General features: G+C 49.9%; 103 protein-coding genes, 1 tRNA gene, 2 other RNA genes, 2 pseudogenes and 1 other annotated feature (2 of these 109 cut by a window edge). Of the genes and pseudogenes, 64 read left to right on the forward strand and 44 right to left on the reverse strand.

From position 1 onward, the window contains the following. Nucleotides 1–969 carry the 3' portion of an NCS2 family permease gene (locus tag AC0IXI_RS00265; RefSeq protein ID WP_064514844.1) on the forward strand. 369 nt of this gene lie to the left of the window's left edge, so only the last 969 of its 1,338 coding nucleotides appear in the window; the start codon falls outside the window, past its left edge; it ends in the stop codon at nt 967–969. A gap of 84 nt (nt 970–1,053) precedes the next feature. On the opposite strand, the gene AC0IXI_RS00270 is transcribed toward AC0IXI_RS00265, so the two are convergent. Next, nucleotides 1,054–1,386: a RamA family antibiotic efflux transcriptional regulator gene (locus tag AC0IXI_RS00270; RefSeq protein ID WP_064514842.1), complete on the reverse strand. Its 333-nt coding sequence runs from the start codon at nt 1,384–1,386 to the stop codon at nt 1,054–1,056. 21 nt (nt 1,387–1,407) lie between these two features. Next, nucleotides 1,408–2,523 carry an MBL fold metallo-hydrolase gene (locus AC0IXI_RS00275; protein WP_422569393.1) on the reverse strand — a complete coding sequence of 372 codons (1,116 nt, stop codon included), beginning with the start codon at nt 2,521–2,523 and terminating at the stop codon, nt 1,408–1,410. A gap of 189 nt (nt 2,524–2,712) precedes the next feature. Here AC0IXI_RS00275 and AC0IXI_RS00280 point away from each other — a divergent pair, with 189 nt between their 5' ends. Further along, nucleotides 2,713–3,285, forward strand: a complete 573-nt coding sequence (locus tag AC0IXI_RS00280; protein ID WP_064514840.1) for a TetR/AcrR family transcriptional regulator — start codon at nt 2,713–2,715, stop codon at nt 3,283–3,285. Here AC0IXI_RS00280 and AC0IXI_RS00285 read toward each other — a convergent pair. The 3 genes and pseudogenes from AC0IXI_RS00285 to AC0IXI_RS00295 all read right to left on the reverse strand — a co-directional run bounded on the left by AC0IXI_RS00285 (nt 3,282) and on the right by AC0IXI_RS00295 (nt 5,676). Next, a complete protein-coding gene (locus tag AC0IXI_RS00285) occupies nt 3,282–3,848 on the reverse strand; it encodes an NAD(P)H-dependent oxidoreductase (protein WP_471681785.1) in 567 nt (188 codons plus the stop codon). The genes AC0IXI_RS00280 and AC0IXI_RS00285 overlap by 4 nt on opposite strands. A gap of 34 nt (nt 3,849–3,882) precedes the next feature. After that, nucleotides 3,883–4,610: pseudogene (locus AC0IXI_RS00290) on the reverse strand (4'-phosphopantetheinyl transferase family protein). Between the two features lie 133 nt (nt 4,611–4,743). After that, the gene (locus AC0IXI_RS00295; protein WP_064514926.1) at nt 4,744–5,676 is read right to left on the reverse strand and encodes an AraC family transcriptional regulator; all 933 of its coding nucleotides are present in this window, start codon (nt 5,674–5,676) and stop codon (nt 4,744–4,746) included. Nucleotides 5,677–5,779: 103 nt separating this feature from the next. Here AC0IXI_RS00295 and AC0IXI_RS00300 point away from each other — a divergent pair, with 103 nt between their 5' ends. Beyond that, nucleotides 5,780–6,826 (forward strand): aldo/keto reductase, encoded by a 1,047-nt coding sequence (locus AC0IXI_RS00300; protein ID WP_413499579.1) that lies wholly within the window; start codon nt 5,780–5,782, stop codon nt 6,824–6,826. Nucleotides 6,827–6,899: 73 nt separating this feature from the next. Here the strand turns inward: AC0IXI_RS00300 and mnmE are convergent, their stop codons facing one another. The 5 genes from mnmE to rpmH all read right to left on the reverse strand — a co-directional run bounded on the left by mnmE (nt 6,900) and on the right by rpmH (nt 10,759). Then, a complete protein-coding gene (gene mnmE / locus AC0IXI_RS00305; RefSeq protein ID WP_064514832.1) occupies nt 6,900–8,264 on the reverse strand; it encodes a tRNA uridine-5-carboxymethylaminomethyl(34) synthesis GTPase MnmE in 1,365 nt (454 codons plus the stop codon). Between the two features lie 107 nt (nt 8,265–8,371). Next, complete coding sequence (gene yidC / locus AC0IXI_RS00310) at nt 8,372–10,018, reverse strand: membrane protein insertase YidC (RefSeq protein ID WP_064514830.1); 1,647 nt, start codon at nt 10,016–10,018, stop codon at nt 8,372–8,374. A gap of 2 nt (nt 10,019–10,020) precedes the next feature. Further along, entirely contained in the window at nt 10,021–10,278 is a 258-nt protein-coding gene (gene yidD, locus AC0IXI_RS00315) for a membrane protein insertion efficiency factor YidD (RefSeq protein ID WP_072009476.1), read from the reverse strand. Further along, entirely contained in the window at nt 10,242–10,601 is a 360-nt protein-coding gene (rnpA, locus tag AC0IXI_RS00320; RefSeq protein WP_034499799.1) for a ribonuclease P protein component, read from the reverse strand. Before rnpA ends, yidD begins: the two co-directional genes overlap by 37 nt. A 17-nt stretch (nt 10,602–10,618) precedes the next feature. Continuing rightward, nucleotides 10,619–10,759, reverse strand: coding sequence for a 50S ribosomal protein L34 (gene rpmH, locus AC0IXI_RS00325; protein ID WP_003849659.1), 141 nt, complete (start codon nt 10,757–10,759; stop codon nt 10,619–10,621). Between the two features lie 695 nt (nt 10,760–11,454). On the opposite strand from rpmH, the gene dnaA reads away from it, so the two are divergent. The 8 genes from dnaA (at nt 11,455) to AC0IXI_RS00365 (ending at nt 21,541) form a co-directional block, all read left to right on the forward strand. Then, nucleotides 11,455–12,774, forward strand: a complete 1,320-nt coding sequence (gene dnaA, locus AC0IXI_RS00330; RefSeq protein ID WP_422569472.1) for a chromosomal replication initiator protein DnaA — start codon at nt 11,455–11,457, stop codon at nt 12,772–12,774. A gap of 4 nt (nt 12,775–12,778) precedes the next feature. Next, nucleotides 12,779–13,879 carry a DNA polymerase III subunit beta gene (gene dnaN / locus AC0IXI_RS00335; RefSeq protein WP_064514826.1) on the forward strand — a complete coding sequence of 367 codons (1,101 nt, stop codon included), beginning with the start codon at nt 12,779–12,781 and terminating at the stop codon, nt 13,877–13,879. A 135-nt stretch (nt 13,880–14,014) separates the two neighbouring features. Continuing rightward, nucleotides 14,015–15,088, forward strand: coding sequence for a DNA replication/repair protein RecF (recF, locus tag AC0IXI_RS00340; protein ID WP_064514824.1), 1,074 nt, complete (start codon nt 14,015–14,017; stop codon nt 15,086–15,088). Between the two features lie 28 nt (nt 15,089–15,116). Continuing rightward, nucleotides 15,117–17,531 carry a DNA topoisomerase (ATP-hydrolyzing) subunit B gene (gene gyrB, locus AC0IXI_RS00345; RefSeq protein ID WP_064514822.1) on the forward strand — a complete coding sequence of 805 codons (2,415 nt, stop codon included), beginning with the start codon at nt 15,117–15,119 and terminating at the stop codon, nt 17,529–17,531. Between the two features lie 126 nt (nt 17,532–17,657). Next, nucleotides 17,658–18,047 (forward strand): YidB family protein, encoded by a 390-nt coding sequence (locus AC0IXI_RS00350; protein ID WP_064514819.1) that lies wholly within the window; start codon nt 17,658–17,660, stop codon nt 18,045–18,047. A gap of 185 nt (nt 18,048–18,232) precedes the next feature. Beyond that, nucleotides 18,233–19,051, forward strand: a complete 819-nt coding sequence (yidA, locus tag AC0IXI_RS00355) for a sugar-phosphatase (RefSeq protein ID WP_064514817.1) — start codon at nt 18,233–18,235, stop codon at nt 19,049–19,051. Between the two features lie 79 nt (nt 19,052–19,130). After that, complete coding sequence (locus AC0IXI_RS00360; protein ID WP_471681786.1) at nt 19,131–20,276, forward strand: FUSC family protein; 1,146 nt, start codon at nt 19,131–19,133, stop codon at nt 20,274–20,276. Then, the gene (locus AC0IXI_RS00365; protein WP_471681787.1) at nt 20,273–21,541 is read left to right on the forward strand and encodes a DUF3748 domain-containing protein; all 1,269 of its coding nucleotides are present in this window, start codon (nt 20,273–20,275) and stop codon (nt 21,539–21,541) included. Before AC0IXI_RS00360 ends, AC0IXI_RS00365 begins: the two co-directional genes overlap by 4 nt. Here AC0IXI_RS00365 and AC0IXI_RS00370 read toward each other — a convergent pair whose 3' ends face one another. Then, complete coding sequence (locus AC0IXI_RS00370; protein ID WP_064514811.1) at nt 21,542–21,862, reverse strand: YceK/YidQ family lipoprotein; 321 nt, start codon at nt 21,860–21,862, stop codon at nt 21,542–21,544. A gap of 247 nt (nt 21,863–22,109) precedes the next feature. Continuing rightward, nucleotides 22,110–22,186 (forward strand) — a sequence feature (ROSE (Repression Of Heat Shock gene Expression) occurs in the 5'-region of heat shock genes and acts as an RNA thermometer to modulate expression.). On the opposite strand from AC0IXI_RS00370, the gene ibpA reads away from it, so the two are divergent. The 3 genes from ibpA to AC0IXI_RS00385 all read left to right on the forward strand — a co-directional run bounded on the left by ibpA (nt 22,180) and on the right by AC0IXI_RS00385 (nt 24,916). Further along, nucleotides 22,180–22,593, forward strand: a complete 414-nt coding sequence (ibpA, locus tag AC0IXI_RS00375; RefSeq protein ID WP_064514809.1) for a small heat shock chaperone IbpA — start codon at nt 22,180–22,182, stop codon at nt 22,591–22,593. (Overlaps the previous feature by 7 nt.) 114 nt (nt 22,594–22,707) lie before the next feature. Beyond that, nucleotides 22,708–23,136, forward strand: a complete 429-nt coding sequence (gene ibpB, locus AC0IXI_RS00380) for a small heat shock chaperone IbpB (RefSeq protein WP_034460659.1) — start codon at nt 22,708–22,710, stop codon at nt 23,134–23,136. Between the two features lie 124 nt (nt 23,137–23,260). Then, nucleotides 23,261–24,916, forward strand: a complete 1,656-nt coding sequence (locus AC0IXI_RS00385; RefSeq protein WP_424222277.1) for a putative transporter — start codon at nt 23,261–23,263, stop codon at nt 24,914–24,916. A 35-nt stretch (nt 24,917–24,951) separates the two neighbouring features. Here AC0IXI_RS00385 and AC0IXI_RS00390 read toward each other — a convergent pair whose 3' ends face one another. After that, nucleotides 24,952–25,656, reverse strand: coding sequence for a GntR family transcriptional regulator (locus tag AC0IXI_RS00390; protein WP_471681788.1), 705 nt, complete (start codon nt 25,654–25,656; stop codon nt 24,952–24,954). A gap of 308 nt (nt 25,657–25,964) precedes the next feature. Here AC0IXI_RS00390 and AC0IXI_RS00395 point away from each other — a divergent pair, with 308 nt between their 5' ends. Together AC0IXI_RS00395 and AC0IXI_RS00400 are read left to right on the forward strand one after the other, a co-directional pair. Further along, on the forward strand, nt 25,965–27,587 hold the full coding sequence (locus AC0IXI_RS00395) for an alpha-glucoside-specific PTS transporter subunit IIBC (protein ID WP_471681789.1): 1,623 nt from the start codon (nt 25,965–25,967) through the stop codon (nt 27,585–27,587). After that, on the forward strand, nt 27,584–28,906 hold the full coding sequence (locus tag AC0IXI_RS00400) for a 6-phospho-alpha-glucosidase (RefSeq protein WP_064514802.1): 1,323 nt from the start codon (nt 27,584–27,586) through the stop codon (nt 28,904–28,906). Before AC0IXI_RS00395 ends, AC0IXI_RS00400 begins: the two co-directional genes overlap by 4 nt. A gap of 93 nt (nt 28,907–28,999) precedes the next feature. Here the strand turns inward: AC0IXI_RS00400 and dsdA are convergent, their stop codons facing one another. Together dsdA and dsdX are read right to left on the reverse strand one after the other, a co-directional pair. Continuing rightward, nucleotides 29,000–30,328, reverse strand: coding sequence for a D-serine ammonia-lyase (dsdA, locus tag AC0IXI_RS00405; RefSeq protein ID WP_471681790.1), 1,329 nt, complete (start codon nt 30,326–30,328; stop codon nt 29,000–29,002). Between the two features lie 18 nt (nt 30,329–30,346). Next, complete coding sequence (gene dsdX / locus AC0IXI_RS00410) at nt 30,347–31,684, reverse strand: D-serine transporter DsdX (RefSeq protein WP_064514798.1); 1,338 nt, start codon at nt 31,682–31,684, stop codon at nt 30,347–30,349. Nucleotides 31,685–31,909: 225 nt separating this feature from the next. On the opposite strand from dsdX, the gene dsdC reads away from it, so the two are divergent. The 4 genes from dsdC (at nt 31,910) to AC0IXI_RS00430 (ending at nt 35,266) form a co-directional block, all read left to right on the forward strand. Beyond that, on the forward strand, nt 31,910–32,833 hold the full coding sequence (gene dsdC / locus AC0IXI_RS00415) for a DNA-binding transcriptional regulator DsdC (protein ID WP_064514796.1): 924 nt from the start codon (nt 31,910–31,912) through the stop codon (nt 32,831–32,833). Between the two features lie 119 nt (nt 32,834–32,952). Continuing rightward, on the forward strand, nt 32,953–33,690 hold the full coding sequence (locus tag AC0IXI_RS00420) for a basic amino acid ABC transporter substrate-binding protein (protein WP_422569473.1): 738 nt from the start codon (nt 32,953–32,955) through the stop codon (nt 33,688–33,690). A 102-nt stretch (nt 33,691–33,792) separates the two neighbouring features. Next, nucleotides 33,793–34,557 (forward strand): amino acid ABC transporter permease, encoded by a 765-nt coding sequence (locus AC0IXI_RS00425; RefSeq protein WP_064514792.1) that lies wholly within the window; start codon nt 33,793–33,795, stop codon nt 34,555–34,557. Next, nucleotides 34,544–35,266: an amino acid ABC transporter ATP-binding protein gene (locus tag AC0IXI_RS00430; RefSeq protein ID WP_134185954.1), complete on the forward strand. Its 723-nt coding sequence runs from the start codon at nt 34,544–34,546 to the stop codon at nt 35,264–35,266. The genes AC0IXI_RS00425 and AC0IXI_RS00430 overlap by 14 nt, the downstream gene beginning before the upstream one ends. 73 nt (nt 35,267–35,339) lie before the next feature. On the opposite strand, the gene emrD is transcribed toward AC0IXI_RS00430, so the two are convergent. The 3 genes from emrD to AC0IXI_RS00445 all read right to left on the reverse strand — a co-directional run bounded on the left by emrD (nt 35,340) and on the right by AC0IXI_RS00445 (nt 37,595). Continuing rightward, a complete protein-coding gene (gene emrD, locus AC0IXI_RS00435) occupies nt 35,340–36,524 on the reverse strand; it encodes a multidrug efflux MFS transporter EmrD (RefSeq protein ID WP_064514788.1) in 1,185 nt (394 codons plus the stop codon). A 248-nt stretch (nt 36,525–36,772) separates the two neighbouring features. Continuing rightward, complete coding sequence (locus tag AC0IXI_RS00440) at nt 36,773–36,862, reverse strand: type I toxin-antitoxin system toxin TisB (protein ID WP_134185952.1); 90 nt, start codon at nt 36,860–36,862, stop codon at nt 36,773–36,775. Between the two features lie 436 nt (nt 36,863–37,298). Beyond that, the gene (locus tag AC0IXI_RS00445; protein ID WP_064514786.1) at nt 37,299–37,595 is read right to left on the reverse strand and encodes a hypothetical protein; all 297 of its coding nucleotides are present in this window, start codon (nt 37,593–37,595) and stop codon (nt 37,299–37,301) included. A 199-nt stretch (nt 37,596–37,794) separates the two neighbouring features. Between AC0IXI_RS00445 and AC0IXI_RS00450 the strand changes: the two genes are divergently transcribed. Beyond that, nucleotides 37,795–38,412, forward strand: coding sequence for a hypothetical protein (locus tag AC0IXI_RS00450; RefSeq protein ID WP_471681791.1), 618 nt, complete (start codon nt 37,795–37,797; stop codon nt 38,410–38,412). A 67-nt stretch (nt 38,413–38,479) separates the two neighbouring features. Here the strand turns inward: AC0IXI_RS00450 and AC0IXI_RS00455 are convergent, their stop codons facing one another. Next, complete coding sequence (locus tag AC0IXI_RS00455; RefSeq protein ID WP_034460637.1) at nt 38,480–39,142, reverse strand: OmpA family lipoprotein; 663 nt, start codon at nt 39,140–39,142, stop codon at nt 38,480–38,482. Nucleotides 39,143–39,308: 166 nt separating this feature from the next. On the opposite strand from AC0IXI_RS00455, the gene AC0IXI_RS00460 reads away from it, so the two are divergent. After that, on the forward strand, nt 39,309–41,639 hold the full coding sequence (locus tag AC0IXI_RS00460) for a molybdopterin guanine dinucleotide-containing S/N-oxide reductase (RefSeq protein WP_471681792.1): 2,331 nt from the start codon (nt 39,309–39,311) through the stop codon (nt 41,637–41,639). On the opposite strand, the gene AC0IXI_RS00465 is transcribed toward AC0IXI_RS00460, so the two are convergent. After that, entirely contained in the window at nt 41,608–42,048 is a 441-nt protein-coding gene (locus AC0IXI_RS00465) for an N-acetyltransferase (protein ID WP_064514779.1), read from the reverse strand. The two genes, AC0IXI_RS00460 and AC0IXI_RS00465, sit on opposite strands and share 32 nt — an antisense overlap. Continuing rightward, on the reverse strand, nt 42,045–42,608 hold the full coding sequence (gene tag, locus AC0IXI_RS00470; protein WP_064514777.1) for a DNA-3-methyladenine glycosylase I: 564 nt from the start codon (nt 42,606–42,608) through the stop codon (nt 42,045–42,047). Before tag ends, AC0IXI_RS00465 begins: the two co-directional genes overlap by 4 nt. 170 nt (nt 42,609–42,778) lie before the next feature. Here tag and AC0IXI_RS00475 point away from each other — a divergent pair, with 170 nt between their 5' ends. Together AC0IXI_RS00475 and AC0IXI_RS00480 are read left to right on the forward strand one after the other, a co-directional pair. Next, nucleotides 42,779–43,492, forward strand: a complete 714-nt coding sequence (locus AC0IXI_RS00475) for an autotransporter domain-containing protein (RefSeq protein WP_064514775.1) — start codon at nt 42,779–42,781, stop codon at nt 43,490–43,492. Nucleotides 43,493–43,729: 237 nt separating this feature from the next. Further along, nucleotides 43,730–44,932, forward strand: coding sequence for an L-lactate MFS transporter (locus AC0IXI_RS00480; protein WP_064514773.1), 1,203 nt, complete (start codon nt 43,730–43,732; stop codon nt 44,930–44,932). Here AC0IXI_RS00480 and AC0IXI_RS00485 read toward each other — a convergent pair. Continuing rightward, nucleotides 44,923–45,507 (reverse strand): HD domain-containing protein, encoded by a 585-nt coding sequence (locus AC0IXI_RS00485; protein ID WP_134185946.1) that lies wholly within the window; start codon nt 45,505–45,507, stop codon nt 44,923–44,925. The two genes, AC0IXI_RS00480 and AC0IXI_RS00485, sit on opposite strands and share 10 nt — an antisense overlap. Nucleotides 45,508–45,776: 269 nt before the next feature. Between AC0IXI_RS00485 and eptB the strand changes: the two genes are divergently transcribed. The 20 genes from eptB (at nt 45,777) to AC0IXI_RS00585 (ending at nt 71,944) form a co-directional block, all read left to right on the forward strand. Further along, nucleotides 45,777–47,462 (forward strand): kdo(2)-lipid A phosphoethanolamine 7''-transferase, encoded by a 1,686-nt coding sequence (gene eptB, locus AC0IXI_RS00490; RefSeq protein ID WP_134185944.1) that lies wholly within the window; start codon nt 45,777–45,779, stop codon nt 47,460–47,462. Between the two features lie 100 nt (nt 47,463–47,562). Next, nucleotides 47,563–47,639 (forward strand) — tRNA-Pro (locus tag AC0IXI_RS00495). A 36-nt stretch (nt 47,640–47,675) separates the two neighbouring features. Next, nucleotides 47,676–47,787: non-coding RNA, RtT sRNA (locus AC0IXI_RS00500), on the forward strand. 35 nt (nt 47,788–47,822) lie between these two features. Continuing rightward, nucleotides 47,823–47,936: non-coding RNA, RtT sRNA (locus AC0IXI_RS00505), on the forward strand. A 781-nt stretch (nt 47,937–48,717) separates the two neighbouring features. After that, entirely contained in the window at nt 48,718–50,325 is a 1,608-nt protein-coding gene (gene dppA / locus AC0IXI_RS00510; protein WP_064514767.1) for a dipeptide ABC transporter periplasmic-binding protein DppA, read from the forward strand. A 113-nt stretch (nt 50,326–50,438) separates the two neighbouring features. Next, nucleotides 50,439–51,458 carry a dipeptide ABC transporter permease DppB gene (gene dppB / locus AC0IXI_RS00515; RefSeq protein ID WP_034460620.1) on the forward strand — a complete coding sequence of 340 codons (1,020 nt, stop codon included), beginning with the start codon at nt 50,439–50,441 and terminating at the stop codon, nt 51,456–51,458. Nucleotides 51,459–51,467: 9 nt separating this feature from the next. Then, nucleotides 51,468–52,370 (forward strand): dipeptide ABC transporter permease DppC, encoded by a 903-nt coding sequence (gene dppC / locus AC0IXI_RS00520; RefSeq protein ID WP_064514764.1) that lies wholly within the window; start codon nt 51,468–51,470, stop codon nt 52,368–52,370. An 11-nt stretch (nt 52,371–52,381) separates the two neighbouring features. After that, nucleotides 52,382–53,365: a dipeptide ABC transporter ATP-binding protein gene (gene dppD, locus AC0IXI_RS00525; RefSeq protein ID WP_471681793.1), complete on the forward strand. Its 984-nt coding sequence runs from the start codon at nt 52,382–52,384 to the stop codon at nt 53,363–53,365. Further along, complete coding sequence (gene dppF, locus AC0IXI_RS00530; RefSeq protein WP_064514760.1) at nt 53,362–54,366, forward strand: dipeptide ABC transporter ATP-binding subunit DppF; 1,005 nt, start codon at nt 53,362–53,364, stop codon at nt 54,364–54,366. The genes dppD and dppF overlap by 4 nt, the downstream gene beginning before the upstream one ends. Before the next feature lie 73 nt (nt 54,367–54,439). Then, entirely contained in the window at nt 54,440–54,772 is a 333-nt protein-coding gene (locus tag AC0IXI_RS00535) for a type II toxin-antitoxin system RelE/ParE family toxin (protein ID WP_083962930.1), read from the forward strand. A 614-nt stretch (nt 54,773–55,386) separates the two neighbouring features. Next, entirely contained in the window at nt 55,387–55,977 is a 591-nt protein-coding gene (gene bcsO / locus AC0IXI_RS00540) for a cellulose biosynthesis protein BcsO (RefSeq protein ID WP_471681794.1), read from the forward strand. Beyond that, nucleotides 55,968–56,771, forward strand: a complete 804-nt coding sequence (gene bcsQ / locus AC0IXI_RS00545) for a cellulose biosynthesis protein BcsQ (RefSeq protein WP_034460607.1) — start codon at nt 55,968–55,970, stop codon at nt 56,769–56,771. Before bcsO ends, bcsQ begins: the two co-directional genes overlap by 10 nt. Before the next feature lie 19 nt (nt 56,772–56,790). Continuing rightward, nucleotides 56,791–58,911 carry a UDP-forming cellulose synthase catalytic subunit gene (gene bcsA / locus AC0IXI_RS00550; protein ID WP_471681795.1) on the forward strand — a complete coding sequence of 707 codons (2,121 nt, stop codon included), beginning with the start codon at nt 56,791–56,793 and terminating at the stop codon, nt 58,909–58,911. Then, entirely contained in the window at nt 58,908–61,298 is a 2,391-nt protein-coding gene (bcsB, locus tag AC0IXI_RS00555; protein WP_064514754.1) for a cellulose biosynthesis cyclic di-GMP-binding regulatory protein BcsB, read from the forward strand. The genes bcsA and bcsB overlap by 4 nt, the downstream gene beginning before the upstream one ends. An 11-nt stretch (nt 61,299–61,309) precedes the next feature. Continuing rightward, a complete protein-coding gene (locus AC0IXI_RS00560) occupies nt 61,310–65,155 on the forward strand; it encodes a cellulose biosynthesis protein BcsC (RefSeq protein WP_064514752.1) in 3,846 nt (1,281 codons plus the stop codon). Nucleotides 65,156–65,157: 2 nt separating this feature from the next. Then, entirely contained in the window at nt 65,158–65,625 is a 468-nt protein-coding gene (bcsD, locus tag AC0IXI_RS00565; protein ID WP_064514750.1) for a cellulose biosynthesis protein BcsD, read from the forward strand. A gap of 9 nt (nt 65,626–65,634) precedes the next feature. Further along, nucleotides 65,635–66,630, forward strand: coding sequence for a family 8 glycosyl hydrolase (locus AC0IXI_RS00570; RefSeq protein WP_064514748.1), 996 nt, complete (start codon nt 65,635–65,637; stop codon nt 66,628–66,630). 169 nt (nt 66,631–66,799) lie between these two features. After that, on the forward strand, nt 66,800–68,791 hold the full coding sequence (gene hmsP / locus AC0IXI_RS00575; protein ID WP_134185930.1) for a biofilm formation regulator HmsP: 1,992 nt from the start codon (nt 66,800–66,802) through the stop codon (nt 68,789–68,791). 167 nt (nt 68,792–68,958) lie between these two features. Beyond that, a complete protein-coding gene (locus tag AC0IXI_RS00580; RefSeq protein ID WP_064514745.1) occupies nt 68,959–70,245 on the forward strand; it encodes a dicarboxylate/amino acid:cation symporter in 1,287 nt (428 codons plus the stop codon). Between the two features lie 214 nt (nt 70,246–70,459). After that, nucleotides 70,460–71,944 carry a M16 family metallopeptidase gene (locus AC0IXI_RS00585; RefSeq protein WP_134185928.1) on the forward strand — a complete coding sequence of 495 codons (1,485 nt, stop codon included), beginning with the start codon at nt 70,460–70,462 and terminating at the stop codon, nt 71,942–71,944. A 58-nt stretch (nt 71,945–72,002) separates the two neighbouring features. Here the strand turns inward: AC0IXI_RS00585 and kdgK are convergent, their stop codons facing one another. Next, nucleotides 72,003–72,935, reverse strand: coding sequence for a 2-dehydro-3-deoxygluconokinase (kdgK, locus tag AC0IXI_RS00590; RefSeq protein ID WP_154153787.1), 933 nt, complete (start codon nt 72,933–72,935; stop codon nt 72,003–72,005). 232 nt (nt 72,936–73,167) lie between these two features. On the opposite strand from kdgK, the gene pdeH reads away from it, so the two are divergent. The 4 genes from pdeH (at nt 73,168) to AC0IXI_RS00610 (ending at nt 76,702) form a co-directional block, all read left to right on the forward strand. Then, nucleotides 73,168–73,941 carry a cyclic-guanylate-specific phosphodiesterase gene (gene pdeH / locus AC0IXI_RS00595; RefSeq protein WP_064514738.1) on the forward strand — a complete coding sequence of 258 codons (774 nt, stop codon included), beginning with the start codon at nt 73,168–73,170 and terminating at the stop codon, nt 73,939–73,941. 65 nt (nt 73,942–74,006) lie between these two features. Further along, nucleotides 74,007–76,073: an AsmA family protein gene (locus AC0IXI_RS00600; RefSeq protein WP_471681796.1), complete on the forward strand. Its 2,067-nt coding sequence runs from the start codon at nt 74,007–74,009 to the stop codon at nt 76,071–76,073. Between the two features lie 78 nt (nt 76,074–76,151). Continuing rightward, nucleotides 76,152–76,391, forward strand: coding sequence for a type II toxin-antitoxin system CcdA family antitoxin (locus tag AC0IXI_RS00605; protein ID WP_243839630.1), 240 nt, complete (start codon nt 76,152–76,154; stop codon nt 76,389–76,391). Between the two features lie 2 nt (nt 76,392–76,393). Further along, nucleotides 76,394–76,702: a CcdB family protein gene (locus AC0IXI_RS00610; protein WP_134185924.1), complete on the forward strand. Its 309-nt coding sequence runs from the start codon at nt 76,394–76,396 to the stop codon at nt 76,700–76,702. A 40-nt stretch (nt 76,703–76,742) separates the two neighbouring features. Here the strand turns inward: AC0IXI_RS00610 and AC0IXI_RS00615 are convergent, their stop codons facing one another. From AC0IXI_RS00615 to AC0IXI_RS00625, 3 genes are all read right to left on the reverse strand, one after another. Beyond that, entirely contained in the window at nt 76,743–78,068 is a 1,326-nt protein-coding gene (locus tag AC0IXI_RS00615; protein WP_064514729.1) for an MFS transporter, read from the reverse strand. A gap of 249 nt (nt 78,069–78,317) precedes the next feature. Further along, a complete protein-coding gene (gene yhjD / locus AC0IXI_RS00620) occupies nt 78,318–79,385 on the reverse strand; it encodes an inner membrane protein YhjD (protein WP_064514727.1) in 1,068 nt (355 codons plus the stop codon). 55 nt (nt 79,386–79,440) lie between these two features. Next, nucleotides 79,441–80,340: a LysR family transcriptional regulator gene (locus tag AC0IXI_RS00625; protein ID WP_064514724.1), complete on the reverse strand. Its 900-nt coding sequence runs from the start codon at nt 80,338–80,340 to the stop codon at nt 79,441–79,443. A gap of 119 nt (nt 80,341–80,459) precedes the next feature. Here AC0IXI_RS00625 and AC0IXI_RS00630 point away from each other — a divergent pair, with 119 nt between their 5' ends. Both AC0IXI_RS00630 and AC0IXI_RS00635 read left to right on the forward strand, forming a co-directional pair. After that, nucleotides 80,460–81,218: an SDR family NAD(P)-dependent oxidoreductase gene (locus AC0IXI_RS00630; RefSeq protein ID WP_064514722.1), complete on the forward strand. Its 759-nt coding sequence runs from the start codon at nt 80,460–80,462 to the stop codon at nt 81,216–81,218. Nucleotides 81,219–81,393: 175 nt separating this feature from the next. Continuing rightward, nucleotides 81,394–81,639, forward strand: coding sequence for a YdgH/BhsA/McbA family protein (locus AC0IXI_RS00635; protein WP_064514721.1), 246 nt, complete (start codon nt 81,394–81,396; stop codon nt 81,637–81,639). Between the two features lie 40 nt (nt 81,640–81,679). Here AC0IXI_RS00635 and AC0IXI_RS00640 read toward each other — a convergent pair whose 3' ends face one another. Beyond that, nucleotides 81,680–82,207, reverse strand: coding sequence for a GNAT family N-acetyltransferase (locus tag AC0IXI_RS00640; protein ID WP_424221529.1), 528 nt, complete (start codon nt 82,205–82,207; stop codon nt 81,680–81,682). Between the two features lie 82 nt (nt 82,208–82,289). Continuing rightward, nucleotides 82,290–82,550: a DUF1127 domain-containing protein gene (locus AC0IXI_RS00645; RefSeq protein ID WP_413499633.1), complete on the reverse strand. Its 261-nt coding sequence runs from the start codon at nt 82,548–82,550 to the stop codon at nt 82,290–82,292. 90 nt (nt 82,551–82,640) lie between these two features. Here AC0IXI_RS00645 and AC0IXI_RS00650 point away from each other — a divergent pair, with 90 nt between their 5' ends. Together AC0IXI_RS00650 and AC0IXI_RS00655 are read left to right on the forward strand one after the other, a co-directional pair. Then, the gene (locus AC0IXI_RS00650) at nt 82,641–84,059 is read left to right on the forward strand and encodes an aminotransferase-like domain-containing protein (RefSeq protein WP_471681797.1); all 1,419 of its coding nucleotides are present in this window, start codon (nt 82,641–82,643) and stop codon (nt 84,057–84,059) included. A gap of 112 nt (nt 84,060–84,171) precedes the next feature. Next, complete coding sequence (locus AC0IXI_RS00655; RefSeq protein ID WP_471681798.1) at nt 84,172–85,782, forward strand: STY4199 family HEPN domain-containing protein; 1,611 nt, start codon at nt 84,172–84,174, stop codon at nt 85,780–85,782. Between the two features lie 141 nt (nt 85,783–85,923). On the opposite strand, the gene AC0IXI_RS00660 is transcribed toward AC0IXI_RS00655, so the two are convergent. The 4 genes from AC0IXI_RS00660 to AC0IXI_RS00675 form a co-directional block, all read right to left on the reverse strand. After that, nucleotides 85,924–87,303 (reverse strand): carbohydrate porin, encoded by a 1,380-nt coding sequence (locus AC0IXI_RS00660; protein WP_064514713.1) that lies wholly within the window; start codon nt 87,301–87,303, stop codon nt 85,924–85,926. Nucleotides 87,304–87,488: 185 nt separating this feature from the next. After that, the gene (locus tag AC0IXI_RS00665) at nt 87,489–87,791 is read right to left on the reverse strand and encodes a PTS lactose/cellobiose transporter subunit IIA (protein ID WP_151993846.1); all 303 of its coding nucleotides are present in this window, start codon (nt 87,789–87,791) and stop codon (nt 87,489–87,491) included. Nucleotides 87,792–87,822: 31 nt separating this feature from the next. Then, on the reverse strand, nt 87,823–89,148 hold the full coding sequence (locus AC0IXI_RS00670) for a PTS sugar transporter subunit IIC (protein ID WP_064514709.1): 1,326 nt from the start codon (nt 89,146–89,148) through the stop codon (nt 87,823–87,825). Nucleotides 89,149–89,160: 12 nt separating this feature from the next. Beyond that, on the reverse strand, nt 89,161–89,475 hold the full coding sequence (locus AC0IXI_RS00675; protein ID WP_064514706.1) for a PTS sugar transporter subunit IIB: 315 nt from the start codon (nt 89,473–89,475) through the stop codon (nt 89,161–89,163). 295 nt (nt 89,476–89,770) lie between these two features. Here AC0IXI_RS00675 and AC0IXI_RS00680 point away from each other — a divergent pair, with 295 nt between their 5' ends. Beyond that, nucleotides 89,771–90,727, forward strand: a complete 957-nt coding sequence (locus AC0IXI_RS00680; RefSeq protein WP_134185908.1) for a LacI family DNA-binding transcriptional regulator — start codon at nt 89,771–89,773, stop codon at nt 90,725–90,727. Between the two features lie 83 nt (nt 90,728–90,810). Here the strand turns inward: AC0IXI_RS00680 and AC0IXI_RS00685 are convergent. From AC0IXI_RS00685 to AC0IXI_RS00705, 5 genes and pseudogenes are all read right to left on the reverse strand, one after another. Continuing rightward, nucleotides 90,811–91,141 (reverse strand): annotated as a pseudogene (locus AC0IXI_RS00685) (glycine zipper family protein). An 80-nt stretch (nt 91,142–91,221) separates the two neighbouring features. Further along, a complete protein-coding gene (locus AC0IXI_RS00690; RefSeq protein WP_424221527.1) occupies nt 91,222–91,485 on the reverse strand; it encodes a hypothetical protein in 264 nt (87 codons plus the stop codon). A 320-nt stretch (nt 91,486–91,805) separates the two neighbouring features. Then, complete coding sequence (locus AC0IXI_RS00695; protein WP_034460571.1) at nt 91,806–92,258, reverse strand: SgcJ/EcaC family oxidoreductase; 453 nt, start codon at nt 92,256–92,258, stop codon at nt 91,806–91,808. A 260-nt stretch (nt 92,259–92,518) separates the two neighbouring features. Then, nucleotides 92,519–93,871 carry a glutathione-disulfide reductase gene (gene gorA / locus AC0IXI_RS00700; RefSeq protein ID WP_064514698.1) on the reverse strand — a complete coding sequence of 451 codons (1,353 nt, stop codon included), beginning with the start codon at nt 93,869–93,871 and terminating at the stop codon, nt 92,519–92,521. Nucleotides 93,872–93,962: 91 nt separating this feature from the next. Then, the gene (locus AC0IXI_RS00705; RefSeq protein ID WP_422569424.1) at nt 93,963–94,805 is read right to left on the reverse strand and encodes a 23S rRNA (adenine(2030)-N(6))-methyltransferase RlmJ; all 843 of its coding nucleotides are present in this window, start codon (nt 94,803–94,805) and stop codon (nt 93,963–93,965) included. A 168-nt stretch (nt 94,806–94,973) separates the two neighbouring features. On the opposite strand from AC0IXI_RS00705, the gene prlC reads away from it, so the two are divergent. Together prlC and rsmJ are read left to right on the forward strand one after the other, a co-directional pair. After that, entirely contained in the window at nt 94,974–97,016 is a 2,043-nt protein-coding gene (gene prlC, locus AC0IXI_RS00710; protein WP_134185876.1) for an oligopeptidase A, read from the forward strand. Between the two features lie 8 nt (nt 97,017–97,024). Further along, the gene (gene rsmJ, locus AC0IXI_RS00715; RefSeq protein ID WP_471681799.1) at nt 97,025–97,777 is read left to right on the forward strand and encodes a 16S rRNA (guanine(1516)-N(2))-methyltransferase RsmJ; all 753 of its coding nucleotides are present in this window, start codon (nt 97,025–97,027) and stop codon (nt 97,775–97,777) included. A gap of 81 nt (nt 97,778–97,858) precedes the next feature. On the opposite strand, the gene uspA is transcribed toward rsmJ, so the two are convergent. Then, on the reverse strand, nt 97,859–98,296 hold the full coding sequence (uspA, locus tag AC0IXI_RS00720) for a universal stress protein UspA (protein WP_034460563.1): 438 nt from the start codon (nt 98,294–98,296) through the stop codon (nt 97,859–97,861). 490 nt (nt 98,297–98,786) lie between these two features. Here uspA and uspB point away from each other — a divergent pair, with 490 nt between their 5' ends. Then, entirely contained in the window at nt 98,787–99,122 is a 336-nt protein-coding gene (uspB, locus tag AC0IXI_RS00725; RefSeq protein WP_064514691.1) for a universal stress protein UspB, read from the forward strand. Between the two features lie 74 nt (nt 99,123–99,196). On the opposite strand, the gene pitA is transcribed toward uspB, so the two are convergent. Beyond that, a complete protein-coding gene (gene pitA / locus AC0IXI_RS00730; RefSeq protein WP_064514688.1) occupies nt 99,197–100,699 on the reverse strand; it encodes an inorganic phosphate transporter PitA in 1,503 nt (500 codons plus the stop codon). 229 nt (nt 100,700–100,928) lie between these two features. Here pitA and AC0IXI_RS00735 point away from each other — a divergent pair, with 229 nt between their 5' ends. Together AC0IXI_RS00735 and AC0IXI_RS00740 are read left to right on the forward strand one after the other, a co-directional pair. After that, the gene (locus AC0IXI_RS00735) at nt 100,929–102,122 is read left to right on the forward strand and encodes a BaiN/RdsA family NAD(P)/FAD-dependent oxidoreductase (RefSeq protein WP_471681800.1); all 1,194 of its coding nucleotides are present in this window, start codon (nt 100,929–100,931) and stop codon (nt 102,120–102,122) included. A gap of 46 nt (nt 102,123–102,168) precedes the next feature. Then, nucleotides 102,169–103,413 carry an MFS transporter gene (locus AC0IXI_RS00740; protein WP_471681801.1) on the forward strand — a complete coding sequence of 415 codons (1,245 nt, stop codon included), beginning with the start codon at nt 102,169–102,171 and terminating at the stop codon, nt 103,411–103,413. Nucleotides 103,414–103,416: 3 nt separating this feature from the next. Here the strand turns inward: AC0IXI_RS00740 and AC0IXI_RS00745 are convergent, their stop codons facing one another. Beyond that, nucleotides 103,417–104,265, reverse strand: a complete 849-nt coding sequence (locus AC0IXI_RS00745) for a helix-turn-helix domain-containing protein (protein WP_471681802.1) — start codon at nt 104,263–104,265, stop codon at nt 103,417–103,419. Nucleotides 104,266–104,370: 105 nt separating this feature from the next. Further along, complete coding sequence (locus AC0IXI_RS00750; protein WP_471681803.1) at nt 104,371–105,006, reverse strand: LuxR C-terminal-related transcriptional regulator; 636 nt, start codon at nt 105,004–105,006, stop codon at nt 104,371–104,373. Between the two features lie 393 nt (nt 105,007–105,399). Here AC0IXI_RS00750 and AC0IXI_RS00755 point away from each other — a divergent pair, with 393 nt between their 5' ends. From AC0IXI_RS00755 to AC0IXI_RS00775, 5 genes are all read left to right on the forward strand, one after another. Continuing rightward, nucleotides 105,400–105,951, forward strand: coding sequence for a fimbrial protein (locus tag AC0IXI_RS00755; RefSeq protein WP_413499640.1), 552 nt, complete (start codon nt 105,400–105,402; stop codon nt 105,949–105,951). A gap of 54 nt (nt 105,952–106,005) precedes the next feature. Then, nucleotides 106,006–106,713 (forward strand): fimbrial biogenesis chaperone, encoded by a 708-nt coding sequence (locus AC0IXI_RS00760; RefSeq protein WP_471681804.1) that lies wholly within the window; start codon nt 106,006–106,008, stop codon nt 106,711–106,713. A gap of 15 nt (nt 106,714–106,728) precedes the next feature. Then, nucleotides 106,729–109,182: a fimbria/pilus outer membrane usher protein gene (locus tag AC0IXI_RS00765; RefSeq protein ID WP_471681805.1), complete on the forward strand. Its 2,454-nt coding sequence runs from the start codon at nt 106,729–106,731 to the stop codon at nt 109,180–109,182. After that, on the forward strand, nt 109,173–110,126 hold the full coding sequence (locus tag AC0IXI_RS00770; RefSeq protein ID WP_471681806.1) for a fimbrial protein: 954 nt from the start codon (nt 109,173–109,175) through the stop codon (nt 110,124–110,126). Before AC0IXI_RS00765 ends, AC0IXI_RS00770 begins: the two co-directional genes overlap by 10 nt. A 103-nt stretch (nt 110,127–110,229) precedes the next feature. Then, the gene (locus tag AC0IXI_RS00775) at nt 110,230–110,493 is read left to right on the forward strand and encodes a hypothetical protein (protein WP_471681807.1); all 264 of its coding nucleotides are present in this window, start codon (nt 110,230–110,232) and stop codon (nt 110,491–110,493) included. 44 nt (nt 110,494–110,537) lie between these two features. Here AC0IXI_RS00775 and AC0IXI_RS00780 read toward each other — a convergent pair whose 3' ends face one another. After that, entirely contained in the window at nt 110,538–111,929 is a 1,392-nt protein-coding gene (locus AC0IXI_RS00780; protein ID WP_471681808.1) for a M24 family metallopeptidase, read from the reverse strand. Between the two features lie 64 nt (nt 111,930–111,993). Further along, nucleotides 111,994–113,043, reverse strand: coding sequence for an AI-2E family transporter (locus AC0IXI_RS00785; RefSeq protein WP_151993814.1), 1,050 nt, complete (start codon nt 113,041–113,043; stop codon nt 111,994–111,996). A 142-nt stretch (nt 113,044–113,185) separates the two neighbouring features. Here AC0IXI_RS00785 and AC0IXI_RS00790 point away from each other — a divergent pair, with 142 nt between their 5' ends. Next, entirely contained in the window at nt 113,186–114,412 is a 1,227-nt protein-coding gene (locus AC0IXI_RS00790; RefSeq protein ID WP_471681809.1) for an MFS transporter, read from the forward strand. Here AC0IXI_RS00790 and AC0IXI_RS00795 read toward each other — a convergent pair whose 3' ends face one another. Continuing rightward, entirely contained in the window at nt 114,413–114,970 is a 558-nt protein-coding gene (locus AC0IXI_RS00795; RefSeq protein WP_413499647.1) for a DcrB family lipoprotein, read from the reverse strand. It abuts the gene before it with no gap. 72 nt (nt 114,971–115,042) lie between these two features. After that, on the reverse strand, nt 115,043–115,343 hold the 3' portion of the coding sequence (locus AC0IXI_RS00800) for a 7-cyano-7-deazaguanine/7-aminomethyl-7-deazaguanine transporter (protein ID WP_064514660.1). It continues 365 nt past the right edge of the window; only the last 301 of its 666 coding nucleotides appear in the window; the start codon falls outside the window, past its right edge; the stop codon is at nt 115,043–115,045.

Consider the following 115,343-nt stretch of genomic DNA (forward strand, 5'->3'; position numbering starts at 1 on the left):
TTGCTGTTGCTGACCATTTTCCGCGTGCGTTACTGGATGATTGCTAATATTCCGGTGAGCTTGCGCATCGGTATCACCAGCGGTATTGGGCTATTCATCGGGATGATGGGCCTGAAAAATGCCGGTATTATCGTGGCTAATAAGGACACGCTGGTAACCATTGGTAACCTGACTTCGCACAGCGTACTGCTGGGCGCGCTGGGCTTCTTTATTATCGCCATCCTTGCCTCGCGTAATATTCACGCAGCCGTACTGGTTTCGATTGTGGTGACTACGCTACTGGGCTGGATGTTGGGCGATGTGCAATACCACGGCATTGTTTCTGCACCACCAAGCGTGTTGTCTGTTGTGGGTCAGGTTGATTTAGCCGGCTCCCTGAACATTGGTCTGGCGGGCGTTATCTTCTCCTTTATGCTGGTTAACTTGTTTGACTCATCCGGCACGCTGATTGGCGTAACAGATAAAGCAGGTCTTGCCGACGAAAAAGGGAAATTCCCACGCATGAAGCAAGCGCTGTACGTTGATAGCGTTTCATCTGTTGCGGGTGCGTTTATCGGGACTTCTTCCGTTACCGCGTATATCGAAAGCACTTCTGGTGTGTCTGTTGGCGGGCGTACTGGCCTGACGGCAGTTATCGTTGGTTTGCTGTTCTTGCTGGTGATCTTCCTGTCACCGCTGGCGGGTATGGTTCCGGCATATGCAGCAGCAGGTGCTCTGATTTACGTTGGTGTGTTGATGACATCCAGCCTGTCGCGTGTGAAATGGGATGACCTGACTGAAGCGGTTCCGGCGTTTATTACTGCCGTGATGATGCCATTTAGCTTCTCAATCACCGAAGGTATCGCACTCGGCTTCATCTCTTATTGCGTGATGAAACTCGGCACGGGCCGCTGGCGTGAAATCAGCCCATGCGTGATTGTTGTGGCGCTGTTGTTTGTGCTGAAAATCGTATTTATTGACTCACACTAATAGTGTTTTGTAGGGTGGATTAGCGTAAGCGACATCCACCATAATTTATGCCTGTTTTGTCGGATGTCGCTGCGCTATTCCGACCTACGTATGATTCTCTCTGCGATACCTGCCCGGCGGCTGATTAAACGTGCGCGTAAATATCCGCGTAAACGTCTGCTGCGAATCAAAACCATACTTCAGGCTAATATCGTAAACCTTGTTATCGGTATCGCGTAAATCACGTGCTGCCAGTAGCAATTTACGATCGCGGATATATTTCCCGAGACTCTCGCCTTTGTACTGCATAAACAAACGCTGCAAGTGCCACTTCGAATAACCCGCATGACTGGCAATATCATCAATGCGTAATGGCTGATGCAAATTGTCGTCAATCCACTGAACGATGGTGTCGATAACCTGAGCTGAAATTGTCATTTATCCCCCTGCGCGGTTCATTTACATGGCACCAGCAGACTCCCACCAGGCGCTAAATTGTTGGGCGTTGTCGTTCACCAATACAGGCTCACCCTGTTTCGGTGTTAACAGGCGAAAATCTTTATCCGCACTGGCTTGCGCAAGGCTTTTGTAGGGTGCATCCCAGGTGTGCTTAGCCAGTACAAAACGACCCGCATGGCCGGGAAGTACAGCGTGAGCATTCAAATCAACGGCAGCCTGCGCAGTCTCGTTCGGCATCATATGAATATTGTTCCAGTCTTCGTCGTACTGGCCGTTTTCCATGATGGCAAGATCAACCGAACCAAACTGTTCGCCGATAGCTTTGAAATGAGGCCCGTAGCCGGTATCGCCGCTGTAATAGACTTTATGGTCATTGGTGACGAACATAAAACTCGCCCATAGCGTCTGGTTGCTTTTCAGGCTGCGGCCTGAGAAGTGGCGAGCGGGTAAAACATGTACAGTCAGCGCATTCGAGACATTTACCGCCTGGTTCCAGTCTTTTTCATGAATGATGTCGCTATTTACTCCCCAGTAACGCAGATGCGAACCCACACCCAGTGGCGTAATCACCTGGCGGATTTTCGGTTTCAGCGCTTTGATGGTCGCGTAATCCAGATGATCGTAATGGTCATGGGAAATAATCAGCAGATCGATCACTGGCATCGACTCAGCCGTCCATGGGTAATCGCCGGGAAACGCTTTATTCAGAAATGAAAAAGGTGCCGCGTAACTACTGAATACCGGGTCGATAAGAATGCGTTTGCCAGCCAGTTGGATGTACCACGAGGAGTGGCCGAGCCAGACCATGGTGTCTTGTTCTATCGGTAGGTTCGCCAGATCGGTTTTCACTAATGGCAAAGGTTGCTGCGGGCGCGCATTTTCAATTTTGTTGGTTAAAAACTCCCACATCGCTGCCAGCTTACTTTTCTTGCCGGTATAGCCTTCGGTAGGAACCTGGTTACGAAATTGCCCGTCAACGTAATGGGCTGAACGCTCAACTAAACTTAAACCTTCCCCTTGCGGAGCCTGGCCAAACCCGGCATTCAGGACAAAAGGCAAACTGGCTGCTGTTGCAATCAACATAATTATTACCGCGTATAAGGAGAGACGTTTCATATCCAGGCCTGCATATTCCGTACCATCCACTGGTACAATGCTATTAAACTTGATAATGAGTGAGTAAGCACTCATTATAGGTGCGGTGTGATAACCGTCAAGATCATTTTCAATCGCTGACATTGCGCGTTGCAGTGCTGTAGCTTGCGTGATTCAATTTGTGTTTTGGTGTGAATGAGGAAAAACGTTGTGGCTCGTCCGAAGAGTGAAGATAAGAAACTAGCGATACTGGAAGCGGCGACCATCGCTATTGGCCAGGCGGGGATCGTTGCGTCTACTGCGCAGATTGCTCGTGCTGCCGGTGTGGCAGAAGGCACACTGTTTCGCTATTTTGCCACGAAGGACGATTTGCTCAACGAGCTGTACCTGCATTTGAAACAGGGCTTACTTTTTTCGATGCAGGAGAATCTGGACCGCACACTGAAAGACCCGAAAGAATATACCCGTTACATCTGGAATAGTTATATCGACTGGGCAATCCGCAACTCACAAGCCCACCGCGCGATTCGTCAATTAGCGGTGAGCGATAAGATAGGTGAAGAAACCAAGCAGAAAGTGGCAGAGATGTTCCCGGAAATGCATGAGATCTGCTCGCAGTCGATATTGAAAGCTTTTCAAAACGGCCCGTACCGAGCCTTTAGCGACGCGATGTTTTCATCACTGGCAGAAACGACTATGGAGTTCGCCAGCCGCGAACCGGAGCGTGCTGGCGATTATAAGGCACTCGGATTCGAGTCTATGTGGCGCGCCTTAGCGAATTAGCTTTTAACCCGCTTAATATAATCACCAAAAGCTGCCAGTTGCCCAGCCAGATGGTCGAGCGTGCTTTGATCGACCACTTCACTTGTTTGTGTATCGACTTTATTCTGAATCACGCCGCCCATAAATTCTGGCTTGTTCATCACCATCGCGTCGAGGAACACCAGAATCTGGCGTAGATGGTACTGACAACGCGCGCCGCCAATTGCGCCCATTGAACTGGTTTGAATCAGCACGGGCTTACCCGCCAGAGGCTGCTCAGGCAAACGAGATAGCCAGTCGATGGCATTCTTCAGCCCGCCCGGTACCGAGTAGTTATATTCCGGAGTGACAATCACCACACCGTCAGCGGCGCGAATTTGTTCAGCAATCGCTTCCACAGTTGATGGGAAACCCTCTTCTTGCTGCACATCGGCGTCATACAGGGGAATGTCTTTAATCGACGGTAACGCATCAACGCTCATTCCCGCAGGAGCGATTCCTGGCAAAGTACGAGCAACCATGGCATTGAATGAGCCATGACGTAGGCTACCTAATAGCGTAACTATCTTTAACGTGTCGGACATGAATACTCCTTGGTGTCAGTACGTTCGGAAACGATCAGTTTTGATATAACACTTTTTCTGACGACATGCTGGTTAAGCGAATAATGCTGCCATTAAGATCCCGATAGCGAGATTTTACATCTCCCAGACTATGCCAGTTCTGCGGAGCTTCAAATTCCCACAAACTGAGCTTTTCAATGGCGGGTGACACCACGCATCCCCAGATCAAGAGTCCTTCCACATCGCTGATCGCTTCAATTTCTGATTGGTCGCTAGCGCGTATTCGCCCAGCGCCCGGCAGAAGCTGCAAACTTTCTTCGCGGCCTGTCAGTTTAAAAGTGCTTTGATGCAATGTGCGTAGCTGTGCGCGGGCTTCATCTGGGTTTTTTGATTGTTTATCCAGATGGATTCATTACTGCGTAAAGTGGAGCCTGAAGCGACAGAGGGGAGATGCCCAAAAGACTGATTAATCTCAATATCTAATCCACAGCGGCCTTCGGTTGTTATCAGAACAGCGACATTGTTTCCGGCATAGGCAATGCTGAAGTCCATCAATGAAGGATCGGCAAAGTGTGGGCGTCCAGCAGCAGTGGCGACGATTCTCGGCAGTTGTTGAATGCCATAAAGCATATGTAGCAATTCAGCCAACAGACTGCGGGAGGCTAAAAATCGTGAGCGGCGGTGTTCTGGCATCTGGCGGGCGTGAGCATGACATTCGTCATTCAGCCGGCTTGAAAAGGGGTACTTTGGGTTGATCGTCCATCTTGCGAAATGCGTTGCCATTTGTCTCTCCTTGATACCAGGCAATGTACTCTGTTCTCGATTGTAGGTTTTTTAGCGGGGAAACGCACGGTCCACCATGGATAAAAAACGATCAAAACCTCAACAAATGATCAAGACCATGAATATTTTGATTTTAATTGTCTGCCAGCTCCGCCATTTTTAAATTTCGATAATTGCGTGGAGAAACGCCATTGATGCGCTTGAAGGCGGTACTAAATGCGCTTTCGGAGGCGTAACCGTATTGAAGCGCCAGCGTGGACACCGACAGCTCACTTTGACGAAGTGATTGCCCGGCTAAATACATGCGCCATTGCGTCAGGTAGGTCAATGGCGCGACACCAGCGATCGACTTGAAATACACTGCAAAACTGGTGCGCGACATCGCTGCGGCCTTTGCCAGTTCACTTAACTGCCAGTTTTGCGCCGGATCGTTGTGCATTAATGCTAGCGCAGGCTGGAGACGTTTATCGCTGACGGCTTTGAGCCAGTTACACGGTAGATCCGTGGTGGTTTGCAGATATTCACGCAAGATCTGCACAAACATCAATTGAGTGAGCTGCATCGAAACGACACTAAAACCGGGAAGGGGTTGAGAAACTTCTCGCACCAGTTGTTCAAGCAGCCACGATAAAACACCTGCTTGTTGCGAGGATGCTCGCACGTGGATTAACGTCGGCAGCACTTGTGCCAACAGCTTTCCGCTATCCGGATCAAGCTTAACGTGGCCGCCAAGCTGAATGCAGTCTTTGCCATCGCCAATGACTGCGGTTTTGTTGTGACTGCCGCTAAATAAGGCTTTGGCGTCTACCGGCTCGGTGATGCAATCGCTTGCCAGCACAAACGATGGCGTGGAAGAAAGCAAAAATACGTCGCCTTCTTCGACGTAAACCGGCGTTCTTTCACCTTCAAACATCAGAACGCAGCGCCCTTTCACCAGCGCAAAAAATTTAAGGTATTCAGGCTTTGGGAAGCGTATCGCCCAGTCGCCGCCTGCACTAAAACCTCCGGCAACGACCGGTTTTGCATCGGCCAGACGAAGAAAATCTGAAAACGGGTCGCTGTGCATTCTGAACTCCTGAGCATGTTTCGTGAATTTTAGCGCATTCATCGTTCTATTTCCTGCTCGTAAACTACAGCCTGATTTGTTTACTTCTTCCGAGGAATCACCGATGCGTTATATCAAACTAGGCAATACCGGATTAGATGTTTCACCTGTGGCAATCGGAGCAATGACTTACGGTGAACCAGGCCGTGGCCATCCTGTGTGGTCGCTGGATGAGGCGCAGAGTCGCCCGCTGATCAAACACGCGCTGGAAAGCGGAATTAACTTTTTTGATACCGCAAATCTGTATTCCCAGGGAAGCAGTGAAGAAATTCTTGGACGGGCATTAAAAGATTATGCCAACCGTGATGATGTGGTGATTGCAACCAAAATTCGCCACCCAATGCGCTCTGGGCCAAATGGCAAAGGGTTATCTCGTAAAGCGATCATGGCGGAAATCGACCATAGTTTGCGTCGATTAGGCACCGATTATGTCGATCTGTACTTAATCCACCGTATGGATAACTCCACGCCGCTCGAAGAAACCCTCGAAGCGCTGCACGACGTGGTGAAAGCCGGGAAAGTGCGTTATCTCGGGGCCTCTTCGATGCATGCCTGGGAATTTAGCAAAGCGCTGCATATGCAAAAAGCCAACGGCTGGGCGCGCTTCGTTACGATGCAAAACCACTACAACTTGCTGGCGCGGGAAGAAGAACGCGAAATGCTGCCGCTGTGCGCCGACGAAGGCGTGGGAACCATGGTCTGGAGTCCGCTGGCACGGGGTCGTCTGGCGCGTGGCTGGGATGATGCGAAAACGACCGAACGTTCAGGCAAAGATGGTTTTGCCGATATGCTCTATACCCAATTTACGAAGGAAAGTGATCGCCAAATCATTGATTGCGTTGGAGATATTGCCGCCGCCCGTGGCGTTTCTCGTGCGCAAATCGCCCTGGCGTGGTTGCGTAAAAACCCAGTGGTGACTGCTCCGCTGGTGGGCGCAAGCAGCATTCAGCAAATCGACGATGCGCTGGCATCACTGGATATCACGCTGACTGAAGATGAGCTTATGGTGCTCGAATCGCCGTACACACCGCGTTATGACTTCCAGGGGATTTCTGACGAAGCGCTACTGAACAGCATTATGGCAAGAATCCCGGGTTTTCAATTGCCGTAACGATCAAAAAAATCCCGCAAAGCCATGAGCTTTGCGGGATGAATGAAAAGTGAGCGCACGCTTACTTTTTAGATTACTTACCGATACAGAAGCTGGAGAAAATGCGGCCAAGCAAATCGTCAGAGGTAAATTCACCGGTGATTTCGCTCAGGCTCTGCTGAGAAAGACGTAGCTCTTCAGCCAGCAATTCCCCGGCCCATGCGCCCAGAAGTTGCGCTTTGCCTTGTTGTAGATGGGTTGCCGCTTGTTCGAGGGCCTGCAAGTGGCGACGACGCGCCAGGAAGCCGCCTTCCATATTGGTTTCAAAGCCCATGCTCTGTTTTAGATGATCGCGCAGCACATCTACGCCTTCACCGGTACGCGCAGACAGGCGTACAAGTGAGTGACCATTCACATCGCTCAGGCCCAGCGTTTCGCCGGTGACGTCCGCTTTGTTACGCACAACTGTAATTGGCAAACGTGCTGGCAGGCGCGCAATAAAGTCTGGCCAAATATCTGCAGGGTCTGTGGCATCGGTGGTGGTCCCATCAACCATAAACAATACACGGTCTGCTTGTTCGATCTCATTCCACGCACGTTCGATACCGATACGCTCAACTTCGTCGCTTGCTTCGCGAAGCCCTGCGGTATCGATGATATGCAGTGGCATACCGTCGATATGGATATGTTCACGCAAGACATCGCGAGTTGTTCCGGCAATATCCGTCACAATTGCCGCTTCGCGGCCCGCAAGGGCGTTCAGTAGGCTCGATTTCCCGGCGTTTGGACGACCGGCAATCACTACCTTCATCCCTTCGCGCAGCAGACTTCCCTGGCGCGCTTCGGCACGCACAGCATCCAGATCGTCAATTACCTGGTTCAGCTGCGCTTCGATTTTGCCGTCAGAGAGGAAATCGATCTCTTCATCCGGGAAATCAATTGCCGCTTCTACGTAAATACGTAGATGAGTCAGCGCTTCGACCAGATGGTTAACCCGTGCAGAGAAAGCCCCCTGCAAAGAGTTTAAGGCTGAGCGAGCTGCTTGTTCTGAGCTGGCATCAATCAGGTCAGCAATCGCTTCAGCCTGAGCCAAATCCAGCTTGTCATTCAGGAATGCACGCTCGGAGAACTCACCAGGCCTTGCGATACGCAGCCCTGGGAGCGCCAGGATGCGTTTTAACAGCAAGTCGAGGATAACTGGACCACCGTGCCCCTGAAATTCCAACACGTCTTCACCTGTGAAGGAATTTGGCCCAGGGAACCACAGCGCGATGCCTTGATCGAGCACGCTGCCGTCCGCATCACGGAATGGCAGGTAATCGGCATAGCGTGGCTTGGGGAGTTTACCCAAAATCGCTTGCGCGACTTCACGAGCTTGCAGGCCTGAGACGCGCAGGATACCGACTCCACCACGTCCCGGCGGAGTCGCCTGGGCAACGATTGTCTCGTTATGGCTCATAATTTTCCCTTTCGAGATGGCTGGTGGATGACGCTTCGCTTATCCACCCTACAAAATAAAAAAGGCGGTCTATTGACCGCCTTTCGTAAGCTTCTAGCTAATTGTTATCAGGTCTTTTTCTTATCGCGGCTGTGTAAGCCACGTTTCTCAAGACCGCGATAAATCAGCTGCTGCTGGATGATGGTCACGGTGTTACTGACGATATAGTACAGTACCAGGCCTGACGGGAACCACAGGAAGAACACCGTGAAGATGACCGGCATAAAGGTCATGATCTTCTGCTGCATCGGGTCGGTCACAGTGGTCGGCGACATCTTCTGAATGAAGAACATCGTCAAGCCCATCAGGATCGGCAGGATGTAGTACGGGTCTTGTGCAGACAAGTCATGAATCCACAGTGCGAACGGCGCATGGCGCAGTTCCACAGAACCCATCAGCATGTAGTACAACGCCAGGAAGATTGGCATCTGGATAACCAGCGGGAGACAACCACCCAACGGGTTAACTTTCTCAGCTTTATACAACGCCATCATTTCTTGGCTCTGGCGCTGTTTATCGTCACCAATACGTTCACGCATGGCGGCCAGTTTCGGCTGCAACATACGCATTTTCGCCATGGAGGTGTACTGCGCTTTAGTCAGCGGGTACATGATGCCACGAACGATAAAGGTGATTACGATAATGGAGAAGCCCCAGTTACCGATGAAGCTGTGCAGGAATTTCAACAGCTTGAACAGCGGCTGAGAAATAAACCACAACCAACCATAATCCACTGTCAGGTCAAGGTGCGGCGCAACGGCTGCCATTTTGTCCTGAATTTCCGGGCCGACCCACAGGGTGCTACCCAGTTTGGCGGTCTGACCTGGCTGAACTAGTTGCGGCGAGGATTTATAACCAATCGCTGCCACATCGTTGTTCAGTTTGGTGGTATAGAAGTTGTTGGTACCCTGATTATTTGGAACCCACGCTGTTGCGAAATACTGCTGCAACATCGCAACCCAACCATTGCTGGCGTTAACGTTCAGGTTTTCACCATCAGCGATTTTATCGAATTTATATTTTTCGTATTTCGCATCTGGAGTTGAGTACGCAGCACCACGGAAGGTATGCAACGCAAAGTTGTTGCTTCCTGTATCGCGGTGAGTCGGCAGATTGATGGACTGCTTCAACTGACCAAAAGTAGCCAGCTCCAGCGGTTTCTCACCGGCGTTCTTCACATCGTAATTCACGCTTACCGCGAACTCGCCGCGTTTCAGGGTGAAGGATTTAGTGAAGGTATTGCCCGCCGCATCGGTATACGTCATTGGGATAACGATTTCGTTCTGGCCTTCTGGCAGCACGAAAGTATCGCTAGCAACGTTATACAGAGGACGCTCACCATTAGCCGGGTTATCCGGGCCATCGCGACCGGTCAGGCCACTTTGTGCCTGGTAGACAAACTCTGGCGTAGTTTCCAGTAACTGGAACGGCTCATTAGATTTGAGCTCTTTCGGGTAGGTCAATAACAGCGCCTGCTCAACATCACCACCACGGGTGTTGATGGAAAGCTCAAGAACGTCAGTTTTAACCGTGATGATTTTACCCTGGCCACTGGTCGGCACACCCTGGTTTGCGGCGTTACCTGCTGCGGTGGTCGTAGTCTGCGTGGTCTGTTGCACCTGAGGTTGTGGAGCGTGGTCCTGCTCCCAGGCTTGCCAGATCATGAAAGACACGAACAACAAAGCGATGAGAAAGAGATTGCGTTGCGAATCCATCGTTAGTGTTCTCTGGTATCAAAAGGTCCAGGTGGGACGGGATCGTCTCCACCGGGGTTCAAAGGGTGGCATTTTAATACGCGTTTCACTGTCAACCAACTGCCTTTTAACACCCCAAACCTGCGCAATGCCTCAATTCCGTAGTGAGAACAGGTTGGAGTAAAACGGCAATGCGGCCCGAGAAGCGGACTTATCAGGCGCTGATAGACCCTAATCAGGCCTATCAAGAGCCGGGAGAAAGGCGACAATGACGGCGCCATAACTTTTCCAATGCTTCCGATAAAGCCCGGTTATCCAGGTCTGCAACCCCTTTCTTAGCCACTACCACGAAATCCATTGGAGGAAGTTCGTGCTGACGCAAACGGAAACTCTCACGCGTCAGACGTTTAATCCGATTGCGTTCGTGTGCACGTTTAACATTTTTCTTAGCGACTGTAAGACCGATGCGGGGATGCCCCAGCGAATTTAGGCGGCCGAGGATGGTGATTTGCGGCGTGCCAGCCCGTTGAGGCTGCTGGAAGACGAAAGTGAAATGAGTGGGAGTTAACAAGCGTAACTCCCTGGGAAATGCGAGCTTAACCACTCAGGGGTTAGCTTTTATTACTTAGAAACGGTCAGACGGGAACGGCCTTTAGCACGACGACGTGCCAAAACCTGACGACCATTTTTAGTTGCCATACGAGCACGGAAACCGTGTGAACGGTTACGCTTCAGTACGGACGGTTGAAAAGTGCGTTTCATGGCGATTTCTACCTAAACTTGGATAAATTTCACTGGGTTAGCGAAGAGCCTTGCAGAAACTGCAAACGACTTACGCCTCAGTGTGGCTGATTAAAGAGGCCGGATTGTAATAATTGTACACTCCGGAGTCAATTCTCTTTCCTTATTCCCGTGCCTTAATTCGCTTTTTGACCCCTAAAAAGACCAGGATCTGACCAAAATAAAGCCGTGGTGACACGCGACGGGTGGGGAATTATACGGCGTCCCCATTAAAGCGCAAGGATCGTTGGGGATCTTCCTTAGATCAGATAAGTCGATTTTGTGCACTAGTCATTAAATTTTCCAATATAGGAAGGTAAAGCGCTGTGCGTCTGACAGGATCGTTTACACTTAGACTCCACAAAACAGCCCTGTGGATAAATCGGGAAGAAACTGTGAGAAACAGAAGATCTCTGGCGTACTTTAGGCTATGATCCGCGGTCCCGATCGTGATCCTTTAGCGTTCACCCTGGGGTAAACCGCAGATAGCGGTTCGCACGCTTCCCGAATCGGGGTTCCGTTGAGGAAGAGTCGGCGTGTGTCAACAATCATGAATATAAACTTTCAGTCTTCGTCATTTTATCGACTTTGTTCGAGTGGAGTCCGCCGTGTCACTTTCGCTTTGGCAGCAGTGTCTTGCCCGATTGCAGGATGAGTTACCAGCCACAGAATTCAGTATGTGGATACGCCCCCTACAGGCGGAACTGAGCGATAACACGCTGGCCCTGTATGCTCCAAACCGTTTTGTTCTCGACTGGGTGCGAGATAAGTACCTTAATAACATCAATGGCTTGCTGAATGATTTCTGCGGCACTGATGCACCCGTATTGCGTTTTGAAGTAGGCAGCAAACCGGTCAACCAAACGCTGAATCAGCAGACTGTTACTACTGCTCCGGCGCATGTACACATCGCGCGCCCTACTACTCATCTTCGCCCAAGCTGGGATAATTCTCCGGCTCCGGCTGAACACTCCTATCGCTCTAACGTTAACGTAAAACATACTTTCGATAACTTCGTTGAAGGTAAGTCGAACCAACTGGCTCGCGCGGCAGCACGTCAGGTGGCAGACAACCCAGGTGGCGCTTACAACCCTTTATTCCTTTATGGCGGCACGGGTCTTGGTAAAACGCACCTTTTGCATGCTGTTGGCAACGGTATTATTGCGCGCAAACCGAATGCAAAAGTGGTGTACATGCATTCTGAACGTTTCGTTCAGGACATGGTAAAAGCACTGCAAAATAACGCTATTGAAGAGTTCAAACGTTACTACCGTTCTGTTGATGCGCTGCTGATTGATGACATTCAATTCTTTGCTAATAAAGAACGTTCACAAGAAGAATTCTTCCACACCTTCAACGCCTTGCTTGAAGGTAACCAGCAGATCATTCTGACTTCGGATCGTTATCCAAAAGAGATCAATGGGGTTGAAGATCGTCTGAAATCTCGCTTCGGTTGGGGGCTCACAGTTGCGATTGAGCCACCAGAACTGGAAACGCGTGTTGCGATCCTGATGAAAAAAGCAGACGAGAACGATATCCGTCTGCCTGGTGAAGTGGCCTTCTTTATTGCTAAGCGTTTACGTTCAAACGTGCGTGAGCTTGAAGGGGCATTGAACCGTGTTATCGCCAACGCCAACTTTACTGGCCGGGCGATTACTATCGACTTCGTGCGTGAAGCGCTGCGTGACTTGCTGGCGCTGCAAGAGAAGCTTGTCACCATCGACAATATTCAGAAGACGGTGGCAGAGTACTATAAAATAAAGATTGCTGACCTGTTGTCCAAGCGTCGTTCCCGCTCTGTTGCCCGTCCACGTCAAATGGCAATGGCACTGGCGAAGGAACTGACGAACCACAGCTTGCCAGAAATCGGCGATGCCTTTGGTGGCCGCGACCATACTACGGTTCTGCATGCCTGCCGTAAGATTGAGCAGTTGCGTGAAGAAAGCCACGACATCAAAGAAGATTTCTCTAACCTAATCAGAACATTATCTTCGTGACGCTATGAAATTTACCGTTGAACGTGAAACTTTATTAAAACCGCTGCAACAGGTGAGTGGCCCGTTAGGTGGCCGTCCGACGTTACCGATTCTCGGCAATCTGCTGTTGCAAGTCGCGGAAGGAACTCTTTCATTAACAGGTACTGACCTGGAAATGGAGATGGTGGCGCGTGTCGCGTTGGTGCAACCGCATGAGCCGGGTGCCACAACGGTTCCAGCACGTAAATTTTTCGATATCTGCCGTGGTTTGCCGGAAGGTGCAGAAATCGCTGTTACGCTTGAGGGCGACCGTATGTTGGTGCGCTCCGGGCGTAGCCGTTTCTCGCTCTCGACGCTGCCTGCTGCTGATTTCCCGAACCTGGACGACTGGCAGAGCGAAGTAGAATTCACGCTCCCGCAAGCGACCATGAAACGCCTGATTGAAGCCACGCAATTTTCTATGGCGCATCAGGACGTTCGTTACTATTTGAACGGCATGTTGTTTGAAACCGAAGGCGAAGAGTTACGCACCGTGGCGACCGATGGTCACCGCCTGGCTGTGTGTTCTATGCCGGTCGGTCAGTCTCTGCCAAACCATTCGGTGATCGTGCCGCGTAAAGGCGTGATTGAGCTGATGCGTATGTTGGATGGCGGCGATTCACCGTTGCGTATCCAGATCGGCAGCAACAACATCCGCGCTCACGTCGGCGACTTTATCTTCACATCCAAACTGGTTGATGGCCGTTTCCCGGATTATCGTCGTGTATTGCCGAAGAATCCTGATAAACACCTCGATGCCAGCTGCGATTTGCTGAAACAAGCGTTTTCACGTGCGGCTATTCTCTCAAACGAGAAATTCCGTGGTGTTCGTCTGCAAGTGATTGCCAATCAGTTGAAAATCACCGCTAACAACCCGGAACAGGAAGAAGCCGAAGAGATTCTCGACGTCACTTATGACGGCACAGATATGGAAATCGGCTTCAACGTCAGTTACGTGCTTGATGTTCTGAATGCACTCAAATGCGAGAACGTGCGCATTTTGCTCACCGATTCTGTTTCCAGTGTGCAGATTGAAGATGCAGCTTCTCAGGCGGCGGCCTACGTCGTCATGCCAATGCGTCTTTAGTATCGGGCTATCTTACTTGTTATTCTGGTTCCGGGCAGTGCTGACAATCCTCACGTACTTCAGTACGCTCCGGTTGTTGCGCGCTGGCCGTAATCAGACTAACTGCGCCGATAACGCCCTGGTTGTGAGTTAAATATGTCGCTGTCGCGTTTATTGATTAAAGACTTTCGAAATATCGAAGATGCGGATCTGGCTCTGTCTCCAGGGTTTAATTTCCTGGTCGGAGCCAACGGAAGTGGCAAAACCAGCGTGCTTGAGGCGATTTATACCCTCGGGCACGGTCGCGCTTTTCGCAGTCTGAAAATTGAGCGCGTCATTCGCCATGAAACAGAATCCTTTGTACTGCATGGGCGTATACAGAACGGTGAGCGGGAAACCTCTGTTGGCCTGACCAAAGACCGTGCAGGCGACAGCAAAGTGCGTATCGATGGCAGCGACGGCCACAAAGTGGCTGAACTTGCTCTATTGATGCCAATGCAACTTATCACTCCTGAAGGGTTTACATTGCTCAACGGCGGTCCCAAATTCCGTAGAGCTTTCCTCGATTGGGGATGTTTCCACAACGAACCAGGTTTTTTTGTCGCCTGGAGCAATCTCAAGCGCCTGTTAAAGCAACGTAACGCTGCGTTGCGCCAGGTAACGCGTTATGCGCAACTGCGGCCATGGGATCAAGAACTTATCCCACTAGCGGAGCAAATTAGCCGCTGGCGTGCTGAATACAGTGCAGCCATTGCCGATGACATGGCTGATACCTGTGCGCAATTTCTACCAGAGTTCTCGCTAAACTTCTCTTTCCAGCGCGGCTGGGAAAAAGAGAGTGACTACGGCGAGCTACTGGAACGCAATTTCGAACGCGACAGAATGCTGACCTACACCGCCCACGGCCCCCACAAAGCTGATTTTCGGATCCGTGCTGACGGTGCGCCGGTAGAAGATACTCTGTCGCGAGGGCAGCTTAAATTACTGATGTGCGCCTTAAGACTGGCGCAGGGTGAGTTTCTCACCCGACAGAACGGGCGACGTTGCCTGTATCTGATAGATGATTTTGCCTCTGAACTAGATGATGCACGCCGTGGTCTATTAGCCAGCCGGTTAAAGGCGACGGAATCACAAGTTTTTGTTAGCGCGATTAGCGCAGAACATGTGATGGATATGGCGGACAAAAATTCGAAGATGTTCGCCGTGGATCAGGGTAAAATAACGGATTAACCCAAGAATAAATGAGCGAGAAACGTTGATGTCGAATTCTTATGACTCCTCCAGTATCAAAGTCCTTAAAGGGCTGGATGCGGTACGTAAGCGCCCGGGAATGTATATCGGTGATACGGATGACGGCACCGGTCTGCACCACATGGTATTTGAGGTCGTAGATAACGCTATCGACGAAGCACTTGCCGGTCACTGTAAAGACATCGTTGTCACCATTCATGCTGATAACTCTGTCTCAGTAACCGATGATGGTCGTGGTATTCCTACTGGTATTCACCCGGAAGAAGGTGTGTCTGCTGCCGAAGTTATTATGACCGTGCTTCATGCCGGCGGTAAGTTCGATGACAACTCCTACAAAGTTTCTGGTGGTCTGCACGGTGTGGGTGTTTCGGTTGTTAACGCCCTGTCCCAGAAGCTGGAACTGCTGATTCGCCGCGAAGGCAAAGTGCACCAGCAAACTTATGTTCACGGTGTGCCACAAGCGCCGCTGGCGGCAACGGGTGATACCGATGCAACCGGTACGCAAGTCCGTTTCTGGCCAAGCCACGACACCTTCACCAATGTGATTGAGTTTGAATACGACATTCTGGCTAAACGCCTGCGCGAATTGTCGTTCCTGAACTCTGGTGTTTCTATCCGCCTGATTGATAAGCGTGATGGCCGCCAGGACCACTTCCACTACGAAGGTGGTATCCGTGCGTTTGTTGAATACCTCAACAAAAACAAAACTCCAATTCACCCAACTGTGTTCTATTTCAGCACTGAAAAAGACGGCATTGGCGTAGAAGTGGCGTTGCAGTGGAACGATGGTTTCCAGGAAAACATCTACTGCTTTACCAACAACATCCCGCAGCGCGATGGTGGTACTCACCTGGCAGGTTTCCGCTCGGCGATGACGCGTACATTGAACGCGTATATGGAAAAAGAAGGCTACAGCAAAAAAGCGAAAGTTAGCGCCACCGGTGACGATGCCCGTGAAGGCTTGATTGCTGTTGTCTCCGTAAAAGTTCCAGACCCTAAATTCTCTTCTCAGACCAAAGACAAACTGGTTTCTTCTGAAGTGAAAACAGCGGTTGAGCAGCAGATGAACGAACTGCTGTCTGAATACCTGTTGGAACACCCGTCTGACGCGAAAATCGTGGTCGGTAAAATTATTGATGCCGCTCGTGCTCGTGAAGCAGCACGTCGTGCACGTGAAATGACCCGTCGTAAAGGCGCGCTGGACCTGGCAGGCTTGCCAGGCAAACTGGCTGATTGCCAGGAACGCGACCCGGCTCACTCCGAACTGTACCTTGTGGAAGGGGACTCAGCGGGCGGCTCTGCAAAACAGGGGCGTAACCGTAAGAACCAGGCGATCCTGCCACTGAAAGGTAAAATTCTGAACGTTGAGAAAGCGCGCTTTGACAAAATGCTCGCCTCTCAGGAAGTTGCCACGCTGATTACCGCGTTGGGCTGCGGCATTGGCCGTGACGAATACAACCCGGACAAACTGCGTTACCACAGCATCATCATCATGACGGATGCGGACGTCGATGGCTCACACATTCGTACTCTGCTGTTGACCTTCTTCTACCGTCAGATGCCTGAAATCGTTGAGCGCGGCCATGTGTATATCGCACAGCCACCGCTGTACAAAGTGAAGAAAGGCAAGCAAGAACAGTACATCAAAGATGATGAAGCGATGGACCAATACCAGATTGCAATCGCTCTGGATGGCGCAACGCTGCACACCAATGCTCACGCACCAGCCATTGCTGGCGAAGCGCTGGAAAAACTGGTGTCTGAGTTTAAAGCCTGCCAGAAAATGATTGGCCGCATGGAGCGCCGTTATCCGCGCAACTTGCTGAACAACCTGGTTTATCACTCAACACTTGCTGATGCCGACTTGGTTGACGAAAGCAAAGTGACAGCCTGGGTTTCTGCTCTGGTCACCGCACTGAACGAAAACGAACAGCACGGCAGTACCTGGAACTCTCTGGTTCGTCATAACCGTGAACTGAATCTTTTTGAACCGGTAATTCGTGTGCGTACCCACGGCGTTGATACTGACTATCCGCTGGAGCAAGAGTTTATCGTTGGTGGCGAATACCGTCGTATTTGCACGCTGGGCGAGAAACTGCGCGGTCTTATCGAAGAAGATGCGTTCATCGAACGTGGCGAGCGCCAACAGCCAGTTGCCAGCTTCGAGCAGGCGCTGGAGTGGTTGGGCAAAGAGTCCCGTCGTGGCCTGTCTATTCAGCGCTACAAAGGTTTGGGCGAAATGAACCCGGATCAGCTGTGGGAAACCACAATGGATCCACAAAGCCGCCGCATGCTGCGCGTGACTGTTAAAGACGCGATTGCAGCGGATCAGCTGTTCACCACCCTGATGGGTGATGCGGTTGAACCACGTCGCGCATTTATCGAAGAAAACGCCCTGAAAGCGGCGAACATCGATATCTAATCTCTACCCGTTGGTGGGCGTCTGCCCACCAATAATCTCACTCTCTCGCACCTCTATTTCTCCACGCTAATATCCGTCAATGACTACACTTCTAATGCACACTTCGTGATTGCAGAGGACACGGTCATGGGTTTATTCGATCAAGTTACTGGCATGATGGGGGGTGGCGATGCAGGTAAATTCAAAGTCATCCTTACGTGGATTAATGAACAAGGCGGCATTCAGACGATTCTTGAGCGGTTTCGCGAAAAGGGTTTCTCTGATGTGGTTACCTCCTGGCTGAGCGGCGCGCATAACCAAAGCGTTAGCCCAGAGCAAATGCAAGACGTGCTGGGCACACCAGCAATCAGCGGTCTGGCTGAAAAACTCGGGATTGATGTGGGAAGCGCATCGCAACTACTCGCAGAGCAGTTCCCGAAAATTGTTGATACGCTTTCACCCGCAGGTGAAGTTGCTCACGACGAAGATTTGCTGACTAAAGGCTTCCATATGCTAAAGGATAAATTCTTCAGCTAATACCCGTCATACTTCAAGCCGCAGATGCGTTGGCTGCAACTCGAATTATTTTGGGTATAAACGCCACACTCTACGGGTGGCGTTTTTTTATGCTTAAAACGGACCTTTTTCATTCGAAACGTAGCGCTATTTTTGCAGGCTTAATCGCGTTAGCATGAGATAAACTCATTACCTCAGAAAATCCTATGACTATAAAACTTATTGCTATTGATATGGACGGCACATTGTTGCTGCCTGACCACACCATTTCTCCAGCCGTTAAAGCCGCCATCGCCAGTGCGCGCGAACGTGGCGTAAACGTTGTTTTGTGTACCGGACGCCCTTTTGCAGGTGTTGAGAGCTATCTCCGCGAGCTGCATATGGATAAGCCGAATGATTACTGCATCACCTATAACGGAGCTCTGGTGCAGAAAGCGAGCGACGGCAGCAGTGTGGCGCAAACCGCACTTAGCTATGATGACTACCGTTATCTGGAACAGCTTTCCCGTGATGTTGGTTCTCACTTCCATGCGCTGGACAGGCACACGTTGTACACCGCGAACCGCGATATCAGCTATTACACCGTTCATGAATCCTTTATCGCTAATATCCCGCTGGTGTTCAGCGAGCCAGAAAATATGGATAAAAACGGTGCGTACCTGAAAGTGATGATGATCGACGAGCCGGCTATTTTGGATAAAGCGATCGCTAAAATTCCAGCCGATGTTTATGAGCGCTATACCCTGCTGAAAAGCTCGCCATACTTCCTGGAAATTCTCGATAAGCGCGTCAACAAAGGTACGGGCGTGAAAGCGCTGGCAGAATCTCTCGGCATCAAGCAAGAAGAAGTGATGACGCTGGGCGACCAGGAAAACGACATCGCGATGCTGGAATATGCGGGCATCGGTGTTGCGATGGATAACGCCATCGATAAAGTTAAAGAAGTCAGTAACTTCGTCACCAAATCAAACCTTGAAGATGGCGTTGCGTACGCGATTGAGAAGTTTGTTTTGAACGACCGATAAAGCATGCACCCCGGTAGTCATTTATGCCGGGGCTTATCTACACTGATACTCATCGGGTCTTATTCTTTAGAAGTTAACCATGCCTTTTCTGACCTCCGCTCGACAATACTGCCTCGACCATTTTTCGGCTTTAAATCATGAACTCCGTTTCTGGCATACATCGGCCACAAAAATGCTTTTTGCTGCTGAGGTCATTGTCGCGCTTGCGCTTGCAGTGTGGGTATCAGAAAAATTAGGGTTACATTTTGCCTGGTGGGCGGCACTCAGCAGCTTTGCCGTGACAAAAGCAACGCCGAAGGAAAGCTCCGTTCGTGCTCTGCAACGATTGCTGGGCACAATAGTTGGGGGCTGCTTTGGTCTCCTCGCCACTGTTGTCGTTCTGCCATATGTCGATGTTGCATTTCTGCTGTGTGGCTTGATTGGCGGGTACACCGTTTATCGCGCTAATGAATCTCCCTGGTCCTATGCCTGGCTGCTCGGTGCGGTTACAGCGATGATGGTTATCATCGATGCACAATCTGTTTCATCATTCCCCGTAGTCGTGAGGTTTACGCTAAGCCGTATTTCGGAAGTTGCCGTGGGGATAAGCATGTGTTTGGTGACGGGTTTTGTCTTCCACTGGATTAGCACATTGCTGAACCTGGCGGGCGATAAATCCCCTGCCGCAACTGCTAGCGTAATTGTCGTCAGTGAATCGGAATGGCGCTCAAAGCGCATATTGCTTGGCGTGGAGGCGGGTATCGCCGTTTTTATTGTCGCGCTCATTTTGTGGCAGGCCAATATCAGCGACCTTTCACAGGCACTGGTAACCGTCATTGCCATTTCTGTTTTACCCGCCGGTAAAAACACCCCTGAAACCAATACGCAAATTATCGACCGCATGGTTCAAAGGCTGGTGGGCTGTTTGCTGGCTGGGATATTGGGCATTCTGCTTCTGCCAGTGCTTCATGGCTCTGCGTGGTTATATATCCTGGCGCTCACTGCCGGGCTGTGGCTGGGCTGCCACCTGCAACAAGGAAGTGATAATGTCAGCTATACAGGCAGGCAATTCACCATCGCGTGGATCATGATTTTCATCCAACCCCATTACTGGTCTGCCGATCCGCATGTCGCTTTGCAGAGATTTTATGGGATCATATTGGGTGTGCTGATGCTTGCCATCATCATGCTGCTAGTACGCGTGCTTAAAGCTCATCTCAGTCATCGTCTCAGGGTAAAACCATGACCAAACAACTCACCTTTGCATCACGTAATCATCAACTCACTAACATCAACACCTGGACGCCAGATAGCCAGTGGCTAGTGTTTGATGTTCGCCCTTCAGGCGCGTCGTTTACCAGTGAAACGATTGAAAGGGTAAACGTGATGACTGGGGAAGTGGAGCTGATCTATCAGGCATCGCATGGCGCGCATGTCGGCGTGGTGACCGTGAACCCGCAGCAACCCGAACGTTATGTCTTTATCCACGGTCCGGAAAACCCTGACGAAACATGGCAATACGATTTCCATCATCGCCGTGGCGTGGTGGTCGAAAATGGCATCGCAACCAATCTCGATGCAATGGATATTACCCCTCCGTTTACCCCCGGCGCTTTGCGTGGCGGCAGCCATGTTCACGTCTGGAGCCCTGATGGTGCGCGCCTGAGCTTTACCTATAACGACCACATCATGCATGAATACGATGCGGCGAAAGATTTGCGTAACGTTGGTATTGCTCTGCCATTCGGCCCGGTGACACCTGTTAAACAGCATCCTCGTGAATATGATGGTAGCCATTATTGCGTGCTGGTGAGCCGCACTACGCCATCACCACAGCCCGGAAGTGATGAAATAAACCGTGCCTATGAAGAAGGTTGGGTGGGCAACCATGGCTATTTAAAACCTGATGGCAGCCAACAGCGTTGGGCGCTGGCATTTATTGGCGATACCGTTTCAGCTAAAGGCGAGAAAGTGCCCGAGCTGTTTATCGTTGATTTGCCTGAAAACAAAGAAGCTTATTTCCAGGCGGGTTCTGAGCCCATTGAAGGAACGCCAACCTCTCTGCCAGCACCACCTGCGGGCATTGAGCAAACACGCCTGACTTTCACTCATCAGCAGCGTTACCCCGGATTAGCTACCCAGCCAAGGCATTGGGTGCGAAGCAGCCCAGACGGCAGCTTACTGGCGTTCTTGATGCGCGATGATGCAGGTATTGTGCAAATGTATCTGATTTCGCCAAACGGTGGGCAGCCACGCCAGCTTACGCATGGGCAAGATGATATCCAGTCGGCGTTTAACTGGCATCCGTCAGGGCAAGCGTTGGGCTTTGTGAGAAAGGGGCAGATTGTCTTGTGCGATTTAAACGATGGTGAAATCACGCCGCTTACAGCAACAGATTGTTGTGCGCCTTCAGCGGATGCGGTGGTGTTTTCACCTGATGGCAAATATATCGCCTGGATGCAGGATGTGGACGGATTCCGTCAGTTATTTATGACGCAAACAGGGCTTTAATTACTGAACAGGCGGGATTACAGAATTGGTTGCCAGATTCTTGCTCTCGCTCGCTTCAACCCTGGATTTTATAGATTTGTCGGTGCGGAACATATCCCACGGCAACAGCACGGTATCCATTACTGCCGTAAACGGCATATCCAGTGCGACAAAAGGTTTGTATCCCCAGCTTGTCTCGCCATCGGCCAGCATTTCGTAACTGGCACGTGTGCCTGGATAGTATCCCTCTTGCCCACCAGTGTGAGTCATCACACTTGAACATCCGCTGACTGTTAGCAATCCGCTGCCGAGAATTAATGTTGGAAGATAGCTTTTCATCATTAGTGTTGCTTATCGTTTCTGGGGGGCCATTTCCGGCCAGGCTGCTCTGGTTTATATCACCCATGCAGATAATTAATATATTGCTCTTGCCACTCTGTGGCGGCTATCGCAGATAAATCCTGTTTACTACCAGGACAGTCTATGTACTGACAGCAGAAGCCGCAAAAAATTTCTTTATGTGGCCTTGAAAAGTGCGAATAAGGACCGATTTTAGAGATGTAGTCAGAAAAAGTACGCCGTAAGGGTACTTGGTTTTAGAAGCCTGTCCATGATGGAAGGCAATGTTTGATTCTCGCTGATTTCAGGAGTTTTTATATATGCGTAATTTCGACCTTTCCCCGCTTTATCGTTCAGCTATTGGTTTTGACCGTCTGTTTAACCTGCTGGAAAACAATCAAAGCCAGAGCAACGGCGGCTATCCTCCATACAATGTTGAATTAGTTGACGAAAATAACTATCGCATTGCGATTGCTGTTGCCGGTTTTGCCGAAAGCGAACTGGACATTACAGCCCAGGATAACCTGCTTGTTATTAAGGGTGCGCATGCAGATCCGCAACCAGAGCGCACTTATCTCTATCAGGGGATTGCTGAGCGCAACTTCGAACGCAAATTCCAGTTAGCGGAAAATATCCACATCCGTGGTGCTAACCTGGTTAACGGCCTGCTGTATATCGACCTGGAACGCGTGATTCCGGAAGCGATGAAACCGCGCCGTATCGAAATCAATTAATTTCAGCGGGTCGCTTTGCGCGGCCCAGGCAATAAAGGCTGGCTTGCCGATAGGGAGCCAATACCAGTTCGCATACTGGTAAGACTTAACTCGCTTCAAAGAAGGAGAAGACTTATGCGTAACCACGATTTATCACCTCTGCTGCGTCAATGGATCGGTTTTGACAAACTGGCTAATGCTTTACAAACAAGCACTGAAGGCCAGTCATTCCCGCCTTACAACATTGAAAAAGGCGATGACAATCATTACCGCATTACGCTTGCGCTGGCAGGGTTCCGCCAGGAAGATCTCGAAATTGAACTCGAAGGTACGCGTCTGCATGTGAAAGGGACGCCGGTTAAACCTGAGAAAGAGCCAACCTGGCTGCATCAAGGGTTAGTGACTCAGCCATTTAATCTGAGCTTTACCCTTGCTGAATATATGAAAGTATCTGGCGCGACGTTTACCAACGGTCTGCTGCATATAGATCTGGTGCGTGAAATCCCTGAAGCCGTTGCGCCAAAACGCATTGCTATCAGCGAACGTCCGGCACTCAACAGCTAAACTAAGTATTCCCTTTTAGGCCCCATTTTATGGGGCCTTTTTTTGTGCTCTGCACCCCATTAACTCCTTCTCCTCTCTGCCAGAATCCCTTGTAACGATGATGTTATTCACAGGGAAATCTTCGATGAGTGGAATAGCGTTAACTGTCAGTATGTTGGCTCTGGTCGCAGTTGTCGGTTTATGGATTGGCAATATCAAAATCCGCGGTGTCGGATTTGGTATCGGTGGCGTGCTGTTCGGCGGGATTATTGTTGGCCATTTCGTTAGTGAGGCTGGGGTAAGTCTGAATGGAGATATGCTTCATTTCATTCAGGAATTCGGCTTGATCCTCTTCGTCTACACCATTGGTATTCAGGTTGGGCCTGGCTTCTTCTCCTCGCTACGCGTTTCCGGTTTACGCCTTAATCTATTTGCTCTTCTGATTGTAGTGATTGGTGCGCTAGTTACGGCACTCGTCCATAAAATCTTCGATGTTCCGCTTCCTGTGGTGCTCGGTGTTTTCTCGGGAGCGGTAACTAACACTCCAGCGTTAGGTGCAGGTCAGCAAATTTTGACCGACCTCGGCACGCCCTCAGAGTTGGTCGATAAAATGGGGATGAGCTACGCGATGGCTTATCCGTTCGGTATTTGCGGGATTCTTCTGACCATGTGGTTAATTCGCATGGTATTTAGAATTAATGTCGATCAAGAAGCACAACGCTTTGATAACAGTAGTGGGCAAAACCACGCGCAACTTCAGACCATGAATATCTGTGTTGCCAACCCTAACCTTAACGGATTACCTATTCAGGAAGTGCCGGTCCTTAATAGCGACACTATTATTTGTTCGCGTTTGAAACGTGGAGAATTGCTGATGGTGCCAGCGCCTGGCACTGTTATTCAAACCGGAGATTTACTCCACCTCGTCGGCCAGGAAAAAGATCTGCACTCTGCATTGCTGGTGATTGGCCAGCAGGTGGATACCTCGCTTTCGACTCGTGGCACAGACCTGCGCGTTGAGCGTGTGGTGGTGACTAACGAGAAAGTGCTCGGCAAAAAAATTCGCGATCTGCATTTAAAACAAAAGTATGACGTGGTGATTTCGCGTCTGAATCGTGCAGGTATTGAACTGGTCGCAAGCAGCAATGCCAGCCTGCAATTTGGTGACATTCTGAACCTGGTGGGCCGCCCGGAATCTATAGAAGCAGTAGCCGCTGAAGTCGGTAACGCGCAACAGAAACTCCAGCAGGTTCAGATGCTTCCGGTATTTATCGGGATTGGTCTTGGGGTGTTGCTCGGTTCTATCCCGCTTTTCATCCCTGGTTTCCCTGTGGCTCTACGCCTTGGGCTGGCAGGTGGGCCGCTTATAATGGCGATCATTCTTGGGCGAATTGGCAGCATCGGTAAGCTCTATTGGTTTATGCCACCAAGTGCGAATCTTGCGCTGCGCGAGCTAGGAATTGTGCTGTTCCTGGCGGTGGTTGGGTTGAAATCTGGCGGTGATTTTGTCAGTACTTTGCTACACGGAGACGGAGTGAGTTGGATTGGCTACGGAATTCTGATTACGGGAATTCCATTGCTGGTTACTGGATTGTTGGCAAGATTACTCGCCAAAATGAATTATCTAACACTATGCGGAATGTTGGCAGGCTCAATGACCGATCCCCCTGCACTGGCCTTTGCCAACGGCTTGCACGCAACCAGTGGAGCTGCAGCACTCTCTTATGCCACTGTTTATCCACTGGTAATGTTCCTGCGCATTATTACGCCGCAGCTATTGGCTGTTATTTTCTGGATCTGACACACAAAGGTGCCCGCTTCGACGGGCATCTCTTTTTAATGCACCCGTCGCAAATGGTAATCCACCTGGTATTCGCTGGCATTTCGGAACATCACTGAATAATTCACATAGTCACCGCTGTCGCTGTATGACAGTGATGTGATGCGCAGAATGGGTGTTAGCTCATCGATATTGAGCAATTTTGCCATTTTCTTGTCGGCCAGCACGGGCGTGAGGCTTTCATAGTTACCGCATACGATGATGTGACATTCATCTTCGATATAACTGAATTTAGAACCTTCCAGATGTGCGATGGACAAATTACGGAATAATTTCACCGGCATATAGCTGTCTTCTACCATTAACGGCTTGCCATCTACCGAGCGTACACGGCGCGAGAAATAGATCCGTTCATCAATATTAATGCGTAATTGGCTGGCGATTGCTGGCGGGGCGGGCATCACATTGAACTCCAGCACATTACTCACTACCTCTTTGCCCTGGTTACGCATCACCTCAATAAACCCGGTCAGATTCGTGGTTTCATGGTGAACATCTTTCTTCGCTACATAAGTGCCACTGCCATGGCGGCGTACGACCAACCCCCAGCCCACCAGCAAATCGATGGCTTTACGAATCGTCATGCGTGAAACATTAAACTCGCCTGACAGACGAACTTCAGAAGGTAACGGGCTGCCAATGTTGTAATCAGCAGAATTTAGCCGGATGCGTAACCGATCGGCGATAGATTTGTAGATCACCTGTAGACCTCTTAGCCGCTTCGAATGGGGTTTATAGAACCGTTATTTCATTAATCAACTTCATAATTTAAATGGTTTTTATTTCATATTTTCATGATGAATAAGAAATTAAAAATCATCGTGTCTATTTAACTATCAAAAAGTAGACAACTTACCCCAAATAAAAACTATGAAAGCGATCACGAATCAGTGCGACGGGCAACGATAAGTCATCTGCGTCTCCCTACTCTCAGTCTCAGGCCAGCGTTAAAACCAGCGTTAAAAAATAAGGCCATTTACCCTACAGGTTGTTACGTGAGGATTTAAAAATGCTCAGTCAAATACAACGTTTTGGTGGCGCAATGTTTACCCCGGTTTTGTTGTTTCCGTTCGCCGGGATTGTCGTAGGCATTGCCATTATGTTGCGCAATCCGATGTTCGTCGGCGAAGCGCTAACCGCACCCGATAATTTATTCGCGCAAATTGTTCACATTATTGAAGAGGGTGGCTGGACGGTATTCCGTAACATGCCGCTGATTTTTGCCGTCGGCTTACCGATTGGCCTCGCTAAGCAAGCGCAGGGCCGTGCTTGCTTAGCGGTGCTGGTGAGCTTTATGACCTGGAACTACTTCATTAACGCCATGGGGATGACCTGGGGCCATTACTTCGGTGTCGATTTCAGCGCCGATCCGGTGGCTGGAACCGGGCTAACTATGATTGCCGGGATCAAAACGCTTGATACCAGCATCATCGGCGCGATTGTTATCTCCGGTTTTGTCACGGCTATCCACAACCGCTATTTCGAAAAACAACTCCCCGTCTTTCTTGGCATCTTCCAGGGCAGTTCATTTGTCGTGATTGTCGCCTTCTTTGCCATGATTCCTTGCGCCTGGCTCACCCTTTATGGCTGGCCAAAAGTGCAAATGGGCATTGAGTCTTTGCAGGAATTCTTGCGTAGCGCCGGTTCGCTTGGCGTCTGGGTTTATACCTTCCTGGAACGCATTCTGATTCCAACCGGCCTGCATCACTTCATCTACGGTCCGTTTATCTTTGGCCCGGCGGTAGTTGAAGGCGGTATTCAGGTTTACTGGGCGCAGCATTTACAGGAGTTCAGCCAGAGCACGCTGCCGCTGAAAACCCTGTTCCCGGAAGGCGGGTTTGCACTGCACGGCAACTCTAAGATCTTTGGCTGCCTGGGTATTGCGCTTGCTCTGTACGCCACCTCAGCACCTGAAAATCGCGTGAAAGTCGCCGGATTGCTGATACCAGCAACACTCACTGCGATGCTTGTAGGTATTACCGAGCCACTCGAATTTACCTTCCTGTTTATCTCGCCGGTTTTATTTGCAGTGCATGCATTCCTCGCCGCAACGATGGCGACCGTGATGTACATGTGTGGCGTGGTGGGCAACATGGGGGGCGGGCTTCTCGACCAGTTCCTACCGCAAAACTGGATACCGATGTTCCACAACCACGCATCGATGATGTTTATCCAGATTGGTATTGGCCTCGTCTTCACCGGTATCTACTTCGTGGTGTTCCGCGCCCTCATCTTGCGCTTCAACCTGAAAACACCAGGGCGTGAAGACAGTGAGGTCAAGCTGTACAGCAAGGCGGATTACCAGGCATCGCGCAAGCAAACCATTGCTGCGGCGACCAAAGAGACCAAACAAGGCCAGGCCGCAGGCTTCCTCGAAGCGCTCGGCGGTACCGACAACATTCTTAGCATCAATAACTGTGCGACTCGCTTACGTATCACCCTCGCAGATATAGCTCTGACGCACAGTGACGACATTTTCAAAGCGCTGGGCGCCCACGGTGTGGTGCGACGCGGCAACGGTATTCAGGTGATTGTGGGCCTGCATGTCCCACAAGTCCGAGACCAACTTGAAACTCTGATGAAAGACACTTCTTCGACCGAACTTAAATCCATGACGGAGGCAGTATCATGAAAAAATTCTCTGTAGTAGTAGCCGGTGGCGGCAGCACATTCACTCCTGGTATCGTATTGATGTTACTGGCAAACCAGCATCGCTTCCCGCTGCGTGCCCTGAAGTTTTATGACAATGACGGCGCACGCCAGGAAACGATTGCAGAAGCTTGTAAAGTTATCCTCAAAGAGCAGGCTCCTGAAATCGAGTTCAGCTATACCACCGACCCAAAAGAAGCCTTTACCGATGTGGACTTCGTGATGGCCCATATCCGCGTGGGTAAATACCCGATGCGTGAACAAGATGAGAAAATCCCATTGCGCCATGGCGTTCTGGGCCAGGAAACCTGTGGCCCTGGCGGGATTGCCTACGGTATGCGCTCCATCGGTGGCGTATTAGAGCTGGTTGATTTCATGGAGAAATACTCGCCAAATGCCTGGATGCTTAACTATTCCAACCCGGCAGCGATTGTGGCTGAAGCAACTCGTAAACTGCGCCCGAACGCGAAGATTCTCAACATTTGCGATATGCCAATCGGCATTGAAAGCCGCATGGCGCAAATCGCTGGCTTGAAAGATCGTAAAGAGATGCGCGTACGTTATTACGGCCTTAACCACTTTGGCTGGTGGACCTCAATCGAGGACCAGAATGGCAATGATTTGATGCCTAAAATCCGCGAACATGTGGCTAAATTTGGTTATGTTCCGCCATCAGATGAGCATGGAACCGAAGCCAGCTGGAACGATACATTCTCTAAAGCAAAAGATGTGTGGGCCCTGGACCCGATCACCTTCCCTAATACTTACCTGAAATATTATCTGTTCCCGGATTATGTGGTTGAGCACTCCAACCCGGAACATACCCGCGCCAACGAAGTGATGGAACACCGTGAAAAGCACGTTTTCGGTTCCTGTAATGCCATCATTCAGGCAGGGAAATCATCGGCAGGGGAGCTGGAGATTGACGAACATGCGTCGTACATCGTCGATCTGGCGGCGGCAATTGCCTTTAATACACAAGAACGCATGCTTTTGATTGTGCCAAACAACGGTGCGATTAATAACTTTGACCCGGAAGCAATGGTTGAAATTCCATGTCTGGTTGGGAAAAGCGGGCCGGAGCCGCTGGTTGTCGGCAATATTCCACAGTTCCAGAAAGGGTTGATGAGCCAACAGGTTGCGGTAGAAAAACTGGTGGTTGAAGCCTGGGAAGAACGCTCATACGTGAAGTTATGGCAGGCGATTACGCTGTCGAAAACCGTGCCAAGTGCATCGGTTGCCAAAGCGATTCTTGATGATTTGATTGTAGCGAATAAAGAGTACTGGCCTGAGCTGAAATAGCGGCTAACTGGAGTAAGGGGCTGCCCCTTACTCCAGATTTTTTCGTAGGTCGGATTAGCGTTAGCGACATCCGACAACTTTGCTGTAAACGGATTACTTCGCTTTCGCCAGATACTGCACCATCTCTGCTTCTGGCACCATGCCACCGCCGGTTGCCCAGACGATATGCGTCGCGTTTTGCAGCTGTTCAGCGGTGATACCATGCATCTGCTGGTAAGCCGTATCGGCACTTACGTGCTGTGGACCTGGCATTCCCGCCAGCGCAGAAGGTTCAAGGCGAATATTTTCTTCTTCCGCAAGCCAGCCGAGCAACTGATACATGGTCTGGTCTTCAAGAGTATAGAAACCATCGAGTAACCGTTGCATTGCGCGCCCAACAAACCCGGATGCACGCCCCACCGCCAGGCCATCAGCGGCAGTAACATTATCAATACCCAAATCTTGTACGGATATCTCATCATGCAGGCCGGTATAAACCCCCAGCAGCATACAAGGCGAATGCGTTGGTTCTGCAAAGAAGCAGTGAACGTTATCGCCGAACGCCATTTTCAGACCAAATGCCACACCACCAGGTCCACCGCCCACGCCGCATGGCAGGTAAACAAACAGCGGGTGTTCTTTATCCACAACGCGATCTTGCTGGGCAAACTGGTCTTTCAGACGCTGACCTGCAACCGAATAACCAAGGAATAAGGTGCGGGAGTTTTCGTCGTCGATAAAGAAACAATTCGGGTCGGATTCAGCCGCTTTGCGGCCTTGTTCAACGGCAACGCCGTAATCTTGTTCGTATTCCACAACCGTCACGCCATGGCTGCGCAGTTTGGCTTTTTTCCACGCTCGGGCATCGGCAGACATATGCACGGTGACATTAAAGCCAATGCGCGCGCTCATGATGCCGATGGATAACCCCAGGTTGCCGGTTGAGCCAACCGCGATGCTGTACTGGCTAAAGAAAGCTTTAAATTCAGGTGATAGCAGTCTGGTGTAGTCATCTTCGGTGGTCAGTAAACCGGCTTCGATTGCCAGTTTTTCGGCATGTGTCAGGACTTCATAAATCCCACCACGCGCTTTGATGGAACCTGAAATCGGCAGATGGCTGTCTTTTTTCAGCAGCAATTGGCCGCAGATTTTCTGATCAAACTCTTTTTCCAGGCGCTTTTGCATCGCCGGAATCGCGACCAGTTCGGACTCGATAATACCGTTAGTCGCAGCGGTTTCCGGGAATGCCTGCGCCAGATACGGCGCAAAGCGCGTCAGGCGTGCATGGGCATCCTGCACATCTTCGGCTGTGAGCCCCACGTACGGTAATCCTTCGGCGAGAGTTGTGGTTTCCGGGTTAAACCAACGGGTTTCTTGCAAATCAATCAGATCGCGAACCAGCGGAAATTGTTGAATCAATGTGTTTATTTCAGCGTTTTTCATAAGACAATCTCTTTGCGCTTAGATGATAAAGGAAAGCAGGAACGTCGCGCCCAGTGCTAACAGAGAGGCGATAAAAGTCGCCGTTGTATAATATTTGAATGTTTCGTTAAGCGTTGCGCCGCAATATTGCTTCACCAACCAGAACAGGGAGTCTGTGACGATGGTGCAGCCAATTGCGCCGGAGCCAATAGCAATGGTGATAATTTCCGGGCTGACGTTGGGATAAAGTGGCAGCATCGGTGCCACAATTGCGGTTGCGCCCATCATTGCCACTGTTGCAGAGCCTACAGCCGCATGCAAAATCAGGGCGACCAGCCATGCCAGCAAAATCGGGTGCATGTGCAAATTGGATAACAACACAGCCAGAGAATCTGCCAGGCCGCTGGTTTTCAGAATGGCGTTAAACGCACCGCCCGCACCGATAATCAGCAAAATATTTGCGATTGAACCAAAGCCATTCTCGGTATGGGTTAATAGCTGGCTCATGCCGATATGCTGGCGTAATCCAAGTACGTAATAAGCGACAAACACCGCAATAAACATGGCTGTGATTGGGTTGCCGATAAACTCCAGCAGGGTATATAACGTCCCGCCTTTCGCCATATTCAACTCGGCGAGGGTTTTGACCAGCATCAGTCCAATTGGCAGCAAGATCGTGAACAGTGTCGCGCCCAACGAAGGCAGCGTTTCTTCGTTACGCACTTTCAGGTCGGAAAATTCAGCTGGCACCGCTTTAAACGGCAGACGATTTCCAACGATTTTCAGGAACAGTGGCCCGCCGACTAGTGATGCAGTTAAGCCCACCAGTAAACCATATACAATCACTGTGCCGACATCCGCACCCAGTTTGTTGGTGACAAACATTGCCGCTGGGTGTGGCGGAACCACGCAATGGACTGCCATTAACGCAGTACACAATGGAATAGCCAGTTTCAGCAAAGAGGTGTTGGTCTTTTTGGCGATAGAAAACGCCAGTGGAATCAGCAGCACAACGCCTACTTCCACGAACAGCGTGATACCGCAAATCAAGCCGACCAAAACCATGATCACATCTGCTGATAACCATCGGCAACGTTGTAACGCCAGGCCAATTCGTTCAGCACCGCCTGACACTTCCATCATCTTGCCCAGAATCGTGCCAAGGCCAATGACTGCCGCGAGGAAGCCCAACGTGCTACCAATGCCGTTTTCAATGGCGTTCACCATATCCAGCGGGCTCATACTCATCATGGTGCCGACAAAAAAACTAGCCAGCAACAAAGCGAGGAAAGGGTGAAACTTCAGTTTTACGATGGTAAAGACGATTAAAATTATGCTGCTAAGCAGCGTTCCCACAACCCAAATCTGAGATTCCATACCCACCTCACTCTGCGATTTATCTGCCGCTATTGGATAAAAATTGCTCCTGACTGACAAACGATATAAATGGCATTTCAGATGAGCCAGATTGATGCAAAAGAGTGATTCAGGTCGGAATTAGGGGTGTTTATTTGATTTTGATTCGATTTCTCACATCTTAAAACGACGTTTTCGAGGGCGTATTTTACAATGCCGCCATGATTTATCTTTCAGGAAAGCGCTATGGACCCGATTCGTGAAGTCAGAAACCGCCTGCTTAACGGCTGGCAGCTATCAAAACTCTACACATTTGAAGTCGCGGCCCGGCATCAATCTTTTGCACTGGCAGCGGAGGAGCTTTCGCTAAGTTCGAGCGCGGTCAGCCACCGGATTAATCAACTTGAGCAGGAGTTGGGGATCCAGCTGTTTGTGCGCTCACACCGTAAAGTCGAGTTAACGCATGAAGGAAAGCGGGTTTTCTGGGCGCTGAAATCGTCGCTCGATACGCTCAACCAGGAAATTCTGGATATCAAAAATCAGGAACTGTCTGGCCTGCTGACGATATATTCGCGCCCTTCCATCGCTCAATGTTGGCTGGTGCCGCGGCTCGGGGATTTTACGCGGCGCTACCCTTCGATTTCACTGACCATTCTGACTGGCAATGACAACGTGAATCTGCAACGTGCGGGAGTCGATTTGGCGCTCTATTTTGACGATGCCCCTTCGTCACAGCTAACCCATCATTTTTTGATGGATGAGTCCATTCTGCCGGTGTGCAGCCCGGAATATGCCCAGCGTTTTGAGTTAAAAAATAAACCTGCACATTTGCGCAATTGCACGCTGTTACATGACCGCCAGGCGTGGAGTAATGATTCGGGTACAGATGAATGGCACAGCTGGGCGCAGCACTTTTCCGTCGATTTACCTTCCTCTTCGGGTATCGGGTTTGATCGCTCAGATTTAGCCGTGATTGCTGCGGTAAACCAGGTTGGAGTGGCGATGGGGCGCAAAAGACTGGTGCAAAAACGGTTGGATCGCGGTGAGCTGGTTGCCCCCTTTGGCGAAATGACATTGAAGTGCCATCAGCATTATTACGCCACTACATTGCCTGGGCGGCAATGGCCAAAAATTGAAGCGTTTATTCAGTGGATGCAGTCGGCGGTGTAATTTTGTAGTTGCCGCGCAGCATTAAATTATGTATTTTTATGCAAATAAAGTGCATAAATAATTTAATGGAGCGCGAAATGTTCAGGAAGTTAGTTAAGTCAGTTATTTTGGCCGGATGCATGGTTTCCGCTGTTTGTACTTCTGCTTATGCCGCACAACAGACCTATGTTGTGGGTTCTGGTGGAACGTATCGCCCGTTTGAATTTGAAAACAGCCAGAAACAGTTGGAAGGTTTTGATATCGACATCATCAAAGCCATCGCTAAAGCAGAAGGCTTTGATATCAAACTGGTTAATACACCGTGGGAAGGTATTTTTGCCACGCTGAACTCCGGTGACCGTGACATCATTATTTCTGGCATCACCATCACCGATAAACGCAAAGCGATGGTTGATTTCTCCGCGCCATATTTCCCGGCAGAGCAGTCCATCGTGGTACCTAATGATTCCAAAGTGGATTCCGTTAACGCGCTGAAAGGTAAGAAAGTTGGCGTAGTGAACTCTAGCGCTGGCGATACTGTCGTGTCCGACACGCTGGGCAAAAACAGCACTGACATCAAGCGCTTTGATAATACGCCGCTGATGCTGCAAGAGCTGGCTGAAGACGGTATCGACGCAGCGGTTGGCGATGTGGGTGTGGTGAAGTACTACATCAAATCTCACCCGGAAAAAGCGCTGAAAGCGGTAAAAGACGACAAATTTGAACGCCAGTATTTCGGCATTGCGGTAGCGAAAGATAACCAGGAACTGCTGGGTAAAATCAACGCAGGCCTGAAGAAAATCGTCGCAGACGGGACCTACGCAAAAATCTATTCCACATGGTTTGATAGCAACGTTCCAACCCTCCCCGCTGAATAATTTGCGATACCCGTTAGCATTCGAGTTGCAGCCAACACCCCTGCAGCTTGAAGGATAATGGGTATATGACTTGGGGCCTTTTCGGCCCCAACAAGGACAGGTATGACCGGATTTCGCTGGGAGATAATCTCAGAATACGCGCCGTTATTTATGCAGGGCGCGATCATGACCATCAAGTGCACCATCATCTGCGTTATTTTAGGCACCACCTGGGGCTTGTTGCTTGGGCTAGGCCGCATGGCGCACGCCGAAGATGGTCCGTGGAAACATGTACTGCGTTATGCGGTGCAATGGCCAGTGCGCGTTTACGTCAGTGCGTTCCGTGGCACACCACTGTTTGTGCAAATCATGGTGGTTCATTTCGCGCTGGTGCCGCTTTTTATTAACCCGCGTGATGGCATGTTAGTGACCAGCGGGCTGATGTCGGTCGATTTTGCCCGTGCACTGCGCTCTGAATATGGCGCGTTTCTCTCGTGCGTGGTGGCGATTACGCTCAATGCCGGGGCCTATGTCTCTGAGATTTTCCGTGCGGGTATTCAGTCAATCGACAAAGGCCAGATGGAAGCATCGCGTGCGTTGGGTATGGGCTGGGGTAAAACGATGCGCAAAGTGATTTTGCCGCAGGCGTTCCGCCGGATTCTGCCACCGCTGGGCAATAACGCTATCGCCATTGTGAAAGATTCTTCACTGGCCTCGGCGATTGGCCTTGCAGATTTGGCCTACGCTGCACGTACTGTCTCTGGCGCTTATGCGACTTATTGGGAACCGTACCTGACGATCTCGCTGGTGTATTGGGTGCTGACGTTCATGCTCTCGCTGATGGTGCAACACATGGAAAAGAGGCTCGGCAAAAGTGATTCACGTTAAGGATTTACAGAAAAAATTTGGCAAAACTCATGTGCTGCGCGGCATTTCCTGTGATATCGCGCCGCAGGAAGTGGTATGTGTGATTGGTCCGTCCGGTTCCGGTAAGAGTACCTTTTTACGTTGCCTGAATGCGCTGGAAAAACCAGACGGTGGTGAGGTTATGGTGAACGGTTTTGCCGTGCACGACCCAAAAACTAACCTCAACACGCTGCGCGAAAGTATTGGCATGGTATTCCAGCGTTTTAACCTGTTCCCACATATGACAGTGTTGGAAAACCTGACGATGGCGCCGATGTCGCTTAAAGGTTTATCGAAGGCTGAAGCCGTGTCACGTGCGGAAAAGTTGCTGCAAAAGGTTGGGCTTATAGACAAAATCGACGCCTGGCCGTCAAGCCTTTCCGGCGGGCAGCAGCAGCGTGTAGCGATTGCTCGTGCATTGGCAATGGAGCCGTCGATCATTCTGTTTGATGAGCCGACTTCGGCACTCGACCCCGAGCTGGTGGGTGAAGTGCTGGCAGTCATGAAACAACTGGCGCTGGAAGGAATGACGATGGTTATCGTCACCCACGAAATGGGCTTTGCCCGTGAAGTGGCGGACCGCGTGGTGTTTATTGATCAGGGTGTGATTCAGGAGCAGGGGCCGCCGTCGCAACTGTTTAGCAACCCGACTAACCCACGTACCAAAGAGTTTTTGAGTAAAGTGCTTTAAGTTGGATAGTGTCGGGTAGCGCTACGCTTACCCGACCTACGTTCGCGTTTAATTCTCTCGGATTTAGCGTAAATTACACCGCTTCCCCATGCCGCTGAAACTTATGCGACAGCGGAAGCCAGCAGAACAAAATCATCACGCCCATTGCCGTCATGAGCATTCCGAGGCTGAATTGCCCGGTTTGTGGCAGTAACGCAGAAAACCACGCCATCGCTCCTGAACCAATATTTTGCAGCCCACCAACCAGCGCGCCCGCGGTGCCTGCGAGGAATGGGAACGGCTCCATTGCGCCGCTGGTCGCCAATGGGAATAACATCCCTGCGCCGAAGAAGAACAGCGCGGCTGGTACCAGTAATGTCCAGATGTTCATAATTCCAAGCCAGCCTGGAATCCACATCAAAATGCCGGCAAACAGGCAGCTCAATACGGCTTGCCACATCAATGAAGAGAAGCGCGCATTCTCCCGGCCAGCATACCAGGAGCCAAAGAAGGCTGCTGGGATAGGGAGAATAAACAGAATACTCACCACTACGCCATTGAGCCCAAGAACGCCGCCCATCAACACACCGGAACAGGCTTCAAACACCGCCACGCCTGCAAGGCCACCGACCAGCATCAGCAAATAGCAATTAAACGAGCCGCTGCCTAGTAAGGCTTTATAGCTCGCAACCAGTCGTTGAGGTTTAGCCTGAACCGGGCGAGTTTCAGGTAACCAACGCAACATGCAGAAAGCGACAATGGTGCAAAGCACCAGCAAGAAGCCGTAGCAAGCACGCCAACCCCATACGGAGTCAAGCATCCCGCCGATGACCGGAGCCAATAGCGGGCTGACCAGAATCCCCATATTCAGCAGACTGTTGGCAGAACGGAGCGATGCACCTTCGTAAAGGTCACGCGGCATGGTTCGTGCCATCACACCTGCAACGCCTGTCCCCATTCCCTGCAACGCACTGGCAATCACCAGCGCTGTTAAATTAGTGGTGAACAGAGCCCAAAGTGTGGCGAGGATAAAAATACTCATACCGGTGAGAATGACCGGGCGGCGGCCGATGCGGTCTGATATCGGCCCGTAGACAAGTTGCGACACGCCATAGGTCAGCAAATATGCCGCCATCACTTGCTGAATTGCACCGCTGCGCACGCCGAAATCGTGAGCCATATCGGGAATTGAAGGGATATAAATGGTTTGCGTCATTTGCCCGACAGCAACCAGCAGAATCAACATCATCAGCAGGTGAATATTGGCTAACTTTTTCATTTTCTCAGTTGTTATTTGGGGTTTATATGCCAATTGTCAGTTTATAAAACTGACTGCGCCAAAAAATCGAGAGGAATCTACCACACAAAGACGATGAAACCCTATGGCCTGACACCTTTTGGATGAGAGATAAATTGGCAGTATGTAAAGCCTGAACGGCAATTTATGTTGCCAGCGAAACGGCAACAGAGGTTTATAAAAAGGAGGCGGTTTCCCGCCTCCTTTTGGTGCGACTTGAAGACGATGAATTACTTGAAGTATTTCATGGCGACTTCAAGTAGTTGCAGTAACGCAACCATGAGTTTCAGAAACAAAATAGCCAGTCCCATCAAGCCCATACGCTTTCTCCTGTTAACAGGAGCACTTTCAGCCGGCGAGCCTTTCCGCTGCCTGTAGCCCGCTGAGTTTGTTGAGGTGATCCGATGCGCTCCTCTGAGGTTAAGGCACTGACGGCACCACCCGTTTCAGCCAGGACTTAAATTGCGCGGCGGTTTGCGGCCTCAGAGCACATCACATTCAACACAATCAGTATATCCATTATACTGTATAAATAAACAGTAAAAAGATGAAAATGCGAACAGCTTCGCAAGCCACAGATTTATGCATTGCTCACATTAGCAGCAACTATTTGCACCAGGGTGGGGTTTCGTCGTATATTTTGTGGGTTGATGTGATCTGGTGTGCGAAGCAGTAAAAGCACTAGTAGCAAAAACAAAAAACCTCGCCTCACCAGCGGGGTTTTTTGTTTTTGTAGGTTCTGAAATTGACTTAGTTCTAAAACCCGTGGGGAACGGATTGCCCGAAGCCATCGCCGCTGTCAGTGCTGTTATCCTGCCGTCCTCGTGCTTCCAGCCTGTCTGCACGCATTTTCTCGCTTATTTCTCTGCGCTGCTCCGTGGTTAAGTTTTCACGGCCATAATACTGATCCGGATATTTCGAGCGCATGATTAATGCCTCGTTAGTCTCTGCCGGGTTAATGGTTTTATGCCCGTCATAGCCTGAGGTATCAGTCGATGAACAGCCAATAACGGCGAGTGGGATAAGCACTATCAGAGCAAATTTGTAAGCCATATTTCTTCCTGGATCAGCACAATGGATAGCGTATTCACGCAGCGTATCATGGATAGTTTAGCTCCGACTGCCTGGCGCCACACGATTTGGCGAAATGTTTAAACACACTCTTTCAAACGACTTTCCTCACCGGTTTTCATTTGCGAATTACCCTTAATAAGCTTGCTAATGATTCGTAAACTGAATACTGGAGAGAAAAATGACTAAGCATTGTTTTTCCGCTTTGCTGCTCAGCGCATTGTTGCTGAGTGCTGGTTCTATGGCGACGGCAGCTGAAAATGTTATCAGGCCGGTGCGTGGCATTATCGATGCTGTGAATGGTAATACGCTCATTATCACCACGCGGCAGGGGGAGAAGCTCGATGTCACTCTGACCGATCAAACCAAAGTGAATAGCGTCAGCGAGGCAAAAGTAAGTGATATCAAACCTGATAGTTTTATTGGCACAGCGGCGGTGCAGCAAGCTGATGGAACGCTAAAAGCGTTAGAAGTACATGTATTCGCGCCGAGCTTGCGGGGATCGGGTGAAGGGTTTAACCCTTTTGAATCTGCCGACGGCAATGTAAACACGATGACCAACGGTACGGTCGGAAAACTGGTTAATAGTCATGGCCGTACGATGACGGTGAAGGTTAAAGATCAGGAAAAAACAGTCATTGTTCCGGATGACGCTCCGGTGGTGCTAATTACCCCAGCGGATAAATCACTGTTGAAACCTGGTACTAAAGTCGTATTACACACAGCGAAAGATGATAAAGGTCAGTTAGTTGCTCGCGGGATATCCGCCGGTAAAGATGGCCTGACACCGCCGATGTAAATGCAGAGTTTTTTATCAAACTTCGCCCTGGCAATGAGCCAGGGCGAGATACAGCCAAATCCAATGCTTAAGACAGCGGGCTCAGCGTAATTTCTACGCGGCGGTTCTGGGCTTTGCCTTCAGCCGTGCTGTTGCTGGCGATTGGGTTGGCCGGGCCTGCGCCTGTGGTACGCACACGGTTTGCTGCCACACCTTGTGTGATCAGCGCGCTACCCACACCATCTGCACGCTGCTGGGAAAGCTTCATATTCAGCTCCTGGCTGCCGGTGCTGTCAGTGTAACCAACGATATTAACCGCAGTTTTTGGGTATTCTTTTAATACCATTGCCACGCCGGTCAGGGTATTCGCGCCAGCCGGTTTCAGTGTTGCGCTGCTGCTGTCGAAGGTGACATTGTTTGGCATATTAAGCACGATGTTGTCGCCACTACGCGTCACACTCACGCCCGTTCCCTGCATTTTTTCACGAAGTTTCGCTTCCTGCACATCCATGTAATAACCAACGCCACCACCTAATGCAGCACCTGCTGCGGCACCAATCAGTGCACCTTTGCCGCGATCTTTTTTAGATGAGGAGAGTGCGCCAACGCCTGCGCCTACCAGCGAGCCAATACCGGCTCCAATGCCTGATTTCCCTGCTTCACGTTCGCCGGTGTAAGGGTTGGTAGTACAACCAGAAACTGCTAACGTGCCGCAAACAATGGCGGCAATCATCATGACGCGTTTTTTCATCTCATTTCCTTTGTGAATTTAATAACTCAACCGCGACTTCAGCGGCGGTTGATTATGCCGTGTGAATGTGTAGAAATTTCTATAGAGTCGTCTGAATTTGTAAACAAAATATTGAGTGGCCATCAGGCCGCCACCTGCACAACACCTGCAAATAAGGGAGCCCGAATTGGCTAACGTATTCTCATCAAACAAGAAAATTCTAACTGCCGCACACTGGGGCCCGATGATAGTTGAAACTGATGGAGAGCGAGTCCTCGCTTCCAGAGGGGCATTGGAAACCGGGCATGAGAATTCACTGCAAAGCGCAGTTCCAGACCAGGTACACAGTAAAGCCCGTGTGCAGTATCCCATGGCCAGGAAAGGTTTTCTTGCCTCACCCGAAGCACCACAAGGTGTGCGGGGTGAAGATGAGTATGTGCGCATCAGTTGGGGTGAAGCGCTCCAGTTGATTCACCAGCAGCACCAACGCATTCGCACGACTTATGGGGCAGCTTCCATTTTTGCGGGTTCCTACGGCTGGCGCTCCAATGGCGTACTTCATAAAGCGGCGACATTATTGCAGCGCTATATGAGTCTCGCGGGCGGTTATACCGGGCACCTGGGCGATTACTCAACCGGTGCTGCGCAGGTCATCATGCCGTATGTGGTTGGCTCAAATGAGGTTTATCAGCAGCAAACTAGCTGGCCGTTGGTGCTGGAGCACAGCGATGTGGTGGTGCTGTGGAGCGCCAACCCATTGAACACGCTGAAGATTGCCTGGAATGCCAGCGACGAACAGGGCGTGAGGTTTTTTGAGCAACTGAAAAACAGCGGTAAAACCGTGATCGCCATTGATCCGATGCGATCGGAAACGGTGGATTTCTTTGGTGAAAATGCCCAGTGGATTGCTCCAAATATGGGAACTGATGTCGCGCTGATGTTGGGTATCGCGCATACGCTGGTTAAACACGGCTGGCACGATACTGACTTCCTGGCGCGCTGTACTCATGGCTACGATAAATTCGCCGCTTATTTGACGGGCGAATTAGACGGTCAGCCGAAAAACGCCGAGTGGGCAGCGAAGATTTGCGGTGTGCCGGTGCAAACCATTGAATACCTGGCGCAGGTATTTAGCCGCAATCGCACCATGCTGATGTCGGGCTGGGGGATGCAGCGCCAGCAGTATGGCGAGCAAAAGCACTGGATGTTGGTCACGCTTGCAGCGATGCTGGGGCAAATTGGTACGCCGGGCGGCGGTTTTGGTTTGTCTTATCACTTTGCGAACGGTGGCAACCCAACGCGGCGCGCGGCGGTGCTGGGTTCAATGCAGGGAACGGTGGCCAACGGTACTGATGCTGTCGAGAAAATCCCGGTGGCACGCATTGTTGAAGCGCTGGAACACCCAGGTGGCGAGTATCAGCATAATGGGCAGCAAAAAACATTCCCGGATATTCGCATGCTCTGGTGGGCGGGTGGCGGTAATTTTACCCACCATCAAGATACCAATCGTCTGATCAAAGCCTGGCAGAAACCGGAGTTGGTCGTTATTTCCGAATGCTTCTGGACGGCGGCCGCAAAACACGCAGATATTGTGTTGCCGATCACCACATCGTTTGAGCGCAATGATTTAACGATGACCGGTGATTACAGTAACCAGCATTTAGTGCCGATGAAGCAGGTCGTTTCCCCACAAGGGGAGGCGCGCAATGATTTCGATGTTTTTGCCCAACTCAGTGCATTGTGGGAAGAGGGTGGCGAAGCCCGTTTTACTGAAGGAAAAACCGAGCTGCAATGGCTGGAAGAGTTCTATGACATTGCGCGCAAGCGCGGTGCGACGCAGCAGATAGAACTGCCGGAATTTAAACAGTTCTGGGAAGTTAACCAGCTGATAGAAATGCCGGAAAGTGAAAAGAACGCCGCTTTTATTCGTTTCGCTGATTTCCGCCATGATCCGCAGGCTAATCCATTAAAAACACCAAGCGGGAAAATCGAAATTTATTCCGAGCGTATTGCCAGTTTTGGTTACGCTGATTGCCCTGCGCATCCGACCTGGCTTGCGCCAGACGAATGGCAAGGCAATGCGCAGTCCGGTCAGCTTCAACTGCTTTCATCTCATCCGGCACATCGCCTGCACAGCCAGCTTAACTATTCGGCGCTGCGTGATAAATACGCGATTGCCGGACGTGAGCCGTTAACACTGCATCCAAAAGATGCGGCTGAACGTGGCATTGCGGATGGTGATTTAGTGCGTGTCTGGAATGCGCGTGGGCAGGTGCTGGTGGGTGCGCTGGTAACAGAAGGCATAAAGCCTGGAGTGGTCTGTATTCACCAAGGGGCGTGGCCTGATTTAGACGACGAAAAGCTGTGTAAAAACGGTGCGGTGAATGTGCTGACGCTTGATATTCCGACTTCGCGCCTGGCAAATGGCTGTGCTGCAAACTCGTCGCTGGTATGGGCCGAAAAGTATCTCGGCCCGGTACCGGAAGTTACGGCATTTGTTCCGCCTGCCAGCTCATAATCCAGGTCGGGTGGTGCGTTTCGTTTTGCCAGGCGCTTTCTTCAATGCGAAAGCCCTGGTGATGATAGAAATGCACTGCCCGATGATTCTTCTGGTAAACCTCAAGGCTCAGTGAGGGATAAAGCGCTTTGACGTGCTCCATCAACGCTTGCCCAATTCCCTTGCCAATAAAAGGTTCGCTAACAAACAATGCGCCAATAAATAGCGAATCCAGCACGCTAATAAATCCCACCATTTTGTCCTGATGCAGATAAACCCAGGTCGCAGATTGCGGAATATAAACATTCCGTACGATGGACTCACTTTCGTGCCAGTAATTTTCGCTAATAAATGGATGAGCCTGAATCGTGCTGGCAAGCCAGATTTCAATCAGTTCATCCATTTCACCAGGCTGTAGGCGGCGAATCATTTGAGATTATCGGGATGGCAGAAGCAAGTGGTGACGTGGTCATTGACCAGCCCACAGGCCTGCATAAACGAGTAGCAAATGGTTGACCCGACGAACTTAAAGCCGCGTTTTTTCAGCGCTTTTGATAACGCGTCGGACGCGGGGGTGGTGGTAGGGATTTCTGCAAGCGTTGCCGCCTGTGTAATCTGCGCCTGGTTATCGACAAACGACCAGACAAACTCCGGGAATTTCTCACCGTTGGCTTCCATCGCCAGATACGCTTTCGCGTTATTGATGATGGCTTCTATTTTCCCGCGATGGCGGATAATACCGGCATCCTGTACCAGTTCGTCTACGTCTTCCGGTTGCAGTAAAGCCACGGCCTGCGGATCGAAATTTTTAAAGCAGCGACGGTAGTTTTCGCGTTTTTTCAGCACGGTTATCCATGATAAACCGGCCTGTTGTCCTTCAAGGCAAATCATCTCAAACAGGTGTTGCCCGTCAGTCATCGGCACACCCCATTCCTTATCGTGATACTCAATATAGAGCGGGTCATTTGATACCCATCCACAACGCAGCATACGTTTCTCCTTTGATGAAATTTCTCGTGCCAACTTGACGTGCGAAATAAAGCGACAATAGTTAATTCAGGGCCATCTTGATACACCATGAGTTAATTAGGGGTTATCCGCAAGCCCGACAAAAAGACTAATAATATCGCCGGATTTGGCTCTTTTCTGGAGTCGTTTTGATGATCAAAATTATACGCAGTGGTCGCCGTGTCACTTTCTCCACGGTGCTGGCTTTGTGTTGCCTGTCACACGCTACGAATGTATTTGCCTGGCAACAAGAATATGTCGCCGAAGAAACTTCGGGCGAAGCGCAGGATCGTTACACTTGGGACAGTAATCGCCAACCAAGCTACAACGATATTCTCGCAGAAAGGATCAATTCTTCTTTTACCTCCCAAAACCAGGAGGGGCTGATGCTCGTTTCTGGTAACGATAATATTAGCGCTGATACCTCACGTTTGGGCATCGGCTGGAATATCTCTTTGCCTGGCAATATTACAACCGGCCCGACAGCAAAATACAGTTGGGATGGCACAACGCCCGGAATTTATAACGAGTATGGCGACACGGCTGTCGCAGCGCGATTTACCGATCAACTCTGGCATGCCAGCGTCTCTACTGTGGGTTGGCGTATGGATTCCTCGGTAGGCTATCTGCGCCCGTGGGCACAAGTTAGTTATAACCATCAGTATGGTGAAAATCTCTGGAAGGCACAGTCAGGACTACGAGCAAATGTCGTGCCGAGTCAGGACGCAAGCTGGATGGATGTGACCGTGGGTGCCGATATGCCAATTGGTAAAAATATGGCAGCGTTTGCTTCTATGTCACAAGCCGAAGGATTAACGACAGGTGAGGCATATATTTATAATGTTGGCGTTAGCGCGCGCTTCTGATCATTAATGTAACCTTGAACTGATATATTTAACATTTAATAATCAGTGTTTACGCACCTTATATTGATAGTAGGCACTAACTTTATTGATTTTGAATTAACGTCCAGGTCATTCATTCCCTCTCAGGTGCATTTCATTCCGGCCTGAGTGCACTTCATGCCTTTTTCTCCTGGAATAAAATGCACTTCGTTACTCTTGGCAGCAGAAGATTTCTCTTAAATTTTGCGGACATCTGCCATGAATAATTCTACCTACAACCGTACTCGTTGGTTAACTCTGATCGGCACCATCATTACCCAGTTTGCATTGGGTTCCGTTTATACCTGGAGCTTGTTCAACAGCGCACTGTCGCAAAAGCTGGGTGAGCCAATCAGCCAGGTGGCATTTTCCTTTGGTTTATTAAGCCTTGGCCTTGCGATTTCCTCTTCCGTTGCGGGCAAATTGCAGGAACGTTTTGGTGTACGCAAAGTAACGATGGCGGCAGGTGTTCTGCTGGGTGTCGGCTTTTTCCTGACCGCACATTCCAATAACTTGCTGATGCTGTGGTTGAGTGCCGGTGTGCTGGTGGGCCTGGCCGATGGTGCGGGTTACCTGTTAACACTCTCCAACTGCGTGAAATGGTTCCCGGAGCGTAAAGGCCTGATTTCCGCATTCGCCATTGGCTCTTACGGCCTCGGCAGCCTGGGTTTCAAATATATCGATACCCATTTACTGGCAACTTACGGCCTTGAAAGCACCTTTATGATTTGGGGTGGCCTGGCGATGGTGATGATTCTTCTCGGTTCATTACTGATGAAAGATGCCCCATTGCAGGAAGTTAAAACCGCGAATGGTGTGGCCGAAAAAGATTACACCCTTGCAGAATCTATGCGTAAGCCACAGTACTGGATGCTGGCTATCATGTTCCTGACTGCCTGCATGAGTGGTTTGTATGTTATCGGTGTAGCAAAAGATATCGCACAAGGCATGGTGCATTTGACTGCTGAGTCTGCGGCAAACGCGGTAACCGTTATCGCGATTGCTAACCTGAGTGGCCGCCTGGTGCTGGGTATTCTGTCCGATAAGATTGCTCGTATCCGCGTTATCACTATCGGCCAGGTTATTTCTTTGGTCGGCATGGCTGCACTGTTGTTTGCCCCACTTAACGAAGCGACTTTCTTTGCAGCGATTGCCTGTGTAGCGTTTAACTTCGGCGGCACCATCACCGTTTACCCATCACTGGTGAGCGAGTTCTTTGGTCTGAATAACCTGACTAAAAACTACGGTGTGATTTACTTAGGCTTCGGTATCGGCAGCATCTGCGGTTCGATTATCGCTTCCATCTTCGGCGGCTTCTACGTGACCTTCTGCGTCATCTTTGCCTTGCTGATTTTGTCTCTGGCGATTTCCACCACCATCCGCACTCCAGCGCGCGAAGTTTATCAAGAAGCTCACGCTTGATAGCGAGCCATTAATGCCGCAAACCATGCCGCCGGGACGTTATACGGCGGCATCATTAATTGTGAAATCCCCTGTTCTATAATGCCTTCCGCTTGTGCTTTTAAGATCTCATTCCCTCGTTGTAATCCTGCCAACTGAATGCGTTTTTCTATCAAGTAGACCCGGGCAAAGTGTGGGTCGTAGCGCAAAATTTCACGCGTGTTATCGATGATGTCAGCCAGTTTGATGGTTTGCGCCTCGAGGCTTGCGTTGGCGGTATGCAGGAAGTGAGCACGTTTACGATGCATACGATTGGTGCCGGGGAGTTGTTCAGGGTTGGTGACCATTGCCACCAGAGTTGCCACATCCGGACCAAAGTGCTCCTGAATGTCGATAAGCGTGGTACCGGTATCCTCAACAGTGTCGTGCAACCAGGCTGCCGCGAGCACTTCCTCAATAGGAGAAACGCTTCTGACTATCTCCACCACGGCTGCGGGATGGACGATATATGGCTCAAGTGTATATTTGCGGCGCTGATCGCAAGCTGCATGAGCCTTTGTTGCATATCGGCGTGCGCGTTCTTCTAAAGACAGCATAACTACCTCTCTGCATCACCAATATTGCCTGATATGTTCCATAACCCACCTGTGTTGAGCCAGCATGAGATATGTAAACAACCGTGTGGATCACTAATTTTGCCGATACTTTTTACTCTCCCTATGTTCTACTAATCCGCGCCAAAAATTGGCTAAGAATCATCCTGATTCGGACTCTATTTTTTATTGCTCAGAATTTTCTTCACCAGGGGGAGTCTGAGTGATGTTTATAACATCTCTTTTTTGCATTATTTTTTCGGACAACCTGCATGAATTACATTAAATCGATGACCCAGCAGAAACTCTGTTTTCTGTTAGCGGTATACATCGGCATATTTTTGAACCTTTCGGTTTTTTATAATCGTTTCATGGGCTTTGCTCAGGACTTTAGTCGCCTGAAAGGTTTCTCCATGGTCGCAGAGGTCGTGGCTTGTGTACTGGTCACTTTCTTTTTATTCCGTGTGTTATCCCTGTTTGGCCGTACCGTCTGGCGAATCCTCGCTACATTAATCGTGTTGTGCTCCGTTGGTGCCAGCTATTACATGACGTTGCTTAACGTCGTTATTGGCTACGGTATTATCGCCTCGGTTATGACCACAGATATCGACCTCTCGAAAGAAATTGTCGGCTATCAATTCGTATTGTGGATGGTTTTGGTCAGTGCTATTCCGTTGGTACTTATCTGGGGAAGCAAAACACGCGATACCCTGCTTAACCAATTGAAAACCCCAGGTCAGCGCATCAAAAACGTGGCCATTGTGCTGTTGGCTGGACTGATGGTTTGGGCACCACTGCGTTTACTTGATAAACAACAAAATCGTACAGAAAAACGCTCCACGGTAGATATGCCAAGCTACGGCGGCGTGGTGGCTAACTCTTATCTGCCATCAAACTGGGTCTCAGCGTTGGGTCTTTTTGCTTGGGCTCAGGCTGATGAGTCCAACGACAATAGTTCGTTGCTCAACCCAGCGAAGAAGTTTACGTATGTCGCGCCAAAAGAGCTCGATGATACCTATGTTGTGTTTGTGATTGGCGAAACCACTCGCTGGGATCACATGGGTATTCTGGGCTATGACCGTGACACCACACCAAAACTCGCCCAGGAGAAAAACCTGGTCGCGTTCAGAGGTGAATCTTGCGATACCGCGACTAAGCTTTCGCTGCGTTGTATGTTCGTGCGTGAAGGCGGGACGGAAGAGAATCCGCAGCGTACTCTGAAAGAGCAGAACGTCTTTGCGGTACTTAAACAGCTTGGTTTCAGCTCAAACCTTTTTGCGATGCAAAGTGAAGTCTGGTTCTACGGCAACACCATGGCAGATAACTTCTCTTACCGTGAGCAGATTGCCGCTGAACCGCGGAACCGCGGTAAGCAAGTCGATGACATGCTGCTGGTCGAAGAGATGAAACGTTCTGTGGACGAGCATCCTAACGGCAAGCATTTGATTGTGCTGCACACCAAAGGCTCGCACTTCTCTTACGTGCAACGTTACCCACGCAGCTACGCGAAATGGACTCCAGAGTGCGTCAGCATTGATAAAGAGTGCAGCAAAGAGCAGCTGATTAACGCTTTTGATAACTCGGTGTTGTATACCGATAGCGTGCTTGAACAAGTGATTTCTGAGCTGCGTGATAAGCGTGCGATTATTTTCTATGCCTCTGACCATGGTGAGTCTATCGACGAGCACAAACACCTGCACGGTACACCACGTAAAATGGCTCCACCTGAGCAGTTCCGTGTGCCGTTGCTGGTTTGGGCATCTGATAAATATCTGGAAAACCCGGATCGCGCACGTGAGTTTGCACATATGCAGGAACAGGCGAAAATGAAGGTGCCGCACCGCCATGTTGAGCTGTATGACACCATCATGGGTTGTCTGGGCTATACATCTCCAGACGGTGGTATTAACCAGAACAACAACTGGTGCCATGTGCCCGAAAAGAAAGCCGCACAGTAACTTTTTAGCCACATGTGCTGGAATTTAAAGCAAACAGACAGGATTTTCAGTTTCAGGGATTGACGGGTAAAACGGTGCGCAGTAAGATGCGCTCCGCATTCGGCGAGTAGCGCAGCTTGGTAGCGCAACTGGTTTGGGACCAGTGGGTCGGAGGTTCGAATCCTCTCTCGCCGACCAAATTCAAGAAAACCCAACCGCAAGGTTGGGTTTTTTTACGTCTGTAGTTTATGAGGATGAGAATCTCCGCAGGAGGTTTGAGCCGAGCGCAGCGAGACAACGTTGCTTCAGCAACGGCCCGCAGGGAATAATCCTCTCTCGCCGACCAAATTTAGAAAAAGCCAACCTTCGGGTTGGCTTTTTTGCATCTGTAGTTTGAAGAGGATGAGAATCTCCGCAGGAGGTTTGAGCCGAGCGTAGCGAGACAACGTTGCTTCAGCAACGGCCCGTAGGGGAATAATCCTCTCTCGCCGACCAAATTCAAGAAAACCCAACCGCAAGGTTGGGTTTTCTTACGTCTGTAGTTTACCGCCACGCATCTGACATCTCGCTCACCCGCCCCACGTTAAACCCCTAACCTTGTAAAAATATCCGCTTCATCGTCCAACATCTGTCTTTATATGCTTTTGTGACATTTCCCATCGTATTTTGTTATGGAAAATCGTGGGTTAATACGCCATTGCTTATGTTTCATACCAGCATGATTCGCTGTAAGAGATATAGATCACAAAACTTATCGTTCAGATAATCAGCATCTGGCAAGAAATTTTACAGAAATAGCACAACTGCATACCACTCCCGCTCGTCTTTTAATCAGTGGATAATTCTGGTTACATGGCAGTAGCATAAATTTCCCTGCTGGAAACAGAGCGGCTGGCTTTTTTTAAACTTTGTTCGCTGATTCTCACCTCGGTTGTAAATCCCCGTTACCTATATTGACGTTTTACTCATCTATTGACAGATTGTAGGGCGTGAGGGGCAAATTATGGACAGTCCGCACTACCACACAGCTAGCCTGACGAAAGGAACACCTGGCCTCACTACCGCCTCCGGGCATACCGAACGGACCGCACACAAATAACAAAGGTCTAACGGAAAAAACAACACGACATATGTCCCCGAATTATTTCTTGCTGTAGCACTGCGGTAACTGAACAAATCATTGTGAGCTTACTTGAGTACGCGATCGGTGTGAGTAAAGGCAGCCCGTAAAGCCGTGGCAAGAAAGATAAAGGGAACATCACAACGGAGCAGAAGAATGAGTCTTTCCTTGAAGAAGTCAGGGATGCTGAAGTTTGGTCTGAGCCTGGTGGCCTTGACCGTAGCAGCTAGCGTTCAGGCAAAAACCCTGGTTTATTGCTCAGAAGGTTCCCCAGAAGGTTTTAACCCGCAGTTGTTCACCTCTGGTACAACTTACGATGCCAGTTCAGTGCCAATCTATAACCGCTTGGTCGAGTTCAAAACTGGTACCACTGAAATTATCCCGGGCCTTGCTGAGAAATGGGAAGTCAGTGCAGACGGTAAAACCTATACCTTCCACCTTCGTTCAGGTGTGAAGTGGCAAGACAACAAAGATTTCAAACCAACGCGCGATCTGAATGCTGATGACGTCGTGTTTTCTTTTGATCGTCAGAAAAATGCCAACAACCCGTATCACAAAGTTTCTGGCGGCAGCTACGAATACTTCGAAGGCATGGGTTTATCTGACCTGATCAGCGAAATTAAGAAAGTGGACGACAATACCGTTCAGTTCGTGCTGACTCGTCCAGAATCACCATTCCTGGCCGATCTCGCCATGGACTTCGCCTCTATTCTTTCCAAAGAATATGCTGACAACATGATGAAAGCCGGTACGCCAGAAAAAACTGACCTGAACCCAATCGGTACCGGTCCGTTCCAGCTGCTGCAATACCAGAAAGATTCTCGCATTCTGTACAAAGCGTTCCCAGGCTACTGGGGCACCAAGCCGCAGATCGACCGTCTGGTCTTCTCCATCACGCCTGATGCGTCTGTGCGTTACGCCAAACTGCAGAAAAACGAGTGCCAGGTTATGCCGTATCCAAACCCGGCTGACATCGCTCGCATGAAACAAGATAAGAGCATCAACTTGATGGAACAGGCTGGCCTGAACGTGGGTTACTTGTCCTTCAACACCGAGAAAAAACCGTTTGATGACGTGAAAGTTCGTCAGGCGCTGACTTATGCGGTGAACAAAGAAGCGATCATCAAAGCGGTTTATCAAGGCGCAGGCACTGCGGCTAAAAACCTGATCCCACCAACCATGTGGGGCTACAACGATGACGTCAAGGATTACACCTATGATCCTGAGAAAGCAAAAGCGCTGCTGAAAGAATCCGGCCACGCTGACGGCTTCACCGTTGATCTGTGGGCAATGCCAGTACAGCGTCCGTACAACCCGAACGCTCGCCGTATGGCTGAGATGATTCAGGCTGACTGGGCGAAAGTCGGTGTGACCGCCAAAATCGTAACTTACGAGTGGGGCGAGTACCTGAAACGCGCTAAAGCCGGTGAACACCAGGCTGTGATGATGGGTTGGACTGGCGACAATGGGGACCCGGATAACTTCTTCGCGACTCTATTCAGCTGTGCCGCAGCAAAAGACGGTTCTAACTACTCTCGCTGGTGCTACAAGCCGTTTGAAGACCTGATTCAACCTGCGCGTGCCACAGACGATCACAACAAGCGTATCGAGCTGTACAAGCAAGCTCAGGTCGTGATGCATGACCAGGCTCCGGCGCTGATCGTTGCTCACTCCACGGTATATGAGCCAGTGCGCAAAGAAGTGAAAGGTTATGTGGTTGACCCATTGGGCAAACACCACTTTGAGAACGTGTCTGTCGAATAATAAATAACAGTAGCGTGCTTTATTCCCTCTCCCAATGGGGAGAGGGTGAAAGATTTGTGAGCAATACAGACTGAAGGCTGCAAGGCTTTCAGTCACTACAGAGAATCCGGGTTATGTTGCAGTTCATCCTCCGACGTCTGGGGCTAGTTATCCCCACTTTTATCGGTATTACCCTTCTTACCTTCGCCTTCGTGCATATGATTCCCGGTGACCCGGTGATGATTATGGCCGGTGAGCGCGGTATCTCTCCTGAACGTCATGCTCAGTTGTTGGCTGAACTTGGCCTCGACAAGCCTATGTGGCAGCAATACGTCCATTATATTTGGGGCGTGATGCACGGCGACTTGGGCATTTCGTTAAAAAGCCGTCTTCCTGTGTGGGACGAGTTCGTACCGCGTTTTAAAGCGACCATGGAACTCGGTGTCTGCGCGATGTTGTTTGCCGTTGCCGTGGGTATTCCGGTTGGCGTGCTGGCTGCGGTTAAACGTGGTTCCGTGTTTGACCACACCTCTGTGGGCCTTGCGCTGACAGGCTACTCAATGCCTATTTTCTGGTGGGGTATGATGTTAATCATGCTGGTTTCCGTCTACTGGAACCTCACCCCGGTATCAGGGCGCGTCAGCGATACGGTATTCCTCGACGACACCTTGCCCCTCACCGGTTTCATGCTGATAGACACCGCCATATGGGGTGAGCCGGGCGACTTCATTGATGCGGTGATGCATATGATATTGCCAGCCGTGGTGCTCGGCACTATCCCGCTGGCGGTTATTGTGCGTATGACTCGTTCTTCAATGCTGGAAGTACTCGGTGAAGACTACATCCGTACCGCTCGTGCGAAGGGCCTGACGCGTATGCGCGTCATCGTGGTTCATGCGCTGCGCAACGCCATGCTGCCAGTTGTGACGGTTATCGGCCTGCAAGTCGGTACGTTGCTGGCGGGTGCCATCCTGACGGAAACCATCTTCTCCTGGCCGGGCCTTGGCCGCTGGCTGATTGATGCATTGCAACGTCGTGACTACCCGGTAGTACAGGGCGGCGTATTGTTGGTCGCGACGATGATTATCCTCGTGAACCTGATCGTCGACTTACTGTACGGCGTGGTGAACCCGCGTATACGCCATAAGAAATAAGGGGCCATCATGACGCAATTAACTGAAAACAAAGTGGTAGCGGCGCCAGTTCCTATGACGCCATTCCAGGAATTCTGGCACTACTTTAAACGTAACAAAGGGGCGGTCATCGGCCTGGTGTATGTCACCGCGATGATCTTGATCGCCATATTCGCCAACGTGCTCGCACCACACGGCCCGGCAGAACAGTTCCGTGATTCACTGCTGCACCCACCGGTCTGGCAGGATGGCGGCAGTTGGCAGTTCCTGCTCGGTACTGACGACGTAGGCCGCGACATCATGGCTCGCCTGATGTACGGCGCGCGTCTGTCGCTGCTGGTAGGTTGCCTGGTGGTTTTGCTGTCGCTGATTATGGGCGTGGTGCTCGGCCTGGTGGCAGGTTACTTCGGTGGCATTATCGACAACATTATTATGCGTGTTGTCGACATTATGCTGGCGCTGCCGAGTTTGCTGTTGGCGCTGGTACTGGTGGCGATTTTCGGTCCGTCGATAGTCAACGCTTCGTTGGCGCTCACCTTCGTCGCCTTGCCGCACTATGTGCGACTGACGCGTGGTGCGGTGCTGGTGGAAGTGAACCGCGATTACGTAACCGCTTCGCGCGTTGCGGGTGCAGGTTCCATGCGTCAGATGTTCATCAACATTCTGCCAAACTGTCTTGCACCGCTTATCGTGCAGGCCTCACTTGGCTTCTCTAACGCCATTCTCGATATGGCCGCTCTCGGCTTCCTGGGCATGGGTGCGCAACCGCCAACACCGGAGTGGGGCACAATGCTTTCCGATGTGTTGCAGTTCGCACAAAGTGCCTGGTGGGTGGTCACCTTCCCTGGTGTCGCCATCCTGCTGACGGTGCTGGCATTTAACCTGATGGGTGACGGGCTGCGTGATGCACTCGATCCTAAACTCAAGCAGTAAAGGGCTACGTAATGGCGTTATTGAATGTAAATAAATTATCGGTGCATTTCGGCGACGAAAAGACACCGTTCCGTGCCGTAGACCGCGTGAGTTACAGCGTAAATCAAGGCGAAGTTGTCGGTATCGTTGGGGAATCTGGCTCCGGTAAATCGGTCAGCTCGCTGGCGATTATGGGGCTGATTGATTACCCAGGCCGCGTGATGGCCGAAAAGCTGGAGTTTAACGGCCAGGATCTGCAAAAGATTTCTGAGAAAGAACGTCGCAACCTGGTCGGCGCCGAAGTGGCGATGATCTTCCAGGACCCGATGACCAGCCTCAACCCTTGCTACACCGTTGGTTTCCAGATTATGGAAGCCATCAAAGTGCACCAGGGCGGCAACAAGAAAACCCGCGTTCAGCGAGCGATCGACCTGCTGAACCTGGTGGGTATTCCCGATGCGGCTTCGCGTCTGGACGTCTACCCGCACCAGCTTTCCGGCGGTATGAGCCAGCGCGTCATGATCGCGATGGCGATTGCCTGTCGCCCTAAGCTGTTGATTGCCGATGAACCGACAACCGCACTGGATGTGACCATCCAGGCGCAAATCATCGAACTGTTACTGGAACTCCAGCAGAAAGAGAACATGGCGCTGATTCTTATCACCCATGACCTCGCGCTGGTGGCTGAAGCGGCACACAAAATCATCGTGATGTACGCCGGGCAAGTGGTGGAAACGGGGGCTTCGCAAGATATCTTCCGTGCGCCGCGTCACCCGTACACTCAGGCGTTGCTGCGTGCGCTGCCTGAGTTTGCACAGGACAAAGCGCGTCTGGCCTCGCTGCCGGGTGTGGTCCCGGGTAAGTACGACCGCCCGAACGGCTGCCTGCTCAACCCACGCTGCCCGTATGCCACCGAAAAATGTCGCAGCATAGAGCCAGAACTGAATATAGTGGATAACGGGCGTCAGTCCAAATGCCACTTCCCACTCGATGATGCCGGGAGGCCAACGCTATGAGTACCGATAAGGCCACCGCGCAACCTCTGTTGCAGGCCATCGACCTGAAAAAACACTATCCGGTGAAGAAGGGATTTTTCGGCCAGGAACGCCTGGTAAAAGCGCTGGATGGCGTTTCATTTGAACTCGAACGCGGCAAAACGCTGGCCGTGGTAGGCGAGTCTGGCTGTGGTAAATCCACGCTGGGCCGCCTGCTGACGATGATCGAAATCCCGACCGGTGGTGAACTGTATTATCAGGGCCAGGATCTGCTTAAGCCTGATGAAACAGCTGAAAAGCTGCGTCGCCAGAAAATCCAGATCGTGTTCCAGAACCCGTATGGCTCGCTGAACCCACGTAAAAAAGTGGGGCAAATCCTTGAAGAGCCACTGCAAATCAACACCAACCTGAGCAAAGCCGAACGCCGTGAAAAATCGCTGGCGATGATGGCGAAAGTTGGCCTGAAAACCGAGCATTACGACCGCTACCCGCATATGTTCTCCGGCGGCCAGCGCCAGCGTATCGCTATCGCCCGTGGCCTGATGCTCGACCCGGACGTGGTGATCGCCGATGAACCGGTTTCTGCTCTCGACGTTTCCGTGCGAGCGCAGGTGTTGAACCTGATGATGGACTTGCAGCAGGAAATGGGGCTGTCTTATGTGTTTATCTCCCACGATTTGTCTGTGGTTGAACACATCGCCGACGAAGTGATGGTGATGTATCTGGGGCGCTGTGTAGAGAAAGGGACGAAAGATCAGATCTTCTCAAACCCACTCCATCCGTACACTCAGGCACTGCTTTCTGCGACACCTCGTCTGAATCCGGACGACCGCCGCGAACGCATCAAACTTACCGGTGAACTGCCAAGCCCGCTGAACCCGCCTCCAGGCTGCGCGTTCAACGCCCGCTGCCGCCGCCGTTTTGGGCCGTGCACGCAGTTGCAACCGCAGCTCAAAGAGTACGGCGGCCAACTGGTGGCGTGTTTCGCTGTTGATCAGGATGAGAACGGGGAAATTCGTTAACAAGAGTGTGAGCATGGAAGCTCTGTTGATTTCCGTTCAGCCGAACGTTTGGTTATCTCTGTAAGCGTTGTAAATGGTGAACGTGCCAGGTGGCTCATGCTGTACTGAACGCCAGCCCCCTGGCGACCCCCGCGCCCGGCAAGTAAATCGCTGCTGCGCGGTAAACCCCGATTATTTCCCCAACACTCAGGGGCGTTCGCGACTCGTTCCAGGCGATCGCTCGGTTTTACTGTCGGTTGTCCATTCGCCGCGAATGGGGCGGGAAAACTCAGAAATCGCGGAAGGTGTTCCTGGGGTGGACTACCGCTTACATGCCATCTTCTATCGCATCCGCGATAACGATATTTTTATCCTCAGAATATTGCATCATAAAATGGAGCCGTTAGTGCATTTTAGTGAACTTTAGATCGTTAAAACTACATGCCCCTATCGACCAAATTCAGGGATTATAGTTCCGCACAAAGCGGAAGGTTGAGGTGAGGGCGACAAGTTTCTTTTTCTCCTTAATCCCCATAAATTAACCACACAAAAAGTGGATAATTATCAAAAATAATCCCAGCGATTTCCTTATTGTCATATTCTTCCTACAAATCCTGTCGTATTTGTCCTACAAAACTCCCTAAAAACATTTATTTTCCTAATAAAGTTAATATCCATCGTGAAATATTAGTGGGCTATAAATATTCCTTTATGTGTGTTGAATCACAAAAAAAGTCTGCTACCTTTATCGATCAGAATTAAATGGCGTTTAATCACAAATCTATGCATCTTCATGCTTAGATAGATATAAATAAGAAAAAAAGGTGGAGAAATGACCTCCTGAGCCTATATATTGGCTTGAAATTCCGTCGATTCATCAAAAAAAGAATAATAAAATAAGTAATGATAACGCATGGCAATTAATAATGATTCATGAAGTCAATAAGTCATAATCATTAACTAAAAAACCTTTTTAATAGTATTGGTATAAGCTTTGAATAACTATCTCATCGAAACGTCTTATAAATCATGAGTGTCGCAATGAAAAACTATGATGACTTGCAGCGATTCAAGGATAAGACCCGCACAGGCGCTATCGAATTCAAGGATATGTCGGCGCAAAATCAGCAATCAGAAGCCAGTAACTGGACGATAATTAAACAGTTAATGAATGCTGGCGATGATGATTCTGTGCTTGCTCAGGCCGGGAGTATTTCTGTTCCTGCGCCGCAAGCAGTGAAGGCTGATGAGTTTGATGCCAGCCACTTCAGGCCGATTACGGCACAACCTATCAGTAACACTGCATCACAGGGCTCGATTCTCAATAGCCTGAATAGTGCATTGCCTGAAGCTAAGTCTACGATTTCGCAGCCCGAGCCTGGTAAACCGACCACTAATACATTATTTGAACAACTGGCCCCCGTGGTTGCACCACCTGAACCGGTTATAGAACCTATAAAAGAAATCGTGAAACCTGCCGCTGTTTCAGCGCCGCAGGCCCCTGCGCCGGTAAAAACAGAGCCCGTGCGTTTTGACAAACTGTTCGCACCCAAAGGGAATACGGCGCGGAGTCATCCCGCCAAAGACTTACCGCTGCAACCGTTGCTGGAGATGATTGCGTCATGCCGCTAGTCTGTGTTTGCTCGCCAAAAGGCGGAGTAGGAAAAACCACGGTTACCGCCAATCTGGCGTATGCGTTGGCTCGCGCAGGTAGCAAAGTGTTAGCCATTGATTTTGATGTGCAGAACGCGCTGCGCCTGCACTTTGGTGTGCCTTTGTCTGATGGACGGGGTTATGTCGCGAAAGCCATTGAATCGGCAGACTGGAGCCAGTCAGTTCTGACGGCAGGCAGTAATATGTTTGTACTGCCATATGGTGACGTCACTGAAGATCAAAGACTTGAGTTTGAACAGCGTCTGACTAACGACAGCCACTTTCTGTTACGCGGGTTAAGCACTTTGCTGAACTATCCAGGCCTTGTGATTATTGCTGATTTCCCCCCAGGGCCGAATCCTGCACTGAAAGCCGTATCGCATCTGGCCGACTTGCATCTGGTGACGATGCTTGCGGATACAGCTTCACTTTCCCTATTGCCGCATATTGAAAATCACCGCTTGATTGGCGAGCCGCTAAACAATAAAGCAGGATATTATTTTGTCCTCAACCAAAGTGATAACCGCCGTCATATAAGCCGCGACGTCACTGCATTTATGCAGCAACGTCTTGGCGATCGCCTGCTTGGTGTTATTAACCGCGATGAAAGTGTGGCTGAAGCTAATGCCTCTCAGCAATCAATATTCGATTTCAGCCCAGCTTCCGCTGCGGCTTTTGATATTGAGCTTATTAGTAAACGCGTAGCCGCTCTTCTCGGTATAAAAATTGGTGATGGCGCGGTTCACACCGCCTTAAGAACATCAAATTTCTGACAATCATTCAGGATGTCCTATGAAAAAGGTCCTGTTCTATTTACTGCTATTGGTGTTAGCGCCAATAGCAGTGCTGATCATCATTACGCCTATGGATAGCCAGAAGCAGTATATTTTTGGCTTTATCAGTCTCGCGATAATGTTTGTATTAGGTTTTAGCAAAAAGCACAGCGTGTCGATAATCATGATGCTGGTCTCGGTCTTGATGTCGACGCGTTATATTTATTTTCGCGCCACCCAAACGCTGCACTTTAATTCTGAAATAGAAGCCATCCTCGGAATAGGGCTATTTTTAGCTGAGCTATTTATCTGGGTTATTTTATTACTGAGCTATCTGCAAACTTCTTTCCCGTTAAAGAGAGGGATTGTACCGTTGCCGGACGATACGTCGACCTGGCCGACGGTGGACGTTTATATTCCCAGCTACAACGAAAGCCTCGATGTGGTGCGCGATACCGTACTGGCCGCGCAATGTATCGACTACCCGCGCGATAAGATCAAAATCTATCTGCTCGATGACGGTAAGCGGCGCGAGTTTGCGGTTTTTGCGGCAGGCGTCGGTGTGGGTTACATCACGCGAAACGACAACTCGCATGCCAAAGCCGGTAACCTCAACCACGCCATGAAGCTGACCAAAGGTGAGCTGATTTGCGTCTTTGACTGCGACCACGTAGCCACGCGTATTTTCCTGCAAGCGACGGTTGGCGCATTCCTGAAAGATCCAAAACTGGCACTGTTGCAGACGCCTCACTACTTCTATTCTCCCGATCCGTTTGAACGCAATTTATCGGGTGGACGCAATATCCCTAACGAAGGTTCGTTGTTCTACGGCCCAATTCAGCAAGGTAACGATAACTGGAACGCGACATTCTTCTGTGGCTCTTGCGCCGTTATTCGTCGCAGCGCACTTGAAGAGATTGGTGGATTTGCCGTTGAAACCGTAACTGAAGATGCCCACACCGCGCTGAAGATGCAGCGCCTTGGCTGGAAATCCGCATTCCTGGATATTCCGCTGGCGGCAGGGCTTGCGACTGAGCGCCTGGTGCTGCACGTGATTCAGCGAACCCGCTGGGCGCGCGGCATGACGCAAATATTCCGGATGGATAACCCGTTGTTTGGCCGTGGCCTGACGTGGCAACAGCGCTGCTGTTATCTCAGTGCGATGCTCTACTTCCAGTTCGCTTTGCCGCGTGTGGCGTTTCTCACCGCACCGCTGGCGTATTTGCTGTTTAACCTGAACATCATTCACTCGTCAGCAAGCCTGATTTTCGCTTATGCATTGCCGCACCTGCTGCTCACTATCTATCTGAACTCCCGAATGAACGGGCGTTACCGCTACAGCTTCTGGGGTGAAATTTACGACCTGGTGCTGGCGTTCCACCTGGTTTTGCCAACGGTTATCACGATGATTTTCCCGAAACGCGGCAAGTTCAACGTGACGGACAAAGGTGCGCTGCTGAACGTAGGTTACTTCGATTTCAGCGTGGTGCGACCCCACGTGATTATCGCGGTGTTGCTGACGGTGGCGGTCATCGCCGGGATAGTGCGCGCCTGTGCGCATGATTACTTTGGCGTCGACCCGAACGTTATTGCACTCAACGTTGGTTGGGGCTTGTACAGCCTGGTGTTCTTGCTGGCGGCTATAGCGGTTGCCCGTGAAACGCGCCAGACGCGTAAAACCATCCGTATTGATGTTGAAGTGCCAGTCGTTATTCACTACGCCAGCGGTATCTCATCGCGCAGTAATACACTCGATTTGTCGATGGGTGGCTGCCGAATTGCGGTACCGGATGACCGACACCTCACCGATGAAATCGAAGAGATCGAGCTGCAACTGAAATCCGGTTCAATCAGTATTCCGGTACAAGTGGTTGCCAGCGATGAACAGGCGATTCGCCTGCAGTTTGAAGAGATTCCTCTGGACCGTCGCCGTGAACTGGTGCGTGTGGTTCTGGCGCGTGCTGATGCGTGGATTAACCCGCCAAAGCCGCAGGACAACCCATTCCGTTCCCTGTTAATCATTATTCGTTGTGTATTTGACCTGTTCTGGCTGACGTGGAAATCACGCCGCGAAAATCGCCGTTTACGTCAGGAAGAAGCAAGACGTATGGCAGCTGCTGGCGAGGACAACGTTGCATGAAACGGATGACCTATAAAGTTTGTCAGTTGTTGCTCGCATTTAGTGTACTGACTTCACCGATTATGGCCGAAGAGCCTACGACAGTGGAGTCGTTGCTTCCGGTAGATTTACCGGCTCCGGGGCAAGATGCCGTGGAGTCGCAAGATTCTATGCCAGCACCAGAAACGGTGCCTGTACCCGATCCTGTGCAAGCTCCAACGCCGGTTCCTGCTCCTGCGGCGGCACCATCGGTCTTTGTTCCGGGGAGTGTCAGCAGTATTACTATGGCGCAAATGGGCCAGCCGCGCGGTATTACGCTCAGCGGCGGCCAGTTGCAGGCGGGGATTGATTTCACGCTGCCGTCGGATCAGGTCATTACCAACGCACAATTGGCGCTGAACCTAAAAGTGTCTCCGGCAATGGCGGCACGAAATACTACATTGCAGTTGATGATGAATGGTCAGCCGCTAGGGACTGTTCCGCTGGGTTCTGCCGATAGCGATGTGTCGAGCTACCAGTTGGAAATTCCGGCGGCGATGGTGGTATCGAGTAACAATATCAGCTTCAAAATTAATGATGGCGATGCCTTACTGTGCCTGCGTGACCTGTCAGAAAAATACCAGGTCACCATCATGCCGAATACGCGCCTGGACCTGGAAGGGCAGCAGCTCAATATTGGCGCAGACCTCAGCCATTTCCCACGCCCGTTCTTTGACGCGATGCAAATGACTCCGGCTGCCGTGACATTTGCCTTCCCGGCAAAAACGTTACCAGAGCAAGTGAGTGCTGCGGCATTAGTCGCTTCCTGGTTGGGGATTGAGGCGGATTACCGCGGCATCTCCTTTAACGCATTGCGCGACACACTGCCGGAGAAGAACGGTATTCTGTTTGGTAAATCTGGCGAGCAGATTGGCGGCCTGACGCTGCCAGTCACGCAAAAGCCGATGCTGCAAATTATCGATAATCCAGGCAACCCGGTTTATAAACTGCTGCTGGTAGTGGGTAATTCAGACCAGCAACTGCGTGCTGCGGCATGGCGTTTAACTCAGGGTAAATTCCCTGGGCAAACTGCAAGCACAGCGGTAGAAAACCAGACAATCCCGGTGAGCAAAGCGTATGACGCACCGCGCTGGATACCGACCGATCGCCCGGTGCGTTTGACCGAACTGATGCGCAAAGATCAAAGCCTGACGGCGACGGGCATCTGGCATGAGCCGTTAAGCGTTGCCTTCCGAGCGGCCCCGGACCTGTTCTTATGGGATGGTGAAACCATTCCCGTGAAACTTGGCTACCGCTTCCCAACGGAGAGCTGGATTGATGAAGAGCGTTCTTATCTTTCTCTGACCTTCAACGGCACATTCTTGCACAACCTGCCGGTGAACAAACAAGGCGCGCTGGAAACCCTGTGGCGCAAAGTGGGCGGCGATGCGCGTCAGGAAGATTACAACCTGGCGCTGGAACCGTATTTGATTTACGGCGACAACCAGTTGTCGTTGTACTTCAATATCCAGACCAAAGAAACTGCACCGTGTAGCGTACTGCTCAATAACAACATCAAGAGTCGTATTGATGAAAACTCATCAATTGATTTGAGCAAAACGCGCCACTTCTCGCTGCTGCCAAATCTGTCTTACTTCGTGGGGGCATCGTTCCCGTTCTCACGCTTTGCTGACTTCGCACATACCGTGTTGCTGCTGCCAGAAAACCCAGGTGAGACTGAAATCAGCACACTCCTGAATATGGCGGCACGGTCAGGCAATGCGACCGGAACGTCGCTTAATAATAACGCCGTGATGTTCGGGGTGCCGACGGCGGGTGCCAACCTGCAACGCCTCGAAGAAAGCCACGTGCTTGCGGTTTCTACCATCAACAAAAATACCTTTAACAAAACGCTGTTGGCTCAGTCGCCGTTTACCAGCAACGAACACTCATTCGGTGTGCGTGAACGTTCAATTTGGCAAAAAGTACAAAGCTGGCTTGAAGGCGATTGGGGCTCAACCGGTATTGCCGCCGACCGTTACTTCTCCTCTAACGAGGCATGGCGTGGGTTTGTCAGCTTCCGCTCGCAGTGGAACCCTGACCGCGTGGTGGTGATGGCAATTGGCAGCAATGACGAACAGCTTTCACGCCTTCAGACCGACTTAGCCTCGGCACGCATTAACGCCGGAATTCGTGGTGATGCCTCAATCATTACCGATGAAAACGGCGTGCGCAGCTTCCGGGTTGGCCAACAGTTCCCAAGCGGCCAAATGCCTTGGTACATGATGGTGGTCTGGTATGCCAACCAGCATTCTGCACTGCTGGCCATTTTAGGTTTGTTGTTCGCCACAGTGATTGGCTTGAGCTTGTATGCCTTACTGAAAAAACGCGCGCATAAACGTCTTAATCCTCAGGATGATGGTAAGTAAAGGTGGTGCTCATGAATCATAAAAACAAAACCGCCCGTCGCTTGTTAACTCTGTGCTTCTTTGGCGGCCTGACGTTCGGCGCCCAGGCTGCGGAAAACAATCCGGCATTAAAAGCGCTGTTTGACCAGGCTAATTACTGGCATGAAAAGTCGCATGACGAGCTGGCAAAAGAAGCGCTGCAAAAAGTGCTGATGGTTGATGCCAATAACACACAGGCGATGTACCTGATGGCGTTGTGGGCACAGCAGGCTGGGGATATCAAAGGTGCTGCCCAATGGCGCGAACGCCTTGCGGCTGTATCGCCACAAGATAACAATTTGCAGGCACTCGATAATGCGAAACAAATTCAGCAAATCCCGCGCGGGCAGCTGGATTTGGCGCGTCAGCAGGCGCGAAGCGGCAACATTCCCGCCGCACTTGCCACCTGGCGCAGCTTGTTTAACGGCGATCAGCCACCGCCAAGCCTCGCACCAGAATATTATCTGACGATGGCGGGTGATAAATCACTGTATCCGCAAGCTGTGGCGGGTTTGCGCCAGTTTGTCGCGCAAAACCCGCAGGATAACGGCGGGAAGATTGCGCTGGGTAAAGTGCTGACCTATCAGGAAGGTACGCGACGTGAAGGGATAGATCTGCTGCAGAATATGGCGAGCGGCAGCTCAGACGCTGATAAATCGCTGCGTCAGGCATTGTTGTGGCTTGGCCCAACGGCGAGTGATGAAACCTATTATCAAACCTTCCTGCAACGCCATCCAAAAGACATGGCGGTACAAGACCATTACCGTAAAAGTATTGGTGGTACAGCGAAAGGTGAAGGTTTTACCGCACTCAATAGCGGCAATACTGATGCGGCAAAAAGCCAGTTTGAACAAGTGCTGCAAACCAACCCGCAAGATGCCGATGCGCTGGCAGGTATGGGTTACATCGCACAACGCAAAGGTGATTACACCGCTGCATCGGAATACTTAAACCGTGCGGCAAGCCTCGGCGGCGACCAGTCGGATGAACGCAAACAGCAAGCTGATGACGCCGCATTTTACGGGCAACTGGCGAGCGCTCAGGCAGCATTTAAACAGGGCAATGTCAGCCAGGCGCTGGCACTCAGTGCGCCTCTGGCGCAGCAAAGTGGTGAGCGTGGTGCCGCGGCGAAATTATTCCGCGCCGATGTTCAGCGCCACAATAAAGATTACGCCGCCGCAGAGCAGACATTGCGCGGTATTTTGAGCGAGCAGCCAAATAATGGCTCAGCCCGTGAAAACCTCTACTACGTGCTGCGTGAGCAGAATAAAACCGCCGAAGCGCAGGCTATGTTGCAAACCTTGCCTGCAAGCTTACAAGCGAAGTTGCAGCCGCGAGTTTCCGGTGGCAACCCAACTGACCCAGTGCGCCGCCAGGCACAACAGGCGGCAGCAAATGGCGATCCACAACGTGCCATCGCCATTTTGCAGCAAGGTGTTGCACGCTATCCGTCAGATCCATGGTTGCGTCTTGATTTAGCTCGCCAGCTACAAAAACAAGGCAACAGTGCGGAAGCCAGCAACGTGATGGCGCCATCTTTCCGGCCGAATGCTTCCAATACTGAGCTCTATGCAGGCGCTTTGTTTGCTAGCGAAAACAACGCCTGGCAGCAATCGCAGACTTTGCTGTCGCGCATACCGGCTTCCAGCCAGACCAGCGATATGCGCACACTTGCGGCGCGTGTGAACTACAACCTGCAAATGTCAGTTGCGGAACGTTATCTGGCGCAGGGTGATACCGTTGCTGCGGCTAATACCTTAAAAGCACTGGCGACACGCCCACCGCAAAGCCCGGCAGACGCTGGCAAACTGGCAAAAATGTTGGCGCAAGCTGGTGATGTCAGTACTGCCGTGGCGATTGTGCGCGGCAATATGAGTCGTGGTGTGCAGGGCAACGCGGGCGACTATGGCGACCAGATTGCCGTACTTAATCAGGCAGGGCTTGGGCGTGAAGCGCAGGCGTTTCTTGCTAATCCAGAATTGCAGTCGCGCAGCACGCCAACTCAGCTTGCCAGCGTTCGCAATGGCTACGTGATCAACGAAGCTGACCAGCTTCGGACTCAAGGCAATTATGCGGCAGCGTACGACAAACTGATACGCGCCATGCAGAGCGACCCGCAAAATACCGACCTGATGTTTGCGATGGCTCGTTTGTATCAGTCCGGCAAAATGAACAAAGAAGCTGGCGTGGTTTACGACTATCTGATGACCCGTGACACGCCTGAGCAAGATGCGCGCGCGGGTGCTATCGATGTCGCACTCGCGAGCAAGGATGTGGATAAAGCGAAGCAGCTAGCCGCGGGTTTGCGTAACGATGAAACACCGGATCGCTTGCTGTTGCTGGCGCGTGTGGCGGAAGCTGATGGCAACCACCAACAGGCGATGAGCTATTTGCGCACTGCGCGTGGAAAACTGCTTGGCCTTCAAGGTGTGGGTGATGGCACTGCTCCGACATTGGGTGGCCTGGCGTTGGCGGATAACCCGTTTACCCCGAAAACTACTGTCGCCCCGCAAACGGCGTCCAATTCACTGTACGGCGAAGCGATGCCGTGGCAAGTCGCTCAACTGGCACGTAATCCGCAAACTGCATATCCGGGCACGACGCGTACCGATCTGCCAGTAGAAACGGCTCAGGCAGGCACGTTGCGCCAGGTGGATAACATGATGGAGCAGTTAACCGACAAAACGGCCACATGGGCACGAGGTGCGGTATCTGTACGTGGTCGCGATGGTGAAAGTGGCCTGAGCAAACTCACCGAGATAAAGGCACCGCTACAGTGGTCAACGGTGCCATTTGGCGATTCGCGTTTAGATCTTAACGTTACGCCAATTAGTCTGAATGCCGGTAGCTCGTCAGAGGAATCCAGCCGTCGTTTTGGTACGGGAGCATTAATTCAAGGGGAAGTTGCCAAGGATTTGTATGACTCCTCAACCACTACACCGCCTGAACTGCCAAATATCGACAAGATCAAGGTGCCTTCACAAGGCTCGCAAAGCACTGCGGGGGTAGAGGTCGCCATGGCGTTAACGGGTGAGCAGTACAAACTTGATGTCGGCTCAACACCGTTAGGTCAGGATTTGAATACTGTTGTTGGTGGCGTGCAGTGGTCACCACAACTGACTGACTACCTGAAATTGATTTTGACCGGCGAGCGCCGTGCGGTAGTCGACAGCCTGCTCTCTTATGTCGGCGTGGAAGATAAATACAGCGGCAAAAAATGGGGCCAGGTCACCAAGAACGGCGGTAGCGCGCAGTTGAGCTACGACGATGGTGATGCCGGTTTCTACGCAGGTGTCGGGCTGTATAACTACATCGGTGAAAACGTACCGAGTAACGACAACTTCACCGGAAATGCGGGTGTTTATATTCGTCCATATCGTGCTGATGACCGCGAGCTGAAAACCGGTATCAGTATGACTTACATGGACTTCTCGAAAAACCTCAGCTACTTCAGTTATGGGCAAGGCGGCTACTTTAGCCCGCAGGACTATATCAGCGTCTCCTTCCCGGTGGATTACACGCAGAAGTTTGATAACTGGAATATGTCTGTTGGCGCGTCGCTGGGTTATCAGTCGTACAGCCAGGACGAAAGCCCGTATTTCCCGACTGACGCAGCCATGCAATCACAACTGGAAGATTACGTCTCCAGAGGTTTTGCCAAAGAGGCGTGGTACAGCGGTAGTAGCGAAAGCGGTATGGGCTATAACTTGCGTGCCGCAGCCGACTACAAAGTTAATAAAGATATGACGATTGGTGGTCAGGTCGGCTATGACACCTTTGGTGATTACAACGAAAGTACCGCGCAACTCTACTTCCGTTACCTGCTGGGGAATAATTAATCATGAATGACGCGCAGCTTTTGCAGTATTTTCAAAATCAGCAGACGCAACCGGGTTGGTTTTCTCTGCTCCACATCATGATAGACAGCATGGTGGCGAATGCAGGCGAAGCGGAAAGCCGCCAGTTTCTGATACAAATGGGTGATACGTTGGCCGGGCGTCACCCGTTAGCATTAGCGCGAACTGTGGGTGAGCTCGAAACGCAGATAAATGTTCAGCTCGCACGTTTCAACTGGGGCTATATTGATATCGAAGCCAGCGAAACGGCGATGTTGATCCGCCACATGGCTTTACCTGTTCCTGCGGATGAAGCGCAACAGGCTTCCTGGAATAGCGCGTTTAGCGCGGTTCTGGAAGGAGTATACGCCCGCTGGTTACGCGATCAGGGCGGAAAACCGCATGTGTCGCTGTGGCGTGAATCTTCACCGTCTGCAACAGTGGTACACTTTCGATATCAAAACAGTCGATGAGGTGCTTCGATGTGGCAGCGATGCAAGACGCTGATAGTGGCAGTGTTTGCCTTGATTTTTAGTCAGCAAGCGCTGGCTGATAATGCATGGGATAGCTATAAATCACGGTTTTTAATGCCTGATGGTCGCATCGTCGACACCGGCAATAAAAACGTTAGCCACACCGAAGGTCAGGGCTTTGCCATGATGATGGCGGTGGTCAACGATGATCAAGCCAGTTTCGATAAAATGTGGGACTGGACGCGAAAAACCCTGAAAAATCCCGAAAACGGTCTGTTTTACTGGAGATACAACCCGATCGAGGCACAGCCGATCACCGATAAAAATAACGCCACCGATGGCGATACTTTTATCGCATGGGCGTTGCTTAAGGCGGGAACAAAGTGGCAAAACCAGGGTTATCTCAACGAATCAGATGCGATTACCAAGGCACTGGTTGCACATAACGTGGTCCGTTTTGCGGGTTACCAGGTGATGCTGCCCGGAGCCAAAGGCTTTAATCTCAATAGTTATGTGAACCTTAACCCTTCCTATTTTATTCTTCCGGCCTGGCAGGATTTTGCTAACCGCAGCCATTTAATGGTGTGGAAGGATTTGATTAGCGACGGGCAGAAGTTGTTGGGGAAAATGCACTTTGGTGATCCACAACTCCCTTCGGACTGGGTTTCACTCTATTCCGATGGCCGTACTGTTCCGGCAAAAGAGTGGCCTGCCCGTTTTAGTTACGATGCGATCCGCGTTCCGCTGTACGTATCATGGTTTAACCATAGCAGCCCGGAGCTTCAGGTTTACAAAAACTGGTGGGGACGCTTTGCACGCGACAAAACTCCTGCCTGGGTGAATGTGACAACCGGCGATCCCGCGCCATATATGATGAACGGTGGATTGTTGGCGGTACGCGATTTAGTGCTCCAGTCGGCAAGTGTTGAGCAGCCGCAAATTATGGCTCAGGACGATTATTATTCTGCGAGTTTGAAGATGCTGGTGGCTTTGTCGGTGAGGTGATTTTTGATAGTGCGCAGCCCCCTCACCCTAACCCTCTCCATCAGGAGAGGGAACATCCTGAAGATTTCCCTGATAAGCCAGCCTCAACACCTAAACATCGCTACAATGCAGTATACTCAGCCTGCTTAAGAATATGCCCTATACGGCACGGTAATTGCGGAGAGTAAGTTTGCGAGTCAGTCGTTCATTAACGATTAAACAAATGGCAATGGTGTCAGCCGTTTCCATATTGTTTATTTTCATTTTTATCGTGGTACAGCTTTTCCACTTTGTGCAGCAAAGCCGCTACGACACTGCAAGCCAGATGGAGAAAATCGCCCATTCGGTGCGTATTCCGCTGTCTGCAGCAATCCTTAAAGCAGATATTCCTCAGGCTGAATTCATTCTTAATCAAATACAACCCTCCGGGATTATCAGCCGGGCAGATGTTGTTTTACCTAATCAGTTCCAGGCGTTACGCCAGAGCTTTGCACCGGAACGCCCGATTCCAATGTGGATTGCTCGCCTGTTTGAGCTCCCGGTGCAAATTTCGTTACCGCTGTATTCACTTGAGCGCCCGGCAAACCCGCAGCCGTTGGCCTATCTGGTGCTGCAGGCGGATTCCTGGCGGATGTACAAATTCATCATCAGTACGATTTCCACGTTGCTGACCACATATTTGCTACTGGCGCTGATTCTCTCGGTTGCCATCAGCTGGTCGATTAACCGTTTAATTGTGCACCCGATCCGCAAAATCGCTCGTGAGCTTGACAGCTTGAGTCCGCAAGATGCGGCGAGTCATCAGCTCAAACTGCCGCATCTTCATCATGACGATGAGATTGGGATGCTGGTGCGCAGCTATAACCGCAATCAACAAATGTCGCTGCGCTTGCATGAAGAAATGAGCGCTGTGAGCACCCGGAACACGCTCACAGAACTGCCAAATAAAGCCCTGTTCCTGGCGTTGCTTGAACAACTCACGGCGAGTGGGAAGAACAGCACACTGATCGTGATTGCCAGCGAAACCTTGCAGGATGCAGCGGGCGTGTTAAATGAAGAGCAGCGCGAAATGCTGTTGCTGACGCTGGTCGAAAAAATTAAAAGTGTTCTCTCGCCGAATATGGTTCTGGCACAGCTTAGTGGCAACGACTTCGGCATTATTGCGCATGGTGTTCAGGACGCCTGGCAGGCGATGGCACTGGCAAAGCAAATACTCACGGTGCTCAACGAAAAATTACCGATTCAATCGATCTCCCTTAAACCTACGGCCAGCATCGGTATTGCGATGTATCACGGCGGTTTGGCAGCAGAACAATTGTATCGTCGTGCAGTATCGGCGGCATTTTCCGCCCGCCGCCATGGCAAAAATCAGATTCAATTCTTTGACCCTGAACAGATGGAACTGGCTCAACGCCATCTGACTCAGGAACACGATTTAGTGAACGCTTTAGAGAACCAGCAGTTCGCGATTTGGCTGCAACCGCAGGTCAACATGCATACCCGCGAAGTTGTGAGCGCAGAGGTTTTGCTGCGTATGCAACAGCCTGATGGCAGCTGGGCGTTACCTGACGATTTGATTGAGCGTATTGAAGATTGTGGTCTGATGTTCACCATCGGCAACTGGGTACTTGAAGAAGCGTGCCGCGTCCTGGCGGGTTGGCAGAGCCAGGGCATCACGATGTCGTTATGTGTGAATGTCTCTGCACACCAGTTGCTGCACGAAGAAATGGGCTCTTCACTGTTAGAGTTGTTGACGCGTTACCGTATTCAGCCGGGCATGTTGACTCTGGAAGTGACGGAAAGTCATCATATCGACGATCCCAAAAAAGCGATCGGCATTTTGCGGCCTCTGCGTAAAGCCGGAGTGCGCATCGCACTGGATGACTTTGGGATGGGCTATGCCAGCCTGCGCCATTTGCACCATTTGAAAGCGCTGCCGGTAGATACCCTGAAACTCGACAAGAGCTTTATCGATGGCTTGCCGGAAGACAGTGCGATGGCTGGCGTGATTATCGGTATGGCGAAAACCCTGGGGCTGAAACTGGTAGCTGAAGGGATTGAGAACCAGGCTCAGTGTGACTGGCTATTAAACGAAGGCGTGACTCTTGCACAGGGGTACCTGTTCTCCAGAGCCATGACACTTAAAGAGTTTGATGCGCAGTATCTATCTACCGCTCAATAGTAAATTATTTGTTGTAAATGTTACTTGGCTGGCGCGAGTCAGTTCAATTATTTAACAATTATGTTTACAAATTAGCGCTATATCACTTCTGGGTGTTTTTGAGGGTGTTATTTTTGGTGCCGCAAACCGAAAGGTTTTGTGGAATCTCTACCTCTCAAGGACACCCTATGAAACTCTCTCTCTTCAAAAGCCTCTACTTCCAGGTTCTTACGGCGATAGCCGTCGGCATCTTGCTGGGACATTTCTACCCGGAAATAGGCGCACAGATGAAACCGCTCGGCGATGCGTTTGTTAAATTGATTAAAATGATTATCGCCCCGGTTATCTTCTGTACGGTTGTGACCGGCATCGCTGGCATGGAAAGCATGAAAGCTGTGGGCCGCACGGGTGCTGTGGCACTACTCTATTTCGAAGTAGTCAGCACTATTGCGCTGATCATCGGCCTGATTGTCGTCAACGTCCTGCAGCCAGGGGCAGGTATGAACGTTGACCCGGCAACGCTTGATGCGAAAGCCGTGGCGATTTATGCCGAGCAGGCGCAACAACAGGGCGTGACCGCGTTCTTATTGGATGTGATTCCAGGTAGCGTGATTGGTGCGTTTGCCAGTGGCAATATCTTGCAGGTGTTGCTGTTTGCGGTGCTGTTTGGTTTTGCACTGCATCGCCTGGGCCACAAAGGGCAATTGATTTTCAACGTGATTGAAAGTTTCTCGCAGGTCATTTTCGGCATCATCAATATGATCATGCGCCTTGCGCCAATCGGTGCTTTCGGTGCCATGGCGTTTACCATCGGTAAATATGGTGTGGGCTCGTTGGTGCAGCTCGGCCAGCTGATTATCTGCTTCTACATCACCTGTATTTTATTCGTGGTGTTGGTGTTAGGTTCTATCGCCAAAGTGACCGGTTTCAGCATCTTCAAATTTATCCGTTACATCAAAGAAGAGCTGCTGATTGTGCTGGGTACATCTTCGTCTGAATCTGCGCTGCCAAGAATGCTCGATAAAATGGAAAAACTCGGCTGCCGCAAATCGGTTGTGGGGCTTGTGATTCCAACCGGTTACTCGTTTAACCTAGATGGTACCTCCATTTATCTGACGATGGCGGCGGTGTTTATCGCGCAGGCAACCAACAGCCATATGGATATCTTCCATCAAATCACGCTGCTGGTGGTGTTGCTGCTCTCCTCCAAAGGAGCGGCGGGTGTGACCGGAAGCGGCTTCATTGTGTTGGCTGCGACCATCTCCGCTGTCGGGCATCTGCCGGTAGCAGGACTAGCGCTGATTCTGGGTATTGACCGCTTTATGTCGGAAGCCCGTGCGCTGACAAACCTGGTCGGTAACGGTGTTGCGACGGTCGTAGTGGCGAAGTGGGTGAAGCAACTGGATGAGAAACAGTTGAAAGAAACTCTTGATAATCCACAATCTGCAAAAAAAGTGAGCGAAGTCTCGTCTTAACCCCTCAATTGCCCGCAGCGACTTGCCCTCGCTGTGGGCTGCTGCGCATAATTGACCCCTGAGCCATTTTCTTTGGCGTTTTTTTCAATTTTAAAGTGACGTTTCCGTGAAGATGCGGTCAAACGGAGTGATGAAATGCCACTTATGGTGGCTTTATTGCGTAATGCTATGTCGCCATTACACTTTTTAATCAGGATTGTTTTCAGGGGTTCACATGCAGGGCACCAAAATTCGACTCTTAGCTGGCGGATTGCTGTTGGTCGCCGCCGGCAGTAATGTGCAGGCAGAAGCACTACAGCCCGACCCAGCCTGGCAGCAAGGGACGCTTGCCAACGGTTTTCAATGGCAAGTCCTGGCCACACCTCAGCGTCCTAGCGATCGTATTGAAATTCGTCTGTTGGTTAATACTGGTTCATTGACTGAAACCACCCAACAGAGCGGCTATAGCCACTTTTTACCTCGTCTGGCGCTGACACAAAGCGGCAGCTTGCAGCCGCTACAGGCTCGTTCTCTATGGCAGCAAAGTGTGGACCCAACGCGTCCGCTGCCCCCGGTTATCGTCTCTTATGACTTCACGCTGTTTAATCTCAGCCTGCCAAATAACCGCAATGATTTACTCAAAGAAGCCCTAACCTATCTTTCAGACAGCAGTGGCAAAATGGCAATTACCCCTGAAACGGTGAATGTCGCGCTGCAAACTCAAGATATGGTTGCTACCTGGCCGATAAACACCAAAGACAACTGGTGGCGCTATCGCTTGCAAGGTTCCTCACTGTTGGGCCATGACCCGGCAGAAGATCTCAAGCAGCCGGTGGATAACGAACAGCTGAAGGCGTTCTACCAGAAATGGTATACCCCGGATGCGATGACGCTGATTGTGGTGGGTAATGTCGATAGCCGCAGCGTTGCCGATCAAATCAACAAAACCTTTGGCACCCTGACCGGCAAGCGCGAAACGCCAGCACCGGTTGCTACCCTTTCTCCGCTTAAAGGCACTCCAGTAAGTCTGATGACCGATAGCGTGCGTCAGGACAGGCTCTCACTGATGTGGGACAACGCCTGGCAGCCGATCCGTGAATCTTCCATGCTGTTGCGTTACTGGCGTGCTGATCTGGCTCGCGAGGCGCTGTTCTGGCATGTGCAGCAAAACCTCAGCAAGCAGAACCAGACAGACCTCAACCTGAGCTTTGATTGCCGTGTGCTGTACCAGCGTGCGCAATGTGGCATCAACCTTGATTCACCTAACGATAAACTGAATGCTAATTTGGCGACCGTGGGCAAAGAGTTGCTTAAGGTGCGTGATAAAGGGCTTTCGCAGGAAGAGTTTGATGCGTTAATTGCGCAGAAAAAAGCGGAGCTTGCCAAATTGTTTGCCACTTATGCGCGAACTGACACCGACGTGTTGATTAGCCAGCGCATGCGTTCACTACAAAACCAGGTGGTTGATATCGCACCGGAACAGTATCAGAAACTGCGGCAGGATTTCCTGAACAGTCTGACGCTGAACATGCTGAACCAGGATTTGCGCCAGCAGTTGTCGCAAGAGATGGCCTTAGTGCTGCTGCAACCGAAAGGTGAACCTGAGTTCAATATGAAGGATTTGCAAGCGACGTGGGATAAAGTGATGGTTCCTTCGAAGGCGCCTCCGATAGCGGATGAACCTAAGCTGGATGTGTCGGATATTCCGCCAGCGCAATAACATTTTCCCTCACCCTAACCCTCTCCCTAAGGGAGAGGGCCGGGGCGAGGGGTGGTTATTACTTCGGCATCGCTTCTTTAGGAATGATCGCGCCGCGATACTGAATCACGGTGCTCGCGGTCAAATGCCCGCGTTTTGCCGCTTCTTCTGCACTGCCGCCGGTCAAACGTACTGCCAGATAGCCCGCGCTGAAAGAGTCACCAGCCGCCGTAGTGTCGATAACTTTTTCTTTCGGTAATTTCACCGCTGGCACTTCTAATGTTGACTCACCCTGAATCGCTACCAGGCAAGAATCTGCGCCACGCTTGATAACCACTTCGCGCACACCAGCTGCCTGAGTACGGTGAATCACTTCTTCAACTGGCTTCTCGCCCCACAGCAAATCTTCGTCATCCAGCGTCAGGAACGCGATGTCGGTGCAGGTCAGCATTTGCTGATAGACCTGTTGTGTCTCTTCACGGCTTGCCCACAGGCGCGGACGGTAGTTGTTATCGAAGATAACCTTGCAACCGTTAGCACGGCACTGAGTCAGCAGAGCCATCAGCTTTTCACGGCTAGCGGCATTGAGGATAGCCAGACTGATACCGCTCAGATACAGATAATCGAACTGAGCCAGTTCAGCACAGATAGCCTGAGCTTGATCGCTCTCCAGCCAGAAACGGGCTGCGGCTTCGTTGCGCCAGTAATAGAACGTGCGCTCACCGGTAGAGTCAGTCTCGATGTAATACAGGCCCGGCAGACGGTGCTCCAGGCGCTGAGTTAGCTCGGTGTGAACGTTTTCTTGCTGCCATGCGTCCAGCATCTGTTGGCTGAAGTTATCTTCACCCAGAGCGGTAACGTAATGGACTTCAAGATCGGCTGCGTCAACCTGACGTGCGATATAAACGGAAGTGTTTAGGGTATCGCCACCAAAGCCGCGGCTAACTTCCGCACCTTTTTGCGACAGTTCAATCATACATTCACCGATAACGGCGATTTTACGCGTTGGCATAGCAGTAAACCTGAATTAATGAAATTGTCACTAGTTTGCTGGTCGGCTAAAAACGAGTCAAACAATTTAAAACGATGTTTCGGAAAACTTTGAGCTAAGGCAGTTTATTGCCGATGTTAGATAACTCGCATTGATTGAGGTTGTACTGAAAGCGAACATAAAGTTCTCATGCGCCACGCCGATAACTTCTCGATGAGCCATCTGAGTTATCAAGGTAAACAGGACGTACATGATGAAGTTTAAGCAGATCACTCACCGGCTTAATACGCTTGAAGCGAGTGTCGAAAGTTTGCAGGAGCGGCGGTTCTGGTTGCAGTGCCAGCGGCAGTACACCTTTCAGCCGATTTATAAAATCGACGGCAACTTAATGGCAATAGAGTTGCTCACGGTGGTGACACATCCGGATGAACCGGAAATTCGTATTCCACCGGATCGGTACTTCACATCTGTCTCTTACCGTACGCGGCTGATGGTTATCGAAGAGCAACTTAGCCTGTTGGCTGAATGGGAATCCGTCTTCCTCGGCTATAAAATTTTAGCCTCGGTCAATGTCGATGGCCCGACATTGATGGCGATGAAACAGCACCAGCCGATTCTTGCACTTATCAACAAAATGCCGTGGGTGCGTTTTGAGCTGGTTGAGCACATCACCCAACCACAGGCTGTGACGCTTGCTGGGATGCAGGAATTTGGCCCGTTGTGGCTTGATGATTTCGGCACAGGTGTCGCGAACTTCTCCGCATTAAGTGAGATGCACTATGACTACATCAAAGTCGCACGTGACTTGTTTATCATGCTGCGCACCACCGATGAAGGCCGCAATTTATTCACCATGCTGCTGCAATTGATGAACCGCTACTGCAAGGGTGTCATCGTTGAAGGTGTTGAAACAGAAGATGAATGGCGTGATGTCCAAAGCTCTCCCGCCTATGCCGCGCAAGGTTATTTTCTCTCACGGCCCATTCCTTTTGAACAGTTGGAGAATGTGCTGATTCGCCTCTCCTGATGCCGTTTTGGCCCCACTAAACTATCTTTAGTGAAAGTGAGCCACATCAGGAAAGGGTGAAAGGCATGACAAAAACTGGAAAAGTCGTAAGTGGAGTCGTCGGGGTTTTATTGTTGTTGGTTGTGGTGGCAATCATTGTGATTGCGACGTTTGACTGGAATCGGCTCAAACCGACCATCAACCAAAAAGTCTCGACAGAACTGAACCGGCCATTCGCGATTCGTGGCGATTTAGGTGTGGTTTGGGAGCGCAACAAAGAAGAGACGGGCTGGCGCAGTTGGGTGCCCTGGCCGCATGTTCATGCCGAAGATATTATTCTTGGTAACCCACCTGACATTCCTGAAATAACGATGGTACATCTACCGCGTGTTGACGCCACCCTGGCGCCGCTCGCGCTGCTGACGAAAACGGTCTATATCCCATGGATTAAGCTGGTGCAACCTGATGCGCGGCTGATTCGCCTGTCAGAAAAAAACAACAACTGGACGTTTAAACTTGCCAGCGATGGGACAAAAGATCCCAATCAGCCGCCTTCTGCCTGGTCATTCAGAATGGACAATATTCTGTTTGATAAGGGCCGCATCGCCATTAACGACAAACTCACCAAAGCCGAGATAGAAATCCTCGTCGACCCTCTCGGCAAGCCATTGCCGTTTAGTGAAGTAGAAGGGAAGAAACCCACGGGCAAAGATGCCGCAAAAGCCGGAGATTATGTCTTTGGCCTGAAAGTGAAAGGCCGTTATAACGGTGCGCCGCTCGAAGGCAACGGCAAAATCGGCGGCATGTTAGCGCTGCGTAGCGAAGGCGAAACCGCTTTCCCGGTGCAGGCAGATGTACATTCCGGTAATTCCCGTGTGGCATTCATCGGCACCATTAACGACCCGATGAAAATGGGCGGCGTCGATTTGCAGCTTAAATTCTCCGGTGATTCGTTGGGTAATCTCTACGATCTGACCGGCGTGTTGCTGCCAGATACGCCACCGTTTGAAACGGATGGGCACCTGCTGGCAAAAATCGACACTGAAAAAGGTTCGGTATTCCGCTACCAGAACTTTAACGGGCGGATTGGCGACAGCGACATTCACGGCTCGCTTACCTACTCGCAAGGCAAGCCACGCCCGAAACTGGAAGGTGACCTCGAGTCTAAACAGCTCCGTCTGGCCGACTTAGGCCCGCTGATTGGCGTGGACTCTGGTAAAGGAGCGCAGCAAAGCAAACAGTCTGAGCAGGCTAAGGGCGAGAAAACCGTCCAGCCGAGTGACAAAGTTTTGCCGTATGACCGTTTTGAAACCGACAAGTGGGATGTGATGGATGCCGATGTGCGCTTTAAAGGCGGCCGTATCGAACACAGCGGCACGCTGCCACTGAGTAACTTATCCACGCACGTGATTTTGAAGAACGCTGACCTGCGCCTTGCGCCGCTGAAATTTGGCATGGCGAACGGCACTATCAGCGCCAACATTCATCTTGAAGGCGATAAAAAGCCGATGCGCGGCACGGCGGATATCCAGGCGCGGCGTTTGCAGCTCAAGCAGTTGATGCCAAAGGTGGAGTCGATGCAGAAAACGCTCGGTGAGCTAAACGGCGATGCGGAATTACGGGGCCGTGGCAACTCTATTGCTGAGTTACTGGGCAGCAGCGACGGCAACCTGAAACTGCTGATGAACGATGGGCTTATCAGCCGCAACCTGATGGAAATCGTCGGTCTCAATGTCGGGAATTATATCGTCGGGCAGATTTTTGGTGATGACGAAGTGCGGATTAACTGTGCGGCGGCAAACCTTGATTTACGTGGTGGGGTCGCGACGCCGCGAATATTCGCCTTTGATACGGAAAACGCGCTGATTAACGTTACAGGGACTACCAACTTTGCCAGCGAACGACTCGATTTAACCATCGTTCCTGAAAGCAAAGGGATTCGTATCATCACGCTGCGTTCGCCGCTGTATGTGCGCGGCACCTTTAAGAACCCGGATGCAGGCGTGAAAGCCGGGCCGCTAATTGCACGTGGCGCGGTAGCAGCAGCCCTGGCGACGTTGGTGACACCAGCCGCTGCGCTATTGGCGTTGATCTCGCCATCCGAGGGCGGTGATAACCAGTGCAGCCGTATTTTGGGGCAGATGAAGAAGTGATTTGATTAAATAATAGTCATATTTTATAGTGCATTTAGCACGTGCTCTTTACACGTGTTAAATGCACGAGGAAACACCATGAGTGTCGCAATGAAAAATCCCAAAAGAACCGTGAGCGTAACGATCGACGATGAACTTTATCTTCGTGCTCGTGCTAATGGTCTTAATTTGTCACAGCGCCTGAGTGTTGTTATTGCTCAGGATCTTGAAGAAATCGAACGTGAGCAGTGGAAGCAGCGTAACCGTGAAGGACTTCTGGAACTCAATCGCATCACGGAGCAGTGCGGAAACTTTGCGGATGAACATCGGAAGTTCTAATCATGCAATTTCATATCTACCGTAACGGTAGCAAAAACAAAAATTATCCCTATCTAATTGATGTGCAAAGCGATCTTGTTGATTTATTAACAACGCGAGTCGTTATCCCATTGGTACACGCTTCTTATGTTCAGGCAAAACTAGCCGAAAGGATTTGCCCAATCATTGAGATTGAGGGGGAAAGCTTCATCTTAATGACCCATGAAATGGCAAGTGTTGATGCTGCGATTTTGCGCGAAGAAGTCGGGAGTGCCCTTCCATGGCGAGCAGAGATTAAAGGCGCGATAGATTTTCTTTTTGATGGTTTTTGAGCAAACAGCGCGGTGTTTCCCGCGCTGCTATTCAATTTTTCTAAAGCGACAAATGGCGTGTCTCTTTCGACACCAACAGAGCAACCAGCGTAATCGCTGACATCGCCGCCAGATACAAGCCGACGTAGAACAGTCCGTAATTCGCCTGCAACCAGGTGGCGATATACGGCGCTACAGACGCACCCAGAATTGATGCCACGTTATACGAGAACGACGCACCGGTATAACGCACTTCGGTCGGGAACAACTCTGGCAGCAGTGCACCCATTGGGCCAAAGGTTAAACCCATCAGGCTCAGGCCAATCAGCAGGAATGCCATCACAAGCGTTGGGTTACCGGAACCTAACAGCGGCTGGAACACGGCTAATGCAAAGATAATCATCAGGCTGGTGATCACAATCATGCACTTACGGCGGCCGAATTTATCAGCCAGATAGCCCGCAATCGGCACCATCACACCAAAACCAATCACCGCCATCATCAGCATCCACAGCACATCGTTGCGTGAGAAGCCAAGACCCACTGGCACGGCGGCGGTGCTGAAGGTCATTGAATAGACCGTCATGATGTAAAACAGCGTGTAAGTCGCCAGCATAATAAAGGTGCCGATAACGGTCGCTTTCAAATGCTTGGTCAGCAGTGTGCCGAGCGGTATTTTTACCTGTTTGCCTGCTTTGGCAATTTTGGCGAATACCGGTGTTTCGTGCAGTGAAACACGCACATACAGGCCGATTATCACCAGCACCGCAGAAAGAATAAACGGCACGCGCCAACCCCATGACATGAACTGCTCATCGGTTAAGAGCCATGAGAGCAGCAGGAAGGTGCCGTTGGCAAAGAAGAAGCCAATTGGTGCGCCTAATTGTGGGAAAGAGCCGTACAGCGCACGTTTGCGTGGTGGCGCGTTCTCAGTCGCCAGCAATGCCGCACCGCCCCATTCGCCACCCAGGCCCAGACCCTGACCGAAGCGTGCCAGTGCTAACAGCACCGGCGCTAATACTCCGATGGTTTCATAGCTTGGTAACAGGCCAATCAGAACGGTTGAAACACCCATTGTCAGAAGTGATGCCACCAGTGTCACTTTGCGGCCTACGCGGTCGCCAAAGTGGCCAAATAGAGCAGAACCAATTGGACGGGCGACAAAGGCGATAGCGAACGTTGCCAGAGACTGTAGCGTTGCAGCTGTTGGGTCACCTTGCGGGAAGAAGATATGCGGGAAAACAATAACCGCTGCAGTAGCGTAAATATAGAAATCAAAGAATTCGATGGCGGTGCCGACAAGTGAGGCAACGACAACTTTTCCACGTGAGTTGACGGGTGTGGCGTCAGTTTCGGTATTGATTGAATCAGCGATGGTGGCTTGCATAGATTTTTCTTATTTATAGCGAACGAAAGCCATATTACGCATAGCAAAAGGCGCATTTCAACGCGCGGTTGCCTCCCTCGCTGTGCGATTAACGCGCAATAAGAGGATAATTTTTAGTCCAGAAAATAAATATCCACGTCGTGCTTCTCATATTTAAAAAATTAGCGGATAAAACTGCTTTTAGGTTAAATAAAAGTTACAGGCTGGATTTATGTGCTGAAACGGTATCTCGTACCAGCCTGTTATCAATCAACTTTGAGTTTTACCCGGCATTCTCGGGTCATCCTTGTATTGTGCGGTGGCAATCCACGCGGCACAAAACAGCGTCAGACGGGCGAAGAAATAGAAGAAGGCCATCAGACCTAAAACAGAGCCAAATGCTGCGCCGGAGGGTGATTTTATCAGCGCTGGCAGGCTGTAGGTCATGATGATTTTGATAACCTCAAAACCAATTGCCGCAATCAATGTGCCACGAATCAGTGCTTTCTTGCGTGGACGGTGGCGTGGAAGACGCCAGAAAATCCAGAAGAACAGCAGGTAGTTAGCAAAAATAGAGATCGCTAACCCGACTAAATGCCAAACCGGTTTTAACCATTCGATACCGTCGAGATGCAAAAGAGTTATCAGGAATGCCTGGGCTGAACCGGCAACCGACGTGATAGAAAGCGTCACAATCAACGCCACCAACAAACCAATTAGCGACACTAAATCACGCAGATACTTTATCCAGAACTTCTCCTGATCTTGTGGATTCCTTTCCCACTTATCCCGCGACTGAGCACGCACCGCTTCACGCAAATTCCCCATCCAGTTGATACCTGAATATAGCGCAATCAGCAGGCCGACCAGGCCAACGGTTGTACGCTGTTGCACCGCAGTATTGATGGTGCTTTTCAGCGTGGCGGCAAGTGTTGGCTCGCTAACGTTGGTGAGGATTTTTTCGAAAATTTCTTCGAGCAGTGTAGGGTGCGAGGCGAGGATATAACCGGCAGCGGCGAACGCCACCATCAAAATCGGGATCAGAGACAGGAACGAAAAATAGGTGATAGCTGCGCCAAACTGATTGCCCATGCGGTCATTAAACCGTTCGGTGGCACGTAACAGATGCGCGACCATCGGGCGTTTCGCGGCTTTATTGACACTGGCAATCGTATGATTAACCGTCTCATTTTTTGTCTTGATATTGACCAACTGCTCCGATTCATCGAGCTTCTCGGGAGCAGCAGGTTCGGGTTTGGGGTGCGTCTGAAATTTGGCGACAGGCTCATAATCGAGCGATTCAGTTGGGCGTTTCTCGCTGTTATCCGATGTAGTCATCAGGTTATTTTTTCCTTTACATAAAACAAGCTCTTCACGAAATTATAGCCTGGTGCTAGTCCACATACCCTTTAACCAGCCCCGTCAGCCACTCCATAAACAAATGAACGCGGCGTGAAAGGTTGCGACGATGTGGATACAGCAAGGAAACCGGCATCGGTTCGGCGCGATATTGCGGCAGGATCTCTACCAGTTTTTTACTCTTCAGCAACTCTTTTACGCCGATACGAGGCACCTGGATGATACCAAGCCCGGCAAGGCATGCCGCCTGATACGTTTCGGTGCTATTCACCGTTATCACGCCACCCGTTTTTACCCAGCGCGTGTTTTTATCTTCCAGGAATTCAAATCCTTGCGGTCGGTTGCCGAGATTGAGTGCGTAATGCACCACTGCGTGAGAGGCGAGATCGTCAAGATTCTCTGGATAACCGAAGCGTGCCAGATAATCGGGGCTGGCACAGTTAATTAAAGTCAGTTTCCCTAGCGGGCGTGCCACCAGGCCTGAATCTTTAAGCTGCCCAACACGAATAACGCAATCGAACCCTTCGCGCACCACATCGACCATGCGATCGCTGCTACTTAATTCCAGCTCAATACCCGGATATTGCTGCAAGAAAGCGGGCAGTTTGGGGATAACTAAATTTCTAGCCACGCCGACCGGCATATCCACGCGCAAACGCCCGCTGACACTTTTGGGATCGTGTAAAAAAAGCCCATCTAATTCGTCCAGGTTAGCGAGTAAATCGCGGCAGCGTTCGTAATAGACCATTCCATCCTGGGTGAGTTGTACCCGACGCGTGGTTCGATGTAATAGCCTTGTTCCTAGCACCCCTTCTAGCGCCTGAATCTGACGCGATACGCTACCTTTAGGTAGGCCCAGAGAATCGGCTGCACGAGTAAAACTCTCCAGTTCAGCCACTCTAATGAATAACTGCATTGCTTGTATTTTATCCACTATTTTTCCTTATTGTTGTTGTGGCTGAAACAGTGATGCTCAATTTGCAATCTTTATTGATTTTGTAGCACCTAATAAGCTCTATCTCAATCACCCAACAGTCATCAACGAGGCAAATCATGAGTCAAACAATCGCATTAGTGACCGGCGGCAGCCGTGGATTAGGTAAAAACGCAGCATTGAAACTGGCAGCGCGTGGCGTGAATATTATTCTGACCTACAACAGCAAGCAGCAAGAGGCGCTAAATGTTGTTCGCGAAATTGAGTTAATTGGCGTAAAAGCTGTGGCAATTCAATTGAATGTCGCCGAAAGTGCAGGGTTCTCGGCCTTTGCGAAAGAAGTGAAACAGCAGCTACATGATGTATGGCAGCGCGATTCGTTTGATTATTTACTGAACAATGCTGGAACAGGTCTTGATGCACTGTTCGAAAAAACAACAGAAGAGCAGTTTGATGATTTAATGAACATCCATCTGAAAGGACCATTCTTCCTGACTCAGCACTTGCTGCCGTTGATTAAAAACGGTGGCCGTATCCTGAATGTCTCGACTGGCCTGACGCGTTTTGCGCTGCCAGGGAAAGCTGCTTATGCCGCAATGAAAGGGGCGATGGAAGTGCTGACGAAGTACCAGGCCAAAGAGTTGGGTGCGCGTGGGATCTCGGTGAACATTATCGCGCCGGGTGCAATTGCGACTGATTTCGGTGGTGGCGTAGTGCGTGACAACGAACAGGTAGCGAATGCTATTGCTGCACAAACCGCATTAGGGCGTGTCGGGCAGCCGGATGATATTGGTGATGCAATTGCTGTGCTGCTCAGTGATGAAAGCCGCTGGATGAATGCGCAGCGCATTGAAGTTTCCGGTGGGATGTTCTTATAAGAAAGGGCATTTGCGAGGGTGAAGTTCATCTCACTCTCGCCTGTTAAATATTGGTCAAAAATACTGAATGATATGAGCGAATCATTCCACTATCACCATTTGTGATACGGCATTATTCTTATCACATCGAAAGCGAACAAGCTTTCTAACTTAAACAAGCTCAAGGATATACATCATGAAAAGCATCAAATATTTTGCCGTAGTTATGACTCTGGCTGCTTCATTCTCAAGTTTTGCTGCAACCACTCAATCTGTTGAAAGCCAGAAAATCGGTACAGTTTCGGTGAGCGGTGCTGCGAATATCGATAGCCTACAGGCACAACTGCAAGCAAAAGCTGAGCAGGCTGGCGCGAAATCAATCCGCATCATTTCTGCTGGTGGCGATAACAAAGTGTTTGGTGTTGCCGAGATGTATAACTAAGAATTCACGCTGTATGGGCCGCCGTTGTGCGGCCCGTGTTTTATCTGAACTCGCTGCGTAACAAACCAAATATCCAGTCATCCTGCCAGGTTCCCGCAAGAAAATAGTTTTCTCGCAGTATCCCTTCGGACTGAAAACCGGCTTTCTCCAGAACCTTTTTCGAACCGATATTCCCGACCGTTACTGTTGCTGTTAGTTTTCGGATCGCACATTTCTCAAAGGCAAATTTGCACACGGCATGAAGCGATTCATAACCGTAACCTTGCGCATGAAACTCCGGATCGAGAATAAAGCCCACTTCTGCCATGTCCTCATCACCACGCACAAACCCAGTAAAGCCAATAGGCGTGCCGTTATGTCTGTCGCGCATGAACAGGCAAAGCCAGTGTCGACTATGCGTTTCCCAGCGAACAAGGCGTGAATTAAAAATCTGGCGAACCTCAGCTTCTCGTCGTTCATCGGAAACATAGCGCATCACGTCTGGATCTTGCTGTAGGCGCAAAAAGAACGGCCATTCTTGCTCGGTAATTTGGGTTAAATTTAGTCGTGGCGTGGAGAGTGAAAGCATATTGATCGCTCTTATGTGTGGGTACACATAAACATTACATATCAAAAATAACGGCGCCATAGTTATGCGCCGTTATTAAGGGTTACTTCCAGCGGGATAAATCATCACATGTCAGCCCAATATCTCGTAATTGTTCCTTGTTCAATCTTTGCAACGTGCGTGCTGTCTGGCGGTTTAACCATCTCTGGCGCAAATAACGGTAAATCATCACAAAGCCATAAAACGGTTTGTGCGGACGGTTCTCTTCAAAGCCCATGGTGTTGCTCCTCATCGTGTTGATGGGAACAATCATGCGCCGCCATACAGATTGCTGGCAGACGCAAATATAACTTTTATTTAACATACAGACACGCTAAAACAAGATCTGAATGGTGGTTTTTCCATAACTCTGTACTGCTTTTTCTGTCTGTATGGTGAAATAAGAGGATACAGCATGACGCGTTACCAACATCTTGCCACTTTGCTGGCAGAACGCATTGAACAAGGCTTGTATCGCAGTGGTGAACGCCTGCCTTCGGTGCGCAACCTGAGTAGCGAACACGGCGTCAGTATCAGCACCGTACAGCAGGCCTATCATATTCTTGAAGACCGCCAGCTCATCTCCCCGCAGCCGCGCTCTGGTTACTTCGTGACACCGCAAAAATCTCAGCCTCCGGTGCCTGCGCTGACACGCCCGGCGCAGCGCCCGGTAGAAATTACCCAATGGGATGCGGTACTTGAGCAATTAACCGGAAGAGAAGATGCCGGAAGTATCGCTTTTGGCAGTGGTTTTCCCGATGTGACCCAGGCGACGATTAAACCGCTGTGGCGTGAAATGAGCCGCATTGTGCAGCATCAGGAGCCCGAAATTTTGGGTTATGACTGCATTAACGGTAAGCAGGTGCTGCGCGCACAAATTGCACGCTTGATGCTCGACAGCGGCTGTGTCGTCACACCAGACGATATTGTGGTGACCACCGGTTGCCATGAAGCGTTGTCGATTGCGATTCGTGCTGTGTGCGAGGCAGGAGACATTGTGGCGGTTGAATCGCCATGCTTCCATGGCACCATGCAAATGCTGCGCGCATTCGGCATTAAAGTGGTTGAAATACCAACGGATTCCGAAACGGGCATCAGTGTGGAAGCGCTTGAGTTAGCGCTGGAACAGTGGCCGATTAAAGCGGTGATTCTGGTTCCAACCTGTAATAACCCGCTCGGTTTTATCATGCCAGATGCGCGAAAAAAAGCGGTGCTGAATCTCGCGCAACGTTTTGATATCGCGATTATTGAAGACGATGTTTACGGCGAACTGGCGTATGAATACCCACGCCCGATGACGATTAAATCGCTGGATGTTGATGGGCGGGTGCTGTTGTGCAGCTCATTTTCAAAAACGCTGGCACCGGGACTGCGCGTGGGCTGGATTGTGCCGGGGCGCTATTTCGACCGCGCCATGCATATGAAGTACATCGTGACCGGTAGCAGTACCACTTTTACCCAAATGGCGGTCGCGGAATTTGTGCGTAACGGCCATTACCATCGCCACCTGCGGCGCATGCGCCAGCACTATCAACGCAACCTGGATGTATTCACCTGCTGGGTGCGCCACTATTTCCCATGTGGGATCTGTGTTTCTCGGCCACAGGGCGGTTTCCTGATGTGGATTGAGCTGCCGGAACGTATTGATATCGTGCCAATCAGCGAAACGCTGCGTCAGCACAATATCCGTATTGCGGTGGGGTCGTTGCTGTCGGCTTCCGGGAAATATCGCAACTGTATGCGGCTGAATTATGCATTGCCGTTCAATGCCGAGACTGAAACCGCGCTGCGTAATATGGGCGAGATCATCGGGCATGTTTTTGAAAATGGTTAATTTTCCTACTCTTTTAAAGCCATAGACTGTTACCCATCTGAGATAAAATTGCGCCTCATGGCGTTGTGTACCCATGCCAGGCGTACATGCGTTTTTAATTGAAAGGAAAATCATGACCAGCGCTGCACAGTTGCTGATGCGGGAAAAGTTCGAGACTTGCCTGAGTGTGATTCGCCAGGCGTCATTGCAAATCCTGCCACTTCTCACCATCAAAGCCAGTGAAGGCAAAGATCCGCAATGGTTTTTTCAACAGCTTGAGCAAGCCCGTCTGGCGCTGGGAAGTTGGATGGCAGTGGCAAAAAGATTAAATCTTAATGATGCTGAGATTTCACATTTCACGCTGTTGCTACGTCATCTACAGCAACTGGTTCCGCAGTATGAAAGCGGCCAGGAAGTTAGCCATAACCAGCTAATCGCGGCATTACGCTTTGTGAGTTATCTCGAGCTGGTGCGTGCAAAGCAGCCTTTGCTTGGCTACTCCACCGAAATCGAAAATCATGATAATACTCAGCAATATAAATCGACACGCCAGATGCGTGCGCTGGAGCTGATGCTTAAAGGTCTGGTTGAGCAAAGCTATGCCAGCCAATCACAGTTGGTGCATAAGCTGAAAACGCAGTTTGGTGCTGATTGTGTCCGTCGTTGGTTGAAAAATGGCGAACGTGGCGATGTGCTAAGTGGGATGCGCTTTAGCGAGTTGGCCTTGATGGTGGTCGATAAAAAAGAGTATGCGAACCATTACGCCGGGCTATTCCAGCACTCTTTGAAACTAAGCTTACTGATTGATCAGCGCAAAACACTGCAAACTTTTCTCAATGATGTGCGTGAAATTCGCAATGATCTGGTTCAACAGCAGCCCCTCACTTCCGTACAACTCACCTTGCTCGATAGTTACTATCAAGAAAGTAGCGATGCCATTCAGCGCGCATTCGATGAGGGACGAACGAAGGTCAACCCGGCGATGTTTCTGGCTGCCGATGATTCACAATTACAGGCCTGGCTCATGCAGGCGCAGAAAAAATATCAGGCAACCGGACGCGATACCGAAGAGGTGCGCGATGCTATCGAACGGCCTGAGTTGCGTAATACCAAAAGAAAGCAGGACTCTGGCGAAACGTTATTGATGCTGATGTGGTGCATAGCGGGAGTGGCAGTGATTGGCGCCGCCATCTTTGGTATGTACTTTCTGAGTGATTTCACCAATAAACCTGCCGTTGCGAAAAATACGCCAGTCAAAATCACAATGATTGATTCTCTCCCGGAAACCGAAAGCGCGCGTGAAAAGCTGGCAGATATCGGAATCACATGGGATGAAGGCAACTTACGCTCGGCAATCGAACGCGGCGATATCGCTGTCGTGCGGCTATTTATGCAAGGGGGGATGAACTGGAAAGTCTATTTCACCGAATCTGCATTAGCGGGTGATTACCGCGACGCGCTCAATACTTTGCTGCAGTACCGATCGCAGATGGATGAAGACCGGCCATGCCGGCGCATGATCAGAACCATGAGTCAGGCGATGCACGACGGGCAAAGCCTGACTTCACTACGGAAACAGTTTTTGGTCACTTTTTGCAGTGCACCTGAAGCCATTAAACGCCAGAAAGAAGAGTTGGATCGCGCGAAACTACGGCTGAGTGCGCAGCAACAAAATAAAAACGCCCAGGCAGAAGAAAAACGCACATTGGAAATTCAAAAAGCAATTTATGACGCGATGCGGTGAGGAACGTCCCCACCGCATTATTCGTGTTATATCCCAAATAATTCGAGCGGCATCAAAGCGGCAAGCGAATAAGTCCCCGGGAGCTTACTCAAGTAAGTGACCGGGGTGAGCGAGCGCAGCCAACGCAGACGCAGCTTGAATTTACCACCAGGCTTCCCACATAGCGCCTACGTTGAACGAATCAAGCTGCGTATTATCCTGCCCTGCGACACGCGTGGTGTGGTTGTTCTCCACCTGGCCGCCGGTAACGTAGAAGCGCAGCATTGGGCGGAACTCAGGCCCCATCGCGATAGAAATGTTCTGCGACAGCGTCAGTTTCCAGCCTTTGTTATCACCATCATTCTCGTAATCTACGCGCTGATAACCCGCTTCAAGCCACGTTGAATGGATGTCGTTCCAGAAGTACATCGGGCGAACGATGGCACCGTAGTTGCGGCGGTTATCGAGCGTTTGCTCGTCATTATCGTAATCGTGGAAGGCCAACAGATATTCCACCTGCGCTTGCTGAGTGAACTTATAGTTCCCTTCGAAGCTGGTATACACGGTATGCAGGCCATTGGTTTTGTTATAAACGCTGTTATCCGAGTGGTCAGAATAACGGGCAATAATTTTGTTCAGGCTATTTTCACCGGTGTGGCTTAACACCACCGCGGCTTGCCAGGCTTTGGAACGTTCGTCGCTATCAATGGCTTTGGAGTCAAAACCATAGTTGGCATACAGCTCGAAATCGATTGGGCCGAATTTGATACCATGCAGTTTTGACGTTGCCGCGTAGTTACCTTTATCACCAGTGCCGGAGCCACCAGTACAAGAGATACGTGACGGGTTGCCGCCATCTTCAATCATTTCAGGATTACACTGCTCCACCGAAGCAACGGCCGCCATGTCCAGTTGAGCAAAGCCGAGATCGAGGCTTTTCACCCCGGCACCTTGTCCGTCGTGGTTCATCCAGAAGTAGTCGTTGATGCCTTGTTGTGGGCGCTGATGGAAGTCACGACCCGCCCAGAAATAGGCATTTGGTTGTGCTTCAAAAAGATTTGTGACTCCCGCGTAGGCTTTTTTCAGGTTAACTTCATCACCCCAGTGGTCAATCATCACGCCGATGTCCCAGATGGCTCCGTTATCGGCTTTTATGATTTTGGTGAGCTGGAATTCGCCGCCATTGCCTTCGTTACCTAAACGACCAATTGCGGAGGAGCCGTTATAGGAACCGTCAACGCCAATGTATTTTTGATCGCCTGCCTGGAAATGCGCACCGTAACGCGCATAACCGGTAAATTTAAGCCCCAACGGAACAGCCTTATCTGGCGTAGTGGGAACTTGCGGCGTAACCAGGGTATCGGTTCTATTGAGTCGTGCCGCTTCTATTTTCGCATCACGGTCGGCCAGTGCTTTGTCGACTGCTTTCGCCACTATTTGATCGATCTGTTCTTGAGTCATTGGTTCTTGTGCGAGTACAGAAATTGGGCAAAGCGCGGCGATGACCGCCATTGTTAATGGAAGCTGTTTAATTAATTTCATTATAATCTCAATTTAGTAATTTATTTTTCAGACAATAAATATCCTGCTCTGGATTAATAGAGGTGACTCTATGGCCAAAGCATATTTATATTTTTATACTTTCATCGGATTGGACTTAATTAAAATTATTTACGTAATTATTTCTCCGTGCCAGAGGTTAAATAGTTTTTGTTTTTACGTAATACTTAGCGTTGATAAAGATGAATGATTTCGTTCGAAAGTTCGCGTGCCAGCATGGATGTCATTAAATGGTCTTGCGCGTGCACCATAATTAATGTCATGGGTTGCTTAGCTTCACCGGCATCTTGTTCAATCAATTTAGTTTGCATCTTATGGGCTTCACGGGCGTAACCATCAGCTTCATGTAATAGCAGTTTGGCTTCTTCAATATTTCCCTGTCGCGCAGAATGCAGTGCCTCAAAACACAGGCTGCGTGATTGCCCGGCATTCATAATAATTTCCATGACGGCTTCTTCTAGTTCGATCATCATTTTTCCCAGATTTATTAGACGGCGATTATTAATTGCTGATAGCCGTTTCTGTCAAAGGTGAACGCGCTTCGTTTTCCACGGATGTTTTCTGCAATGAACGCTCATAAGCACGCAGGAATGGCAGATAAATCAAGGTGGAAACGACCATGCAAATCAAGCACATCACCACCGGGCTAAAGGCCCAGTTTGTTGCCCATGAAGCGCCAATCGGAGCGGGTGTCGTCCACGGCGTCAGGGAAACGACTTGCGCCAGCCAACCCAGTTTTGTGGCGGTATAAGCCAGAACGGCGTTGACCATCGGTACGCAAACAAAAGGAATGAATAACAACGGGTTCATGATAATGGGCGCACCGAACAGAATCGGTTCGTTGATATTAAAGAAGCTTGGCACGATGCCCATTTTACCAATGGTGCGTAAGTGCGTGGCTTTACTGCGCAGTAATAAGAACGCCAATGGCAGAGTGGAGCCGACGCCGCCAATCAATAAATAGTGGTCCCAGAAACCTTGCAGGTAAATGTGTGGTAATGCAGCACCAGCGGCAAGCGCAGTCTGGTTTGCAGCAAGGTTTGTCATCCAGAATGGACTCATGATGCCGGTAACAATCAGCGAGCCATGAATACCTGAGAACCAGAAAATCTGGCACAACAACACAGACAACAAAATAGCGGGCAGGGAATCCGATGCGGAAACCAGCGGTTCCAGTAGGTGCATAATCGCTTGCGGCATAATCATGCCCGTTTGCGCTTCGATGAATAAATTCAGCGGGTGCAGCGTGCCAATAATCACGACCACCGGGATCAGAATTTCAAATGAACGCGCAACGCCTGTTGGCACTTCTTTTGGCAGACGAATCGTGACTTTGTGCTCTTTAAGCCAGGCGTAAATACGCGTGGAGTAAATCGACGTAATCAGCGCGGTGAAAATACCCTGGCCTGAAAGGTACTGAGTCGAGATTTTGCCATCAGCGTATGGTGCAGCAACCAGCAAAAACGCCATAAAGGCCAGCAAACCGGACATCACCGGGTCGAGATTAAACTGCCGCCCCAGACTTGCGCCAATCCCGACAGAGATGAAGAACGTCATCACGCCCATACTTAGGTTAAACGGCAACATCAGTTGTTCACGGTAAGTCTGTGAAAAATCCAGCCATGCGCGGGCAAAGCCAAGGGTGGTATCGGCCGAGAAAGGCGGGAATATAAACACCAGCATAAAGGAGCCGATGATCATAAACGGCAGGGCCGCGGTGAACCCATCACGAATGGCGATAACGTACTTTTGTTGCCCCAGACGACCCGCCAGCGGGGTGATAGATTGCTCAATCACCGTCACCATAGATTGATATAGCGAACTCATATGAACACCCTTTTAGTGAGCCGCTTCGATAAGCGACAGAGCATAATCCAACACCTTATCGCCACGTTGCATGCCGTAATCCATCATATCGATGGCTTGAACGGGAATGCCGTGAGAGGCGGTCTTTTCTGAAAGCGTACTTAACATATATTTCACTTGTGGCCCGAGCAGCACCACCTGGTAGCGCGGAAACTGCACGTCAAATTCAGCGACACCGTAAGCCTCTATTTCAACAGGCATTCCCCGCTCTTCCGCTACACTCAGCATCTTTCTGACCAGCAGGCTGGTGGACATTCCGGCAGAACAACACAACATGATCTTGACCATTAACATTCATCCTCAAAATGTAAATAAAGTATTGCGGAAATGATTTGATACTTTATGGAAACCGTTTTCCATCCGCAGCCGACCGATCTGTGATACTCGTCAACATCCAGCGTTTATAGGCTTTACTTATTGGATCGTCATCACAAAATTATCTGGTTGAGGTGCGGTTTGGACATCATGCGGAAAATCGGTTTCCATAGAAAACCGAAACGACTATACTTAAAACTGGTTAGAATGTGAGCCAGGGCTGTATTTAGGATGACAGGCATAAGCCAGAGCCTGATAAAGGAAAATGATGTCTACAATCAATGATGTATCGCGTTTGGCTGGGGTGTCTAAAGCCACAGTATCTCGGGTATTGAGTGGATCTCGTGGGGTGAAAGAAGCAAGCCGTCTGGCTGTGCTTAAAGCGGTGGAAGAGTTGCATTACCGGCCGAATGTTATCGCGCAATCCTTACTTAGCCAGTCAACGGGCTGTATTGGCGTGATTTGTGCGCAGGACAATATTAACCAGACCACGGGTTACCTGTACGCGCTGGAGAAACACCTTAGCCAGCATCAAAAACACCTGTTGCTGCGTTTTGCCAATAGCAAAACCGAGGTGTTGCACGCGCTTGATGAGCTGACCTGCGGCCTGTGCGATGACGTGCTGGTTATCGGTGCCCGTTTCCCGCTCAATATCAGCCATGAGAATGTCATTCTGGTGGATTGTGTGGATGTCGACTCCAGCAACAGCATTCAGTTTGATCACGCATTTGCTGCGGAAACTGCCTGTAATTATCTGATTAAACAGGGGAGAAGGCAGATTGCCGTGATTAACCCTGACTCATGCGGTTCCGTTGACCAAATCCTGCTGGGTTACAAACGTGCGCTGGAAAACAATTTCCTGCCGTTTAACCGTAACCTGATTTTTATGGACTCAACCTCTTCTTCGGTTGCGCTGCAAGTGCTGCTCAATAACAGCACCACGCTGAATTTCAATGCGTTACTGGTGGCCGACGAGCAAGAAGCGCAGCGCATTATTCCGCAGTTGCAGGCGTTTAATAAATCCGTGCCGAAAGACATTATGGTGTTTAGCCTCGCCGGGTCACTGCATTTGCCAGGCATTCCGACTATTCCGGCCATTGAGTATTCCATGGATGCGATGGCGGCAAGAATTGTTGCGTGGCTGACCGAGAAAACCAAAAGTGCACTGGGTTCGAACGTGCTGCGTGGGGATCTGATTATTCCTGACATGGCCGGTAGAAAGTAAACTTTCTACAAAGACCAGAAACTAAAAATCCCGGCATCTAACGATGCCGGGATTTTTGAATATTCTCTTAGACAAACAGTGGATTAATGCGTCGCTTCACCAATCAGAGCGCCACCGCCGGCACCAACTGCGGCACCTTTTAGCACGCTGTTGCCGGTTGCCGCTGCACCAACCCCCCACTGCGGCACCAATTGCACCACCAGTTCGAGCGGCCTTACCTGTTTTTCCGTGTTTAAACATGGCTCCGGTACCACCACCGATAACTGCACCACCTACCGTACTTTTCACGTCTTTGCCTGTTGCTGCACCAATTGCAGCACCGGCTAATGCACCGCCAGATGTTTTATCAATAGCAAATACATTGCCTGAAAACGCGAAGGTTAAAAGTAACAAGCCTGGGATATATTTTTTCAAAAAAAGAGTTCTCCTGGACATAAAGATACGCAATGTTATGTGCCTAACAAATATTCTATTCTGAATAGATAACGATCTGTTTAATATTTAATATCGCGAGCTTCTTCACGGCCATTCTGTTTATTCTGACGTTTGTCCTGGCGGCAATCATGATTGCTTTTATCATCACTTGTAACGCATTCACGCTTCTCGTGGCGAGAGTCCTCACGAGTATCCTGGCGAGTGTCGCGCGCTTCGCGTCGTTGCTGGCCTTGTTGAGTGGCATTGGCATTGCTGATAGAAAAAGTCGACAGCAGAATTACACCAGCCAGAACACCCAATAGTATCGATGATTTATTATTCATGAGGTAAATCCTAGGGGGTAAAAAATGTGCGAAATGAATATCTCAATTCAAACGGTCATAAGATTTATAGTATAGTTCTGCCAGTTACGTCTAAATGTAAGCAAATAAATTAAATTATATTTTTATTTGCACTTCCTTTAATTTCATCTCATATATATATGAAAATTAATGAGTTAGCGTTTTTGATTATTAGAGCTTTATTTCTTTTCTTTGCTGCAAATTCTTTCATCTTTCATTATTTTTTGAATGATCACGCAAAGAAAAAGCCCCCGCATGGCGGAGGCTTCAACTGAAATACTGGCGGGACTGTCTACCCGTTTTTATGCTTCTGGCATCGCAGAAGAGTGGTGGGTAGAGATTTTCCACTCTTTACCATCCCACGCGTAAGTGAAGGTATAACGTGCTGAGACTTTGGATTTATCAGCGAAGGTGAAGGTGTAAGTCCCGGCATCTACCGCTTTATTACAACCCAGTCGCACAGTACGGCTGTCAATTTTGCCAAACGGCTTCTTCTCTAAGAAGTGCTCGAAATAATCAACTCGCTCGGCATCAGTCAGGCGGACTTTATTGGAAACAGTCGGCAGCAATACGGCATCGCTCAGATAATTATTTGCTACTTTTTTAGCATCGCCGGTTTGCAGGGAATCGTTCCATTTATCAAACAACCCTTCGATCTGCGCTTTGTCCACTTTGACGCAGTCAGGCGCTGTGGTAGCCATTGCAGAGCCTGAAACAAGAAGCAGTGAACCGACAATACCGAGTACCTTTTTCATTATTATCCCTTTGTTTATGCTGTGTTTTTCTTGTTAACCAAACTACCAATAACAATGTGGGTATACAATATGATTTATGTATAGTTACATTTCATTACTATAACCTACGTAAATCATTCAAAGGGTGGCAAAAACAAGCGTTCCGATGGCTTGAAACCGCAATGAATCAACTTTTAACTGAATAGTGTTCCTGGAAAAAACACATAAAAAAACTGACCTGTTACAGTCAGTTTTTTTAGATTCGATGACTTCGAGATTAGTTATCTCATGGTAACGAATTCTTCAGATCCGGTTGGGTGAATTGCCACGGTGTTATCAAAGTCTTTCTTGGTTGCGCCCATTTTCAGTGCCACCGCAAAGCCTTGCAGCATTTCATCCATGCCATAACCAATGCCGTGAATACCGACAATCTTCTCATCCGGGCCGGCGCACACCAGTTTCATGCGGCATGGCTGGCGGTGCGAAGTCACTGCGGTGTACATCGCAGTGAAAGATGATTTATACACTTTCACGTTATCGTCGCCGTACTGCTCACGCGCTTGTGGCTCGGTTAAACCGACCGTGCCGATTGGCGGGTGGCTGAATACCACGGTTGGCACGTTGCTGTAATCCAGATGTTCGTCAGGCTTGTTGTTAAACAGGCGTTCAGACAGGCGACGACCCGCTGCAACTGCGACAGGTGTCAGTTCTACAGCACCGGTGTTATCGCCCACGGCATAAATGCCCGGCACGCTGGTGTTCTGGAATTTATCGACTTCAATGTAGCCTTTGGCATTGGTTTTCACACCGGTTGCCGCCAGGTTGAAGTTGTCGGTTTCTGGCTGCCGGCCAATCGCCCAAATCAGGCAATCCACCGTTTCAGAGCGGCCATCTTCCAGTTGCAGCGTCAGACTGCCATCGGCATTTTTAACCACCGCTTTCGGCACCGCTTGCGTGTGCAGCGTTGGGCCTTCGGTGTTAATCACTTCCAACAGGGTTTCCACAATCAGTGGGTCGAAAGTACGCAGCGGCGCATGCTGGCGCACGAACAGATGGGTTTCTGAACCCAGCGCGTTAACCACGCCTGCGATTTCAACCGCGATGTAACCTGCACCCACAACCGCTATGCGTTTTGGCAAAGCAGGCAGTGCGAAGAAGCCATCAGAATCAATACCATATTCAGCGCCTGGAATTGACGGGCGGCTTGGGCGGCCACCGGTGGCAATCAGGATGTGGTCTGCGGTGATGGTTTCGCCATTCACTTCAACCGTGTGCGCATCGACAAACTTGGCAAAGCCACGAATGACGTCAACGTTGTTTTTACCCAGCACATTGTCATAAGAGGTGTGGATACGGTCGATATACGCGGTACGGCTGGCAATCAGTTTGTCCCAGTCGAACTTATTCACTGTGGTGTCAAAACCGTAATCCGGGCCGTAGTTGTGGATAGCTTCTGCGATTTGCGCGGCATGCCACATCACTTTTTTCGGTACGCAACCCACGTTAACGCAGGTGCCGCCTAACTCTTTCGCTTCAATCAGCGCGCACTTCTTCCCATACATCGCAGCACGGTTAATGGAGGCAATACCGCCGCTGCCGCCGCCAATGGCGAGGTAGTCATAATGTTTGGTCATAATGTTTCCCTAATGAGTCGAAAAAATATGCGCGATTGTAGCGCGCCGAGAAATTTTAGAGCAAAGGTTCCACCGATGTCTCTGATAGCTATTACTCAGGCACAACCCAGTTCAGCGTAGTCGAACCGTTGCCTGATGGAACCAGTGTTTTATGCAGCCACGGCAGTACATTAGCCATTTGCTGTTCCAGCTTCCACGGTGGGTTGATAACAATCATGCCAGAAGCAGTCATACCACGGCGGTCACTGTCCGGAAGTACCGCCAGCTCAATTTGTAAAATACGGCGAATGCCGGTTTCTTCCAGCTCGCGCAGCATACGTTTGATCTGCTGGCGCATAACTACCGGATACCAAAGCGCATACGTGCCTGTTGCAAAACGTTTGTAGCCATCGTTGATACCAGTAACTACAGCCTGGTAGTCGGTTTTAATTTCATACGGCGGGTCGATAAGAATCAGACCTCGACGGGAAACCGGCGGCAGTTTTGATTTCAGTTGGGTATAACCGTCAGCGCGTTCAACGCGTGCGCGGTTGTCTTTCTGGAATTCAGAGCGCAGCAGTGGGAAATCAGACGGGTGCAATTCGGTCAGTTGCAGGCTGTCTTGCTCGCGCAGAAGGTGGCGTGCAATCAGCGGAGAGCCTGGGTAGTAACGCAGCTGGCCGCTATGGTTATAAGCTTTAACCGCATTGATATACGGCTCAAGTTCCGCTGGCAAATCATCGTGTTGCCAGATGCGGCCGATCCCTTCGAGATATTCACCCGTGCGCTCAGCATGTTCGCTGCTCAGTTTGTATCGGCCAGCGCCTGCATGAGTATCCAGATACAGAAAAGGCTTATCCTTCTCTTTTAAGGATTCAATAATCAGACTTTGAACGGTGTGTTTCAGTACGTCGGCGTGGTTGCCGGCGTGAAAGCTGTGGCGATAACTGAGCATGGCTTGAAGGGTTTCCAAAGACAAAAGAAGAACAACTATTCTGCACAGTATACAGCCTTATGCTTCGTGCCTGGCATTGAAATTAACTACACTAAGCCTCATCTTAATAAGATTGCTTTTGTAGCGCGCGAGCCGCGCTCCACTTCTCAGATATCAGGAACCGCGCTTATGACCAATCCATTGTTAACGCCTTTCGACCTGCCGCCGTTTTCCTCTCTCAAACCTGAACATATCGTCCCTGCCGTGCAGCAAGCGCTGGATGATTGCCGTGCGAAAGTCGAAAGCGTGGTAGCACAGGGTGCGCCTTATAACTGGGATAATCTTTGCCAGCCGCTGGCTGAAGTGGACGACCGCCTGGGGCGTATTTTCTCCCCGGTCAGCCACCTGAATTCGGTACAAAACAGCGCAGAACTGCGTGAAGCCTATGAGCAAACGCTGCCGCTGCTGTCTGAATACAGCACTTGGGTTGGGCAGAACGAAGGGCTCTATCAGGCGTATCGCGACCTGCGCGATGGCGCGTTTTATGCCGATCTCAGCGTTGCTGAGAAGAAGGCCGTCGATAACGCGCTGCGTGATTTCGAGCTCTCTGGCATTGGCTTGCCGGAAGAAAAACAGAAGCGTTACGGCGAAATCGCTGCACGCTTGTCTGAACTGGGATCGACCTACAGCAACAACGTGCTGGATGCGACCCAGGGCTGGACGAAACTGATTACAGACGAAGCACAGCTTTCTGGTATGCCGGAAAGCGCATTGGCAGCAGCACGTGCTCAGGCGGAAACTAAAGAGCAAGATGGCTGGTTGCTGACACTGGATATTCCAAGCTATTTGCCAGTGCTTACTTACTGCGACAACCGCGAGCTGCGTGAAGAGATGTATCGCGCTTATGCCACTCGCGCCTCCGATCAAGGTCCGAATGCAGGCAAGTGGGATAACACCCCGGTGATGGAAGAAATTCTGGCACTGCGCCACGAACTGGCTGAGCTGCTGGGTTTTGGCAACTATGCGGAAAAATCTCTCGCCACTAAAATGGCAGAAAACCCGCAGCAGGTTCTGGAGTTCTTAACCGATCTGGCGAAACGTGCGCGTCCACAGGGCGAAGCGGAACTGGCGCAACTGCGTGCATTCACCCAAAAAGAATTTAACGTCACCGAGCTGGAACCGTGGGATATCACCTATTACAGCGAAAAACAGAAACAGCATCTGTACAGCATCAGCGACGAGCAACTGCGCCCGTACTTCCCGGAAGACCGCGCGGTAAACGGCCTGTTTGAAGTGGTAAAACGCATTTACGGTATCACCGCGAAAGAGCGTAAAGATATCGACGTCTGGCATTCGGATGTGCGTTTCTTCGAGCTGTATGACGAGAAAGGCGAGTTGCGCGGCAGCTTCTATCTCGACCTCTATGCGCGTGAAAACAAACGCGGTGGAGCGTGGATGGACGACTGCGTAGGCCAGATGCGTAAAGCTGACGGTTCGCTGCAAAAACCTGTCGCTTACCTGACTTGTAACTTTAACCGCCCTGTAAATGGCAAACCTGCACTGTTTACTCATGACGAAGTGATCACGCTGTTCCATGAGTTCGGCCACGGCTTGCACCACATGCTGACTAAAGTCGAAACGGCGGGTGTTTCTGGCATTAACGGTGTGCCGTGGGATGCGGTCGAACTGCCAAGCCAGTTTATGGAAAACTGGTGCTGGGAGCCGGATGCACTGGCGTTTATCTCCGGCCATTTCGAAACCGGCGAACCGTTGCCAAAAGAATTGCTGGATAAAATGCTGGCGGCGAAAAACTACCAGGCAGCGCTGTTTATTCTGCGTCAACTGGAGTTCGGCCTGTTCGACTTCCGTTTACATGCTGAATTCAACCCAGAGCAGGGCGCGAAAGTGCTGGAAACTCTATATGAAATCAAGAAGCTGGTTGCGGTTGTGCCATCACCAAAATGGGGCCGTTTCCCACACGCCTTCAGCCACATCTTTGCAGGTGGTTATGCAGCGGGTTACTACAGCTACCTGTGGGCCGATGTGTTGGCAGCCGATGCGTTCTCGCGTTTTGAAGAAGAGGGTATTTTCAACCGCGAAACCGGCCAGTCATTCCTTGATAACATCCTGACCCGTGGCGGTTCAGAAGAGCCAATGGAACTGTTCAAACGCTTCCGTGGCCGTGAGCCTCAGCTCGATGCGATGCTGGCTCATTACGGTATCAAGGGCTAAGTCATTCTGTGAAAATCTGTTTACTAACTGAATCAGGCGCCGACTCCGGCGCCTTATCACTTTTGAGCGAACGCTGGGGCCTTGAGCACGACGAAGACTCGCTGATGGCGCTGGTGTTAACGCCTGACCATCTGGAATTGCGTAAGCGCGACGAGCCAAAACTCGGTGGCATTTTTGTCGATTTTGTTTCGGGTGCGATGGCGCATCGCCGCAAGTTTGGCGGCGGGCGTGGCGAAGCGGTAGCAAAAGCGGTTGGCATCAAAAGCGGCTATTTGCCGAGTGTCGTCGATGCCACGGCCGGGCTTGGGCGTGATGCGTTTGTGCTGGCGTCTGTGGGCTGCCGGGTGCGAATGTTAGAGCGTAACCCAGTGGTTGCGGCTTTGCTCGGCGACGGCTTGCGCCGTGGTTACCAGGATGCAGAAATCGGCGGCTGGTTGCAGGAACGCTTGCAGTTGATTCACGCGTCCAGCCTGACGGCGTTAAGCGATATTACACCGCGCCCGGAAGTGGTTTATCTCGACCCGATGTTCCCGCATAAGCAGAAAAGCGCGCTGGTGAAGAAGGAAATGCGTGTCTTTCAGTCGCTGGTGGGGCCGGACGAAGATGCAGATGGTTTGCTGTTGCCTGCGCAAAAACTGGCGACAAAGCGTGTGGTTGTGAAACGCCCGGACTACGCGCCACCGCTCGGTGGTGTGGAAACGCATAACGCTGTGGTCACCAAAGGCCACCGTTTTGATATTTATTCGGGTACAGCAGTTTAAAGCATCAAAAAAAGCCCCGCATCGCGGGGCTTCAAAGCATTTATACCTAACGCACCTACAGCGTGAAAAACGAAGGGTAAATTAATCTTCGTCTTCGTCACGCAATGGAACAATCAACATATCAACGTGAACGGTGTTGATAAGCTGGCGTGCGGAAGACATCAGTTTGCTCCAGAAATCCTGGTGATGACCGCAAACAACCAAATCCATGTCGTATTTCTTAATGGCATCTACCAGAACCTGGCCCAGATCGCCGCTACCGCTCAGAGTTTCAGTAATCGGATAACCTGCACCAGTAGACAGTTCGCTTAACGCGTGGTGGGTTTCTTCAGAAATACGCTTCTGCATATCACCCAGATTTACATCAATCAATCCGGTGTAGAGATCGGAGTAATTTACATCAACATGAATCAGGGAAACCTTCGCGTTGTATGGGCGAGCCATAGAAACTGCTTTTTCCACCAGTACTTTGCTCTCCGGGGAGAGGTCTACCGCGATTAAAATGTGTTTGTAAGCCATAATTTTACTCCTTCCATAAGTTGTCGATGACCAGCCTGGTCGGATAGCACAATGTGCTGCTGTGGTGCTACCCGCGTGTAAAGACCTAAATTGTAGATGATATTTCTACCCTATAGCGAATGATAGAAATCGTCAATGTGCCACCGTTGTATACATTGAAGACCCAAATAGCCGTTATCGTTTTGATAAAGATTAATGATGTGGCAAAAAAATTAGCGGATCTCCTACACTATTAAATAAGCCGTTCCGGAATATACCCGTCGTCTTTCAAGTTGCATGTGCGTTGGCTGCGTTCAATCGCCCGAATCACTTACTAGTGTAAGCTCATCGGGACTCATTATCTTGCCGCCTGCCTGCAACTCGAAATCCATTGGGTATAGTAATGCGATCCGGATCGGTTTTTTGGGCTCGCTAAACGGTCTTTCTGGTTTTCGGGGTGAGCGGTTGCCCTGGAGTGATGTTCTGGGGCTTCACCGGGAGGGGAATTATGATGATCAGCACCGTTGCGCTTTTTTGGGCGCTTTGTGTAGTTTGTGTTGTGAATATGGCGCGCTATTACTCATCTTTGCGTGCGCTGCTGGTGGTATTACGCGGGTGTGATCCGCTGTTGTATCAATACGTCGATGGAGGCGGTTTTTTTACCTCTCATGGCCAGCCCAGCAAACAGATCCGCTTAGTGGGCTATATCTATGCTCAACGCTATCTTGACCATCACGACGATGAGTTTATCCGCCGCTGTGAACGTCTGCGCCGCCAGTTTATTTTGACCAGTGCTTTGTGTGGATTAGTCGTAATAAGTTTGATTGGTTTAATGCTTTGGCACTAGTGATTTAAGCAGCGTATAAAAAAAGCGGGCCAGTAAACTGACCCGCTTTTTGCTTTTTGGTGACTACACCACTCTTAAATAAAGTGCAGTGAAATCCAGTAAAGAGAACCAGAAAGCAGAATCGACACCGGCAAAGTAAACACCCAGGCCATCAGGATGTTGGTTACCGTTTTACGCTGCAAACCGCCACCATCAACAACCATCGTCCCCGCTACGGAAGAAGAAAGCACGTGAGTGGTAGAAACCGGCATACCGGTGTAGCTCGCAATACCAATGGAGACGGCGGCTGTCATCTGCGCGGACATACCCTGCGCATACGTCATGCCTTTCTTACCAATCTTCTCACCGATAGTTGTCGCCACACGACGCCAGCCAATCATAGTACCGAGGCCGAGTGCCAGAGCAACCGCCATGATAATCCAGATTGGTGCGTACTCGATGGTATACAGCAAGTCAGTTTTCAGCTCTTTCAGGAAGCGCTTATCGTCCGGTTTGGTTTCCGGCAGAGCAGCAACTTTCTCTGAAGTATCTGAAATGCAAAGCAGCAGACGGCGCATATGGCTACGCTGCTCAATGCTCAGCTTGTCGTAGCTGTCGATATTACCCAGCAGCTCTTTTGCACGCTGTACCGCAATCATGGCGCGGCTGGCATCGCAATGGAACTCAGCAGGTTTATCCTGGCCCTTCACTTCTTCAGGGGTCGGGATAGCTGGATTGAGATCAACAACATGCTTAATCACATCGCCATGCTGCGCGTAGTACTGCTCAAGGTGGGTGATGGCATCACGGGTACGAGCAATATCGTATCCAGAAGCATTCATGTTCACCACAAAGCCAGCAGGCGCTACACCAATCAGCACCAGCATGATCAAGCCGATACCTTTCTGACCGTCGTTTGCACCATGAGAGAAGCTCACGCCAATAGCGGAGATAATCAGAGCGATACGAGTCCAGAATGGAGGCTTTTTCTTGCCGTCTTGTTTTTCACGTTCGGCAGGCGTCAGGTGGATACGGCGGCGCTTTTTGGTGCCGCTCCAGTAGCGACGTAGCAAAAAGATTAACCCGCCCGCAATCACCAGACCCACGATTGGGGAAAGGATTAACGACATGAAGATCCCAATGACTTTCGGGATATTCAGCGCATCAACAACCGAGGTTCCGGTCATCAGTGCGTTCGTCAAACCAATACCAATGATGGCACCGATAAGCGTATGGGAGCTGGATGCCGGCAGACCAAAATACCAGGTGCCGAGGTTCCAGATGATAGCGGCCAGCAACATAGAGAACACCATGGCTAAGCCATGAGCGGACCCTACGTTCAACAGCAGATCGGTTGGCAACATATGCACAATCGCATACGCAACACTCAATCCACCGAGCAGAACGCCGAGGAAGTTAAATAATGCCGCCATTGCCACCGCGAGGTGCGATCGCATTGCACGTGTATAGATAACAGTTGCCACTGCGTTAGCAGTGTCATGAAAGCCATTGATCGCTTCGTAGAAGAGAACAAACGCCAGAGCAAGTAATAGCAAAAGCCCGGTATGAAGATCCAGGCCGTTAAACAGAAATTCCATAGACGTTACGCCATTTTGAGGACATGAACGCGGCGCATTATGTAAGACAACTCTGTAATGCGCCAACAGAAATATGGACTTTTCTTGATGTTTGTCCTTCCTGGGTCAAACAATGAAAAGATTTACATATTTATTTTCAATCACCTGCAATTGTTAAGACGCATTTAGCTGGTGCGACCAGGCTGCTATCTTTACAATTCCTTGCATTAAGCATAGTCGGGAGTAGGTCGTGGAAAAGTTTGATGCCGTAATTATTGGTGCGGGAGCCGCAGGAATGTTCTGTGCAGCGATGGCTGGGCAGGCGGGAAGCAAAGTGCTACTCATCGATAACGGTAAAAAACCGGGCCGTAAAATCCTGATGTCAGGTGGTGGGCGCTGCAACTTTACTAATCTTTATATCGAACCTGCAGCGTATCTCAGCCAAAACCCTCATTTTTGCAAATCTGCTCTTGCGCGTTATACGCAGTGGGATTTTATCGACATGGTCGGTAAGCACGGTATCGCGTGGCATGAGAAAACCCTGGGTCAACTTTTCTGCGACGACTCAGCACAACAAATTGTCGACATGCTGGTTGCAGAATGTGACAAAGGGCAAGTCACTATCCGCCTGCGCAGCGAAGTGCTGGGCATAGAACGTGACGAAAACGGCTATACCATCCAATTAAATGGCGACAGCGTGCAAGCGGCAAAATTGGTCATCGCAACGGGTGGACTGTCCATGCCGGGCCTTGGGGCAACTCCTTTTGGTTATAAAGTTGCCGAGCAGTTTGGGCTGAAAGTTCTCCCGACTCGCGCAGGCCTGGTGCCGTTTACTTTGCATAAACCTCTACTCGAACAGCTCCAGGTGCTTTCTGGCGTATCCGTTCCTTCAGTGATTACTGCGGAAAATGGTGTCAGTTTCCGTGAAAGTTTGCTGTTTACCCATCGCGGTTTGTCCGGGCCTGCGGTATTGCAGCTTTCTAGTTATTGGCAGCCTGGTGAGTTTGTGAGCGTTAACTTACTTCCTGATACCGATCTGGACGTATTGCTGAACGAACAGCGCACCAGCCACCCAAATCAAAGCCTGAAAAACACTCTGGCGATGGTGTTACCAAAACGCCTGGTAGAGTGCCTGCAACAACTTGGGCAAATTCCCGATGTCACGCTTAAGCAGCTTAACGTGCGTCAACAAAGTGAGCTGGTTGAAACCCTGCAAGCCTGGCAAGTGCAGCCTAACGGCACCGAAGGTTACCGTACCGCAGAAGTGACGCTGGGTGGGGTGGATACTAAAGAACTCAGTTCACGCACCATGGAAGCACGCAATGTACCGGGCCTTTATTTCATCGGTGAAGTGATGGACGTAAGTGGTTGGTTAGGCGGGTATAATTTCCAGTGGGCCTGGAGCTCAGCCTGGGCGTGCGCGCAGGATTTAGTGAGTCCATAACTTTTCATAACACCACAGCGAAGCAAAACAGTTTCGAGGAATATCAGTGAGCACATATACGGCAGCGATATCGTCTAAGCGGGCATTCTACTACGCGCCGTTCCGCAATTTGTTTTTTGCTCGTCTGCTGACGGTACTGGGCAATGGCATCGCACCCATTGCTCTGGCGTTTGCCGTGCTCGACATGGGGGGATCGGCTGCTGATTTGGGCATTGTTATTGCTGCTCGCTCGATTTTTAACGTCGCTTTCTTATTGATTGGCGGTGTACTTGCCGATCGCTATTCCCGCAGTCGTGTTCTGCTGTACTCATCGGTTATCGCTGCAATCTCACAGGGGGTTGTTGCTGGCCTCGTTCTGGATGGCTCGGCAACCATCATGCTGTTGGTGATACTTGGCGCTATAAATGGTGCAGCCGCGGGGGCCTCGTTACCCGCTTCGCAAGCTATGGTCCCACAAACTGTTCCGGCGCATTCCTTACGGGAAGCGAATGCTTTTATCCAGTTAGGTATTTATGGCGGAACGGTCATTGGTGCATCACTGGGTGGTGTTCTCATAAGCGTAATGGGGCCGGGCTGGGGATTGGCCATTGATGCTTTAGGATTTGCAGCATCAGCACCACTGTATTTATTGATTCGAACTAATTCGGCACAACCTCAAAGCGCGCAATCCAATATCTTGCAGGATTTAAAGGACGGTTGGGTGGAGTTTATTTCTCGCTCATGGGTCTGGGCAATTGTGGTGCAATTTACCATCGTGAACGCAGCTTTTAGCGGGGTGATGATGGTGCTGGGCCCGGTAGTCGCAGATGCAACATTTGGCCGAACAGGTTGGGGCATGGCGATCGCCGCCCAAAGTATGGGCTTGATTGTCGGCTCTGTTATTGCGCTTCGTTGGCGGCCACGTCGGGATTTGTTAATTGGCACAATTTTGACGGCATTTTGCGCAGGGCCAATTGTGATCCTGGCTTTGATTCCGTCGACCTCAGTTTTGATGGCTGCATTTTTTATAGCTGGTGTTGGTTTTGGGTTGTTCGGTGTGGCCTGGGCGCAATCGCTACAAACTCATATCCCGCCTGAAAAACTTGCACGTGTTTATGCCTATGATGCATTGGGTTCATTTGTGGCGATTCCGATTGGCGAAATTGCCGCAGGCCCTCTTGCGATGCACTACGGCAACACTAATGTTTTACTGTCTTGTGCAGCTGCGGTTCTGGTTGCGACCTTCGCAGCCAGTTTCACGCCAGCGATCAGAAAGCTCGATAATACTGCGCAAGTTAGACAACACAGCTAGTTGTTATTCGGCTACTGTTTCTACAGGGATGTAGTATTCACAATCCAGAGCATTATCAGGCCTGGCGTAGCCGTTATAAGTAAAAACCTCAATGTCAGGGGCTGGTCTACGTTTTAACCTGTGTTTAGGGAAAATGTTGAGATAAATATGTTTTGAATACTTAGAGTATTCTTCTTTATTGCACCTGAATGAAAATCTGGCATATATCCCCGAAGGGTAGGGGTGATCACCCGGCTTTTTGTTTACCTCTTTATTATGTACGCCAATAACCGAACTTATTTTTATCCGCATTGAATGTTTTTTATGTGCGTTATATTCTGATATATGCCAAATATTTTTCTTCTGGTTATTTAAATGATTGATGATGCTATTCCAGCGTACATCTAAAATGTTCTCGTTGATCGGGATAGTGATTTCTTGATGAGACATCTGCCCAGAGATATATCCTTCTGGCAAGGTGCATATCTGAAAACTGCCTACGTCAATGCGGCTAAAGTTGAATTCTGCCAATAATGGCGAGAAGTCCCAACAGCAACTTCTGCGGTACTGAAGTGGGGTCAACCCTGCGGCTTTTTTAAATTCCCGGCAAAAGGATTGCTGAGAGTCGTAGCCAAATTTTGCAGATATATCAATTACATTCATATTGGTTAGACGCAGGAATATAGATGCCCGAGTCACCCTGCGCTTACGAATGTAGAGACCGATAGGTATTCTTACATGATGTTTAAAAATAGTCTGGATGTGCCGGCGGCTGTAACCCGTAAATCTGGATATATCATCAATGTTAATATTCACATCGATATTATTTTCGATGTAATTTAATACTTCCTGTACGATATTCTTTTTAAGCATGTGGCAATACATCCTTGAGCGCGAAAGTCCCTTATTAGATATACATATTGGATTTATTTAGTCAATCAACCCCGTTATTATTGCACTGTGGGTCAATTGATGTAATTAATTAATAAGTTGATGGTTAACCCAATTTACAGCCTGTATTCGATTATTTACCGATATTTTCTTAAAAATATTATAAAGATGAGTTCGTACTGTGTTTTCACTGATAAAGAAGGATTGAGCGATGCGAGCATTAGACTCACCTTTACATAACTCGTGCAGAATTTCGTATTCCCGTATGGTCAAATTGCCGGAGTTTTTATCACCATATGTTTGTTCCGGTGAGGTTTGAAGGCAAGCGTTGGCATTATCCTCATGCTTATTTTGCATCATATTTTTTATGGCTTTAACCAGACTGCCAGGTGTTGTGTCATTGGGTAATACGGTATCGAAGCGATGCCAAATCGATTTTTCATAAACAGACAATGCCCTCGAGCAGTTAAGCAGGCATATCCGCATGCTGGATTGGCTTTCCGCAAGCAACTTTGGCCAGACTTTGTTGGATTTACTGCTGGCTGCATCTGTATCGTAAATAAAGATAGATTTCTCAGAAGCATAAAACATCATTGGTTTCTTTACATTCAGGACCACAACCGGGATCTTAATTTCCTGATTCAAGCGCTCCAGAAGAAGATGATTTTGCACTGAGGGTCGGGTTACTAAGAACAATTTTTGCTCTGCTGAGTAGTTAAGCATGGGTCTTCCCTCTATAGAGTTATTTTCTCCAGGACAGTAAATTTACTGTCATCCATTAATTGGGCTAACGATAAGATGTTAGACCTAATGAGATTTAGCTTATTGTGCATAATAATAAATCGGTTTTACCGAATTATTAAGCGGAAGTTATTTGTCTCTAATGTAAGCTCGTTGATATTTAATGGTTTAATTTATTCAATGATCTTTCATAAATTAAAATACATTCTATTAAATAATGTATTTTAATATTAATGTATTAGTGGCAAGCACTAAGCATTATGCAAATACGTTAATCTCCGTAGTTACTTATATGTTTGCTTATTTATAATAATTCTGAGGTAAATACCTCTTGATAGATACAGATTTACTGTATTCCTAACAAAAGGAAATATTATGAATAAGGTATCAATTATTGCTTTATTGACGTGTGTTAGTTTTTCTCCTGTTGCAATGGCAGATTATGAAGCAGAGAAAAATTGGTTCGGCACTGTTAAGTTTAATGGATTTGTATCAGGTAGTTCATGTGATATTACAAATGGTAATAAAACAGTTCAACTTCCATCGGTCCCTACTTCAAGTGTTATCGAAAAATATGCCTATGGTATTGTGCCATTTACCATAAATATTACTGGATGTAATACCAAAATTCTCAATCCCAAACTTCGTTGGGGGCCTAATATTTTAATGAACACAACAAAAGATGGTTACCTTAAAAATCATAGTAAAGATGGAGCGAAAAATGTTGGACTTGCTATTCTGAATAATGAAAGTCAAATAATTAATCTTCATTCACTCGAATCATACAACCCTGATGAATCCAGCCCTGAAGGTACACTCTCCTATACATTCCAGGTTGGATATATAAAAACGGGAAAAACTAAAAATGATGAAGTAACGCCGGGCCCAGTTTTAGCACAAGCAAATTATCATTTGGTTTATAACTAATATAAAAATACCATAGCCATCTTTGGCTATGGTATCGCTTACATGGAGATTATAATGAGGTTTCTTATTTTTTATATTTTTATGATGACGGTACCCTTATCCTATGCAGACAATATTATTGTCAATGGTACACGATTTATTTTTCCGGCTAGCGAAGCAGAAATCATTATCCAAATGACCAACACAGGCAGTGCGCCATCGCTGGCTCAAATCTGGTTAGATGAAGGTGATCCTGATGTACCACCAGAAAAAATCTCTACGCCCTTTATAATATCTCCACCTATTGCTCGCGTAGATGCGAAAAATGGTCAATCGATAAGAATTAAAAAACAGGAATTGCAAACAATCTCCATAAATGACAGAGAGTCACTGTGGTGGCTAAATATTCTGGATGTCCCTGCTATCGATAAAAATGAGTATAAAAAAGATGCTGGCATGCTAAATATGGCGATCCGTTCCCGCTTTAAATTTATATGGCGACCTGAAGGGCTGGGTAATAGAGCAGATGCTGAAAATAAATTAGAGTTACTCGCGTCAAAAAATAAAATAACGGTTCTTAACCCTTCACCTTTCTTTATTACGATTGTCGATATTAAAACTGCTTTAGGTTCCGGTCTTTTAGAAGAAAGTGAGATGGTGGCACCCAAGAGCCAAATGGAATTTAAAGTAAAAGACAATGTTTCTCACGGGCAAAATTTAGTTGTTCAAAGTATTAATGACTACGGTGGAGTGGTTGAAACAAAAGTCATTACTCATGGATAGTAAGGATATAACAAGATGGATCTCTATAAGAAAACAGTCATCACTCCATTTTTAGTATTGGCAAATATTTCATTTCTGCCAATGAGTGCTAATGCAGATGATGATATTCGTTATACGTTTAATAATGCTATTTTGATGGGAAATGCTAAGAGCAACGATCTTAGTGCTTTCGATATAAAATCATTGCCACCAGGGCGTTATAGTGTTGATGTTTATGTCAATGAACATTGGCGTGGTCGCCACGAGGTTGTTTTTAATAAAACCAAAGATGGTGACTTAGCAACCTGTCATTCCGCTTACTTTCTCGAGTCTGTCGGAGTTAACACTCTACGGATGAATAAATCTCTGGCGGAGGAAAAAAATTACTGTGGCACGATTAATAAATGGGATGTTTACGGTAATGCGGTAGAAACCTTTAATGCCGGATTGTTGGAATTACGGATGAGTGTTCCACAAGCATATCTGGATAATACCGATAGCAACTATGTGCAGCCTGAGCAGTGGCAGAAGGGTATTCCGGCAATTAATCTCGGTTATATGGCTGATTACTACTCGATGCAGCAACGTGGCGATAGTCGCTCCAGTTCGGATAGTGCATGGCTTGGGCTTGATGTAAGAGCTTCTGCATCGGGTTGGCTGCTTGAACATTTTGGTAGCCTCGACTGGAACAACGACAGTGGAAAGCATTATTCCAGCAACCGGACTACCTTAAAAAAGCCATTGATTGGCTGGAAGTCCATGCTCAGTGCCGGACAATTTTATACTGATAGCCAGTTGTTTGATGGTTTAAGCATTTTGGGCGCATCGCTTGAATCACAGGATCAAATGCACCCGGATAACACCTTGAGTTGGGCGCCCAATATCAGAGGGATGGCGGAAACGAATGCACGTGTCACCGTGACACAGGATGGAAGAGTTATTCATCAAACATCCGTACCGGCAGGACCTTTCTCAATCGAGTCAATTTTACCGGCAAATACGGGCGGAGATCTGCTGGTCACTATTCAGGAATCTGACGGACGTATTCGGCGTTTCTCTGTTCCTTATTCATCAGTACCACAATTATTAAAACCGGGCGTGAGTCGCTATAACATTTCGCTTGGGAAAGTTGATGAGCAAGATAGCAATGAATCTCCCTTTGCTGCACAGGCTACGTGGCAGTACGGCCTAAACAATTATGTGTCGCTCTATTCTGGTGCTACAGGATTTGACCATTACCAGTCGGCGTTAGCGGGCGCTGGGTTGAATACCTTTTTTGGCGCTTTCGCTCTCGACATAACGCAGTCACGCTTTAATTTCGATAATCAGGAAAACCATGGGCAAGGATACCGCCTGACCTACAACCGAACCCTACCATTGTCGCAAACCTCATTCTGGCTGGAGGGAAAATTCAATGCGAAAAACTTCTTTGGGCAGCGTGATGCTTTTGAACAGCAAGACAGTGGTTCGGAATACGCAGTATTACGCGAAAAACAGTCCTGGTCATTAAGCCTGAGCCAGCCTTTTCAGGATGGATGGGGATCATTAAATATCTCTGGTTCGATCAATAAATACTGGGAACAACAGGATAGTTATCGACAATATTCTGTCGGCTATAGCAATAACTGGGGCAATTTAAACTGGACGCTTTCAGTACAGCGTTTATGGAATGAAGATGAATATGGTGGCGTAACGAAAGATGATCAGGTTGCGCTGAACTTTAGTTATTCACTCCCGCGTTCAGACTCCGGGTATACACAAATATATTCAGACAGCTACAGCAGTAATGGTAAAGCCAGCAATACGCGTATGGGCTTCTCAACCTCAGTTGATGAAGAAAATAATATGATGCTAGGCCTTAATGCAGCCTATGGCCGCGGCGGAGATATGGACTGGGGAATGAATGGAACTTACCGTTCACCTTACAGCACTCTGAGCACGACATTAAGCCAGGGTAATGACTGGCATCAGGCTAGTGCGGGGATGAGTGGTTCAATGATTACTCACCGTAAAGGGGTGACCTTCTCCCCAGAAAGAAGCGATACGGTAGCACTGGTTTATGCCGCAGATGCAAAAGGTGCGCGTTTAGATGGAGCGCCAGGAACCCGTTTTGACTCAAATGGTTATGCAGTTATGCCGTGGTTGCGCGCCTGGCGTGTTAACGATGTGGTGATTAACCCAAAAGGCGCGGATGACACCGTCACTTTCCAGCAAACACAAAGAAAAGTTGTGCCCTTTGAAGGCAGTGTTGTTCACGTTGCTTTTGACACAAAGATAAATAAACAGACCATTATTCATCCCAAACTGCGCAACCAACAGACTTTACCTTTTGGCGCGGTTATCAAAGACCAGGAAAATAACCATATTGGTTATGTCGGTCAGGGTGGGCTTCTCTATATTGACCAAACCCAATCACCTACTGTGAGTGTTTCGTCAGAAAATGGAGTCTGCACAATTGATATTAAAAGCCAGGAGGCGATATGTCGTTAGTTCGTGCAGGGTTACCACTACTGATACTTCTGGCGGTAAGTTTTAATTCCCAGGCTACATGTATTGTTAAATCACAAAAAATAACTTTATCGCCGGAAACGGTAACCAACAGAAATAATCATGCTTTAGGCTCAGTGCTAAAAAAGAGTTCATTTGCTGTGCAGCTCCCACCGTCTCCTGAGTGTGAGGAGCTTATTAAATTTAGTGCTGATGTTCCAGGTGGAGCGTCGAAGATGAAAACTCCCGGAGTTTTTCAAACCAATGCAAAAGGCGTTGGTATGAGAATGACTTTGGTCACTTCAAGTGGGCGCGAAATAGCCTGGCCTTCAAAATTTTCTGCAAGCATATCTGAATTATCTGGAGCCAGAATCAATATTGAGTTGATTAAGGCTGATGATGGAATATCGGCCAGAGGAGGCTCAGAAGGTATGCGTTTTGAAATAAATAACCTACTGCAGAGTTCACCGCTGATAGATATTTATATTCCGGCTGGCTTTGTCACCATTCTGAATCGCTCATGCAAAATTTATGGTGATCAAACACGCAATATTACGCTGCCAGGCGTCGTTCTGGACCGGTTCAAATCCCCTGGTTCGGTGGCAGGTAAAACCCCTTTTGATATTCATTTATCTTGTGCAACCGATGATAAAACGCCCTCTGCTGTTTTCTTGAAATGGAATGGGCAATTCGGCAAAAACTCGGGTTCTGACGGAGTGTTAAGCAATTCAGTGGCAGGACGTTCTTCTGCTAAGGGGATTGGAGTGCAAGTGCTCGGTGACGATCATCAGCCGCTTAATTTTCATGAAATGAAAAAAGTGGAATTGAGAAGCTCCAAATCCGACAAATATTCCGTTCGATTTTATTCGCAGTATTACCAGATAGATGAACAGGTACAACCGGGGAAAATCCACGCCAGCCTGTATTTCAATATTGATTACCAATAAATAAGTGAGACGAAATATGCATGCAACTCTTGTTAAGACCAGAGACCAGATATGGGTATCACACAATAATCAATTTGGTCATCAATATCTCACGGCATATGCTGTGTTTGAGCGAGATATTTCCGGGCAAATGACCATAGAACTGGTTATTAATACACAGCGAGGATCTCAGCGAACCCGGCAGAAAATGTTTGTTTCCTATCAGGCTGGCTGCCCATACCCCCTGACGCAACTTTTCTTTACCCTGCAATCCGGTGAATTTGCCCAGTTACATATTGCTGTCAGAAGCCCGGAAGGGCATGTAGTTGAGTATCACTGGACACCTGAACTTGTTCACCAGGTTCAATGCCCGAGTAAACAAGACTAGATAACTCCTGCGCGCGGAAGATATCCGGCGCAGGAAGATAAACATTATTGGCAAATTAGCGCCAAATCTTTATTCAGCAAATAGGGCCGCAAATATCCCACGGTGTTTGACAGCGGCAGCACATCTTCGTGTAAGTGAATATTCAGTACGTCACGGATGTAATCTCTGCGAGCGCTGATGCGTTGCCATAATTCCGGGTAGAGGGTGGCTATTTGCTGGCGCAAAGTTTCATCGGCAAGGGCAATGGTGTCTTCGATGCTCGCTCCCGCGTAATCTTTACGTGATGGGATGATGTCAATTTGCAGCAACATTCCGCTGGATAAAGCGATATCTGATGCCGGGTAAACCGGCGAGCAAAGCCACTCTTCATCGGCAACCAAATGGCCAGGGTTGAGGTGCCAGTGGTATTCGGCTTTAGGCAAAACACGCTCAATCAAGTCGTAGACTTCGTGGCCCTTCACCCCGACGCGCATATTCTCAAGCCAGGCGACGACCGCGCGATAATACGGGATGGCGACCACATCGAGATAATCACTGACCTCATCATGAAGTTCATCGGCCTGGCTGACAACGTATGCCGCACGGCTGGTTAAACCGCCCTTATAACTGACAGTTAATGAAAACTTATCGCCTTTTTGGATCTGCTTATCTGATGGGTACAGATTGGCATTTTCAAAACGATCGCCCGTAGCAGCAATGGTTACGACGTTATTGGCTTGACCATCGGCGGCAAGCAGCGCTGCAATCGACTTTTCAGTTTTCCCTAATTCAATTGCATTCAGTGCGGTAAGCGCCGCGCTTGATGCCAGGTTTGCACCGTATTCATAATGGGCGATTTCATTGGCGTTATTGGTTGTTCTTGCTCCCTGGCGCGGAGAAATAAACAGATCTGTGGCGTTGAGTAATTCACATGCTGGAGTCAGCGCGCTTTGAAGCGCCAGGAAAATAAAGGTGGGGATATCAAACAGAGATTTATTGTTGTCGTTGATGCCAGTGAAAAGCTTCCAGCCCGCAATACCAACACGCTCTTGCCCATGCAGCCCGGCTTGTTGCAACACTTCGCTTAGCGAAAGTGCGGTGTCCATCGGCTGGTTTGGCAGTGAAAACCACGGCGCATGTATCACACTTGCTGGAATTCTGGAGTGCTGTGCGAGTTTGAGATTTTCATTCCCAAGAACCAGCACCGCCTCACCGCTTTTATGTAGAACCAGCAAGCCTTCTTCAAAGCGTGGGATGAAACCAGTCAAATACTCAAAATTCCCGCCATGCTCTTTATCGGCATAAACGACGAGCGAATCCAGATTCTGCTGCGCCATTCCCTGCAAAAATTTGCGCAAACGCTCCTCAATAGTCTGGTTGTTTAGCACCACGCTTGGGGTGTTCAGATAAATTGCTGGCTGCTCAATGGCAGCAAGTGTGATTATTGGCTGCGGCATGGGTGAGTCACTCCTTTTTCTTTTCCCGGGTGAACATTAACTTATCACCCGGGAAATTAAGAACCTATCCCGGCAACCGACTTTTGGGTCGTCCTTGCCCAAGCAACACTGCAAGTTTGGCGCCGCCCTGAGTGGTTTCCATCAGAATCTTACATACGCTGGTAAGCGGCACTGACAGGAGCATACCCACTGGGCCGAGCAGCCAGCCCCAGAACAGCAATGATAGGAACACCACGAAGGTCGACATTCCAAGCCCGCGCCCCATCATGCGTGGTTCAAGGATATTCCCAAGCAGCATATGCACCGCAAGGAACAGTACGCCAACCAGAATCATTTCGTAGGTGCCGTTAAACAAAAACGCCTGAATCATTGGCGGAATAGCGGAAATGACCGAACCAATATTGGGGATGTAATTGAGCAAGAATCCCAACACGCCCCACATCAACGCAAATTGCACGCCCAGCAGTTCGAGGCCAAGCCAGATAATCAGCCCGGTCCACAGGCTGATGAGCGTTTTTAGCGCCAGATAATGCGTCACGCCTTTGAGTGCGCGGTGCAGGCTGGCGATATGAATTTTCGGGTTGGAAAGGGCGAAGCGCAGTTTGTACGGAACGTGGCGCACCTCGAACAGCATAAATACCACCGTCATCACCAGTAGCAAAATACTGGCCATGGCGCCGGAAAGCCCGGTCATTAGCGTTGTGGCGTAAGACATCACTTTCTCAGAGTCCATACGCTGCAACATGCGCTCGGGCGATAATCGCAGATGCATAAAGGGCAGCATCTTTTCGAGCTCAAACACTTTTTGCGTCAGCATCTTGTTGTACTTCGGCAGCATATCGACGAATTCAGACATGGATGCCGCCAGCACACCCACCAGTATCGTCAGCACCACTAACATCGCAAATACGACTATCGAGATAGCCAGCGGACGGTTCACTCCCCGGCGGATAAACCACGTCACTAACGGGTTAAGCACAATGGCAAAAAAGAGTGCCAATAATAGCTGGACGATAATGTCTGCCGCAGCATGGATCCCGGCAAGAATAATCACCAGCGCTGAAAGCTTTATTAGAATATGTAGCCCGGTTTTATCGGGTTCTGGAGAGAGCATGAAAAAATCCTGAAAAGGAGGGATTCTCTAAGTGTAGCGCTTCGTTTATTTCGCACCCGCAGGGCGAGTCTGAAAGTCTGTTGCTGAAATGTGAAACCTTACGTGTATATACTGGGGAACGCTGTTTTAAAAGTGAATACCCATGCCTGACCTCGCACCCGCCCCCGCATTAAGCAGTTTCCGACTCAATCTACAGATTGTTTCTGTAGTGATGTTCAACTTTGCAAGCTACATGACCATCGGCCTACCACTGGCTGTTTTGCCGGGTTACGTTCATGACGTGATGGGCTACAGCGCGTTTTGGGCCGGGCTTGTGATAAGCCTGCAATACTTCGCCACGTTGCTCAGTCGCCCACACGCCGGGCGTTATGCCGATATTCTTGGCCCGAAAAAAATCGTTATCTTTGGTTTATGCGGCTGCTTCCTCAGTGGGGCGAGCTACATGCTGGCAGCGTTTGGTAGCGCCTGGCCGTTGGTGAGTCTGGTGTTGCTGTGCCTGGGGCGCGTCATTTTAGGGATTGGGCAAAGTTTTGCAGGAACCGGTTCAACGCTGTGGGGTGTTGGCGTGGTCGGTTCGTTGCACATTGGGCGGGTCATCTCCTGGAACGGGATTGTAACGTACGGCGCGATGGCGATGGGTGCACCGCTGGGCGTGTTGTTCTATCACCTTGGCGGGCTGAAATTACTCGCAGGAATCATTATGGCGGTGGCGTTGGTCGCCGTGCTGCTGGCATTGCCACGCCCGACGGTGAAAGCCAGTAAAGGCAATCCGTTGCCGTTTCGCGCGGTGCTGGGGCGCGTCTGGCCTTATGGTATGGCGCTCGCACTGGCTTCTGCGGGTTTTGGCGTGATCGCAACTTTCATCACGCTGTTTTACGACGCCAAAGGCTGGGACGGTGCGGCCTTTGCGTTAACACTCTTTAGCTGCGCGTTTGTTGGCACTCGCTTACTTTTCCCGAATGGTATTAACCGGCTTGGCGGCTTGAATGTGGCGATGATTTGCTTCTCAGTCGAGATTTTCGGCTTGCTGCTGGTGGGCTTTGCGGGCGAACCCTGGATGGCAAAAGTGGGAACTTTCCTGACGGGCGCGGGCTTCTCTTTGGTGTTCCCGGCGCTGGGTGTGGTCGCTGTGAAAATGGTGCCGCAACAAAACCAGGGAAGTGCGCTTGCGACCTACACCGTGTTTATGGATTTATCGCTGGGGATTACCGGGCCATTAGCTGGGTTCGTGATGGCATATGCGGGTGTTTCGGTGATTTATCTGGCAGCGGCGATGCTGGTTTGCATTGCGCTGCTGATGGCCTGGCAGTTAAAAAAACGGCCCCCGGTTGAGCAACCGGAGGCCGTATCATCATCACAGCAACAATAGTTATTTGATGGTGATGGTATTAATGATGTTCTCAGCGGCAGTTTGCGCCAGTTGCTGATTATCCGCAGGCAACGTTATCTGCATAGTTAACAGCTGGTTATCTACTTTACCCAGGATAACAGATGAGTAAGCTGTCTGGCCTTTTGCAGAGATAATGCTGTCTAACTGTTGCAGCGTATGGCCTTTAATCTCGATAGATTTGTTGGTCACGACTTGCAGCTGTGGGTCACGAGCACGTTGTTGTTCTTCAAGACGTTTTGTCAAAGCTGCCAAATCGTCAGGCGTATTGTCACCGACAATCACAATGACCGCTTTCTGACCAGTAGCATCAGAATATACGTGCATGTTGTTTGCCTGAGTGCCCAATTTACCGCTCTGGTCGGTCATATCGGCGGGCAGTACAAAGCTAATTTTGCCGTCCAGCAAGCTAACCGGCTGGCCAGCTGCGCTGCTTTCCGCCGCTGCATCCGTTTTGGCCGTTTTGCTATCACTGTTATCGCAAGCGGCCAGGCCTAATACCAGCAGGCCAATACCGACATATTTTACCAGGTTACCCATGACTTCTTCCTTTACGTTAGCAAGCCTTTGCGGCCGATCTCATCATCTTATCACAAGATAATTCAACCACCGTCAACCCGGCTGTAACGCCGAATTTTCAGACTTATCTGCCAGACGTTTCAACAACATATTCAGCAAAACGCCGTACATCGGCAGGAAGAATACAATGCTGATTAGCACTTTAAAGCAGTAATCTACGATGGCGATTTCGACCCAATGCTGCGCCATAAAGGCATCCGGACTGCGCCAGAAAGCAATAAAGAAGAAGGAAAGCGTGTCGCTGATATTCCCGAACAGCGTGGATGCCGTTGGCGCAAGCCACCAGTACTGGCTTTGGCGCAGGCGGTTAAACACGTGCACATCCAGAATCTGC

The sequence above is a fragment of the Buttiauxella sp. AC038 genome, assembly GCF_979253565.1.

Excerpts from the sequence above, each read along its gene's own strand:
- AC0IXI_RS00365 (WP_471681787.1), top strand. The coding sequence starts at position 20,273 with ATGACCAAACAACTCACCTTTGCATCACGTAATCATCAACTCACTAAC.
- ibpB (WP_034460659.1), top strand. The coding sequence starts at position 22,708 with ATGCGTAACCACGATTTATCACCTCTGCTGCGTCAATGGATCGGTTTT.
- AC0IXI_RS00705 (WP_422569424.1), bottom strand. The coding sequence starts at position 94,805 with ATGCTCAGTTATCGCCACAGCTTTCACGCCGGCAACCACGCCGACGTA.
- bcsD (WP_064514750.1), top strand. The coding sequence starts at position 65,158 with ATGAATGACGCGCAGCTTTTGCAGTATTTTCAAAATCAGCAGACGCAA.
- AC0IXI_RS00400 (WP_064514802.1), top strand. The coding sequence starts at position 27,584 with ATGAAAAAATTCTCTGTAGTAGTAGCCGGTGGCGGCAGCACATTCACT.
- dppC (WP_064514764.1), top strand. The coding sequence starts at position 51,468 with ATGACGCAATTAACTGAAAACAAAGTGGTAGCGGCGCCAGTTCCTATG.
- dnaN (WP_064514826.1), top strand. The coding sequence starts at position 12,779 with ATGAAATTTACCGTTGAACGTGAAACTTTATTAAAACCGCTGCAACAG.
- AC0IXI_RS00570 (WP_064514748.1), top strand. The coding sequence starts at position 65,635 with ATGTGGCAGCGATGCAAGACGCTGATAGTGGCAGTGTTTGCCTTGATT.
- rpmH (WP_003849659.1), bottom strand. The coding sequence starts at position 10,759 with ATGAAACGCACTTTTCAACCGTCCGTACTGAAGCGTAACCGTTCACAC.
- AC0IXI_RS00670 (WP_064514709.1), bottom strand. The coding sequence starts at position 89,148 with ATGAGTTCGCTATATCAATCTATGGTGACGGTGATTGAGCAATCTATC.
- dppD (WP_471681793.1), top strand. The coding sequence starts at position 52,382 with ATGGCGTTATTGAATGTAAATAAATTATCGGTGCATTTCGGCGACGAA.
- uspB (WP_064514691.1), top strand. The coding sequence starts at position 98,787 with ATGATCAGCACCGTTGCGCTTTTTTGGGCGCTTTGTGTAGTTTGTGTT.
- AC0IXI_RS00665 (WP_151993846.1), bottom strand. The coding sequence starts at position 87,791 with ATGATCGAACTAGAAGAAGCCGTCATGGAAATTATTATGAATGCCGGG.
- yidC (WP_064514830.1), bottom strand. The coding sequence starts at position 10,018 with ATGGATTCGCAACGCAATCTCTTTCTCATCGCTTTGTTGTTCGTGTCT.
- AC0IXI_RS00475 (WP_064514775.1), top strand. The coding sequence starts at position 42,779 with ATGATCAAAATTATACGCAGTGGTCGCCGTGTCACTTTCTCCACGGTG.
- AC0IXI_RS00635 (WP_064514721.1), top strand. The coding sequence starts at position 81,394 with ATGAAAAGCATCAAATATTTTGCCGTAGTTATGACTCTGGCTGCTTCA.
- yidA (WP_064514817.1), top strand. The coding sequence starts at position 18,233 with ATGACTATAAAACTTATTGCTATTGATATGGACGGCACATTGTTGCTG.
- AC0IXI_RS00480 (WP_064514773.1), top strand. The coding sequence starts at position 43,730 with ATGAATAATTCTACCTACAACCGTACTCGTTGGTTAACTCTGATCGGC.
- AC0IXI_RS00535 (WP_083962930.1), top strand. The coding sequence starts at position 54,440 with ATGGTGAACGTGCCAGGTGGCTCATGCTGTACTGAACGCCAGCCCCCT.
- AC0IXI_RS00425 (WP_064514792.1), top strand. The coding sequence starts at position 33,793 with ATGACCGGATTTCGCTGGGAGATAATCTCAGAATACGCGCCGTTATTT.
- uspA (WP_034460563.1), bottom strand. The coding sequence starts at position 98,296 with ATGGCTTACAAACACATTTTAATCGCGGTAGACCTCTCCCCGGAGAGC.
- AC0IXI_RS00370 (WP_064514811.1), bottom strand. The coding sequence starts at position 21,862 with ATGATGAAAAGCTATCTTCCAACATTAATTCTCGGCAGCGGATTGCTA.
- pitA (WP_064514688.1), bottom strand. The coding sequence starts at position 100,699 with ATGGAATTTCTGTTTAACGGCCTGGATCTTCATACCGGGCTTTTGCTA.
- gyrB (WP_064514822.1), top strand. The coding sequence starts at position 15,117 with ATGTCGAATTCTTATGACTCCTCCAGTATCAAAGTCCTTAAAGGGCTG.
- yidD (WP_072009476.1), bottom strand. The coding sequence starts at position 10,278 with ATGGCGCCGTCATTGTCGCCTTTCTCCCGGCTCTTGATAGGCCTGATT.
- dsdC (WP_064514796.1), top strand. The coding sequence starts at position 31,910 with ATGGACCCGATTCGTGAAGTCAGAAACCGCCTGCTTAACGGCTGGCAG.
- dsdX (WP_064514798.1), bottom strand. The coding sequence starts at position 31,684 with ATGGAATCTCAGATTTGGGTTGTGGGAACGCTGCTTAGCAGCATAATT.
- pdeH (WP_064514738.1), top strand. The coding sequence starts at position 73,168 with ATGAAGTTTAAGCAGATCACTCACCGGCTTAATACGCTTGAAGCGAGT.
- AC0IXI_RS00655 (WP_471681798.1), top strand. The coding sequence starts at position 84,172 with ATGACCAGCGCTGCACAGTTGCTGATGCGGGAAAAGTTCGAGACTTGC.
- AC0IXI_RS00755 (WP_413499640.1), top strand. The coding sequence starts at position 105,400 with ATGAATAAGGTATCAATTATTGCTTTATTGACGTGTGTTAGTTTTTCT.
- AC0IXI_RS00750 (WP_471681803.1), bottom strand. The coding sequence starts at position 105,006 with ATGCTTAACTACTCAGCAGAGCAAAAATTGTTCTTAGTAACCCGACCC.
- AC0IXI_RS00680 (WP_134185908.1), top strand. The coding sequence starts at position 89,771 with ATGTCTACAATCAATGATGTATCGCGTTTGGCTGGGGTGTCTAAAGCC.
- AC0IXI_RS00770 (WP_471681806.1), top strand. The coding sequence starts at position 109,173 with ATGTCGTTAGTTCGTGCAGGGTTACCACTACTGATACTTCTGGCGGTA.
- ibpA (WP_064514809.1), top strand. The coding sequence starts at position 22,180 with ATGCGTAATTTCGACCTTTCCCCGCTTTATCGTTCAGCTATTGGTTTT.
- AC0IXI_RS00690 (WP_424221527.1), bottom strand. The coding sequence starts at position 91,485 with ATGAATAATAAATCATCGATACTATTGGGTGTTCTGGCTGGTGTAATT.
- AC0IXI_RS00785 (WP_151993814.1), bottom strand. The coding sequence starts at position 113,043 with ATGCTCTCTCCAGAACCCGATAAAACCGGGCTACATATTCTAATAAAG.
- AC0IXI_RS00675 (WP_064514706.1), bottom strand. The coding sequence starts at position 89,475 with ATGGTCAAGATCATGTTGTGTTGTTCTGCCGGAATGTCCACCAGCCTG.
- bcsB (WP_064514754.1), top strand. The coding sequence starts at position 58,908 with ATGAAACGGATGACCTATAAAGTTTGTCAGTTGTTGCTCGCATTTAGT.
- AC0IXI_RS00645 (WP_413499633.1), bottom strand. The coding sequence starts at position 82,550 with ATGTTAAATAAAAGTTATATTTGCGTCTGCCAGCAATCTGTATGGCGG.
- AC0IXI_RS00695 (WP_034460571.1), bottom strand. The coding sequence starts at position 92,258 with ATGAAAAAGGTACTCGGTATTGTCGGTTCACTGCTTCTTGTTTCAGGC.
- AC0IXI_RS00610 (WP_134185924.1), top strand. The coding sequence starts at position 76,394 with ATGCAATTTCATATCTACCGTAACGGTAGCAAAAACAAAAATTATCCC.
- mnmE (WP_064514832.1), bottom strand. The coding sequence starts at position 8,264 with ATGAGCCATAACGAGACAATCGTTGCCCAGGCGACTCCGCCGGGACGT.
- AC0IXI_RS00440 (WP_134185952.1), bottom strand. The coding sequence starts at position 36,862 with ATGGGCTTGATGGGACTGGCTATTTTGTTTCTGAAACTCATGGTTGCG.
- AC0IXI_RS00485 (WP_134185946.1), bottom strand. The coding sequence starts at position 45,507 with ATGCTGTCTTTAGAAGAACGCGCACGCCGATATGCAACAAAGGCTCAT.
- AC0IXI_RS00650 (WP_471681797.1), top strand. The coding sequence starts at position 82,641 with ATGACGCGTTACCAACATCTTGCCACTTTGCTGGCAGAACGCATTGAA.
- recF (WP_064514824.1), top strand. The coding sequence starts at position 14,015 with ATGTCGCTGTCGCGTTTATTGATTAAAGACTTTCGAAATATCGAAGAT.
- dppF (WP_064514760.1), top strand. The coding sequence starts at position 53,362 with ATGAGTACCGATAAGGCCACCGCGCAACCTCTGTTGCAGGCCATCGAC.
- AC0IXI_RS00560 (WP_064514752.1), top strand. The coding sequence starts at position 61,310 with ATGAATCATAAAAACAAAACCGCCCGTCGCTTGTTAACTCTGTGCTTC.
- AC0IXI_RS00780 (WP_471681808.1), bottom strand. The coding sequence starts at position 111,929 with ATGCCGCAGCCAATAATCACACTTGCTGCCATTGAGCAGCCAGCAATT.
- eptB (WP_134185944.1), top strand. The coding sequence starts at position 45,777 with ATGAATTACATTAAATCGATGACCCAGCAGAAACTCTGTTTTCTGTTA.
- AC0IXI_RS00350 (WP_064514819.1), top strand. The coding sequence starts at position 17,658 with ATGGGTTTATTCGATCAAGTTACTGGCATGATGGGGGGTGGCGATGCA.
- AC0IXI_RS00450 (WP_471681791.1), top strand. The coding sequence starts at position 37,795 with ATGACTAAGCATTGTTTTTCCGCTTTGCTGCTCAGCGCATTGTTGCTG.
- tag (WP_064514777.1), bottom strand. The coding sequence starts at position 42,608 with ATGCTGCGTTGTGGATGGGTATCAAATGACCCGCTCTATATTGAGTAT.
- dnaA (WP_422569472.1), top strand. The coding sequence starts at position 11,455 with ATGTGGATACGCCCCCTACAGGCGGAACTGAGCGATAACACGCTGGCC.
- AC0IXI_RS00585 (WP_134185928.1), top strand. The coding sequence starts at position 70,460 with ATGCAGGGCACCAAAATTCGACTCTTAGCTGGCGGATTGCTGTTGGTC.
- dsdA (WP_471681790.1), bottom strand. The coding sequence starts at position 30,328 with ATGAAAAACGCTGAAATAAACACATTGATTCAACAATTTCCGCTGGTT.
- AC0IXI_RS00790 (WP_471681809.1), top strand. The coding sequence starts at position 113,186 with ATGCCTGACCTCGCACCCGCCCCCGCATTAAGCAGTTTCCGACTCAAT.
- AC0IXI_RS00455 (WP_034460637.1), bottom strand. The coding sequence starts at position 39,142 with ATGAAAAAACGCGTCATGATGATTGCCGCCATTGTTTGCGGCACGTTA.
- dppA (WP_064514767.1), top strand. The coding sequence starts at position 48,718 with ATGAGTCTTTCCTTGAAGAAGTCAGGGATGCTGAAGTTTGGTCTGAGC.
- yhjD (WP_064514727.1), bottom strand. The coding sequence starts at position 79,385 with ATGACTACATCGGATAACAGCGAGAAACGCCCAACTGAATCGCTCGAT.
- AC0IXI_RS00360 (WP_471681786.1), top strand. The coding sequence starts at position 19,131 with ATGCCTTTTCTGACCTCCGCTCGACAATACTGCCTCGACCATTTTTCG.
- AC0IXI_RS00640 (WP_424221529.1), bottom strand. The coding sequence starts at position 82,207 with ATGCTTTCACTCTCCACGCCACGACTAAATTTAACCCAAATTACCGAG.
- bcsA (WP_471681795.1), top strand. The coding sequence starts at position 56,791 with ATGAAAAAGGTCCTGTTCTATTTACTGCTATTGGTGTTAGCGCCAATA.
- emrD (WP_064514788.1), bottom strand. The coding sequence starts at position 36,524 with ATGAAAAAGTTAGCCAATATTCACCTGCTGATGATGTTGATTCTGCTG.
- AC0IXI_RS00270 (WP_064514842.1), bottom strand. The coding sequence starts at position 1,386 with ATGACAATTTCAGCTCAGGTTATCGACACCATCGTTCAGTGGATTGAC.
- gorA (WP_064514698.1), bottom strand. The coding sequence starts at position 93,871 with ATGACCAAACATTATGACTACCTCGCCATTGGCGGCGGCAGCGGCGGT.
- AC0IXI_RS00615 (WP_064514729.1), bottom strand. The coding sequence starts at position 78,068 with ATGCAAGCCACCATCGCTGATTCAATCAATACCGAAACTGACGCCACA.
- AC0IXI_RS00580 (WP_064514745.1), top strand. The coding sequence starts at position 68,959 with ATGAAACTCTCTCTCTTCAAAAGCCTCTACTTCCAGGTTCTTACGGCG.
- AC0IXI_RS00275 (WP_422569393.1), bottom strand. The coding sequence starts at position 2,523 with ATGAAACGTCTCTCCTTATACGCGGTAATAATTATGTTGATTGCAACA.
- kdgK (WP_154153787.1), bottom strand. The coding sequence starts at position 72,935 with ATGCCAACGCGTAAAATCGCCGTTATCGGTGAATGTATGATTGAACTG.
- AC0IXI_RS00630 (WP_064514722.1), top strand. The coding sequence starts at position 80,460 with ATGAGTCAAACAATCGCATTAGTGACCGGCGGCAGCCGTGGATTAGGT.
- AC0IXI_RS00745 (WP_471681802.1), bottom strand. The coding sequence starts at position 104,265 with ATGCTTAAAAAGAATATCGTACAGGAAGTATTAAATTACATCGAAAAT.
- AC0IXI_RS00600 (WP_471681796.1), top strand. The coding sequence starts at position 74,007 with ATGACAAAAACTGGAAAAGTCGTAAGTGGAGTCGTCGGGGTTTTATTG.
- AC0IXI_RS00300 (WP_413499579.1), top strand. The coding sequence starts at position 5,780 with ATGCGTTATATCAAACTAGGCAATACCGGATTAGATGTTTCACCTGTG.
- AC0IXI_RS00765 (WP_471681805.1), top strand. The coding sequence starts at position 106,729 with ATGGATCTCTATAAGAAAACAGTCATCACTCCATTTTTAGTATTGGCA.
- AC0IXI_RS00285 (WP_471681785.1), bottom strand. The coding sequence starts at position 3,848 with ATGTCCGACACGTTAAAGATAGTTACGCTATTAGGTAGCCTACGTCAT.
- prlC (WP_134185876.1), top strand. The coding sequence starts at position 94,974 with ATGACCAATCCATTGTTAACGCCTTTCGACCTGCCGCCGTTTTCCTCT.
- AC0IXI_RS00295 (WP_064514926.1), bottom strand. The coding sequence starts at position 5,676 with ATGCACAGCGACCCGTTTTCAGATTTTCTTCGTCTGGCCGATGCAAAA.
- AC0IXI_RS00445 (WP_064514786.1), bottom strand. The coding sequence starts at position 37,595 with ATGGCTTACAAATTTGCTCTGATAGTGCTTATCCCACTCGCCGTTATT.
- dppB (WP_034460620.1), top strand. The coding sequence starts at position 50,439 with ATGTTGCAGTTCATCCTCCGACGTCTGGGGCTAGTTATCCCCACTTTT.
- AC0IXI_RS00660 (WP_064514713.1), bottom strand. The coding sequence starts at position 87,303 with ATGAAATTAATTAAACAGCTTCCATTAACAATGGCGGTCATCGCCGCG.
- AC0IXI_RS00760 (WP_471681804.1), top strand. The coding sequence starts at position 106,006 with ATGAGGTTTCTTATTTTTTATATTTTTATGATGACGGTACCCTTATCC.
- AC0IXI_RS00385 (WP_424222277.1), top strand. The coding sequence starts at position 23,261 with ATGAGTGGAATAGCGTTAACTGTCAGTATGTTGGCTCTGGTCGCAGTT.
- AC0IXI_RS00395 (WP_471681789.1), top strand. The coding sequence starts at position 25,965 with ATGCTCAGTCAAATACAACGTTTTGGTGGCGCAATGTTTACCCCGGTT.
- bcsO (WP_471681794.1), top strand. The coding sequence starts at position 55,387 with ATGAAAAACTATGATGACTTGCAGCGATTCAAGGATAAGACCCGCACA.
- bcsQ (WP_034460607.1), top strand. The coding sequence starts at position 55,968 with ATGCCGCTAGTCTGTGTTTGCTCGCCAAAAGGCGGAGTAGGAAAAACC.
- AC0IXI_RS00465 (WP_064514779.1), bottom strand. The coding sequence starts at position 42,048 with ATGATTCGCCGCCTACAGCCTGGTGAAATGGATGAACTGATTGAAATC.
- AC0IXI_RS00605 (WP_243839630.1), top strand. The coding sequence starts at position 76,152 with ATGAGTGTCGCAATGAAAAATCCCAAAAGAACCGTGAGCGTAACGATC.
- AC0IXI_RS00795 (WP_413499647.1), bottom strand. The coding sequence starts at position 114,970 with ATGGGTAACCTGGTAAAATATGTCGGTATTGGCCTGCTGGTATTAGGC.
- AC0IXI_RS00420 (WP_422569473.1), top strand. The coding sequence starts at position 32,953 with ATGGTTTCCGCTGTTTGTACTTCTGCTTATGCCGCACAACAGACCTAT.